93 protein-coding genes, 2 pseudogenes and 1 other annotated feature (1 of these 96 running past the window's edge) are annotated in these 115,343 nt (G+C 38.8%); of the genes and pseudogenes, 76 read left to right on the forward strand and 19 right to left on the reverse strand.

Going from position 1 to position 115,343, the window contains the following annotated elements; translation table 11 throughout:
* The 4 genes from UKS_RS04505 to prsA form a co-directional block, all read left to right on the forward strand.
* On the forward strand, positions 1-355 hold the final stretch of the coding sequence (locus UKS_RS04505) for a competence protein CoiA (RefSeq protein ID WP_156011966.1). 599 nt of this gene lie to the left of the window's left edge; only the last 355 of its 954 coding nucleotides appear in the window; its start codon lies off the left edge, out of view; the stop codon is at positions 353-355.
* 18 nt (positions 356-373) lie between these two features.
* Positions 374-2,176: an oligoendopeptidase F gene (gene pepF / locus UKS_RS04510; protein WP_156011967.1), complete on the forward strand. Its 1,803-nt coding sequence runs from the start codon at positions 374-376 to the stop codon at positions 2,174-2,176.
* A 1-nt stretch (position 2,177) separates the two neighbouring features.
* Positions 2,178-2,891 (forward strand): O-methyltransferase, encoded by a 714-nt coding sequence (locus UKS_RS04515; RefSeq protein WP_156011968.1) that lies wholly within the window; start codon positions 2,178-2,180, stop codon positions 2,889-2,891.
* Positions 2,892-2,957: 66 nt separating this feature from the next.
* On the forward strand, positions 2,958-3,896 hold the full coding sequence (prsA, locus tag UKS_RS04520) for a peptidylprolyl isomerase PrsA (RefSeq protein ID WP_156011969.1): 939 nt from the start codon (positions 2,958-2,960) through the stop codon (positions 3,894-3,896).
* A 35-nt stretch (positions 3,897-3,931) separates the two neighbouring features.
* Here the strand turns inward: prsA and UKS_RS04525 are convergent, their stop codons facing one another.
* A complete protein-coding gene (locus tag UKS_RS04525; protein ID WP_156011377.1) occupies positions 3,932-5,188 on the reverse strand; it encodes an ISL3 family transposase in 1,257 nt (418 codons plus the stop codon).
* A 289-nt stretch (positions 5,189-5,477) separates the two neighbouring features.
* Here UKS_RS04525 and ftsW point away from each other — a divergent pair, with 289 nt between their 5' ends.
* The 14 genes from ftsW (at position 5,478) to UKS_RS04595 (ending at position 20,438) form a co-directional block, all read left to right on the forward strand.
* A complete protein-coding gene (gene ftsW / locus UKS_RS04530; protein WP_156011970.1) occupies positions 5,478-6,701 on the forward strand; it encodes a cell division peptidoglycan polymerase FtsW in 1,224 nt (407 codons plus the stop codon).
* 24 nt (positions 6,702-6,725) lie between these two features.
* The gene (ppc, locus tag UKS_RS04535; RefSeq protein ID WP_156011971.1) at positions 6,726-9,422 is read left to right on the forward strand and encodes a phosphoenolpyruvate carboxylase; all 2,697 of its coding nucleotides are present in this window, start codon (positions 6,726-6,728) and stop codon (positions 9,420-9,422) included.
* 96 nt (positions 9,423-9,518) lie between these two features.
* Positions 9,519-9,736, forward strand: a binding site (T-box leader).
* Between the two features lie 264 nt (positions 9,737-10,000).
* Positions 10,001-10,996 carry a tryptophan ABC transporter substrate-binding protein gene (gene trpX / locus UKS_RS04540; protein WP_049496043.1) on the forward strand — a complete coding sequence of 332 codons (996 nt, stop codon included), beginning with the start codon at positions 10,001-10,003 and terminating at the stop codon, positions 10,994-10,996.
* A 75-nt stretch (positions 10,997-11,071) separates the two neighbouring features.
* Positions 11,072-11,938 carry an ABC transporter permease gene (locus UKS_RS04545; protein ID WP_156011972.1) on the forward strand — a complete coding sequence of 289 codons (867 nt, stop codon included), beginning with the start codon at positions 11,072-11,074 and terminating at the stop codon, positions 11,936-11,938.
* A complete protein-coding gene (locus tag UKS_RS04550; RefSeq protein ID WP_117304107.1) occupies positions 11,935-12,693 on the forward strand; it encodes an ABC transporter ATP-binding protein in 759 nt (252 codons plus the stop codon). The genes UKS_RS04545 and UKS_RS04550 overlap by 4 nt, the downstream gene beginning before the upstream one ends.
* Positions 12,694-12,782: 89 nt before the next feature.
* Complete coding sequence (gene dnaG, locus UKS_RS04555) at positions 12,783-14,543, forward strand: DNA primase (RefSeq protein ID WP_156011973.1); 1,761 nt, start codon at positions 12,783-12,785, stop codon at positions 14,541-14,543.
* 2 nt (positions 14,544-14,545) lie between these two features.
* Positions 14,546-15,655, forward strand: a complete 1,110-nt coding sequence (gene rpoD, locus UKS_RS04560; protein WP_000201903.1) for an RNA polymerase sigma factor RpoD — start codon at positions 14,546-14,548, stop codon at positions 15,653-15,655.
* 14 nt (positions 15,656-15,669) lie between these two features.
* Complete coding sequence (locus UKS_RS04565; protein WP_000331929.1) at positions 15,670-15,999, forward strand: metal-sulfur cluster assembly factor; 330 nt, start codon at positions 15,670-15,672, stop codon at positions 15,997-15,999.
* Between the two features lie 115 nt (positions 16,000-16,114).
* On the forward strand, positions 16,115-17,158 hold the full coding sequence (cpoA, locus tag UKS_RS04570; RefSeq protein ID WP_173020461.1) for an alpha-galactosylglucosyldiacylglycerol synthase: 1,044 nt from the start codon (positions 16,115-16,117) through the stop codon (positions 17,156-17,158).
* 15 nt (positions 17,159-17,173) lie between these two features.
* Positions 17,174-18,499, forward strand: coding sequence for a glycosyltransferase family 4 protein (locus UKS_RS04575; RefSeq protein ID WP_156011974.1), 1,326 nt, complete (start codon positions 17,174-17,176; stop codon positions 18,497-18,499).
* A gap of 29 nt (positions 18,500-18,528) precedes the next feature.
* Positions 18,529-18,705, forward strand: coding sequence for a PspC domain-containing protein (locus tag UKS_RS04580; RefSeq protein WP_156013053.1), 177 nt, complete (start codon positions 18,529-18,531; stop codon positions 18,703-18,705).
* 58 nt (positions 18,706-18,763) lie between these two features.
* Positions 18,764-18,898 carry a DUF4044 domain-containing protein gene (locus UKS_RS04585; protein WP_049496032.1) on the forward strand — a complete coding sequence of 45 codons (135 nt, stop codon included), beginning with the start codon at positions 18,764-18,766 and terminating at the stop codon, positions 18,896-18,898.
* Positions 18,899-18,959: 61 nt separating this feature from the next.
* Positions 18,960-20,270, forward strand: coding sequence for a GTPase ObgE (obgE, locus tag UKS_RS04590; protein ID WP_156011975.1), 1,311 nt, complete (start codon positions 18,960-18,962; stop codon positions 20,268-20,270).
* A 9-nt stretch (positions 20,271-20,279) separates the two neighbouring features.
* On the forward strand, positions 20,280-20,438 hold the full coding sequence (locus UKS_RS04595) for a hypothetical protein (RefSeq protein ID WP_001808548.1): 159 nt from the start codon (positions 20,280-20,282) through the stop codon (positions 20,436-20,438).
* A gap of 43 nt (positions 20,439-20,481) precedes the next feature.
* On the opposite strand, the gene UKS_RS04600 is transcribed toward UKS_RS04595, so the two are convergent.
* Both UKS_RS04600 and UKS_RS04605 read right to left on the reverse strand, forming a co-directional pair.
* On the reverse strand, positions 20,482-20,952 hold the full coding sequence (locus tag UKS_RS04600; protein WP_156011976.1) for an arginine repressor: 471 nt from the start codon (positions 20,950-20,952) through the stop codon (positions 20,482-20,484).
* A 464-nt stretch (positions 20,953-21,416) separates the two neighbouring features.
* Positions 21,417-23,705: a Xaa-Pro dipeptidyl-peptidase gene (locus UKS_RS04605; protein WP_156011977.1), complete on the reverse strand. Its 2,289-nt coding sequence runs from the start codon at positions 23,703-23,705 to the stop codon at positions 21,417-21,419.
* Between the two features lie 228 nt (positions 23,706-23,933).
* Here UKS_RS04605 and UKS_RS04610 point away from each other — a divergent pair, with 228 nt between their 5' ends.
* From UKS_RS04610 to pyk, 4 genes are all read left to right on the forward strand, one after another.
* Complete coding sequence (locus tag UKS_RS04610) at positions 23,934-33,191, forward strand: mucin-binding protein (protein WP_156011978.1); 9,258 nt, start codon at positions 23,934-23,936, stop codon at positions 33,189-33,191.
* Between the two features lie 129 nt (positions 33,192-33,320).
* On the forward strand, positions 33,321-36,422 hold the full coding sequence (locus UKS_RS04615) for a DNA polymerase III subunit alpha (RefSeq protein ID WP_173020462.1): 3,102 nt from the start codon (positions 33,321-33,323) through the stop codon (positions 36,420-36,422).
* A gap of 81 nt (positions 36,423-36,503) precedes the next feature.
* Complete coding sequence (pfkA, locus tag UKS_RS04620; protein WP_000820863.1) at positions 36,504-37,511, forward strand: 6-phosphofructokinase; 1,008 nt, start codon at positions 36,504-36,506, stop codon at positions 37,509-37,511.
* Between the two features lie 58 nt (positions 37,512-37,569).
* A complete protein-coding gene (pyk, locus tag UKS_RS04625; protein WP_156011980.1) occupies positions 37,570-39,075 on the forward strand; it encodes a pyruvate kinase in 1,506 nt (501 codons plus the stop codon).
* 52 nt (positions 39,076-39,127) lie between these two features.
* On the opposite strand, the gene UKS_RS04630 is transcribed toward pyk, so the two are convergent.
* Together UKS_RS04630 and UKS_RS04635 are read right to left on the reverse strand one after the other, a co-directional pair.
* Positions 39,128-40,384 (reverse strand): ISL3 family transposase, encoded by a 1,257-nt coding sequence (locus UKS_RS04630; protein ID WP_156011377.1) that lies wholly within the window; start codon positions 40,382-40,384, stop codon positions 39,128-39,130.
* Between the two features lie 405 nt (positions 40,385-40,789).
* Positions 40,790-41,776, reverse strand: coding sequence for an L-lactate dehydrogenase (locus tag UKS_RS04635; protein WP_049496007.1), 987 nt, complete (start codon positions 41,774-41,776; stop codon positions 40,790-40,792).
* A 194-nt stretch (positions 41,777-41,970) separates the two neighbouring features.
* Here UKS_RS04635 and gyrA point away from each other — a divergent pair, with 194 nt between their 5' ends.
* The 7 genes from gyrA (at position 41,971) to udk (ending at position 50,551) form a co-directional block, all read left to right on the forward strand.
* Positions 41,971-44,439: a DNA gyrase subunit A gene (gyrA, locus tag UKS_RS04640; RefSeq protein WP_156011981.1), complete on the forward strand. Its 2,469-nt coding sequence runs from the start codon at positions 41,971-41,973 to the stop codon at positions 44,437-44,439.
* Positions 44,439-45,173 (forward strand): class A sortase, encoded by a 735-nt coding sequence (locus UKS_RS04645; RefSeq protein WP_156011982.1) that lies wholly within the window; start codon positions 44,439-44,441, stop codon positions 45,171-45,173. Before gyrA ends, UKS_RS04645 begins: the two co-directional genes overlap by 1 nt.
* Before the next feature lie 142 nt (positions 45,174-45,315).
* Positions 45,316-46,113 carry a formate/nitrite transporter family protein gene (locus UKS_RS04650; protein ID WP_020902891.1) on the forward strand — a complete coding sequence of 266 codons (798 nt, stop codon included), beginning with the start codon at positions 45,316-45,318 and terminating at the stop codon, positions 46,111-46,113.
* 147 nt (positions 46,114-46,260) lie between these two features.
* Entirely contained in the window at positions 46,261-47,541 is a 1,281-nt protein-coding gene (locus tag UKS_RS04655) for an O-acetylhomoserine aminocarboxypropyltransferase/cysteine synthase family protein (protein ID WP_156011983.1), read from the forward strand.
* Positions 47,542-47,635: 94 nt separating this feature from the next.
* Complete coding sequence (locus UKS_RS04660) at positions 47,636-48,910, forward strand: DUF2130 domain-containing protein (protein WP_156011984.1); 1,275 nt, start codon at positions 47,636-47,638, stop codon at positions 48,908-48,910.
* A gap of 10 nt (positions 48,911-48,920) precedes the next feature.
* Positions 48,921-49,799 carry a tRNA pseudouridine(55) synthase TruB gene (gene truB / locus UKS_RS04665; RefSeq protein WP_156011985.1) on the forward strand — a complete coding sequence of 293 codons (879 nt, stop codon included), beginning with the start codon at positions 48,921-48,923 and terminating at the stop codon, positions 49,797-49,799.
* A 113-nt stretch (positions 49,800-49,912) separates the two neighbouring features.
* Positions 49,913-50,551: a uridine kinase gene (gene udk / locus UKS_RS04670; RefSeq protein WP_042901050.1), complete on the forward strand. Its 639-nt coding sequence runs from the start codon at positions 49,913-49,915 to the stop codon at positions 50,549-50,551.
* A gap of 34 nt (positions 50,552-50,585) precedes the next feature.
* Here the strand turns inward: udk and UKS_RS04675 are convergent, their stop codons facing one another.
* Entirely contained in the window at positions 50,586-51,842 is a 1,257-nt protein-coding gene (locus UKS_RS04675; RefSeq protein WP_173020495.1) for an ISL3 family transposase, read from the reverse strand.
* Positions 51,843-52,100: 258 nt separating this feature from the next.
* Here UKS_RS04675 and xseA point away from each other — a divergent pair, with 258 nt between their 5' ends.
* From xseA to UKS_RS04800, 25 genes are all read left to right on the forward strand, one after another.
* Positions 52,101-53,441: an exodeoxyribonuclease VII large subunit gene (xseA, locus tag UKS_RS04680; protein ID WP_156011986.1), complete on the forward strand. Its 1,341-nt coding sequence runs from the start codon at positions 52,101-52,103 to the stop codon at positions 53,439-53,441.
* Complete coding sequence (locus tag UKS_RS04685; protein WP_033629613.1) at positions 53,419-53,631, forward strand: exodeoxyribonuclease VII small subunit; 213 nt, start codon at positions 53,419-53,421, stop codon at positions 53,629-53,631. Before xseA ends, UKS_RS04685 begins: the two co-directional genes overlap by 23 nt.
* Positions 53,628-54,503, forward strand: coding sequence for a polyprenyl synthetase family protein (locus tag UKS_RS04690; RefSeq protein ID WP_156011987.1), 876 nt, complete (start codon positions 53,628-53,630; stop codon positions 54,501-54,503). Before UKS_RS04685 ends, UKS_RS04690 begins: the two co-directional genes overlap by 4 nt.
* Positions 54,496-55,311, forward strand: coding sequence for a TlyA family RNA methyltransferase (locus tag UKS_RS04695; protein WP_156011988.1), 816 nt, complete (start codon positions 54,496-54,498; stop codon positions 55,309-55,311). Before UKS_RS04690 ends, UKS_RS04695 begins: the two co-directional genes overlap by 8 nt.
* A complete protein-coding gene (locus UKS_RS04700) occupies positions 55,304-55,735 on the forward strand; it encodes an arginine repressor (protein ID WP_156011989.1) in 432 nt (143 codons plus the stop codon). The genes UKS_RS04695 and UKS_RS04700 overlap by 8 nt, the downstream gene beginning before the upstream one ends.
* Before the next feature lie 6 nt (positions 55,736-55,741).
* Positions 55,742-57,409 (forward strand): DNA repair protein RecN, encoded by a 1,668-nt coding sequence (gene recN, locus UKS_RS04705; RefSeq protein ID WP_156011990.1) that lies wholly within the window; start codon positions 55,742-55,744, stop codon positions 57,407-57,409.
* Position 57,410: 1 nt separating this feature from the next.
* Positions 57,411-58,139: a metallophosphoesterase family protein gene (locus UKS_RS04710; protein WP_156011991.1), complete on the forward strand. Its 729-nt coding sequence runs from the start codon at positions 57,411-57,413 to the stop codon at positions 58,137-58,139.
* Between the two features lie 78 nt (positions 58,140-58,217).
* Positions 58,218-60,041 (forward strand): translation elongation factor 4, encoded by a 1,824-nt coding sequence (gene lepA, locus UKS_RS04715; RefSeq protein WP_156011992.1) that lies wholly within the window; start codon positions 58,218-58,220, stop codon positions 60,039-60,041.
* A 263-nt stretch (positions 60,042-60,304) separates the two neighbouring features.
* The gene (locus UKS_RS04720; RefSeq protein WP_173020463.1) at positions 60,305-60,781 is read left to right on the forward strand and encodes a PTS sugar transporter subunit IIA; all 477 of its coding nucleotides are present in this window, start codon (positions 60,305-60,307) and stop codon (positions 60,779-60,781) included.
* 38 nt (positions 60,782-60,819) lie between these two features.
* On the forward strand, positions 60,820-61,125 hold the full coding sequence (locus tag UKS_RS04725; protein ID WP_023942583.1) for a PTS sugar transporter subunit IIB: 306 nt from the start codon (positions 60,820-60,822) through the stop codon (positions 61,123-61,125).
* Positions 61,126-61,172: 47 nt separating this feature from the next.
* Entirely contained in the window at positions 61,173-62,648 is a 1,476-nt protein-coding gene (locus tag UKS_RS04730; RefSeq protein ID WP_049495972.1) for a PTS galactitol transporter subunit IIC, read from the forward strand.
* A gap of 203 nt (positions 62,649-62,851) precedes the next feature.
* Entirely contained in the window at positions 62,852-63,748 is an 897-nt protein-coding gene (locus UKS_RS04735; protein ID WP_156011994.1) for an aldose 1-epimerase family protein, read from the forward strand.
* 391 nt (positions 63,749-64,139) lie between these two features.
* Positions 64,140-64,565 carry a galactose-6-phosphate isomerase subunit LacA gene (gene lacA, locus UKS_RS04740; RefSeq protein ID WP_000029277.1) on the forward strand — a complete coding sequence of 142 codons (426 nt, stop codon included), beginning with the start codon at positions 64,140-64,142 and terminating at the stop codon, positions 64,563-64,565.
* A 30-nt stretch (positions 64,566-64,595) separates the two neighbouring features.
* Positions 64,596-65,111, forward strand: coding sequence for a galactose-6-phosphate isomerase subunit LacB (lacB, locus tag UKS_RS04745; RefSeq protein WP_156011995.1), 516 nt, complete (start codon positions 64,596-64,598; stop codon positions 65,109-65,111).
* A 10-nt stretch (positions 65,112-65,121) separates the two neighbouring features.
* Positions 65,122-66,051, forward strand: coding sequence for a tagatose-6-phosphate kinase (locus UKS_RS04750; protein ID WP_156011996.1), 930 nt, complete (start codon positions 65,122-65,124; stop codon positions 66,049-66,051).
* A 1-nt stretch (position 66,052) separates the two neighbouring features.
* Positions 66,053-67,033 (forward strand): tagatose-bisphosphate aldolase, encoded by a 981-nt coding sequence (gene lacD / locus UKS_RS04755; RefSeq protein ID WP_156011997.1) that lies wholly within the window; start codon positions 66,053-66,055, stop codon positions 67,031-67,033.
* Positions 67,034-67,110: 77 nt separating this feature from the next.
* Positions 67,111-67,842 (forward strand): LytTR family DNA-binding domain-containing protein, encoded by a 732-nt coding sequence (locus UKS_RS04760; RefSeq protein WP_156011998.1) that lies wholly within the window; start codon positions 67,111-67,113, stop codon positions 67,840-67,842.
* Positions 67,843-67,970: 128 nt separating this feature from the next.
* Positions 67,971-68,150, forward strand: coding sequence for a bacteriocin (locus UKS_RS04765; RefSeq protein WP_156011999.1), 180 nt, complete (start codon positions 67,971-67,973; stop codon positions 68,148-68,150).
* Positions 68,151-68,300: 150 nt separating this feature from the next.
* A complete protein-coding gene (locus tag UKS_RS04770; protein WP_156012000.1) occupies positions 68,301-68,591 on the forward strand; it encodes a DUF3884 family protein in 291 nt (96 codons plus the stop codon).
* Positions 68,592-68,711: 120 nt separating this feature from the next.
* Positions 68,712-69,962 carry a glycosyltransferase family 2 protein gene (locus UKS_RS04775; protein ID WP_156012001.1) on the forward strand — a complete coding sequence of 417 codons (1,251 nt, stop codon included), beginning with the start codon at positions 68,712-68,714 and terminating at the stop codon, positions 69,960-69,962.
* 273 nt (positions 69,963-70,235) lie between these two features.
* Entirely contained in the window at positions 70,236-71,072 is an 837-nt protein-coding gene (locus tag UKS_RS04780; RefSeq protein WP_156012002.1) for a PRD domain-containing protein, read from the forward strand.
* A 34-nt stretch (positions 71,073-71,106) separates the two neighbouring features.
* Positions 71,107-71,424 (forward strand): PTS lactose/cellobiose transporter subunit IIA, encoded by a 318-nt coding sequence (locus UKS_RS04785; RefSeq protein WP_138701399.1) that lies wholly within the window; start codon positions 71,107-71,109, stop codon positions 71,422-71,424.
* Complete coding sequence (locus UKS_RS04790) at positions 71,424-73,115, forward strand: lactose-specific PTS transporter subunit EIIC (protein ID WP_156012003.1); 1,692 nt, start codon at positions 71,424-71,426, stop codon at positions 73,113-73,115. The genes UKS_RS04785 and UKS_RS04790 overlap by 1 nt, the downstream gene beginning before the upstream one ends.
* A gap of 99 nt (positions 73,116-73,214) precedes the next feature.
* Complete coding sequence (gene lacG, locus UKS_RS04795; RefSeq protein ID WP_156012004.1) at positions 73,215-74,621, forward strand: 6-phospho-beta-galactosidase; 1,407 nt, start codon at positions 73,215-73,217, stop codon at positions 74,619-74,621.
* A 42-nt stretch (positions 74,622-74,663) separates the two neighbouring features.
* Positions 74,664-74,921, forward strand: coding sequence for a DUF3884 family protein (locus tag UKS_RS04800; RefSeq protein WP_156012005.1), 258 nt, complete (start codon positions 74,664-74,666; stop codon positions 74,919-74,921).
* 104 nt (positions 74,922-75,025) lie between these two features.
* Here UKS_RS04800 and UKS_RS04805 read toward each other — a convergent pair whose 3' ends face one another.
* From UKS_RS04805 to nrdH, 4 genes are all read right to left on the reverse strand, one after another.
* Positions 75,026-75,793 (reverse strand): DeoR/GlpR family DNA-binding transcription regulator, encoded by a 768-nt coding sequence (locus tag UKS_RS04805; RefSeq protein ID WP_156012006.1) that lies wholly within the window; start codon positions 75,791-75,793, stop codon positions 75,026-75,028.
* 143 nt (positions 75,794-75,936) lie between these two features.
* Entirely contained in the window at positions 75,937-76,899 is a 963-nt protein-coding gene (gene nrdF, locus UKS_RS04810; protein ID WP_156012007.1) for a class 1b ribonucleoside-diphosphate reductase subunit beta, read from the reverse strand.
* Positions 76,900-77,092: 193 nt separating this feature from the next.
* On the reverse strand, positions 77,093-79,252 hold the full coding sequence (gene nrdE, locus UKS_RS04815) for a class 1b ribonucleoside-diphosphate reductase subunit alpha (protein WP_156012008.1): 2,160 nt from the start codon (positions 79,250-79,252) through the stop codon (positions 77,093-77,095).
* Between the two features lie 80 nt (positions 79,253-79,332).
* The gene (gene nrdH / locus UKS_RS04820) at positions 79,333-79,551 is read right to left on the reverse strand and encodes a glutaredoxin-like protein NrdH (RefSeq protein ID WP_000259240.1); all 219 of its coding nucleotides are present in this window, start codon (positions 79,549-79,551) and stop codon (positions 79,333-79,335) included.
* A 351-nt stretch (positions 79,552-79,902) separates the two neighbouring features.
* Between nrdH and UKS_RS04825 the strand changes: the two genes are divergently transcribed.
* The 5 genes and pseudogenes from UKS_RS04825 to UKS_RS09850 form a co-directional block, all read left to right on the forward strand.
* Positions 79,903-80,166: a phosphocarrier protein HPr gene (locus tag UKS_RS04825; protein ID WP_000146947.1), complete on the forward strand. Its 264-nt coding sequence runs from the start codon at positions 79,903-79,905 to the stop codon at positions 80,164-80,166.
* Between the two features lie 5 nt (positions 80,167-80,171).
* Positions 80,172-81,905 (forward strand): phosphoenolpyruvate--protein phosphotransferase, encoded by a 1,734-nt coding sequence (gene ptsP, locus UKS_RS04830; RefSeq protein ID WP_004241506.1) that lies wholly within the window; start codon positions 80,172-80,174, stop codon positions 81,903-81,905.
* 132 nt (positions 81,906-82,037) lie between these two features.
* Positions 82,038-82,535 carry a YkgJ family cysteine cluster protein gene (locus UKS_RS04835; RefSeq protein ID WP_156012009.1) on the forward strand — a complete coding sequence of 166 codons (498 nt, stop codon included), beginning with the start codon at positions 82,038-82,040 and terminating at the stop codon, positions 82,533-82,535.
* A gap of 210 nt (positions 82,536-82,745) precedes the next feature.
* Positions 82,746-84,653 carry an LPXTG cell wall anchor domain-containing protein gene (locus UKS_RS04840; protein ID WP_156012010.1) on the forward strand — a complete coding sequence of 636 codons (1,908 nt, stop codon included), beginning with the start codon at positions 82,746-82,748 and terminating at the stop codon, positions 84,651-84,653.
* 62 nt (positions 84,654-84,715) lie between these two features.
* Positions 84,716-85,063: pseudogene (locus UKS_RS09850) on the forward strand (hypothetical protein); the annotation flags it as partial.
* A 159-nt stretch (positions 85,064-85,222) separates the two neighbouring features.
* On the opposite strand, the gene dhaQ reads toward UKS_RS09850, so the two are convergent.
* Both dhaQ and dhaS read right to left on the reverse strand, forming a co-directional pair.
* A complete protein-coding gene (gene dhaQ / locus UKS_RS04850; protein ID WP_156012011.1) occupies positions 85,223-86,212 on the reverse strand; it encodes a DhaKLM operon coactivator DhaQ in 990 nt (329 codons plus the stop codon).
* Positions 86,212-86,739 carry a dihydroxyacetone kinase transcriptional activator DhaS gene (dhaS, locus tag UKS_RS04855; protein WP_156012012.1) on the reverse strand — a complete coding sequence of 176 codons (528 nt, stop codon included), beginning with the start codon at positions 86,737-86,739 and terminating at the stop codon, positions 86,212-86,214. The genes dhaQ and dhaS overlap by 1 nt, the downstream gene beginning before the upstream one ends.
* Positions 86,740-86,892: 153 nt before the next feature.
* Here dhaS and dhaK point away from each other — a divergent pair, with 153 nt between their 5' ends.
* The 16 genes from dhaK (at position 86,893) to UKS_RS04935 (ending at position 105,049) form a co-directional block, all read left to right on the forward strand.
* Entirely contained in the window at positions 86,893-87,882 is a 990-nt protein-coding gene (dhaK, locus tag UKS_RS04860) for a dihydroxyacetone kinase subunit DhaK (RefSeq protein ID WP_156012013.1), read from the forward strand.
* Between the two features lie 21 nt (positions 87,883-87,903).
* Complete coding sequence (gene dhaL / locus UKS_RS04865) at positions 87,904-88,479, forward strand: dihydroxyacetone kinase subunit DhaL (protein WP_156012014.1); 576 nt, start codon at positions 87,904-87,906, stop codon at positions 88,477-88,479.
* Positions 88,479-88,853 (forward strand): dihydroxyacetone kinase phosphoryl donor subunit DhaM, encoded by a 375-nt coding sequence (gene dhaM / locus UKS_RS04870; RefSeq protein ID WP_156012015.1) that lies wholly within the window; start codon positions 88,479-88,481, stop codon positions 88,851-88,853. Before dhaL ends, dhaM begins: the two co-directional genes overlap by 1 nt.
* A 970-nt stretch (positions 88,854-89,823) precedes the next feature.
* Positions 89,824-90,120 carry a hypothetical protein gene (locus UKS_RS04875; protein WP_117304182.1) on the forward strand — a complete coding sequence of 99 codons (297 nt, stop codon included), beginning with the start codon at positions 89,824-89,826 and terminating at the stop codon, positions 90,118-90,120.
* Positions 90,121-90,126: 6 nt separating this feature from the next.
* The gene (locus UKS_RS04880; RefSeq protein WP_156012016.1) at positions 90,127-92,325 is read left to right on the forward strand and encodes an ABC transporter permease; all 2,199 of its coding nucleotides are present in this window, start codon (positions 90,127-90,129) and stop codon (positions 92,323-92,325) included.
* Between the two features lie 4 nt (positions 92,326-92,329).
* Positions 92,330-92,989: an ABC transporter ATP-binding protein gene (locus tag UKS_RS04885; protein WP_156012017.1), complete on the forward strand. Its 660-nt coding sequence runs from the start codon at positions 92,330-92,332 to the stop codon at positions 92,987-92,989.
* 841 nt (positions 92,990-93,830) lie between these two features.
* Positions 93,831-94,523, forward strand: a complete 693-nt coding sequence (locus tag UKS_RS04890; protein ID WP_156012018.1) for a YjjG family noncanonical pyrimidine nucleotidase — start codon at positions 93,831-93,833, stop codon at positions 94,521-94,523.
* A gap of 61 nt (positions 94,524-94,584) precedes the next feature.
* On the forward strand, positions 94,585-95,238 hold the full coding sequence (locus tag UKS_RS04895) for a uracil-DNA glycosylase (RefSeq protein ID WP_156012019.1): 654 nt from the start codon (positions 94,585-94,587) through the stop codon (positions 95,236-95,238).
* A 9-nt stretch (positions 95,239-95,247) separates the two neighbouring features.
* Positions 95,248-95,712, forward strand: coding sequence for an NUDIX hydrolase (locus UKS_RS04900; RefSeq protein WP_001135770.1), 465 nt, complete (start codon positions 95,248-95,250; stop codon positions 95,710-95,712).
* Between the two features lie 12 nt (positions 95,713-95,724).
* Positions 95,725-96,993, forward strand: a complete 1,269-nt coding sequence (locus UKS_RS04905) for a dihydroorotase (protein ID WP_156012020.1) — start codon at positions 95,725-95,727, stop codon at positions 96,991-96,993.
* Between the two features lie 41 nt (positions 96,994-97,034).
* Positions 97,035-98,396 (forward strand): sodium-coupled multidrug efflux MATE transporter PdrM, encoded by a 1,362-nt coding sequence (pdrM, locus tag UKS_RS04910; protein WP_156012021.1) that lies wholly within the window; start codon positions 97,035-97,037, stop codon positions 98,394-98,396.
* Between the two features lie 153 nt (positions 98,397-98,549).
* Positions 98,550-99,518, forward strand: a complete 969-nt coding sequence (locus UKS_RS04915; RefSeq protein ID WP_156012022.1) for a thiamine pyrophosphate-dependent dehydrogenase E1 component subunit alpha — start codon at positions 98,550-98,552, stop codon at positions 99,516-99,518.
* A gap of 15 nt (positions 99,519-99,533) precedes the next feature.
* Positions 99,534-100,526 carry an alpha-ketoacid dehydrogenase subunit beta gene (locus UKS_RS04920; RefSeq protein ID WP_156012023.1) on the forward strand — a complete coding sequence of 331 codons (993 nt, stop codon included), beginning with the start codon at positions 99,534-99,536 and terminating at the stop codon, positions 100,524-100,526.
* A gap of 551 nt (positions 100,527-101,077) precedes the next feature.
* Complete coding sequence (locus UKS_RS04925) at positions 101,078-102,121, forward strand: dihydrolipoamide acetyltransferase (protein ID WP_156012024.1); 1,044 nt, start codon at positions 101,078-101,080, stop codon at positions 102,119-102,121.
* Positions 102,122-102,160: 39 nt separating this feature from the next.
* Complete coding sequence (gene lpdA / locus UKS_RS04930) at positions 102,161-103,864, forward strand: dihydrolipoyl dehydrogenase (protein WP_156012025.1); 1,704 nt, start codon at positions 102,161-102,163, stop codon at positions 103,862-103,864.
* Between the two features lie 195 nt (positions 103,865-104,059).
* The gene (locus UKS_RS04935) at positions 104,060-105,049 is read left to right on the forward strand and encodes a lipoate--protein ligase (RefSeq protein WP_156012026.1); all 990 of its coding nucleotides are present in this window, start codon (positions 104,060-104,062) and stop codon (positions 105,047-105,049) included.
* A 75-nt stretch (positions 105,050-105,124) separates the two neighbouring features.
* Here the strand turns inward: UKS_RS04935 and xerS are convergent, their stop codons facing one another.
* Positions 105,125-106,195 carry a tyrosine recombinase XerS gene (xerS, locus tag UKS_RS04940; RefSeq protein ID WP_156012027.1) on the reverse strand — a complete coding sequence of 357 codons (1,071 nt, stop codon included), beginning with the start codon at positions 106,193-106,195 and terminating at the stop codon, positions 105,125-105,127.
* A gap of 871 nt (positions 106,196-107,066) precedes the next feature.
* On the opposite strand from xerS, the pseudogene UKS_RS04945 reads away from it, so the two are divergent.
* Positions 107,067-107,373 (forward strand): annotated as a pseudogene (locus UKS_RS04945) (IS3 family transposase); the annotation flags it as partial.
* A 311-nt stretch (positions 107,374-107,684) separates the two neighbouring features.
* Here the strand turns inward: UKS_RS04945 and UKS_RS04950 are convergent.
* From UKS_RS04950 to UKS_RS04975, 6 genes are all read right to left on the reverse strand, one after another.
* The gene (locus tag UKS_RS04950; protein WP_156012029.1) at positions 107,685-109,877 is read right to left on the reverse strand and encodes a copper-translocating P-type ATPase; all 2,193 of its coding nucleotides are present in this window, start codon (positions 109,875-109,877) and stop codon (positions 107,685-107,687) included.
* A gap of 19 nt (positions 109,878-109,896) precedes the next feature.
* Complete coding sequence (locus UKS_RS04955) at positions 109,897-110,346, reverse strand: CopY/TcrY family copper transport repressor (protein WP_156012030.1); 450 nt, start codon at positions 110,344-110,346, stop codon at positions 109,897-109,899.
* A gap of 358 nt (positions 110,347-110,704) precedes the next feature.
* A complete protein-coding gene (locus UKS_RS04960; RefSeq protein ID WP_049495877.1) occupies positions 110,705-112,255 on the reverse strand; it encodes a ClC family H(+)/Cl(-) exchange transporter in 1,551 nt (516 codons plus the stop codon).
* Positions 112,256-112,271: 16 nt separating this feature from the next.
* Positions 112,272-113,051: a ribonuclease HII gene (locus UKS_RS04965; protein ID WP_049495874.1), complete on the reverse strand. Its 780-nt coding sequence runs from the start codon at positions 113,049-113,051 to the stop codon at positions 112,272-112,274.
* Positions 113,038-113,889 (reverse strand): ribosome biogenesis GTPase YlqF, encoded by an 852-nt coding sequence (gene ylqF / locus UKS_RS04970; RefSeq protein ID WP_049495872.1) that lies wholly within the window; start codon positions 113,887-113,889, stop codon positions 113,038-113,040. Before ylqF ends, UKS_RS04965 begins: the two co-directional genes overlap by 14 nt.
* A 188-nt stretch (positions 113,890-114,077) precedes the next feature.
* A complete protein-coding gene (locus UKS_RS04975; protein ID WP_156012031.1) occupies positions 114,078-115,256 on the reverse strand; it encodes a hypothetical protein in 1,179 nt (392 codons plus the stop codon).
* Between the last annotated feature and the right edge of the window lie 87 nt (positions 115,257-115,343).

Here is a 115,343-nt window from a genome sequence, read left to right on the forward strand (position 1 = left end):
ACTGGATATATTACGTTTTCCCTATAAGAAACAAAAACTATCTCATTTTACAGTTTATCAAGATAAGGACATCTGTCGCTATATCCGGCAACAATTGTATTATCAAAATCCTTTTTGGATGAAAGAACAAGCAGAAGCCTATCAGAAGGGAGAAAATCTCCTAACTTATGGGCTAAAAGAATGGTATCCACAAATTCGACCTCTAGTGGGTAAATTTTTCCAGATTGAACAAGACTTGACTAGCTATTATCAGCATTTTCAAACCTATTACCAAGAAAATTATCAAAATGATTGGCAAAACCTTTATCCACCAGCTTTTTATCAGCAATATTTCTTTAAAAATATGGTAAAATAGAAAGGATGGAGGAATCTAATGGTATTACAAAGAAATGAAATAAATGAAAAAGATACATGGGATCTATCAACGATCTACCCAACTGACCAGGCTTGGGAAGAAGCCTTAAAAGAGTTAACAGAAAAACTGGAGACAGTAGCCCAGTATGAAGGCCATCTTTTGGATAGTGCGGATAGCCTACTCGAAATTACTGAATTTTCTCTTGAAATGGAACGCCAAATGGAGAAGCTTTACGTTTATGCTCATATGAAGAATGATCAGGATACACGTGAAGCCCAGTACCAAGAGTACTATGCCAAGGCCATGACTCTCTATAGCCGGCTAGACCAAGCCTTTTCATTCTATGAACCTGAATTTATGGAAATCAGTGAAAAGCAGTATGCTGAATTTTTAGAAGCTCAACCAAAATTACAGGTTTATCAACACTATTTTGATAAGCTTTTGCAAGGCAAGGAACACGTTCTTTCACAACGTGAAGAAGAATTATTGGCTGGAGCTGGGGAAATCTTTGGGTCGGCAAGTGAAACCTTCGCTATCTTGGACAATGCGGATATTGTGTTCCCTTATGTCCTAGACGATGATGGAAAGGAAGTTCAGCTCTCTCACGGGACTTATACACGTTTGATGGAGTCTAAAAACCGTGAGGTACGTCGTGGTGCTTATCAAGCTCTTTATGCGACTTATGAGCAATTCCAACATACTTATGCCAAAACTTTACAAACCAATGTTAAGGTCCAAAACTACCGTGCCAAAGTTCGCAACTACAAGAGTGCTCGTCATGCCGCCCTTGCAGCGAATTTTGTTCCAGAAAGTGTTTATGACAATTTGGTAGTAGCAGTCCGCAAGCATTTGCCCCTCTTGCATCGTTACCTTGAGCTTCGTTCAAAGATTTTAGGAATTTCAGACCTCAAGATGTACGATGTCTACACACCGCTTTCATCTGTTGAATACAGTTTTACTTACCAAGAAGCTTTGAAAAAAGCAGAAGATGCCTTGGCAGTCTTGGGTGAGGATTACTTGAGCCGTGTTAAACGTGCCTTCAGTGAGCGTTGGATTGATGTTTACGAAAATCAAGGCAAGCGTTCTGGGGCCTATTCTGGTGGTTCTTACGATACAAATGCCTTTATGCTCCTCAACTGGCAGGACAATCTAGACAATCTCTTTACCCTTGTCCATGAAACAGGTCACAGTATGCATTCAAGCTATACTCGTGAAACGCAGCCTTATGTTTACGGAGATTATTCTATCTTCTTAGCTGAGATTGCATCAACTACCAATGAAAATATCTTGACGGAGAAATTATTGGAAGAAGTGGAAGACGACGCAACGCGCTTTGCTATTCTCAATAACTTCCTAGACGGTTTCCGAGGAACAGTTTTCCGCCAAACTCAATTTGCTGAGTTTGAACATGCCATCCACCAAGCAGACCAAAATGGAGAAGTCTTGACAAGCGATTTCTTAAATAAACTCTACGCAGACTTGAACCAAGAGTATTATGGTTTGAGTAAGGAAGACAATCCTGAAATCCAATACGAATGGGCACGCATTCCACACTTCTACTATAACTACTATGTATACCAGTATTCAACTGGCTTTGCAGCAGCCTCAGCCTTGGCTGAAAAGATTGTTCATGGTAGTCAAGAAGACCGTGACCGCTATATCGACTACCTCAAGGCAGGTAAGTCTGACTATCCACTTAATGTCATGAGAAAAGCTGGCGTTGATATGGATAAAGAAGAATACCTCAACGATGCCTTTGCAGTTTTTGAACGTCGTTTGAATGAGTTTGAAGCCCTTGTTGAAAAATTGGGATTGGCATAAGATGGTTGAATCGTATAGTAAAAATGCCAACCATAACATGCGTCGTCCTGTCGTTAAGGAAGAAATTGTGGACTTGATGCGTCAGCGTCAAAAGCAAGTCACAGGCTCTTTGAAAGAATTGGAAGACTTTGCCCGCAAGGAAAATATTCCCATTATTCCCCATGAAACGGTAGCTTATTTCCGTTTTCTCATGGAAACTATGCAACCTAAAAACATTCTGGAAATTGGGACGGCTATCGGGTTTTCAGCCCTCTTGATGGCAGAACACGCACCAAATGCTAAGATTACAACTATTGACCGTAATCCTGAGATGATCGGCTTCGCCAAGGAAAATTTTGCTCAGTTTGACAGTCGTAAGCAAATCACACTCTTAGAAGGAGATGCGGTAGATATCTTATCTACACTGACAGAATCCTATGATTTCGTTTTTATGGATTCTGCCAAGTCTAAATACATCGTCTTTCTGCCAGAAGTCCTCAAACATTTGGAAGTTGGAGGTGTGGTTGTCTTGGATGATATTTTCCAAGGTGGTGATGTTGCCAAGGATATCATGGAAGTCCGTCGTGGCCAGCGAACTATATACAGAGGCCTTCAAAGACTATTTGATGCAACCTTAGATAATCCAGGCTTCACTGCAACATTAGTACCTTTGGGGGACGGTATTCTCATGCTTCGTAAAAATGTAGCAGATGTTCAATTGCCTGACAGCGAATGATTTTCAGAAAAATTTAAGAAAATATAGTAAAATAGATAGGGTAACACTTATCTCAAAGGAGTAGACATGAAGAAAAAACTATTGGCTGGTGCCATTACACTATTATCAGTAGCAACTTTAGCAGCTTGTTCGAAAGGTTCAGAAGGGACAGACCTTATCAGCATGAAAGGGGATGTCATCACAGAACATCAATTTTATGAGCAAGTGAAAAGCAATCCTTCAGCTCAACAAGTGTTGTTGAACATGACCATCCAAAAAGTATTTGAGAAACAATACGGTTCAGAAGTAGATGACAAAGAAGTCAACGATACTATTGCCGAAGAAGAAAAACAATATGGTGAAAACTACCAACGTGTCTTGTCACAAGCAGGAATGACTCTTGAAACACGTAAAGCTCAAATTCGTACAAGTAAATTGGTTGAGTTGGCAGTTAAGAAGGCAGCAGAAGCTGAATTGACAGATGATGCTTATAAGAAGGCCTATGACGAGTACACTCCTGATGTGACTGCTCAAATCATTCGTTTGGACAATGAAGACAAAGCTAAAGAAATTCTTGAAAAAGCTAAAGCTAGTGATGCAGATTTTGCTCAATTAGCCAAAGATAATTCAACAGATGAGAAAACTAAAGCGAACGGTGGAGAAATCACTTTTGATTCTGCTTCAACAGAAGTACCAGATCAAGTTAAGAAGGCAGCTTTCGCTTTAGATGTAAACGGTATTTCTGATGTAATTAGCGTTACTGGAACACAAGCCTACAGCAGCCAATATTACATTGTGAAACTGATTAAGAAAACAGAAAAATCATCTAATATCGATGACTACAAAGAAAAATTAAAAACGGTTATCTTAACTCAAAAACAAAACGACGCAGCATTTGTTCAAAGTATTATCGGAAAAGAATTGCAAGCAGCCAATATCAAGGTTAAAGATCAAGCCTTCCAAAATATCTTTACCCAATATATTGGCGGTGGAGATTCAAGCTCAAGCAGTTCTTCAAAAGAATAAAAGGCTCTTTGTCAACTGTAGTGGGTTGAAGTCAGCTAAGCTCGAGAAAGGACAAAATTCGTCCTTTCTTTTTTGATGTTCAGAGCGATAAAAATTCTTTTTTTGAAGTTTTCAAAGTTCCGAAATCCAAAGGCGTTACGTTTGATAAGTTTGATGAGATTATTGGTCGCTTCCAATTTTGCGTTGGAATAAGGTAATTGAAGAGCGTTGATGATTTTCTCTTTGTTCTTTAGAAAGGTTTTAAAGACAGTCTGAAAAATAGGATGAACCTGCTTTTGATTGTCCTCAATGAGTCCGAAAAATTTCTCAGGATCTTTGTTCTGAAAGTGAAAAAGCAAGAGCTGATAGATCTGATAGTGGTGTTTTAAGTCTTCTGAATAGCTCAAAAGCTTGTCTAGAATCTCTTTATTGGTCAAGTGCATACGAAAAGTAGGGCGATAAAAGCGTTTATCACTCAATTTACGACTATCCTGTTGGATGAGTTTCCAGTAGCGCTTGATAGCCTTGTATTCATGAGATTTTCGCTCAAACTGATTCATGATTTGGACACGCACACGACTCATAGCACGACTAAGATGTTGCACAATGTGAAAGCGATCAAGTACAATTTTAGCACACGGAAAAAGCTGTTTAGCCAAGTCATAGTAGGGACTAAACATATCCATCGTAATGATCTTCACTCGACATCGGACGGTTCGATCATATTTAAGAAAGTGATTTCGAATGATAGCTTGTGTTCTACCTTCAAGAACAGTGATGATATTGAGCTTATCAAAATCTTGCGCAATGAAACTCATCTTTCCCTTAGTGAAGGCATACTCGTCCCAGGACATAATTTCAGGAAGACGAGAAAGATCATGCTTAAAACGGAAGTCATTGAGCTTGCGAATAACAGTTGAAGTTGAAATGGACAGCTGATGAGCAATATCGGTCATAGAAGTTTTTTCAATCAATTTTTGCGCAATCTTTTGGTTGATGATACGAGGGATTTGATGATTTTTCTTTACTAGAGGAGTCTCAGCCACCATCATTTTTGAGCACTGATAGCACTTGAATCGACGCTTTTTCAAGAGAATTCTAGTAGGCATACCGGTCGTTTCGAGGTAAGGAATCTTAGACGGTTTTTGAAAGTCATATTTCTTCATTTGACTTCCACAATTAGGACAAGATGGAGCCTTATAATCCAATTTAGCGATGATTTCCTTGTGTGTATCCCTATTGGTGATATCTAGAATCTTGATGTTTGGGTCTTTAATATCGAGCAGTTTTGTGATAAAATGTAATTGTTCCATATGAATCTTTCTAATGAGTTGTTTTGTCGCTTTTCATTATAGGTCATATGGGACTTTTTTTCTACAACAAAATAGCTCCATAATATCTATAGGGGATTTACCCACTACAAATATTATAGAGCCGAATAAAACAGAAAAGAGCCAAGCGCTCTTTTTCTTATGAGAAAATCTTCTATCTTAAGGGTAAGAGTTTTTTTCTTTCGGAAAAAATGGTATAATAGCAATCAAAACTAGAAAATAAACGGAATTTGGGAATAATTTCTTTTGTTCTCATTAGATTGGTGATACTATGAAGATTAGTAAGAGGCACCTATTAAACTATTCTATTCTAGTTCCTTACTTACTTTTATCAATTTTAGGTTTGATTGTAGTCTACTCTACAACCAGTGCCATTCTCATCGAAGAAGGTATAAGTGCCTTGCAATTGGTTCGAAGTCAGGGAATGTTTTGGGTATTTAGTTTAATATTGATTGCCTTGATATATAAACTGAAACTGAACTTTTTAAGAAAAGAACGACTTTTATTTATTGTCATGCTTGTTGAGTTGATTCTCTTAGCTCTGGCTCGCTTAATTGGTACACCAGTCAATGGAGCCTATGGTTGGATTTCAGTAGGTCCTTTGACCATTCAGCCAGCTGAGTATTTGAAGATTATCATCGTCTGGTACTTGGCCCAACGTTTTTCAAAACAACAGGATGAAATTGGTATTTACGACTTTCAAGTTTTAACTAAAAATCAATGGATTCCTCGAGCTTTTAATGATTGGCGCTTTGTCCTACTAGTCATGATAGGCAGTTTGGCTATTTTCCCAGATTTGGGGAATGCTACTATCTTAGCTCTGGTCGCCTTGATTATGTATACAGTTAGTGGGATTGCTCATCGTTGGTTTATAGCCTTTATCGGTATATTGGTAGGAGTTTCAGCCCTATCCTTATCAGCTATTTCTATGATTGGGGTTGATAAGTTTTCAAAAGTTCCAGTATTTGGTTACGTTGCTAAGCGTTTCAGTGCCTACTTTAATCCCTTTGCTGATTTGGCAGGAGCTGGTCACCAACTTGCAAATTCCTACTTTGCCATGGTAAATGGTGGTTGGTTTGGTTTAGGCTTAGGAAATTCAATCGAAAAACGTGGTTATTTACCAGAGGCCCATACAGATTTTGTATTTTCAATTGTTATTGAAGAGTTTGGATTTGTGGGAGCCAGCTTGATTTTAGCACTTGTCTTTTTCCTGATTTTGCGAATCATCCTAGTCGGTATTCGTGCTAAAGATCCCTTTAATTCCATGATGGCGATTGGGGTTGGGGGGATGATGTTGGTACAGGTCTTTGTCAATATCGGTGGAATTTCTGGTATTATTCCTTCGACAGGAGTAACCTTCCCCTTCTTATCACAAGGGGGAAACAGTCTTCTGGTCTTGTCTGTAGCCATCGCCTTTGTCTTAAATATTGATGCAAGTGAAAAACGTGCCCAATTATATGACGAGTTAGACGCTCATTCATCAAACAATATGTAGAGTTGATAGTGGAAAGGATTACCTATGTCTCTTCAAAAATTAGAAAACTATAGTAATAAAGCTGTCGTGCAAGAAGAAGTATTGATTTTAACAGAATTGTTAGAAGATATTACTAAAAACATGCTTGCTCCAGAAACTTTTGAAAAAATCATGCAGTTGAAAGAATTGTCAACTCAAGAAGATTATCAAGGTTTGAACCAATTAGTTACTAGTCTGACAAATGATGAAATGGCTTATATTTCACGCTATTTCTCTATTTTGCCTCTTTTGATTAATATTTCAGAAGACGTGGATTTGGCCTATGAAATCAATCATCAAAATAATATCGATCAAGATTATCTTGGGAAATTATCAGCAACAATCAAAATGGTTGCAGAAAAAGAAAATGCGGTTGAAATTCTAGAACACTTGAATGTTGTCCCTGTTTTGACAGCCCATCCAACACAAGTGCAACGTAAGAGTATGTTGGATTTGACCAATCATATCCACACCCTCTTGCGTAAGTACCGTGATGTGAAATTAGGCTTGATTAATAAGGAAAAATGGCATAATGATCTCCGCCGTTACATTGAGATTATTATGCAGACAGATATGATTCGTGAAAAGAAATTGAAAGTAACCAATGAAATCACGAATGTTATGGAATACTACAATAGTTCATTCCTGAAGGCAGTTCCTCATTTGACTGCTGAGTACAAGCGTCTGGCAAAAAAACACGGCTTGGAGTTGAAACATCCAAAACCAATTACCATGGGCATGTGGATTGGTGGAGACCGTGATGGGAACCCTTTTGTTACAGCAGCTACCTTGAAACAATCTGCTATGACTCAGTGTGAAGTCATCATGAACTACTATGATGAAAAAATTTACCAACTTTATCGTGAATTCTCCCTCTCAACCAGTATTGTCAATGTGAGCAAGCAAGTCAGAGAAATGGCGCGTCAATCCAAGGATAACTCGATCTACCGCGAAAAAGAGCTGTATCGTCGTGCCTTGTTTGATATTCAATCAAAAATCCAAGCAACCAAAACCTATCTCATTGAAGATAAGGAAGTTGGAGATCGCTATGAAACAGCCAATGATTTTTATAAAGATTTAATTACCATTCGTGATTCCCTCATGGAAAATAAGGGTGAAGCACTGATTTCTGGTGATTTTGTTGAGTTGATTCAGGCAGTTGAAATTTTTGGTTTCTATTTGGCATCTATTGACATGCGTCAAGATTCTAGTGTTCATGAAGCTTGTGTAGCTGAACTATTGAAATCAGCAGGAATTCATTCTCATTATAGCGAACTCAGTGAAGAAGAAAAATGCAAGCTTCTTTTGAAAGAATTAGAGGAAGATCCACGAATTCTTTCTGCCACTCACGTTGAAAAATCAGAGTTACTTGAAAAAGAATTAGCTATCTTTAAAGCTGCTCGTAAATTGAAAGATAAGTTGGGAGATGATGTTATTCGTCAGACTATCATTTCACATGCGACAAGTGTATCTGATATGCTAGAATTGGCTATCTTGCTAAAAGAAGTAGGGTTAGTTGATAAAGAAAGAGCCCGTGTCCAAATTGTTCCCCTCTTTGAAACAATTGAAGACTTGGACCACTCAGAAGAAACCATGAGAGAATACCTTTCTCTTCCTCTTGCTAAGAAATGGATTGCTTCACGTAATAACTACCAAGAAATCATGCTTGGTTACTCTGATAGTAATAAAGATGGTGGCTACCTATCATCCTGTTGGACCCTCTACAAGGCTCAACAACAATTGACTGCTATTGGAGATGAATTTGGCGTTAAGGTTACCTTCTTCCATGGCCGTGGTGGGACTGTCGGACGTGGTGGTGGACCAACTTATGAAGCCATCACTTCTCAACCACTCAAGTCTATCAAGGATCGTATCCGCTTGACGGAGCAAGGAGAAGTAATTGGGAATAAATACGGTAACAAAGACGCAGCTTACTATAACCTTGAAATGTTAGTATCTGCAGCCATTAACCGTATGATTACGCAGAAGAAGAGCGATACCAACACCTCAAATCGTTATGAAGCCATTATGGACCAAGTAGTGGACCGTAGTTACGATATCTACCGTGATTTGGTCTTTGGAAATGACCATTTCTATGACTATTTCTTTGAGTCCAGTCCAATCAAGGCTATCTCAAGCTTTAATATCGGTTCTCGTCCAGCAGCTCGTAAGACCATTACAGAAATTGGCGGCCTACGTGCTATCCCTTGGGTATTCTCATGGTCGCAAAGTCGCGTCATGTTCCCTGGCTGGTATGGGGTTGGTTCAAGCTTCAAGGAATTCATTGATAAAAATCCAGAGAATATCGCTATCCTACGAGATATGTACCAAAACTGGCCTTTCTTCCAATCGCTTCTTTCAAATGTCGACATGGTCTTGTCAAAATCAAATATGAATATTGCTTTTGAATATGCCAAACTTTGTGAGGATGAAGAAGTAAAAGCAATCTATGAGACTATTTTAAATGAATGGCAAGTTACCAAGGAAGTTATCTTGGCTATCGAAGGTTATGATAAACTTTTGACTGAAAATCCATATCTAAAAGCGAGTTTGGATTACCGTATGCCTTACTTTAATATTCTTAACTATATCCAGTTGGAGTTGATTAAACGTCAACGTCGAGGAGAATTATCAAGCGACCAAGAAAAATTAATCCATACAACCATCAACGGAATTGCGACAGGATTGCGTAATTCAGGCTGATACCCACTAAACCTCCTCTTTTATATAGGGGAGGTTTTTGAATAGTTCAAAAAAATGCTAAAAGAGTCTTGACAAGTAGTTGAAAAATGATATAATTTAACCATTCAGAAAAGTAATCATACAAACTTTTTAGAGAGTCTGTGGTAGCTGAAAACAGATAAGTGATGATGATGAAAATTGGGCTGAATGTTATGTAGAATTTGAAATCATAAAAATTCGGTGAGCACACCTTACAGTGCATCTCGTTATTGCGAGACAGAGCGATAGGGAATTTCCCTATAATTGAGGTGGTACCGCGCATCGACGTCCTCACACAAGATTTTTGTGTGAGGACTTTTTTGATGGAGGTTAGTATGGAAAGAAAACGATGGCGTCGCTTGTTTATGCTCAATGAAAATCAAAGTACAAACTAGGAAGCTAGCCGCAGGCTGCTCAAAACACTGTTTTGAGGTTGTGGATAGAACTGACAGAGTCAGTATCATATACCTACGGCAAGGTGAAGCTTACGTGGTTTGAAGAGATTTTCGAAGAGTATTAGATAAGTGTAGTATTTTAAAGGAATAAAAAGGAGAAATAGAATGAAAAATAAACGGTTAATTGGGATTATCGCTGCCTTAGCAGTCTTAGTAGCAGGAAGTTTGATTTACTCTTCAATGAATAAATCAGAAGCTAAAAATGAAAAGAAAGTTGCCAAAGTTGGTGTCCTTCAGTTTGTGAGCCATCCCTCTCTTGACTTAATTTATAAAGGAATTCAAGATGGACTTGCAGAAGAAGGATATAAAGATGATCAAGTTAAAATCGATTTTATGAACTCAGAAGGTGACCAAAGTAAGGTTGCGACAATGAGTAAACAGTTGGTTGCAAATGGCAATGACTTGGTTGTTGGTATTGCAACACCAGCTGCGCAAGGCTTGGCCAGTGCCACAAAAGACCTACCGGTTATCATGTCTGCCATTACAGATCCAATCGGTGCGAACTTGGTTAAAGATTTGAAAAAACCAGGTGGCAACATTACTGGGGTATCTGACCACAACCCAGCTCAACAACAAGTTGAACTCATCAAAGCTTTGACACCCAATGTGAAAACAATCGGAGCTCTTTACTCAAGCAGCGAAGACAATTCCAAAACTCAGGTCGAAGAATTTAAGGATTATGCTGAAAAAGCAGGTTTGACAGTCGAAACATTTGCAGTTCCTTCAACAAATGAAATTGCTTCAACAGTTAACGTTATGACTAGCAAGGTCGATGCTATCTGGGTTCCAATTGATAACACCATTGCTTCAGCCTTCTCAACTGTTGTATCAAGCAACCAATCAGCTAAGAAACCAATTTATCCAAGCGCGACTGCCATGGTAGAAGCAGGTGGCTTGGCATCCGTTGTAGTTGACCAACATGACCTTGGTGTGGCAACTGGTAAAATGATTGCTCAAGTTTTGAAAGGTGCTAAACCAGCTGATACTCCAGTCAATGTCTTTTCAACTGGTAAATCAGTTATCAATAAAAAATTGGCACAAGAGCTAGGTGTTACGATTCCTGAATCTGTTCTAAAAGAAGCAGGACAAGTGATTGAATAATCTACAATGGAGGAGTTGGGGACATCTCCTCCAATTTTTTACAATAGAAATCATATAGAAAAGGTTAAGAAACAAATGATATTATCTATTATTTCTCAAGGATTTGTTTGGGCTATTTTAGGTCTGGGAATCTTTATGACGTTTAGGATTTTAAACTTTCCAGATATGACAACAGAAGGTTCCTTCCCTCTTGGGGGAGCTGTTGCTGTCACTCTGATAACCAAAGGCGTGAACCCTTTTTTAGCGACACTTGTTGCTGTAGGAGCAGGTTGTTTAGCTGGTATGGCAGCAGGACTTCTTTACACAAAAGGGAAGATTCCAACCTTGCTCTCAGGGATTTTGGTGATGACTTCCTGTCACTCTATTATGCTCATGATTATGGGACGTGCCAATCTAGGCTTGCTTGGAACCAAGCAAATTCAGGATGTTTTGCCTTTTGATTCAGATTTGAATCAACTCTTGACAGGTCTTATCTTTGTCAGTCTTGTTATTGCTCTCATGCTCTTTTTCTTGGATACTAAACTTGGACAGGCCTATATTGCTACAGGTGACAATCCTGATATGGCTAGAAGTTTCGGGATTCATACTGGACGCATGGAGCTTATGGGCTTGGTCTTATCAAATGGTGTGATTGCCCTTGCAGGAGCTCTCATTGCCCAGCAAGAAGGCTATGCCGATGTATCTCGAGGAATAGGGGTTATCGTTGTAGGTCTTGCAAGTTTGATTATTGGGGAAGTTATTTTCAACAGTTTGAGCTTGGCAGAGCGTTTGGTTACCATCGTTGTAGGTTCTATCGCCTATCAATTCTTAGTGTGGGCAGTTATCGCGCTTGGCTTTAATACAAGTTACCTTCGTTTGTACAGTGCCTTGATTTTAGCAGTCTGCCTCATGATTCCAACATTTAAGCAAACAATCTTGAAAGGAGCCAAGTTGAGTAAATGACAGCAATTGTAGAATTAAAAAATGCAACCAAAGTCGTTAAAAATGGCTTTGATGAAGAAAAGATTATTTTAAATGATGTTTCCTTAGAAATTTTTGAACAGGATTTCATCACGATTTTAGGTGGAAATGGTGCTGGTAAATCAACTCTCTTTAACACTATTGCAGGAACCTTGTCCTTAACCAGTGGAACTATTCGTATCTTGGGTGAAGATGTTACTAAGTTTTCACCAGAAAAGCGGGCTAAGTATCTGTCTAGAGTTTTCCAAGATCCAAAGATGGGGACAGCTCCTCGTATGACGGTCGCTGAAAATCTTTTGATTGCCAAGTTTCGTGGTGAAAAGCGTGGATTGTTACCACGACGCTTGAATAGCTATAAGGATGAGTTTCAGGCAACTATTGAAAAAGTAGGAAACGGTCTTGAGAAACACTTGAATACACCGATTGAATTCTTATCTGGTGGACAAAGACAGGCTTTAAGTCTCTTAATGGCAACCTTGAAGCGACCTGAATTACTCCTGTTAGATGAGCATACTGCGGCCCTTGATCCAAAGACTAGTGTGGCCTTGATGGAGTTGACAGATGAATTTGTCAAGAAAGACCAGCTGACAGCCCTTATGATTACCCACCATATGGAAGATGCTCTTAAGTATGGCAACCGCTTAATTGTCATGAAAGAAGGACGAATTATCCAAGATTTGAACCAAGAAGATAAAGGAAAAATGAAAATCTCTGATTATTATCAACTCTTTGAATAAAGTAGGGAAAATGAGTGAAATGGTTTACTTTTTTTCTGAAATAAAGTATACTATATAAAGTAAACTATGATAAAATGGAGGTATTGTGTATGGTTGACAAACAAGTCATTGAAGAAATCAAAAACAATGCCAACATTGTGGAAGTCATAGGAGATGTGATTTCTTTACAAAAGGCAGGACGGAACTATCTAGGGCTCTGTCCTTTTCATGGTGAAAAAACACCTTCTTTCAACGTTGTTGAGGACAAGCAGTTTTACCACTGTTTTGGTTGTGGTCGCTCTGGTGATGTCTTTAAGTTCATCGAGGAGTACCAAGGGGTTCCCTTTATGGAGGCTGTCCAAATTTTAGGTCAGCGTGTTGGGATTGAGGTTGAAAAACCACTTTATAGTGAGCAGAAGGCAGTCTCGCCTCACCAAGCTCTTTATGATATGCACGAAGATGCAGCCAAATTTTATCATGCTATTCTCATGACAACGACCATGGGGGAAGAAGCTAGAAACTACCTTTATCAGCGTGGTTTGACAGATGAAGTGCTCAAGCATTTTCGGATTGGTTTAGCTCCTCCAGAACGAAACTATCTCTATCAACGTTTGTCTGGTCAGTATCGTGATGAGGATTTCCTAGATTCAGGACTGTTTTATCTCTCGGATGCTAATCAATTTGTAGATACCTTTCACAATCGGATTATGTTTCCCCTGACAAATGACCAGGGAAAGGTCATTGCCTTCTCAGGTCGTATCTGGCAGAAAACGGATTCACAAACTTCTAAGTATAAAAATAGCCGATCGACTGCAATTTTTAATAAAAGTTACGAATTATATCATATGGATAGGGCAAAAAAATCTTCTGGAAAAGCCAGTGAGATTTACCTGATGGAAGGGTTCATGGATGTCATTGCAGCTTATCGGACTGGAATCGAAAATGCTGTGGCGTCCATGGGAACAGCCTTGAGTCGAGAGCATGTTGAGCATCTGAAGAGGTTAACCAAGAAGTTGGTTCTTGTTTACGATGGCGATAAGGCTGGGCAAGCTGCGACATTGAAAGCGCTGGACGAAATTGGTGATATGTCTGTGCAAATCGTCAGCATGCCTGATAACTTGGATCCAGATGAATATCTACAAAAAAATGGTCCAGAAGACTTGGCCTATCTGTTAACCAAAACTCGTATTAGTCCGATTGAGTTCTACATTCACCACTACAAACCTGAAAATAGTGAAAATCTGCAGGCTCAGATTGAGTTTATCGAAAAAATAGCTCCCTTAATTGTTCAAGAAAAGTCTATCACTGCTCAAAATAGCTATATACATATTTTAGCTGACAGTCTGGCGTCCTTTGATTATGCTCAGATTGAGCAGATTGTTAATGAAAGCCGTCAGGCGCAAAGGCAGAATCGCATGGAAGGAATTTCCAGACCGACGCCAATTACCATGCCAGTCACCAAGCAGTTATCAGCTATTATGAGAGCAGAAGCCCATTTACTTTACAGAATGATGGAATCTCCCCTTATTTTGAATGATTACCGATTGCGAGAAGACTTTGCATTTGACACACCTGAATTTCAGGTCTTATATGGCTTGCTTGGCCAGTATGGAAATCTTCCTCCAGAAATTCTAGCAGAACAGACAGAGGAAGTTGAGAGAGCTTGGTATCAAGTCTTAAATCAGGATTTGCCTGCTGAGATGTCACCTCAGGAACTTAGTGAAGTAGAAATGACTCGAAACAAGGCTCTCTTGAATCAGGACAATATGAGAATCAAAAAGAAGGTGCAGGAAGCTAGCCATGTAGGTGATACAGACACAGCCCTAGAAGAATTGGAACGTTTAATTTCCCAAAAGAGAAGAATGGAGTAATAATGGCAACAAAACAAAAAGAAGTAACAACATTTGACGTACAAGTAGCTGAATTTATCCGTAATCATAAACAAAAAGGGACAGCAACTGACGATGAAATCAATGCAAGTCTGGTGATTCCTTTTACCTTGGACGCTGATGGGATTGAAGATCTCTTGCAACGAATTCAGGATGCAGGGATTTCTATCACAGACAACGAAGGAAATCCAAGTGCGCGTGTTCTTAGTACTGAAGAAGAGCCAGAACTCAGTGATGAGGACTTGATTGGGTCAACTTCGGCTAAGGTCAACGACCCTGTCCGTATGTACTTGAAAGAAATCGGGGTCGTTCCTCTCTTGACCAATGAAGAGGAAAAAGAATTGGCACTAGCAGTTGAAGCTGGCGATATCGAAGCCAAACAACGTCTTGCGGAAGCTAACCTTCGTTTGGTTGTTTCCATTGCTAAGCGCTATGTCGGTCGTGGTATGCAGTTCCTTGACTTGATTCAAGAAGGGAATATGGGCTTGATGAAGGCGGTTGACAAGTTTGACTATTCTAAAGGGTTCAAGTTTTCAACTTACGCAACTTGGTGGATTCGTCAGGCTATCACTCGTGCTATTGCGGACCAAGCTCGTACTATCCGTATCCCAGTCCACATGGTTGAAACGATTAACAAGCTTGTTCGTGAACAGCGTAACCTTCTTCAAGAATTGGGACAGGACCCGACACCAGAACAGATTGCTGAACGTATGGATATGACCCCTGATAAGGTTCGTGAAATCTTGAAGATTGCCCAAGAACCAGTATCCCTTGAAACTCCTATCGGTGAAGAGGATGATAGTCACCTTGGGGACTTTATCGAAGATGAAGTGATTGAAAATCCAGTCGACTATACGACTCGCATCGTCTTGCGTGAGCAATTGGATGAGGTCTTGGATACTCTTACAGACCGTGAAGAAAATGTTCTACGTCTACGATTTGGACTAGATGATGGAAAAATGCGTACCCTTGAAGATGTGGGTAAAGTCTTTAACGTGACTCGCGAGCGTATTCGTCAGATTGAAGCCAAGGCTTTGAGAAAACTACGCCAACCAAGTCGTAGCAAACCGCTTCGTGATTTTATTGAAGACTAAGAGTGAGGATAAATATGGCTTATACAGAAGAGCAAATCGAAAATATCAAAACGCGGATTTTAACAGCCTTGGAAGAAGTCATCGACCCTGAGTTGGGAATCGATATTGTCAATCTTGGTTTGATTTATGAGATTCGTTTTGACGGCGACACAGGGCAAACAGAGATTGATATGACGTTGACAACTATGGGTTGTCCCTTGGCAGACCTTTTGACGGATCAGATTTATGATGCCATGACCGAGGTGCCTGAAGTAACGGATACTGAGGTTAAATTAGTTTGGTATCCAGCCTGGACAGTTGAAAAAATGAGTCGCTATGCGCGTATTGCCCTAGGCATTAAGTAAACATATAAAAGTATGTGAGAGATTATAGGAAAAGAGAGGAAATTTATCCCTCTTTTCCTCTAGTCTCTCCTTTCTTTTACTGATTTTATTCAAAGAAAATGATATAATAGTAGCTATGGAAAAAAAGAAATTACGCATCAATATGTTGAGTTCAAGTGAGAAAGTAGCAGGACAAGGGGTTTCAGGTGCCTACCGTGAATTAGTTCGTCTTCTTCACCGTGATGCCAAGGACCAATTGATTGTTACAGAAAATCTTCCAATAGAGGCAGATGTGACTCACTTTCATACAATTGATTTCCCCTATTATTTATCAACATTCCAAAAGAAACGCTCAGGTCGGAAAATTGGCTATGTGCATTTTTTGCCTGATACACTTGAGGGGAGTTTGAAAATTCCATTTTTCTTAAAGGGAATTGTGAAGCGCTATGTATTTTCTTTTTACAACCGGATGGAGCACTTGGTGGTAGTCAATCCTATGTTTATCGAGGATTTGGTGGCAGCTGGTATTTCACGTGAAAAAGTGACCTATATTCCTAACTTTGTCAACAAGGAAAAATGGCATCCTCTACCACAAGAAGAGGTAGTGAGACTGCGAACAGAGCTAGGTCTTAGTGACAATCAGTTTATCGTAGTAGGTGCTGGTCAAGTTCAGAAACGTAAAGGGATTGATGATTTTATCCGTCTGGCTGAGGAATTGCCTCAGATTACCTTTATCTGGGCTGGTGGTTTCTCTTTTGGTGGTATGACGGATGGTTATGAACGCTACAAAAAAATTATGGAAAATCCTCCTAAAAATTTGATTTTTCCAGGTATTGTGCCACCCGAACGGATGCGCGAATTGTATGCCTTAGCGGATCTTTTCTTGTTACCTAGTTACAATGAGCTCTTTCCAATGACTATTTTAGAAGCTGCTAGTTGTGAAGCTCCTATTATGTTGCGTGATTTGGATCTTTATAAGGTGATTTTAGAAGGAAATTATCGGGCTACAGCAGATAGAGAAGAGATGAAGGAAGCTATTTTGGAATATCAAGCAAATCCTGTTGCCTTAAAAGACCTCAAAGAAAAAGCTAAGAATATTTCTAGAGAGTATTCTGAAGAGCATTTGTTACAAATTTGGTTGGATTTTTATGAGAAACAAGCCGCTTTAGGGAGAAAGTAAAAAGTGAGGTAATCTATGCGAATTGGTTTATTTACAGATACCTATTTTCCTCAGGTTTCTGGTGTTGCAACCAGTATTCGAACCTTGAAAATAGAACTTGAAAAGCAAGGACACGCTGTTTTTATCTTTACGACAACAGATAAGGATGTCAATCGTTATGAAGATTGGCAAATTATTCGCATTCCAAGTGTTCCCTTCTTTGCTTTTAAGGATCGCCGCTTTGCCTACCGAGGTTTTAGCAAGACGCTTGAAATTGCTAAACAATATCAGCTAGATATTATCCATACTCAGACAGAATTTTCTCTTGGCTTGTTGGGTATTTGGATTGCGCGTGAATTGAAGATTCCAGTTATCCATACCTATCACACCCAGTATGAAGACTATGTCCATTATATTGCTAAGGGGATGTTGATTCGTCCTAGTATGGTCAAGTACTTAGTAAGAGGTTTCCTGCATGATGTGGATGGGGTTATTTGCCCTAGTGAGATTGTCCGTGACTTGCTATCTGACTATAAGGTTAAGGTTGAAAAAAGGGTCATTCCTACTGGGATTGAATTAGCTAAGTTCGAGCGTCCAGAAATCAAGCAAGAAAATCTGAAAGAACTGCGTAGTAAACTAGGGATTCAAGAGGATGAAAAGATGTTGTTGAGTCTTTCCAGGATTTCCTATGAAAAAAATATTCAAACAGTTTTAACAGCCTTTGCAGAAGTCCTGAAAGAGGAAGACAAGGTTAAACTGGTAGTTGCTGGGGATGGGCCTTATTTAGATGATCTCAAAGAGCAAGCCCAGAAACTAGAGATTCAAGACTCTGTTGTCTTTACAGGGATGATTGCTCCTAGTGAGACCGCTCTTTACTATAAGGCGGCGGATTTCTTCATCTCGGCATCGACAAGTGAAACGCAAGGTTTGACATACTTGGAAAGTTTGGCTAGTGGGACGCCTGTCATTGCACATGGAAATCCTTATCTGGACAATCTTATCAATGACAAGATGTTTGGAACCTTGTACTATGGAGAACATGATTTAGCTGGAGCTATTTTAGAAGCTCTGATTGCAACGCCAGATATGGATGAGCATACCTTATCAGAGAAATTATATGAGATTTCAGCTGAGAATTTTGGAAAACGGGTGCATGAATTCTATCTGGATGCTATTATTTCAAATAATTTCCAGAAAGATTTAGCCAAAGATGATACGGTCAGCCAGCGTATCTTTAAGACAGTTTTGTATTTACCACAGCAGGTAGTTGCTGCGCCTGTAAAAGGCTCTAGACGCATGCTGAAGGCTTCAAAAACACAGTTAATTAGCATGAGAGATTATTGGACAGACCGTGAAGAATAGAAAGAGGACAAGCTATGAATAAACGATTAATGAGAAGTGGTCGTGACAAAAAGATTGCGGGTGTTTGTGCTGGAGTGGCCCATTATCTAGATATTGATCCGACTATCGTTCGCGTAATATGGGGTGTCCTTGCATTTTGTTATGGGGCAGGAATTGTAGCTTATATCATTTTATGGATTATCGCACCAGTAGCAACTGACTATTGAAAACTAGCTCAATTCATGCTAAGATAATAGAAAATAGAATGTAACGAAGGAGAGAAAAATGGCATTTGGAGATAATGGAAATCGTAAAAAAACTATGTTTGAGAAAATAACCTTGTTTATCGTTCTTATCATGTTAATAGCAAGTATTTTGGGTATTTTTGCAACTGCAATTGGTGCCCTCAGTAATCTATAAAATAGATTCAAGAAATTTAGTGACTGGGATTTCCCAGCCCTTTTTAGAGTGAGAAGAAAAAATGAGTATGTTTTTAGATACAGCTAAGATTAAGGTCAAGGCTGGTAATGGTGGCGATGGTATGGTTGCCTTTCGCCGTGAAAAATATGTCCCTAATGGCGGTCCTTGGGGTGGTGACGGTGGTCGTGGAGGAAATGTTGTCTTCGTTGTAGACGAAGGATTGCGTACCTTGATGGATTTCCGCTATAATCGTCATTTTAAGGCTGATTCTGGTGAAAAAGGAATGACCAAAGGGATGCATGGTCGTGGAGCTGAGGACCTTAGAGTTCGAGTGCCACAAGGTACGACTGTGCGTGATGCGGAGACTGGCAAGATTTTGACAGATTTGATTGAACACGGACAAGAATTTATTGTAGCCCACGGTGGTCGTGGTGGACGTGGAAACATCCGCTTTGCGACACCAAAAAATCCTGCACCGGAAATCTCTGAAAATGGAGAACCAGGTCAGGAACGTGAGTTACAATTGGAACTAAAAATCTTGGCGGATGTTGGTTTAGTTGGATTCCCATCTGTAGGGAAATCAACCCTTTTAAGTGTCATCACATCCGCTAAACCTAAAATTGGTGCCTACCATTTTACGACTATTGTGCCAAATCTAGGAATGGTTCGTACCCAATCAGGAGAATCCTTTGCAGTAGCTGATTTACCAGGTTTGATTGAAGGAGCTAGTCAGGGTGTCGGTTTGGGAACTCAGTTTCTCCGTCACATTGAGCGGACCCGTGTCATCCTTCACATTATTGATATGTCAGCTAGCGAAGGGCGTGATCCTTATGAGGATTATCTTGCTATCAACAAGGAGTTGGAGTCATACAATCTTCGTCTCATGGAGCGTCCACAGATTATCGTAGCCAACAAAATGGACATGCCTGAGAGTCAAGAAAATCTTAAAGAATTCAAGAAAAAATTAGCTGAAAACTACGATGAATTTGAAGAGTTACCAGCTATCTTCCCAATTTCTGGTTTGACCAAGCAAGGTCTGGCAACGCTATTGGATGCTACAGCTGAATTGTTAGATAAGACACCAGAATTCTTGCTCTACGACGAGACAGATATGGAAGAAGAAGCTTACTATGGCTTTGATGAGGAAGAAAAGGCCTTTGAAATTAGTCGTGATGACGATGCGACATGGGTGCTTTCTGGTGAAAAACTCATGAAACTCTTTAATATGACCAACTTTGATCGGGACGAATCAGTCATGAAATTTGCTCGCCAGCTTCGTGGTATGGGGGTTGATGAAGCCCTTCGTGCGCGTGGAGCCAAAGATGGTGACTTGGTCCGCATTGGTAAATTTGAGTTTGAATTTGTAGACTAGGAGACTGATATGGGAGATAAACCGATATCTTTCCGAGATGCGGATGGCAACTTTGTTTCCGCTGCAGATGTTTGGAATGAAAAGAAATTGGAAGAACTATTTAATCGTCTCAATCCAAATCGTGCACTGAGATTAGCACGAACTAAAAAAGAAAATCCATCTCAGTAAAAAATATCAGAAAATTCCGTGTCCCATCAGACACGGAATTTTGTTATTCTTCAAAGAAAAATGGTGGAGCGAATTTTTTCAGCTCTTCAAAGCACTTTTGGGCAGCTGCTACATCTTCGCAGATGACGAGACAGACATCATCGCCACAGAGGGTAGCGATAGCGTCAGGGAAGCTCAAAGCATCAATGATGGAACCAAAGGATTGAGCAAGTCCAGGAAGGGTTTTTAGTAGGACTTGGTGTTGAACAGGGCGCATCAAGACAAGAGCATCTTCCATATAAATTTCGAGACGTTTTTCCCATTTTGAGATAGAACCTGTATTGAGCACGTAGTAAGAGTTGTCTTCTTCTCGTACTTTTGAAAGGTTCATACTTTTAATATCTCTTGAAAGTGTAGCTTGTGTAACTTGAATGTCATTATCAGCAAGGAGAGCTTGTAGCTCAGCTTGAGTATGAATCTTGTTTTTCGTTACAAGAGCTCGTATGAGTTGGTGTCGGTGTTCGGATTTATTCATAAAATAGTACTCCTTGTACAAGGTACAGAAAGCGTGGACTGATCGAGAATGTCAGTCGAGTGGTAAGCGGTATTGTCACGTATGATGATTTCATAGTCAGTAGTAAAAAGAACTATACGGAGAAAATCTCCTTCTATTAACTTGTCACTAGTTGGGTGTAGATGAATTAGGTGTATATCTGTTTATCTACATTGGTGTCCTCTACTAACAGTAAATCATTCAATTAGAGTAGCATTTGTCACGGCTTGTTGTGAATTTACACTCAATGGCAATTCACAGAGATTGTCCAACATGTGGTGTGGTAGCGAGTATTATTAATGAGTACACATGTTGGGCAGGGTATTAGTATCATTTGACCAAGCTCCAGTTTTAGGCTTATCACAAGCCCTTATTTGAGAGTGGATTTGATACAAAGTTTCTGTTTAGTTAGACTGTTCAAGTGGAAATCATTCCATAATGAAAGTCTAGTATTCTACCTTTTGACAAGGTAAGATAAGAGTAGACTGTTCAAGATCGACAGTCAGGTGGTAGTCAGTATTGTCTCGTATGGTAATTTCAAAGTCAGTAGTATAAAGGACTAGACGGAGAGTATCTCCTTCTTTTAGCTTGTAAATAGTCGGTTGCAATTCAAACTGGATATCCATCCATTCATCTGCAGTAATATCCTCTACTAACAGTAAATCACTTCTATTTTGCAAATTGAGATAGCCTTTTGTCACGACTCGTTGTGCATTTGGTCTAAATGGTAATTCACAGAGATTTTCCAACATATGGTAGCGACCGTTATCAATGGTTCTAGCACATAAAACAGCTGGATAAGGTTGTAGGTATTTCTTTTGTCCAAGTTCTAGCAGTTGGGCAGATAAGAGCCCCTTGTTTGTACTGGATTTGATACGAAGATTGAGCTGAGCCCGACCGTTCAGGTGGAGATCTTTGGTCACAGGAAGGTCAATAGTAATCTGATTGGCTTTCCCTTGATAGAGTTCTGTATTGAAAGTCTGGTATGTCTTACCATAACGCTCAAAATCCTCATATGAGTATTGGTTTTGAATAAGTTTCTTTTCTTGACCAAGTGCGAAGGTTTTAAAATTATCTTGCCCACCGAAGTTATCAAGTGGTAACCAAGTCTGAGGAGCTGTATTGTCCTGCCAGATAACAGTCGGAAGTTGAAAATCTGTATCTTCTCCCAGTAATTTCTTAGTCAATAAGGCATTCATGGACTCACGGAAGTCAATGGACTGCCAGTTGTTCATGTACACATGAGCGCCATTATGGAAAAAGAGATGCTTATTTATATGAGCAGGAAGGGCGTGAAACATCTGGTAAACATGAAGTGGTTTGACATTCCAATCCTGTGAACCATGAGTAAAGACAACCTCTGCCTTTACCTTATGGGCATTAAGCAGATAATTGCGGTCATGCCAAAACTGATTGTAGTCGCCAGACTTGCGATCCAGTTGCTCTTTCACTTTTTCTAAGTCAGCTTGGTGAGCCTCGTTACTACGAATATAGTCGCCAGCCAAGAGATTACGAGAGTAGGTTAGTTCAGCAAGGGAGTCAAAGTCCTCCCCTGGATATCCACCTGGGCTAGTCACCAGACCGTTTTCACGATAGTAGTTGTACCATGAGGAAATTCCAGCCTCGGCAATAATGACTTCTAACCCATCGACGCCTGTAGTTGCAAGACCATTGGACATGGTACCTAGATAGGAAAGTCCAGTTGTAGCTACTTTTCCGTTTGACCAGTCAGCCTTGACTTGACGTTGGCGCGTGTGGTCAGTGAAGGCACGACAACGACCATTAAGCCAATCGATGACATTTTTATAAGCCTCGATTTGTTGGTAGTCCCCGTTAGTCATAAAACCTGTAGAGTCTTTGGTACCAACACCTGACACATAGAGATTGGCAAAACCTCGTGGAAGGAAGTAGTCGTTGAGAGTATAGCTAGCGTTGATGTGCGTTAGCTTTTCTTCAGCTTCTGACACAAGCTCAGCTTGACCTTGGGGTTGGATGAGATTTAGTTGAGGTTCCTCTATCTCAATCTTGTGAGCAGGCTTAACCTCGAGATTGCCCTCCATCTTGTAAAGAGCTTTATCGCTTGCTTTATCATTTGTTCCTTGATGATAGGGACTGGCTGTCATGATAGCAGGGATTTGCCCGTCATAACGAGGACGAATAATGCTGACCTTGACTAGGTCTGGTAGACCTTTTTGGTCAGTATCGACACGAGACTCAACGTAAACGACTTCGCGAATGGCATCATGGCTAGAAAAGGTAGCCAAACTCTTGCCGTTAAAGTAGTGATAGTCATTATCCTCAGGAATAAGACCATCACTGACAAGTTGGTCGATAAGAGTGTTCCCCTTTTTGGTGCGAGTATTGAGTAACTGATAGAGATTTTCAATCAAGTCACCATATACAATAGGAAATCCAGACTCTTTACGAAAAACATCACTGTCTTCAAAGTCAACCAAATAAGAAAAACCTAAAAGTTGAAAGGCTACAGTATAGAAAATATCTGCAGTCAACTCTTTATCTGATTGAAAAAATGTCAGTAAGTCAGTTTCTTTATCAACTGCTAAACTGGATAGAGGATAGGTGCTATTTTTAAAATTAAAAAAGAAACGAATGAGAAACGCTTCAAGCATTTTTTTATTTGTGATGTTGACTGGTAAATCAAATCCATACTTTTTTAATTCAAAGATAATTGTATCTCTAGGTAGCGCTAAATAGCTAAATCGATTAAAACGCATAAAACCTCCAGTAAAATTATACTTTAATTTATTATATCAAAAAAGCAAAAAAAATACCAAGATAAAGTCAAAAACAAAATAGTATATAAATATAAATAATATCAAAAAACCATTAATATATATATATATATATTATTTCTTTCTTGAACTGATAGCGTTTTTGTGATAAAATATATACTATATAATTGTAATTCGAAGTTACATAAAAAAATATAGGAAGTAAACATTATGTATAAATCAAAAAGACAAAAAAATAAATCTTTTGATTGGTATGGCTTGAGCCAACGTTTCTCTATTCGTAAGTATCATTTTGGTGCTGCGAGTGTGCTGTTGGGGACAGCCTTGATTTTGGGTGCTGCCCAAACGACTGCCAAAGCAGAAGAAACAGCTTCTGAAAATAAAACAGAAGCTGTTGCATCTGCTCCAAAAGATGATAAGGTAGGTGAGAATGTCGCAAATGTGACGACACCAGCTCTTTCTGCTACGACAGAAGCGGCTGTAGTAGAAAAGCCAACCTTGAGTGATGAGGAAGTTGCAAAATTAGCTGCTGAAGCATCTAAGAAAGATGATAAAGCAGCTGAAACAGCTACAACTGAAAAAACAGAAGCAGCTGACAAAGAAAAAGCAACACTGACTGCTCCTTTAACTGACAAAAAAGCTGAAAAAGCAGTTGATGAAAAAGCTGATAAAAAGGACGAAAAGAAAGCAGAAAACCCAATTACTGCTACTAAAACTGTCCTTGAACAGTTGACATCTGAAGCAGAAGTATTGAACACAACTGCCTCTAACTTTGCGGATAAAAAGGCTGAAGATAAAGCTGGAAAAGAAGCAATCGCAACTGCAGTAGCTTCAGCTAAGGTTCAAATCGAAGCTTCTAAGAAAGCTCTTGCTGCTGGAGAAATCACTAAGCAAGAATTGGATGCCCAACTCCAACGTATCTCATCTGCCATCGAAGCAGTCTATGCTGAGATGAAACGTGCAGGTCATGTAGGTAAAGTTGAAGCGGTGTTGGCGGATGGAGCAGGTTCTACAGTAGCTATTGCTAATCCTATTAACAAAGTTGTTGTTAATAATTTTGGGGATATTACTGAGGAAGAAGCGCGTGCCATTGAAAAAGAAATCCGTACTGCAAATCCATCCTTGACAGCTGAAGATAAAATCGAAGTTAAACGAAAAGGTAATACAGGTGCTGCCGTAGCAACTGTAACATTGGCTAATGGTAAGGTAGATCAAAATGGTAGTAAAACATATAATTTTGCTATTGGTGATGTAGCTTATGGTTCAGCTGGTGAGAAAAACTATAGTCAACTTCGTGAAGCAATCAACTGGTTTAACTTTGCCACTGCGTCTATTACGTATGCTGATGGGACAAAAGTAGGGGCTATTGAATATGTTAATAATCCGTCTATGGTTGATTTCACGAGCTCTAAAGGACGTCAAGAACGCGGCCGTTTTACAATGGTTCGTACAGTTCTTGAATCTACAACTCATCCAGAGTTAGTAGGTAAGAAAACAAATGATCCGGCATTTTTAGCGTCTGGATTAGCTAAATATACATTGTGGAAAACATATGATCATGTGAACCATGAAGTGCAACAAGGTCTATCTGAAGGACGATTTAATAATGAAATATTTGAGGTTCTTCAAGAAGGAATGCGTTTCGATGTACCAACTAAGGTAAAAGGTTATACATTAATTGCAACAGTAAGTTCCCTTTCTCGTAAAAAAGTTACCACAGAAACATATACTCTAAATAAAGCTAATGGTGAACCTGAAAATATCAACAGAAGCCCTGTTGATGGTGTTGTTCAACGTGAAGATGTTATTGTAACAAGACAAGATCCAAACTGGAGTCATTTACGATTAGCAGGGTTCGAAACTAAATATGAAGATTCAAATGGGATAACTCGTGAACAATTAACTGCGTTCGCTCCAGCTTATGATGGTGGTAACGTTGGGGTTAAGTTCCAATTGTCAGCAACATATAATGGTCGTCCAGTAGCGGTTAATGCTATTGCAGTTGATTCAGAAGATTTAAATGTGGATGAATTTACTCAATTCGAATCTGACGGGACACCTTGGGAAGAGTTCATGCGTTTAAATAAAAACAAAACAGGCTCTAAAGGGTTGTTTCCAAATAGAGATGGGAACGGAAAGTTCTTAATTACATATGATAGAAAAAATCCTAAAACTCGTATTCCGACAGGTTATAAACTTTCTGAATGGACGAATAAAACAGAAAGAGGTTATGGAAGTCAATTGTTCGGACCTTTTGATTCAGGTGTAAATAATGGTTATGATCTTCCTATAGGTCTTTCTCAAAATGTTGAAAATTTAGGTGTATACATTAATAGCGACGGTAGTCAATCAGCAACTGTAGGTTTCGTTATTTATGATGGTGGGGATGCACCAGGTTCTTATGGTTCAGCACAACATATTATCGGTAACTTTAATAAGGATAAAAATGGAACACAAGTAACTGCAACACAACCATATTTAGGAGATGTTCCTGCAGATACAGACTTCCGTACAACAACCGCTGAGCCGAATGGAGCTTGGGTACTTGATGACTTAGTTAACTCAGAAGATTATAAAGAAATCAGTCTTGTTAGCGGTTCAACGCAAGTTACAAACTCTAAAGGTCAATCAGGAACATACTTATTAGATGGTAAAAACCCTGTAATTCGTATGGCTGATGGAACGCAAGTAGCGATTAAAAATGGTGAAATTCTATCAACAGCTAATACATTACAAGGTGGAGATGGTTTACCAATTAAAGGTCTATACAATCAAGCAACACGTGGAGTTGGTGTAGGTAACCTACCTGATGAAGGTGAAGGACAACTTCTTGACCCAGCAGTAGCAACTAAATACACACTACGTCATGCAAGTGAAAATGAATATATCTTAAAAGGTGTCAAAGTTAATCGTGGTGTTAATAATGATGTGGCTTATGTTCGTGGATGGGTTGATTTTAACGTTAACGGTAAATTCGATCTTTATGAATCATCTGAATTAGTAACAGCTAACGCTGATGGAACATATGATATTACATTCAAAAACACACCGCAATTATTAAATACATCAGTAGATAATCTTGGTGTTCGTTTACGTATTTCTGTAGATAAGAATGACTTAAGGCGGCCTACAGGACTAGCATCTTCAGGGGAAGTGGAAGATTTCGTTGCTAATGTTATTCACCAACCTCGAGGAACACGTCATGAAACAAAAGATTATCAAGGGAAAAAACAAGAAGTGAATTTCCCAACTAACGCTATTTTTACCGCAAGTGGTAAAACAATTGAATCAAACTATAAACAATGGGCACAAATTGATGATAATACAGCGCCTAAGATGGTGTTAAATGATACAGTTGTAAAATCTGAAGAACCAACAGGTAAAACAGTTGAGGTGAAAGACAAACTAAGCCAAACAATTTACAATGGTACTGAGGTAGTCGTTAAAGATGCGAGAGGAAATACTCTTGGTACAGCTGTTAAAGTATTGAATAAATTAACAGGTAAAACAGAATACTACCTATCTGAATACACTGAATATGATACAGCAGGAAATAAAGTTGGGGTCTATAAACTAAACGAAGATTCTGCGGAAAACAAAAATTCTAAACAAGGTAGTTTGAGTTTTACAAAAATCACTTTTGAACCAGAAAAAGGATTTGTAGGTACAGCTAAAGGGGTAGCTATCCGTGCGTGGGATAATAATGGAAGTCACACTGGATGGGAAGCTACAGAAGATACAATTAGAGAATCTTTAACAAGTACGACTTTAGCAGAAAAAGATAAGGTATTAGAAAATGTAAACAATGGAAATAACGGTGCCAAGTCTATGGATACAAGTTATATTCCAACTGTTATTGACGTTCGTCCAGTAGGAGAAGATACGACTACAGAAGACGTTCAAGGAAAACCACAATCATCTAATCCTTCAATTCCGACAAAAGGAACAGTTGAAACTATCACAAATGAATCTGTAGAAACTTCTAAACGAGTTGATATTTTAAATACAAGTGAGAAACCAACTTTTACAACTAGAAAAGAAATTCCAGGGAAACTATATACATATGAAGATTTAATGAATGTTACTCTTCCAGATGCAGTTCACATTGATCCAGAAACGGGTGAAGTTACAACAGTACCTCGTAGCTATACTAAAGTAACAGATACAGAAATTGTAATCGAAAATGAAGGAACATATACATTAAACCAAGACACAGGTGAAATTATATTCACTCCACATCCTAAGTTCGTAGGAACAGGCACTGGTGTAGTAAAACAACAACCAGATATCGACTATAATGATAAAGTAGCAGGAGACTCTGTAACTAGCCAGTATGGTACTGATTATGGTAGAGCTAAATATACACCAATCGTTAACCCTCAGTCGAAAGCTTCAATTACTCGCACTATTCATTATGTATATGAAAATGATAATGATAACCCATCAAGTCAAGATTCATATAAAGATAATGATCCAATTCTAGCAATTGATAACACACCAGTTACTCATACACAAACAATTGATTACACTCGTGATTACAAGATTTTCTCTGAAGCAGGTGCGACTGTTACAGATTTAGTAACTGCAAACCAAGTTACTGATGCAGCAGGACATGTTTACAATGTTGGAGATACTATTCCAGCGGGAACTAAGTTCAACCAAGGTTCAATTATTATTGGTAAATGGACAGCTTCAAGTGATGAAAAGTCTAAATTTAGAGAAATTATATCACCAACAGTAAAAGGATATACTGCTGAAGTAGTAACAGCTGACTTCACTCCTCGTGCTGACGGTAAGATGGGACACATCCATAATGGTAAACAACCTGTTGGATTATATACTCCAGTAGCAGATAATACAAAAGATGTTGGAGCATATGAACCATTAGTATCAGAAGTTCGTGCGGACAACAAAGATGACTTCGATATGTATGTTGTTTACAAAGCTGATACTCAAAAAGCTAAAGTAACATATATCGACTTAGATGCTACAGGTGATGCTCGTATTCTTGAAGTTCAAAACGCTAATCCAGCTCCTTCAACAGGTGCAGATGCGAAAACAACTTATGGTGTTACAACGCTTCAAGGTAAATCTCATACGAAGATTCCTTATACAACAGCTAAAACAATCGAGAAATATGAAGGCCTTGGTTATGAGTTAGTAAAAGATGATTATACAAATAATACTCAAGATACAGCTATTGAGGGTGGACGTAAGTTTGATGACGATAAAGAAGTAGACCAAGCATTCATTGTTTACCTACGTCACAAGAAAGTTGAAGTTTCTGATAGTGAAAAACAAACAGTAACTCGTACAATCGAATATAAATACGCGGATACTGATGATGTACCAACTGATAAACGTAATACAACAGCAGCACCATCAGTCGTTGAGACGTTGCAATACACTCGTTCCCGTACAATTGACCTTGTACTTGCAGCGAAAGCATATCCAACAGAATATGCTACTTATAAAGCTGAAGCAGCTAAAGGTTCAGATGCTGAAAAAACTGCGCGTACAGTATTGTTGAATCATGTTGCAAGTAAAGTAGCAGAAGCAACTGCAACAGCTGATCAAAAAGCAATTATCACATTTGGTCAATGGACACCTAAAGAAGGTAAAGCTACAGGAATTGAATTAAGTACAGAAGAAAAAACTAAAGATAATAAATTCAATAATGTACCATCTCCAGAAGTAACTGGATATGTACCAGATAACGCTACTGTGGAAGCAACTGCAACAATTGATGCGGAAGCAGATGACTACAAGATCACAGTTCTTTACACTCCAGTGGCACAAAAAGCTGTAGTTAAATTCGTAGAAGTAGATCCTACTAATACAGATAAAGTCATTACTCCAGGTCTTGCAGAGCCAATCTCAGTAACAGGTAAATCAGAAGCAGCTTACCCATCTACAACAGCAACGTCAGTAACTGATAAGATTGCTGAGCTAGTTAAGAAAGGTTACGAACTTGTAAATAACGGATTTGTTTCAACAGATAAATTCGATAAAGATGCTGCAGTTGATCAAGAATATGTTGTGAAATTCAAAGCTAAAGTAGTTGATATTCCATCATTTGATCCAACAAAACCAGAAAGTAACGAAAATCCAAAACCAACTCCAGATGTAACGCCAATTGATCCAAATAATCCAGATGGACCAAAATGGACTGAAGCATTAATCAACGCTGTAAAAGTACAAGAAGAAGTAACACGTACTATTAAGTATGTATACGAAGACGGTACTCCAGTAGCAGAATCTGATTTAACAAGTGTAGCTGATAAGAAAGTTAAAACACTTAAATTCACTCGTTCTGGTAAGATTAATGTAGCGACAGGAGAAATCACATACGGAGATTGGTCAGCTAATCAAACATTCGAAGCAGTAACTTCTCCAACACTTGAGAAATACACTGCGGCAGTTGCAGGTGTAACACCAACAACAGCAGATGTGCCAGCTAAACCTGTATCGGCTACAGATAAAGACTTTGAAGAGACAGTAATCTACTCTGCAAAAACAATAAATATTGATCCTAATAAACCAACGGATCCAACAAATCCAAACGTTACTCCAAAACCTGACGATAAAGTACCAAATGATCCAAAAGGACGTACTTATAAAGAATTAGGATTAATTGAAGAAGTAACGCACACAGTTCACTATAAACTAGCTGACGGATCAGATGCAGGTATCCCTGATAATGTACAAACATTAACATTCACTCGTACAGCTGACTTAGATCTAGTAACTGGAGCAATTTCTAACTTCTCTGGTTGGAAAGCTAAAGGTGACGATACAACAATCGATGCTGTAACAACTCCAAACAAACCTGGAAAACCTGGATATGTAGCTTCAGCGGCTAAATCAACAGAACGTAAAAATGTAACAGCTACTGATAAAGATAGTGAAGAAACAATCATCTATCGTAAACTTGGTTCATATGTACCGGTAATTCCAGAAGGAGTAACGCCTCTACCAGGAACTGATTTAACACCAAAACCATATGAAAATCCAACTAATGAAGATCCTACAAAACCAGGAACGCCTACTGAAACTCCAGTAGTACCATATATCCCTGGAACAACACCAGTAGGACCAGACGGTAAACCATTAACTCCGAAAGATCCTAATGATCCAACGAAAGGATATGAAGTACCAAACGTACCAAAAGATCCAACTCAAAACACTACAATTACGTATGTGAAAGATGGTTCTCAAGTTGCTCTAGTTCACTTCATTAAAGCTGATGGAACAGCTGTTCACGTATCAGTTGCGGAAGCAGGAGACACAGGTAAAGCAATCAAGACAACAAACATCGATAACGTTAAAGCTGAATTAGAAGCTAAAGGTTACGAAGTTGTTGCACCAACAGATCCAGCTTACACAACAGAACGTGTAGCATTCTACGCTGATGCAAACCATACATTTGATGATAAAGATGACAAAGGTAATGATGGAATTAGCCAAGTTTACTATGTAATCGTTAAAGAGGGAATCACTCCAATCGATCCAGATAAACCGATAGATCCAACAAAACCTGATCTTCCTAAACCAGAAGATAAAGTACCTGGAGATCCAAAACAACGTACATACGAACAACTTGGATTACTAGATGAAGTTAATCGTACAATCAACTACAGATATGCGAATACGGATAAAGTAGAAGAAGCAAAACGTGGTAAAGAAGCTCGTCCAACTGTAGAACAAAAACTTCGTTACTCTCGTAAAGGTAACCTAAACAAAGTAACAGGTGAAATTACTTATACTTCTGATTGGACAAAACCTCAAACATTAGCTGAAGTAATTTCTCCAGTAATCGAAGGATATGTTGCAGACATTAAAGCAGCTGAAAAAGTAGAAAACGTTGCTCATGATGCAGCTGACTCAGTAGTGAATGTTGTTTACACACCACTAGGTAAATATGTACCGAAAGTACCAGAAGGATTTGAAGTTCCAAAAGTTGAGAAACCTCAATATCCAAATGATCCAACAGATCCAACAAAACCAGGAACACCAACAACAGTGATTCCTCACGTTCCAGGAACAACTCCAAAAGATCCAAATGGAAACCCACTGAAACCAGTAGATCCAACTGATCCAAGTAAAGGATATGTTCCACCAACACCAGAAAACCCAACAGAAGATACTGAAATCACTTACGCAACTGATAAACAAAAAGCTATCACAAACTTCGTAGATGAAAAAGGTAAAGTTGTATCAACTCCAGTAGTAGATGAAGGTGATTCAGGAGCGAACTTCACTAAGTCTAAAGTTGATGAAGTAACTAAGACTATTGAAAAACTTGAAAAAGCTGGATACAGAGTCGTTAAGAACGAGTTCCCATCTAAAGATACAGATAGAGTATTTGATAAAGATAAATCTGTAGATCAAATCTTCAATGTGACAGTAGCTGAAAGAATTATTCCAGTTACACCGGGTAAACCAGTAGATCCAACTGATCCAAACTTACCGAAGAATCCAGATGGCACACCTGTAACACCATCTACACCAGAACCAGATAAACCAGTATTCCCTAACGATCCAAACAGCCCAGTATGGCCAAATACTGTGAAAGATCTTGTAACTGAGAAATCAGCTACACGTACGATCAAGTATGTAGATCGCAACGGAAAAGAAGTTTCTGAAACTCGTACAGAAACTATCAAGTTTACTCGTGAAGCAAAAGTAAACTTAGTGACTGGTGAAATCACTTATGGTGGATGGACAACAGATCGTAACGATGATATCTTCAACGGCTACCAAGTACCAGTTGTGAAAGGATACATCGCTAAAGCTGGTGATCTAGAATCATCAACTAAAGATGTACAAGTAACTCCTGATACAATCAAGGATATCAATGAAACAGTGATTTACGATAAGTTAGGTTCATGGATTCCAAATATCCCAGGAACACCAACAAATCCAATCACATATCCAAACGATCCTAAAGATCCAACTAAACCAGGAACAGATAAACCTAAAGTACCTTATGTACCAGGATTTATCCCTGTAGACCCAGAAGGTCAACCATTGAAACCAGTGGATCCAAATGATCCAACAAAAGGATATGAAGTACCTAATGTACCGGGAGATCCAACGAAGGATACACCAATTAATTATGTACCAAATGATCCTAAACCAAACCCAACTCCTTATCCAGGACCAAATCCTGCTCCAGCTCCTAAACCAGAGCCTAAGTCGGAACCCAAACCAGAGCCAAAACCTAATCCAGAAACTCCAAAACCTGTAACACCAGCAGATAATGGAGATAACAACGGAAACAATAATGGAGTTCCAACAACTCCAGCTCAACCAGTAGCGCCTTCTACGCCTCAATACATGGATGGTCAACGTGAACTTCCAAATACAGGTACAGAAGATCATGCTAGCCTTGCAGCACTTGGACTTCTAGGAGCCCTAAGTGGATTTGGATTGATTGCTCGTAAGAAAAGAGAAGATGAAGAATAATCATTTTGATTCTCATTAGATGCTGACTTGCAATCAGATAAAGAAAGAACTTGAGATTTACTATCTCAGGTTCTTTTCTTTTTTTGAAAATGGTATAATATAGTGAGAACGACAGAGGAGAAGTGTAAATTGATCGCACAACTAGATACAAAAACAGTCTATAGTTTTATGGAGAGTGTCATTTCAATCGACAAGTATGTGAGAGTAGCAAAAGACTATGGATACACTCATCTGGCTATGATGGATATTGATAATCTTTATGGGGCTTTCGACTTTCTAGAGGTTACAAAAAAATACGGCATTCATCCTTTATTAGGGCTTGATATGAATGTCCTTGTAGATGATAAGGATGTGAATCTGCGCTTTTTAGCTTTATCTAGTGTGGGCTATCAGCAGTTGATGAAACTTTCAACAGCCAAGATGCAGGGGGAGAAAACTTGGTCAGTTCTATCCCAGTATCTGGAGGATATTGCGATCATTGTGCCTTATTTTGAAGAGCTTGAGTCGCTCAATCTAGGTCGTGAATACTATATTGGGGTTTACCCAGAAACACTGGCCAGCGAATTTCACCATCCAATCTTGCCTCTTTATCGGGTCAATACATTTGAAAGTAAGGATAGAGAGGTTCTTCAAGTATTAACAGCGATTAAAGAAAATCTACCTCTAAGAGAGGTTCCCTTACGCTCACATCAAAATGTCTTTATATCGACAAGTTCTTTAGAGAAATTATTCCAAGAACGTTTTCCTCAAGCCTTGGACAATTTAGAAAAGCTTATTTCAGGCATCTCTTATGACTTGGATACTAGTCTGAAGCTGCCTCGCTTCAATCCAGCTAGACCAGCCGTAGAAGAGTTGAGAGAACGTGCGGAATTTGGACTTGCTCAGAAGGGGTTGACTAGTAAAGACTATCAAGACCGTCTAGATCAAGAATTGGCTGTTATTCATGATATGGGCTTTGATGATTATTTCTTGGTTGTCTGGGATTTGTTACGTTTTGGACGTTCGAATGGCTATTACATGGGAATGGGACGAGGTTCCGCAGTTGGTAGCTTGGTTTCCTATGCTTTAGACATTACAGGGATTGACCCTGTGGAGAAGGATCTCATTTTTGAACGTTTCCTCAATCGTGAACGCTATACTATGCCTGATATTGATATTGATATTCCAGATATTTATCGTCCAGATTTTATCAGGTATGTTGGCAATAAATATGGTAGTAAACATGCGGCTCAAATCGTTACTTTTTCTACCTTTGGGGCTAAGCAAGCTCTTCGAGATGTCTTGAAACGCTTTGGTGTGCCCGAGTACGAATTATCCGCAATTACAAAGAAAATTAGTTTTCGTGATAATCTTAAGTCAGCCTATGAGGGCAATCTACAGTTTCGTCAGCAAATCAATAGTAAGTTAGAATATCAAAAAGCCTTTGAAATTGCCTGTAAGATTGAGGGCTATCCAAGACAAACCTCTGTCCATGCGGCTGGTGTTGTAATCAGTGATCAAGATTTGACCAACTACATCCCTCTAAAGCATGGTGATGAAATTCCACTGACCCAGTATGATGCTCATGGAGTCGAAGCAAGTGGGCTTTTGAAAATGGACTTTCTGGGACTACGAAATTTGAGCTTTGTCCAGAAGATGCAAGAGTTGCTTGCTGAAACAGAAGGTATTCAGCTGAAAATTGAAGAAATCGATTTGGAAGACAAAGAAACGTTAGCTTTATTTGCTGCTGGGAATACAAAAGGTATCTTTCAATTTGAACAACCTGGTGCCATTCGTTTGCTAAAACGTGTGCAACCAATCTGTTTTGAAGATGTCGTGGCAACTACTTCCTTAAATCGACCAGGTGCTAGTGATTATATCAATAATTTTGTTGCAAGAAAGCATGGGAAGGAAGAAGTGACTGTTCTAGATCCAGCTCTAGAAGATATTTTGGCTCCAACCTATGGTATCATGCTCTATCAGGAGCAGGTTATGCAGGTAGCTCAGCGTTTTGCCGGATTTAGTCTTGGGAAGGCCGATATTTTGCGTCGAGCTATGGGTAAAAAGGATGCCTCTGCTATGCATGAGATGAGGGCTTCCTTTATTCAAGGTTCCATAGAGGCTGGACATACTGTGGAAAAGGCAGAGCAGGTCTTTGATGTCATGGAGAAGTTTGCAGGTTATGGTTTTAACAGATCTCACGCCTACGCTTACTCAGCTTTGGCCTTCCAGTTGGCTTATTTCAAAACACATTATCCAGCCATCTTTTATCAGGTCATGTTGAATTCTTCCAACAGTGATTACCTAACAGACGCACTAGAAGCAGGCTTTGAAGTAGCGCCTCTGTCCATCAACACCATTCCCTATCACGATAAAATTGAGAATAAGTCTATCTATCTAGGTCTGAAATCGATTAAGGGTGTCAGCAAGGATTTGGCGCTTTGGATTATTGAACATAGACCTTATTCTAACATTGAAGATTTTATAGCTAAATTACCAGAGAATTATCTGAAACTACCGCTGCTAGAACCTTTGGTAAAAGTTGGTCTTTTCGACTCATTTGAAAAAAACCGTCAAAAAGTATTCAATAATTTAGCTAATCTATTTGAATTTGTGAAAGAATTAGGAAGCTTGTTTGGTGATACGATATATAGTTGGCAGGAATCGGAAGATTGGACGGAACAAGAAAAATTCTATATGGAACAAGAACTTCTAGGAGTAGGAGTTAGCAAACATCCACTACAAGCTATTTTAAGCAAGGCTATTTACCCGATTACATCTATTGGAAATTTATCAGAAAATAGCTATGCTATTATATTAGTTGAAGTTCAGAAGATAAAAGTAATTCGGACCAAAAAAGGTGAAAATATGGCTTTCTTACAGGTGGATGACAGTAAGAAAAAATTGGATGTCACACTCTTTTCAGACTTATATCGACAGGTTGGGCAAGAAGTGAGAGAGGGAGCATTCTACTATATCAAAGGAAAAGTCCAGTCACGTGATGGTCGCCTGCAAATGATTGCACAAGAAATAAGAGAAGCAGTTGCGGAACGCTTTTGGATTCAGGTGAAGAATCATGATTCAGATCAAGAAATTTCGAGAATTTTAGACAAGTATAAAGGTACAATCCCTGTCATCATCAGGTATGAAGAGGAACAGAAAACAATTATTTCTCCCCATCATTTTGTAGTCAAATCCACTGAATTAGAAGCGAAATTAGGTGGGATCGTTATGAAAACGATTTATCGCTAAAATTACGGAAAATAGAAGAATTTTCCAATTAAATGTGATATAATCAGTAAGAATGTTAAAAGAAAAAGGAGCATAACCAATATGAAACGTATTGCTGTTTTGACTAGTGGTGGAGACGCCCCTGGTATGAATGCTGCCATCCGTGCAGTTGTTCGTCAAGCAATCTCAGAAGGAATGGAAGTTTTTGGTATCTATGATGGATATGCCGGTATGGTTGCTGGTGAAATTCATCCCCTAGATGCTGCTTCAGTAGGAGACATCATTTCTCGTGGTGGTACTTTCCTTCACTCTGCTCGTTACCCAGAGTTCGCTCAACTTGAAGGGCAACTGAAAGGGATTGAGCAATTGAAAAAACACGGAATTGAAGGTGTAGTTGTTATCGGTGGTGATGGATCTTACCACGGTGCTATGCGTTTGACTGAACATGGCTTCCCAGCTATCGGTCTTCCAGGTACAATCGATAACGATATCGTTGGTACTGACTTTACAATCGGTTTTGACACAGCGGTTACGACTGCAATGGACGCTATCGATAAGATTCGTGATACATCATCAAGTCACCGTCGTACTTTTGTAATCGAAGTTATGGGACGTAACGCTGGTGATATCGCTCTTTGGGCAGGTATTGCAACTGGTGCTGATGAAATCATCATTCCTGAAGAAGGATTTAAAATTGAAGATATCGTAGAAAGCATTAAATGTGGTTATGAGTGTGGTAAAAAACACAACATCATCGTCTTAGCAGAAGGTGTCATGTCAGCTGCTGAATTTGGTCAAAAACTTAAAGAAGCTGGAGATACAAGCGACCTTCGTGTGACAGAACTTGGACATATTCAACGTGGTGGTTCTCCAACTGCGCGTGACCGTGTTTTGGCTTCACGTATGGGTGCGCATGCCGTGAAACTTCTTAAAGAAGGTATTGGTGGTGTTGCGGTTGGTATCCGTAACGAGAAAATGGTTGAAAACCCAATTCTTGGAACTGCAGAAGAAGGAGCTTTGTTTAGCTTGACTGCAGACGGTAAGATTGTCGTTAACAACCCACACAAAGCTGATCTTGAGCTATCTAGCTTGAATAAGAGCTTGTCGTAATATATAATTTTGTTAAAAAGACCAAAAAGGTCGTTTATATAAAGGAGTCACAAAAATCATGAACAAACGTGTAAAAATCGTTGCAACTTTGGGTCCTGCGGTAGAAATCCGCGGTGGTAAAAAATTCGGTGATGACGGATACTGGGGTGAAAAACTTGACGTTGAAGCTTCAGCTAAAAACATTGCTCAATTGATTGAAGCAGGAGCTAACACTTTCCGTTTCAACTTCTCACACGGTGACCACCAAGAACAAGGTGATCGTATGGCAACTGTTAAACTTGCAGAAAAACTTGCAGGTAAAAAAGTTGGTTTCCTTCTTGATACTAAAGGACCAGAAATCCGTACTGAATTGTTCGAAGGTGACGCAAAAGAGTACTCTTACAAAACTGGTGAAAAAATCCGTGTTGCAGCTAAACAAGGTATCAAATCAACTCGTGATGTGATTGCTTTGAACGTTGCTGGTGCCCTTGATATCTATGATGATGTTGAAGTTGGTCACCAAGTTTTGGTTGACGATGGTAAACTTGGTCTTCGTGTTTTCTCAAAAGACGATGAAACTCGTGAATTTGAAGTAGTCGTTGAAAATGACGGTGTTATCGCTAAACAAAAAGGTGTAAACATCCCAAACACTAAAATTCCTTTCCCAGCTCTTGCTGAACGTGATAATGCTGATATCCGTTTCGGTTTGGAACAAGGTATCAACTTCATCGCGATCTCATTTGTACGTACTGCAAAAGACGTTGACGAAGTTCGTGCAATCTGTGAAGAAACTGGTAACGGTCATGTTCAATTGTTTGCGAAAATCGAAAACCAACAAGGTATCGATAACTTGGATGAAATCATTGAAGCTGCTGACGGTATCATGATCGCTCGTGGTGACATGGGTATCGAAGTACCATTTGAAATGGTTCCAGTTTACCAAAAAATGATCATCACTAAAGTGAACGCAGCAGGTAAAGTTGTTATCACAGCAACAAACATGCTTGAAACAATGACTGAAAAACCACGTGCAACTCGTTCAGAAGTATCAGACGTATTTAACGCTGTTATCGACGGAACTGACGCAACAATGCTTTCAGGTGAGTCTGCAAACGGTAAATACCCACTTGAGTCAGTAACTACAATGGCTACAATCGATAAGAACGCACAAACTCTTCTTAACGAATACGGACGTTTGAACTCAGATACTTTCGAACGTAACTCTAAGACAGAAGTTATGGCTTCAGCTGTTAAAGATGCTACAAACTCAATGGACATTAAATTGGTTGTAACTCTTACTAAGACTGGTCATACAGCACGTTTGATCTCTAAATACCGTCCAAATGCTGATATCTTGGCATTGACATTCGACGAATTGACAGAGCGTGGATTGATGTTGAACTGGGGAGTTATCCCAATGTTGACTGAAACTCCATCATCAACAGATGATATGTTCGAAATTGCTGAACGTAAAGCAGTTGAAGCAGGTCTTGTAGAATCTGGTGATGATATTGTTATCGTAGCTGGTGTACCAGTTGGTGAAGCTGTACGTACAAACACAATGCGTATCCGTACAGTACGTTAAACTAAAATGAAAAAGAACCGGCTCTTTGTCAACTGTAGTGGGTTGAAGTCAGCTAAGCTCGAGAAAGGACAAAATTCGTCCTTTCTTTTTTGATGTTCAGAGCGATAAAAATTCTTTTTTTGAAGTTTTCAAAGTTCCGAAATCCAAAGGCGTTACGTTTGATAAGTTTGATGAGATTATTGGTCGCTTCCAATTTTGCGTTGGAATAAGGTAATTGAAGAGCGTTGATGATTTTCTCTTTGTTCTTTAGAAAGGTTTTAAAGACAGTCTGAAAAATAGGATGAACCTGCTTTTGATTGTCCTCAATGAGTCCGAAAAATTTCTCAGGATCTTTGTTCTGAAAGTGAAAAAGCAAGAGCTGATAGATCTGATAGTGGTGTTTTAAGTCTTCTGAATAGCTCAAAAGCTTGTCTAGAATCTCTTTATTGGTCAAGTGCATACGAAAAGTAGGGCGATAAAAGCGTTTATCACTCAATTTACGACTATCCTGTTGGATGAGTTTCCAGTAGCGCTTGATAGCCTTGTATTCATGAGATTTTCGCTCAAACTGATTCATGATTTGGACACGCACACGACTCATAGCACGACTAAGATGTTGCACAATGTGAAAGCGATCAAGTACAATTTTAGCACACGGAAAAAGCTGTTTAGCCAAGTCATAGTAGGGACTAAACATATCCATCGTAATGATCTTCACTCGACATCGGACGGTTCGATCATATTTAAGAAAGTGATTTCGAATGATAGCTTGTGTTCTACCTTCAAGAACAGTGATGATATTGAGCTTATCAAAATCTTGCGCAATGAAACTCATCTTTCCCTTAGTGAAGGCATACTCGTCCCAGGACATAATTTCAGGAAGACGAGAAAGATCATGCTTAAAACGGAAGTCATTGAGCTTGCGAATAACAGTTGAAGTTGAAATGGACAGCTGATGAGCAATATCGGTCATAGAAGTTTTTTCAATCAATTTTTGCGCAATCTTTTGGTTGATGATACGAGGGATTTGATGATTTTTCTTTACTAGAGGAGTCTCAGCCACCATCATTTTTGAGCACTGATAGCACTTGAATCGACGCTTTTTCAAGAGAATTCTAGTAGGCATACCGGTCGTTTCGAGGTAAGGAATCTTAGACGGTTTTTGAAAGTCATATTTCTTCATTTGACTTCCACAATTAGGACAAGATGGAGCCTTATAATCCAATTTAGCGATGATTTCCTTGTGTGTATCCCTATTGGTGATATCTAGAATCTTGATGTTTGGGTCTTTAATATCGAGCAGTTTTGTGATAAAATGTAATTGTTCCATATGAATCTTTCTAATGAGTTGTTTTGTCGCTTTTCATTATAGGTCATATGGGACTTTTTTTCTACAACAAAATAGCTCCATAATATCTATAGGGGATTTACCCACTACAAATATTATAGAGCCAAAGAACCTATCATATCAAGCTTTCTAGCCTATATGATAGGTCTTTTTGTATCTAGGAGAAAAAATGATGCAAAACTTTTTACTTTCGGTTTAAAGCGACGGTATCAAGTACTGTTTCTTTCATGAGTTTCATGATGTCAGTGTTTATTTGATGGGGCGCCATAGTGTCATGATGTTCTTATTGAGATATTATTTTCTTCATGCAACCCTTTATAAAATATTTAGTTTAGAAACAGATAAAAAATAACTCCTTGAGCTATCAAGGAGTTATTTCTATCTAAATTAGTTTTTAGAAGCTTCTTGGAATTCTGAGTTTTTCCACGCTTCGTCAATAATAGATTGTAATTCTTTAGCAGAGGCTTGCATTTTTTGAGTTTCTGCATCGTTCAATGGGATATTTACTGGACGAACAATACCATGTGCACCAACAACAGCTGGTTGACCGATAAAGACGTTTTTAACTCCGTATTGACCTTCTTGGAATACTGAAAGTGGAAGTACTGCGTTTTCATCGTCAAGGATTGCTTTAGTGATACGAGCAAGAGCTACTGCGATACCGTAGTATGTTGCACCTTTTTTGTTGATGATTGTGTAGGCTGCGTCACGAACACCTTCGAACAATTCAATCAATTCAGATTCTTGAACATTTTGAGTGTCTTTAAGGAATTCTTCGAGGTTTACACCAGCGATGTTAGCGTGTGACCAAACAGCGAACTCAGAGTCACCGTGCTCACCCATAATGTAGGCGTGCACTGAACGAGCATCAACATCTAATTTTTCAGCAAGTGCTTGACGGAAACGAGCTGAGTCAAGTGAAGTACCTGAACCGATAACGCGTTCTTTAGGGAAGCCAGAGAATTTCCAAGTTGAGTAAGTCAAGACGTCAACTGGGTTAGCAGCAACAAGGAAGATACCTTTGAAACCTGATTCAACAACTTGAGTTACGATTGATTTGTTGATAGCAAGGTTTTTACCTACAAGGTCAAGACGAGTTTCACCTGGTTTTTGAGGCGCACCTGCAGTGATCACAACAAGGTCAGCGTCTGCACAGTCAGAGTATTGAGCTGCATAGATTTTTTTAGGTGAAGTAAAGGCAAGGGCGTGACTAAGGTCAAGCGCGTCACCAACAGCTTTTTCATGCAATTGTGGGATTTCGATAATTCCAAGCTCTTGTGCAATTCCTTGGTTAACAAGTGCAAAAGCGTAAGAAGAACCTACAGCACCATCACCGACAAGGATAACTTTTTTGTGTTGTTTAGTAGAAGTCATTATTCTAAACATCTCCTTAATTTTATTCAGGGATTTCCCCAGTTATTTCAATTTTATCACTTTTAAAAAGCTTTGTCACGGATATGCCTTTCAGTTCACTATGTAAACGTTTTAGTGGTTTTAGATACCTGAAATATAGCGGACATTATGGTATAATATAGTTAATTATAAATTGTGAAATGAGGCATTTATTAATGCAAGATAGAAATTTAGTGAATGTCAATCTGACAAAGGAGATGAAGACTAGCTTTATCGACTACGCCATGAGTGTTATCGTAGCGCGGGCCCTTCCTGATGTTCGAGATGGCTTGAAACCCGTTCACCGTAGGATTCTGTACGGAATGAATGAATTGGGTGTTACTCCAGACAAACCTCATAAAAAATCTGCTCGTATTACAGGGGATGTCATGGGTAAGTACCACCCACACGGGGATTCTTCTATCTACGAAGCCATGGTCCGTATGGCGCAATGGTGGAGCTACCGTTGCATGCTTGTCGACGGACATGGGAACTTTGGCTCTATGGATGGAGACGGTGCTGCCGCCCAGCGTTATACTGAGGCACGTATGAGCAAGATTGCTCTGGAAATGCTTCGTGATATCAATAAAAACACAGTTGATTTCGTTGATAACTATGATGGCAATGAACGAGAACCCTTGGTCTTGCCAGCACGTTTTCCAAATCTTTTAGTTAATGGAGCAACTGGTATTGCTGTTGGAATGGCAACCAACATTCCGCCTCACAACTTGGGAGAAACCATTGATGCAGTCAAATTGGTTATGGACAATCCTGAAGTGACTACTAAGGACTTGATGGAAGTCTTGCCTGGTCCAGATTTTCCAACTGGTGCTCTTGTCATGGGGAAATCAGGTATCCATAAGGCCTATGAAACAGGTAAAGGTTCTATTGTCCTTCGTTCTCGTACTGAAATCGAAGAAACTAAGACTGGCCGTGAGCGCATCGTTGTAACAGAATTTCCTTATATGGTTAATAAAACAAAGGTGCATGAGCATATTGTTCGTTTGGTTCAGGAAAAACGCATTGATGGTATTACAGCAGTGCGTGATGAGTCAAACCGTGAAGGGGTACGATTTGTTATCGAAGTTAAGCGCGATGCCTCAGCCAATGTTATTCTCAATAACCTCTTCAAGATGACCCAGATGCAAACCAATTTTGGTTTCAATATGCTTGCTATCCAAAATGGTGTACCCAAGATTTTGTCCCTTCGTCAGATTTTGGATGCTTATATTGAGCACCAAAAAGAAGTGGTTGTTCGTCGTACTCGTTTTGATAAGGAAAAGGCAGAAGCCCGTGCGCATATTTTAGAAGGTCTCTTGATTGCGCTAGACCATATCGACGAAGTGATTCGTATCATCCGTGCTAGTGAAACGGATGCGGAAGCACAAGCTGAGCTGATGAGTAAGTTTAAGCTTTCTGAACGTCAAAGTCAAGCCATTCTTGATATGCGTCTTCGTCGTTTGACAGGTTTGGAACGCGATAAGATTCAGTCTGAGTATGATGATCTTTTGGCTCTGATTGCGGATTTAACAGATATTCTAGCTAAGCCTGAACGTGTTTCTCAAATCATCAAAGATGAATTAGACGAAGTCAAGCGTAAGTTTGGCGACCAACGTCGTACGGAATTGATGATCGGTGAAGTCTTAAGCCTCGAAGATGAGGATTTGATCGAAGAATCAGATGTCTTAATTACACTATCTAACAAGGGTTACATTAAACGTTTGGACCAAGGAGAATTCACTGCTCAAAAACGTGGTGGCCGTGGTGTTCAAGGTACAGGTGTTAAGGATGACGATTTTGTTCGTGAGTTAGTGTCAACTAGTACCCATGATCATCTACTTTTCTTTACAAATAAAGGACGCGTCTATCGCCTGAAAGGCTATGAAATTCCTGAGTATGGCCGTACTGCTAAGGGATTACCAATAGTTAATCTTTTGAAATTGGATGAAGGTGAAAGTATTCAGACCATCATCAATGTTGAATCTGAACGTAGTGATGACGCTTATCTCTTCTTCACAACTCGTCATGGTATTGTGAAGAGAACCAGCGTTAAGGAGTTTGCTAACATTCGTCAAAATGGACTTAAAGCACTGAACCTCAAAGATGAAGATGAATTGATTAATGTCTTACTAACAGAAGAAGATACAGATATTATCATTGGTACCAAGTTTGGTTATTCAGTTCGTTTTAATCAATCAGCCGTTCGTGGGATGAGTCGTATCGCCACTGGTGTGAAAGGTGTCAACCTTCGTGACGGAGACACAGTTGTTGGTGCTAGTGTGATTACAGACCAGGACGAGGTTCTTATCATCACAGAAAAGGGATATGGTAAGCGCACAGTTGCGACTGAATATCCAACAAAAGGTCGTGGTGGTAAAGGGATGCAAACTGCTAAAATTACTGAAAAAAATGGTTCCCTTGCTGGTCTTATGACCGTTAAAGGCGATGAAGATTTGATGATTATCACTGATACAGGTGTCATGATTCGAACTAACGTTGCTAATATTTCAGAAACAGGTCGCTCAACTATGGGAGTTAAAGTAATGCGCCTGGACCAAGATGCCAAAATTGTAACCTTTACTACGGTTTCAGCGGAAGAAAAAGAAGAAGTTGGAACAGAAAACGAAACAGAAGGTAAAGCATAATGTCTCATAAAAAGAAAATAAACAGAAAAAATTTACTAATCAATATCTTGGCAGGATTCTTAATCATCTTGTCAATAGCTTTGATTTTCAATTCAAAAATTCGTGATATGTTCATGGTTTGGAATACCAATAAATACCAAGTCAGCCAGGTATCAAAAGAAAAATTGGAAGAAAATCAAGATACAGAAGGTAATTTTGACTTTGATTCCGTAAAAGCTATCTCGTCAGAAGCTGTCTTATCCTCACAATGGGATTCGCAAAAATTGCCTGTTATCGGTGGAATTGCTGTCCCTGAATTAGAAATGAATTTGCCAATTTTTAAAGGGCTTGATAATGTCAATCTTTTCTATGGTGCTGGTACGATGAAACGCGATCAAGTGATGGGGAAAGGAAATTATAGTTTAGCTAGTCATCATATTTTTGGTGTCAATAATGCTAATAAAATGTTATTTTCTCCTTTGGATAACGCTAAAAATGGTATGAAGATTTATCTAACGGATAAAAATAAAGTTTATACTTATGAAATACGTGAAGTCAAACGTGTTACACCGGATCGTGTTGATGAAGTGGATGATAGAGATGGGGTAAATGAGATTACATTAGTAACCTGTGAAGACCTTGCTGCTACAGAACGTATTATTGTAAAAGGCGATTTGAAAGAAACAAAAGACTATTCACAAACATCTGATGAAATTCTAACAGCTTTCAGTCAACCATATAAACAATTTTATTAATACAAATCAGTAAAATCTTAGGTTTTACTGTTTTTTTTATAGATAGAGTTTCAAAATAAAGGGTTATAAAACATAGAAAACGCTTTCTAAAAACTAAAGTTTGTGATATAATTATCAGGTAAAAAATTTTTAGGAGTTTATTATGGTTTCTTCAGAATTTATCTCAAAGATTGAATTTGCTTGTAAGAAGAAAGAAAGTCTTTATAGTCAAAGCAAATTTAAGTATGCGATTCGTTCCATGTTCGCAGGTGCATTCTTAACCTTTAGTACAGCTGCTGGTGCAGTTGGGGCTGATTTGATTAATAAAATCGCACCAGGTAGTGGACGTTTTCTCTTCCCCTTTGTCTTCGCTTGGGGTTTGGCCTACATTGTTTTCTTGAATGCCGAGTTGGTAACATCAAACATGATGTTTTTGACTGCTGGTAGTTTCTTGAAAAAAATCTCTTGGAGAAAAACAGCTGAGATTCTACTTTATTGTACCTTGTTCAACCTTATCGGAGCTTTGATAGCAGGTTGGGGTTTTGCTCATTCGGCAGCCTATGCACATCTGACTCATGATAGCTTTATTTCAGGTGTTGTTGAGATGAAGTTAGGCCGCTCAAATGAATTGATCTTACTTGAAGCGATTTTGGCAAATATTTTCGTAAATATTGCCATTCTTTCATTTGTTTTGGTCAAAGACGGTGGCGCCAAACTTTGGCTTGTCTTATCAGCGATTTACATGTTTGTATTCTTAACAAACGAACACATTGCTGCGAACTTTGCTTCTTTTGCGATTGTAAAATTCAGTGTTGCTGCGGATTCAATTGCTAACTTCGGTATTGGAAATATGCTTCGTCACTGGGGGGTAACCTTCATTGGAAACTTTATCGGAGGAGGCCTCTTGATGGGTCTTCCATATGCTTTCCTCAATAAAAATGAAGACACTTATGTAGATTAAGAAAATGAGCACGATTGAGTCGTGCTTTTTTCATTTTTAAAATAGAGTAATAGCTATTTCTTATATCAAAACATAGAAAACTGTTATTTGTAAACTATACCTTAAGGTGCTACAATATCCTTAATCAAACTATTTGGAGGTCTTTTTATGACTCGTGATTTTAAATTTGAAACTTTGCAACTACATGCTGGTCAAGTTGTGGATCCAGCTACCAAGTCACGTGCAGTTCCGATTTATCAAACAACATCCTTTGTTTTTGATGATACGCAGGAAGGTGCGGATCTGTTTGCCTTGAGAAAACCAGGGAATATCTATACCCGTATCACCAACCCGACAACAGCAGCATTTGAAGAAAGAATCGCTGCCCTTGAAGGTGGTGTGGGAGCTCTTGCAACAGCATCAGGTATGGCCGCAGTGACTTATACGATTTTGGCTCTTGCTCATGCGGGTGATCATGTAGTGGCAGCATCAACTATTTACGGTGGAACCTTCAATCTCTTGAAGGAAACCCTTCCTCGTTATGGGATCACAACAACCTTTGTCGATGTGGATAATTTGGAAGAAGTAGAAGCAGCTATCAATGACAATACAAAGCTTGTCTTGATTGAAACCTTGGGTAACCCCTTGATTAACATTCCAGACCTGGAAAAATTGGCTGAGATTGCGCATAAACACCAGATTCCGCTCGTTTCAGATAATACCTTTGCAACACCTTATTTGATTAACGTTTTTTCTCACGGCGTAGATATTGCCATTCACTCTGCGACTAAGTTTATCGGTGGGCATGGTACGACTATTGGAGGAGTGATTGTTGATAGTGGTCGTTTTGACTGGGCGGCTTCAGGTAAATTTCCTCAATTTGTTGAGGAAGACCCAAGCTACCACAATTTGAGCTATACTCGCGATGTGGGTGCAGCAGCCTTTATTATCGCTGTCCGTGTTCAATTGCTTCGTGATACAGGTGCAGCCTTGTCGCCTTTTAATGCCTTCCTCTTGCTTCAAGGACTGGAGACCCTTTCACTTCGTGTCGAACGTCATGTGCAAAATGCAGAGAAAATTGTTGATTTCCTTGTCAACCATCCTAAGGTAGAAAAAGTTAACTATCCAAAATTGGCAGATAGTCCATATCATGCCTTGGCTGAGAAATATTTACCAAAAGGTGTGGGTTCAATCTTTACCTTCCATGTCAAAGGTGGGGAGGCAGAAGCTCGCAAGGTAATTGATCATTTAGAAATCTTCTCTGACCTTGCAAACGTGGCAGATGCTAAATCACTTGTGGTTCATCCAGCTACAACCACTCACGGTCAATTGTCAGAAAAAGATCTAGAAGCAGCAGGTATCACACCAAACCAAATTCGTTTGTCAATCGGTCTTGAAAATGTAGAAGATTTGATTGAAGATTTGCGTTTGGCCTTAGAAAAAATTTAAAGTAACAGATATAAACAGTGGGGTTCAACTCGCTGTTTTTGATTTTCCCTCAGGCATGATATAATGGATAAAGAAGTCTAGAAAGAGGAACGATATGAACGAAATCAAATGTCCCAACTGTGGGGAAGTCTTTACAGTAAATGAGAGTCAGTATGCTGAACTCTTGTCTCAAGTAAGAACGGCAGAGTTTGATAAGGAACTACACGATAGGATGAGACAGGAATTGGCTTTGGCTGAGCAAAAAGCCATGAATGAGCAACAGTCTAAACTAGCTCAAAAGGACCAAGAAATTGCGCAATTACAGAGTCAAATCCAAAACTTTGATGCAGAAAAAGAATTGGCCAAGAAAGAGGTTGAACAGACAAGTCATCAGGCTTTATTGGCAAAGGACAAGGAAGTACAGGCCTTGGAAAACAAATTGGCCACCTTGCGTTTGGAGCATGAAAATCAACTACAAAAGACCCTTTCTGACCTAGAAAAAGAACGGGATCAGGTCAAAAATCAGCTTCTTTTACAAGAAAAAGAAAACGAACTGTCTATGACTTCAGTTAAGCGAAACTACGAAGCTCAACTCAAGGCAGCCAGTGAACAAGTCGAATTTTACAAGAATTTCAAGGCACAACAATCTACAAAAGCTATCGGGGAAAGCTTGGAACACTATGCAGAGAGTGAGTTTAACAAGGTCCGCAGTTTTGCCTTTCCAAATGCCTACTTTGAGAAAGATAACAAGGTCTCTGCGCGTGGGTCCAAGGGAGACTTTATCTTCCGTGAGAGTGATGAAAATGGGGTCGAAATCATTTCCATCATGTTTGAGATGAAAAACGAAGCAGATGGAACAGAGAAGAAGCACAAGAATGCAGATTTTTACAAGGAATTGGACAAGGATCGTTGTGAAAAGAACTGTGAATATGCGGTTTTGGTGACTATGCTTGAGGCAGATAATGATTACTTTAACACAGGGATTGTTGACGTCAGCCACGAGTATGAAAAGATGTATGTGGTTCGTCCTCAATTCTTTATTCAGTTGATTGGGCTTTTGCGAAATGCGGCGCTTAATTCCCTAAAATACAAGCAGGAGTTGGCTTTAGTTCGGGAGCAGAATATCGATATTACGCATTTTGAGGAAGACTTGGATGCCTTTAAGCTAGCTTTTGCCAAAAACTACAACTCTGCTTCTACCAACTTTGGTAAAGCAATCGATGAAATCGATAAGGCTATCAAACGCATGGAAGAGGTCAAAAAGTTCCTAACCACATCCGAAAACCAACTCCGTCTAGCTAACAACAAATTGGAAGATGTCTCTGTTAAAAAATTGACTCGAAAAAATCCAACCATGAAAGCAAAATTTGAAGCTCTGAAGGGGGAGTAAGAAAGCAAAAATGAATGGTATTATCAACTTAAAAAAAGAAGCGGGGATGACCTCGCATGATGCGGTTTTTAAACTGCGTAAGATTTTGAGAACCAAGAAGATTGGTCATGGTGGGACCTTGGATCCGGATGTGGTGGGAGTTTTGCCCATTGCGGTTGGCAAGGCGACACGCATGGTCGAGTTTATGCAGGATGAGGGCAAGGTCTATGAGGGGGAAATCACTCTAGGTTATTCCACGACGACTGAGGATGCCAGTGGGGAAGTGGTCGCAGAGACCCCTGTTTTGTCGCCCTTGGATGAAAAGCTTGTCGATGAAGCGATTGCCAGCTTGATTGGGCCTATTACTCAGATTCCACCTATGTATTCTGCGGTTAAGGTCAATGGTCGCAAGCTCTATGAGTATGCGCGTGCTGGTCAGGAAGTAGAGCGTCCAGAACGTCAGGTGACCATTTATCAATTTGAACGAACAAGTCCGATTTCTTATGAGGGTCATCTTGCACGCTTTACTTTTCGTGTGAAATGTAGTAAGGGGACTTATATCCGTACCTTGTCAGTTGACTTGGGAGAAAAATTGGGTTACGCGGCTCATATGTCACATTTGACACGGACTAGTGCAGCTGGTTTGCAACTAGAAGATGCTCTTACCTTGGACGAAATTGCTGAAAAAGTGGAGGCTGGTCAATTGGACTTTCTCCATCCTCTAGAGATTGGGACAGGCGACCTTGTCAAAGTTTTCCTAAGTCCAGAAGAGGCTACAGAAGTACGTTTTGGTCGTTTTATCGAACTCGACCAAACAGACCAAGAATTGGCTGCCTTTGAAGATGATAAATTGCTAGCCATTCTAGAAAAACGAGGCAATCTCTACAAGCCAAGGAAGGTTTTTGGCTAGTCTAACTGGAGTGAAAGTATTTGAATTGTTACCCATAATCTATCCAAAATCAGACTATAAATTTGGCTAAAAATGTGATAGAATAGACGACGGATAAAAAAACGGAGGATAGCATGCAAAATAGACCAATCATTATCGGAGTGACAGGTGGTTCTGGTGGAGGAAAAACCAGTGTTTCAAGAGCCATTTTATCGCACTTTCCTGATGAAAAGATTTCCATGATTGAGCATGATTCGTACTATAAGGATCAGTCTCATTTGACCTTTGAAGAGCGTGTCAAAACCAACTATGACCATCCTTTTGCCTTTGATACAGACTTGATGATCGAGCAGATGAAGGAATTGTTGGCAGGGAGACCGGTAGATATCCCAACCTACGACTATACAGAGCATACACGGAGTAGCAAGACCTATCGTCAAGAGCCTCAAGATGTCTTTATCGTTGAGGGGATTTTGGTCTTGGAGGACAAGCGTCTGCGCGATTTGATGGATATCAAGATTTTTGTGGATACGGATGACGATGTGCGTATTATTCGCCGTATTAAGCGCGATATGGAAGAGCGTGGCCGTAGCCTTGATAGCGTTATTGACCAGTACTTAGGTGTGGTCAAACCTATGTACCACCAGTTTATCGAGCCAACCAAACGTTATGCCGATATCGTCATTCCTGAGGGAGTCAGCAACACAGTGGCTATCGATCTGTTGACGACCAAGATTGCAAAGATTTTGGAAGAAGCTCGAAACAGCAAATAATGGCTCTTTGTCAACTGTAGTGGGTTGAAGTTAGCTAAGATCGAGAAAGGACAAAATTCGTCCTTTCTTTTTTGATGTTCAGAGCGATAAAAATTCTTTTTTTGAAGTTTTCAAAGTTCCGAAATCCAAAGGCGTTACGTTTGATAAGTTTGATGAGATTATTGGTCGCTTCCAATTTTGCGTTGGAATAAGGTAATTGAAGAGCGTTGATAATTTTCTCTTTGTTCTTTAGAAAGGTTTTAAAGACAGTCTGAAAGAGAGGATGAACCTGCTTCAGATTGTCCTCAATGAGTCCAAAGAATTTCTCAGACTCCTTATTCTGAAAGTGAAAAAGCAAGAGCTGATAGAGCTGATAGTGGTGTTTCAAGTCTTCTGAATAGCTCAAAAGCTTGTCTAGAATCTCTTTATTGGTCAAGTGCATACGAAAAGTAGGGCGATAAAAACGTTTATCGCTCAATTTACGACTATCCTGTTGGATGAGTTTCCAGTAGCGCTTGATAGTCTTGTATTCATGAGATTTTCGTTCAAACTGATTCATGATTTGAACACGCACACGACTCATAGCACGGCTGAGATGTTGGATAATATGGAAACGATCCAACACGATTTTAGCGTTTGGAAAAAGCTGTTTAGCCAAGTCATAGTAAGGACTAAACATATCCATCGTAATGATTTTCACTCGACATCGAACGACTCTATCATATTTAAGAAAGTGATTTCGAATGATAGCTTGTGTTCTGCCTTCAAGAACAGTGATGATAGTGAGATTATCAAAATCTTGAGCAATGAAACTCATCTTTCCCTTTGTAAAGGAGTACTCGTCCCATGACATAATTTCAGGAAGACGAGAAAAATCATGCTTAAAACGGAAGTCATTGAGCTTGCGAATGACAGTTGAAGTTGAAATGGACAGCTGATGAGCAATATCGGTCATAGAAGTTTTTTCAATCAGCTTCTGAGCAATTTTTTGGTTGATGATACGAGGGATTTGATGATTCTTCTTTACTAGAGAAGTCTCAGCAACCATCATTTTTGAACAATGATAGCACTTGAATCGACGCTTTCTAAGGAGAATTCTAGTAGGCATACCAGTTGTTTCAAGGTAAGGAATTTTCGAAGGTTTTTGGAAGTCATATTTCTTCATTTGACTTCCGCAATTAGGGCAAGGTGGGTTCTCATAATCCAATTTAGCGATGATTTCCTTGTGACTATCTCTATTGATGATATCTAGAATCTTGATGTTTGGGTCTTTAATATCGAGAAGTTTTGTGATAAAATGTAATTGTTCCATATGATTCTTTCTAATGATGGTTTGATCGCTTTTCATTATAGATGATATGGAACTTTTTTTCTACAACAAAATAGGCTCCATAATATCTATAGGGGATTTACCCACTACAAATATTATAGAGCCCAAATAATCAAATGTGGAGGCCTGCCCTCCTTTTTCTATTTTTCCTTTCGTTTCGGTATGCAAAAGGAGATTTTTAATCATATTTTTGGTATAATAATACCCATGGAAAAGCAAGAAAATGAATAGTAGGTGGAGATGGAAAAGTATTTATCGGTAACAACTTTGACCAAGTATCTGAAAATGAAATTCGATAAAGACCCTTACTTGGAACGGGTCTATTTAACTGGTCAAGTTTCCAACTTTCGTAAACGACCTACTCACCAATACTTCTCCCTGAAAGATGACCATGCGGTCATTCAAGCGACTATTTGGTCTGGGATTTATCAGAAATTAGGTTTCGACCTTGAAGAAGGAATGAAGATTAATGTGATTGGTCGTGTGCAGGTCTATGAACCGAGTGGGAGCTACTCTATCATCATTGAGAAGGCTGAACCTGATGGAGTTGGTGCGCTTGCGGTTCAGTTTGAGCAACTCAAGAAAAAGTTGACGGAAGAAGGTCTGTTTCAAGAACGCTTCAAGCAACCTCTGCCCCAATTTTCTAAAAGAATTGGTGTAGTAACAAGCCGTAGTGGAGCCGTTATTCGAGATATTATCACGACCGTCAGCAGGCGCTTTCCAGGTGTGGACATTCTTCTCTATCCGACCAAGGTGCAAGGTGAAGGGGCTGCAGAGGAAATTGCTCGAAATATTGCGCGTGCTAATCAACGGAACGATTTGGACTTGTTGATTATTGGTCGTGGTGGCGGTTCCATTGAGGATCTCTGGGCTTTTAACGAAGAAATTGTGGTACGAGCTATTTTTGAATCTCGTTTGCCAGTTATCTCTAGTGTGGGACATGAGACGGATGTGACCTTGGCAGATTTTGTGGCAGATCGCCGCGCTGCGACACCAACGGCTGCTGCTGAACTGGCCACACCTGTGACCAAGTTAGATCTATTAGCTCATTTGCAAAATCAGGAAAAACGGATGGCAACGGCAGTCCGAAATGTCCTATCGAAGAAACAAGAAGCTTTAAAAAAATGCAGTCAGTCTGTTATCTTTAGACAGCCAGAGCGTTTGTATGATGGCTATATGCAACGCTTGGATCAACTGCAACTGCGCTTAAAACAAAGTTTGCGTACACGGATTTCTGATAACAAACAAGTTGTCCAAGCAAGGACGCATCGACTGGTACAATTATCACCTGTTACCAAAATTCAACGTTATCAAGACCGTCTAGGCCAGTTGGATAAGCTCCTCCGTAGCCAAATGGCATTAGTTTATGACGCCAAGGTTGCTGAAGTGAAGCGACTTTCAGAAGCCTTGCTCATGTTGGATACCAGTCGAATCGTGGCGCGTGGTTATGCTATTGTCAAAAAAGAAGAGTCCGTTGTGGATTCGGTTGAGAGTTTGAAGAAAAAAGACCAAGTGACGCTTTTGATGCGAGATGGTCAAGTAGAATTAGAGGTTAAAGATGTCAAAGCAAAAGAAATTTGAGGAAAATCTAGCAGAACTGGAAACCATCGTCCAAAGTTTGGAAAATGGTGAAATTGCTCTGGAAGATGCGATTGCTGCCTTTCAAAAGGGGATGATCTTGTCAAAAGAGCTCCAAGCGACGCTGGACAAGGCTGAAAAGACCTTGGTCAAGGTCATGCAAGAAGACGGAACAGAAAGTGATTTTGAATGAAGAAGCAAGAAAAATTAGCTCTTGTCGAGTCAGCCTTGGAAGATTTTTATGGAGACCAGCAGTTTGCTTCTAGTTTGCGAGAGTCTGTTCTTTATTCCATTCACGCTGGTGGCAAGCGTATTCGGCCTTTTCTCTTGCTAGAAGTTCTGGATGCCTTGCAGGTCGCTATTAAACCTGCTCACGCGCAGGTAGCTGCGGCCTTGGAAATGATTCATACAGGGAGCTTGATTCACGATGATCTTCCTGCTATGGATGATGATGATTACCGTCGGGGACGATTGACCAATCATAAGAAATTCGGTGAAGCTATGGCCATTTTGGCTGGAGATGCCTTGTTCCTAGATCCTTATGCCTTGATAGCACAGGCAGATTTACCAAGTCAGATCAAGGTGGACTTGATTGCCAACTTATCGCTGGCTTCAGGTAGTTTAGGCATGGTGGCAGGGCAGGTTTTGGACATGGAGGGTGAACATCAACACTTGTCTTTGGAAGAACTCCAGACTATTCATGCTAATAAAACAGGTAAGTTACTAGCCTATCCCTTCCAAGCAGCTGCTATCATAGCTGAATTAGCACCAGAAATCCAAGCAAAATTGAAAACTGTGGGTGAGTTGATTGGACTGGCTTTTCAAGTTCGAGATGATGTGTTAGATGTGACCGCCAGTTTTGAGGAAATCGGCAAGACGCCACAAAAGGACCTGCAGGCAGAAAAGTCAACCTATCCAGCCTTGTTGGGCTTGGAAGAGGCTATTGCCTTTTGTAACCAAACCCTGGATCAAGCTAATGCCAAATTGGAAGAAATTGCCCAGCAGATTTCCTTTGAGATAGAATCGATTGTAAGTGTAGTAGAAAGTTTGAGAATCAATGGCTAAGGAAAGAGTGGATGTACTAGCTTATAAACAGGGCTTGTTTGAAACGAGAGAGCAGGCCAAGCGCGGTGTGATGGCTGGCCTAGTTGTAGCAGTCCTGAATGGAGAACGGTTTGACAAGCCAGGAGAGAAAATTCCAGATGACACCGAGTTAAAACTCAAGGGAGAGAAACTCAAGTATGTCAGCCGTGGTGGTTTGAAACTGGAGAAGGCCTTGCAGGTCTTTGATTTGTCAGTTGATGGGGCGACCACAATTGATATCGGTGCTTCTACCGGTGGCTTTACCGATGTTATGCTACAGAATGGTGCTGAGTTAGTTTATGCAGTTGATGTCGGTACCAATCAGTTGGCTTGGAAATTACGCCAAGACCCACGAGTTGTCAGTATGGAGCAGTTCAATTTTCGCTATGCTGAAAAGACTGATTTCGAAAATGAACCGAGCTTTGCCAGTATTGATGTGAGTTTTATTTCTCTCAGTCTGATTTTGCCGGCCTTGCACCGTGTCTTGGCAAATCAAGGTCAGGTGGTAGCACTTGTCAAACCTCAGTTTGAAGCAGGACGTGAGCAAATCGGGAAAAATGGAATTATTCGCGATGGCAAGGTTCATCAGAATGTCCTCGAATCTGTCACAACCATGGCAGTAGAGGAAGGCTTTTCAGTCCTTGACTTGGATTTTTCTCCCATCCAAGGTGGACATGGAAATATTGAGTTTTTAGCGTATTTGAAAAAAGAAGAGTCAGCAAGCAATCAGGTTCTTGCTGAAATTGAAGAAGTAGTAGAGAGGGCGCATAGTCAATTTAAAAATGAATAAAAAAGAGAGACTTGAAAAAATTAGACGATTTGTGACAGATTATCAAATCGGTACGCAAGAAGAAATCGTGGAACATTTGAAAGAGGCTGGCATTACCGCCACTCAGGCAACGGTATCACGGGATATCAAAGAGCTAGGTATTGTCAAGATTCCTTTGAGAGATAACACCTATGTCTATGAGTTACCAAAATCAATCGTGAAAAGTTTGCAACTGGCTGAAGACAATATTGAGTCAGCTGAATTGATGGAAGAGATGATCAATCTCCAAGTTATCCCAGGAAATACTGCTTTTGTAAAAGCTCAGTTAATAGAGGCATTTGCGGGCAAGATTTTTAGCTGTTTGGCTGATGATAGCTCGATTTTAGTCATTGCCAGAAGTGCAAGTCTAGCTGAGGAAATCTTTGAACAAGTAAAAAATTGGTAGGTCTGTATGTTACTTGAAATTTCGATAAAAAACTTTGCCATTATTGAGGCTATTTCCCTCAATTTTGAAAAGGGGATGACTGTTCTGACTGGTGAAACAGGTGCAGGGAAGTCGATTATTATTGATGCTATGAATATGATGTTGGGAGCTCGTGCTACGACAGATGTTATTCGTCATGGTGCACCTAAGGCAGAGATTGAGGGACTTTTCTCAGTTGAGAATAGTCGCCTTTTGCAGGAAATTTTTGATGAGCAAGGTTTGGAACTGGGGGATGAAATTATCATCCGTCGGGAAATCTTGCAAAACGGTCGTAGTATCAGCCGTGTAAATGGTCAGATGGTTAATCTGTCTGTTTTGCGTGCTATTGGACAACATCTAGTAGATATTCATGGTCAGCATGACCAAGAAGAGTTAATGCGTCCTCAACTTCATATCCAGATGTTGGATGAATTTGGCGATGCAGCTTTTTGGGACTTAAAAGAAACCTATCAAACGAGTTTTGATGCTTATCGAAAAATGCGTAAGCAGGTTCTGGAAGTCAAGAAAAACCAACAGGAGCACAAGGCTCGTATCGAAATGTTGGAATTTCAAATGGCAGAAATTGAGGCAACCAACTTGCAGGCTGGAGAAGACCTGGCTCTCAATCAAGAGCGTGATAAACTTCTCAATCATAAAAATATTGCGGATACGCTGACCAATGCCTATAGTATGTTGGACAATGAAGATTTTTCAAGTCTGGCCAATGTTCGTTCAGCTATGAATGATATGGAAAGTGTCGAAGAGTACGACCCTGAATACCGTGAAATTTCAAGCTCTCTGTCTGAGACTTACTATGTCTTAGAAGACATTAGCAAACGTTTGGAAGATATCATTGAGGACCTTGATTTTGATGGCAATCGTCTCATGCAGGTTGAGAATCGTTTGGACCTTCTTCATACTATTACCCGTAAGTATGGCGGGACGGTAGACGATGTCTTGCTTTATTTTGCAAAGATTACGGAAGAGTACAATCTCTTGACAGGCAACAACCTTTCATCTGAGGACATGGAAACCGATCTTAAGAAATTGGAAGTCAATCTTGTTGATTTGGCAGGTCAGCTTGCCTCTGCCCGTCATGATTTGGCCCAGCAGCTCGAAGCTGAGATTAAACAAGAACTGCAAGACCTTTATATGGAAAAAGCCCAGTTTCAGGTTCGTTTTAGCAAGGGCAAATTTAGCCGTGAGGGCAATGAAATGGTTGAGTTTTACATTTCAACCAACCCTGGTGAAGACTTTAAACCCTTGGTCAAGGTTGCGTCTGGTGGGGAATTATCTCGTCTCATGCTAGCCATTAAGTCTGCCTTTTCACGTAAAGAAGGCAAGACCAGCATAGTCTTTGATGAGGTGGATACAGGAGTTTCAGGTCGTGTAGCTCAGGCTATTGCGCAGAAGATTCACAAGATTGGCCAACATGGTCAGGTTCTGGCTATTTCTCATTTGCCACAAGTGATTGCGATTGCGGATTATCAATTCTTTATTGAGAAGATTAGCAATGACCATTCAACAGTTTCGACTGTTCGTCTCTTGACGGTTGAAGAGCGAGTGGAGGAAGTTGCCAAGATGTTGGCAGGTGATGATGTGACGGAAGCTGCCCTGACGCAAGCCAGAGAATTGTTGAGAAACAGGGAGAAATAAGATGACAGACTATTATGTAATTGGAGATGTTCATGGAAAAGCTAGGATGCTGGAAGACCTTCTCAAAACATGGGATGGTCAGACCCAGTTACTCTTTCTAGGGGATTTGATTGACCGTGGTGAAGATAGTCGCCGTGTCCTAGAAATGGTCAAGGACTTGGTCGATAATCAAGGGGCAATCTGTTTGTCAGGAAACCACGAGTATATGTTTTTGACTTGGCTCGATAACCCAGAAGAAAGCTATGACCACTATCGTCGCAATGGTGGAGATACAACCATTAATTCTATCCTAGGTCGTCCCTTGGATGCACCAGTTGATGGAGTGGAGGATGCCAAGCGTGTTGCTACTGAAGCAGCAGATTTGGTCGAATTTATTCGTCAAATGCCGTTTGTGGTAGAGACAGATAAGTATATCTTTGTGCACGCAGGTATTGATTTGACCTTAGACGACTGGCATGAAACCACAGATTACAAGAAAGTCTGGCTTAGAAAACCATTCCACGAAGCTGAAAATCATACTGGAAAAATCATTGTCTTTGGTCACACACCGGTTTATGGCTTGTTAAAGCAAGAGCGTGGTACAGCTGAGCTTTGGACTACAGAAGATGGCAAGATTGGAATGGATGGAGGAGCTGTCTATGGTGGTGTCCTTCACGGGATTGTCTTTACAGACCAAGGAATGACAGAACACCACTTTATCGAGAATGACGGCTTTGTTGCTGAAGATTAGTACTCCTAGCAGGGTATGGTCTTGTCAAAATGTCAAAAACAATTTATAATAAATAGATACCCTGAAAGGAAGAGAATCATGAACTTAGAAGAATTAAAAAAAAGACAGGAGAAGATCCGTAACTTCTCTATTATCGCCCATATTGACCACGGGAAATCGACCCTAGCAGACCGCATTTTGGAAAAGACAGAGACCGTTTCCAGTCGTGAAATGCAGGCCCAGCTTTTAGATAGCATGGATCTAGAACGAGAACGTGGGATTACCATTAAGTTGAATGCCATCGAGCTCAATTACACTGCAAAAGATGGCGAAACTTATATTTTTCACTTGATTGATACGCCGGGGCACGTTGACTTTACCTATGAAGTTTCACGTTCGCTAGCTGCCTGTGAGGGAGCGATTTTGGTAGTTGATGCTGCTCAAGGAATTGAGGCTCAAACCCTGGCAAACGTCTACCTTGCCTTGGACAATGATTTGGAAATCATGCCAGTCATTAACAAGATTGACCTGCCAGCAGCAGACCCTGAGCGCGTGCGTACAGAAATCGAAGATGTTATTGGTTTGGACGCCAGCGAAGCAGTCTTAGCATCTGCCAAGGCTGGAATCGGTATTGAAGAAATTCTCGAGCAAATCGTGGAAAAAGTGCCAGCGCCAACGGGTGATGTGACGGCACCACTTAAGGCTTTGATTTTCGACTCTGTTTACGATGCTTACCGTGGCGTTATCCTCCAAGTGCGTGTCATGGATGGGGTGGTTAAACCTGGCGATAAGATTCAGCTCATGAGCAATGGCAAGACTTTTGATGTTACGGAAGTCGGTATCTTTACACCCAAGGCAGTTGGTCGTGATTTCCTTGCGACTGGTGATGTTGGTTATATTGCGGCTTCTATCAAGACGGTTCAGGACACTCGTGTCGGTGATACCGTTACCTTGGCAACCAATCCTGCGGCAGAGCCATTACATGGCTACAAGCAGATGAATCCTATGGTCTTTGCGGGTCTCTATCCAATCGAATCAAACAAGTACAATGACCTTCGTGAAGCCCTTGAAAAATTGCAACTGAATGATGCTAGTCTTCAGTTTGAACCAGAAACATCTCAGGCACTTGGATTTGGTTTCCGTTGTGGATTCCTTGGACTTCTCCATATGGATGTTATCCAAGAACGTTTGGAACGTGAGTTCAACATCGACCTCATCATGACAGCTCCATCCGTTATCTATAAGGTTAATTTGACCGACGGTGAGTCTATGGATGTGTCTAACCCATCAGAGTTCCCAGACCCAACTAAGATTGCGACCATTGAAGAACCCTATGTTAAAGCACAAATCATGGTACCACAGGAATTTGTTGGAGCAGTGATGGAGCTAGCTCAGCGCAAACGTGGTGACTTTGTGACCATGGATTATATTGATGACAATCGTGTCAATGTTATCTATCAAATTCCTCTTGCTGAGATTGTCTTTGACTTCTTTGATAAGCTCAAATCTTCAACACGCGGTTATGCAAGCTTTGACTACGAATTGTCAGAGTATCGTCCATCTAAGCTGGTGAAAATGGATATCCTTCTTAATGCTGATAAGGTGGATGCCCTCAGCTTTATCGTTCACAAAGACTTTGCCTATGAACGTGGTAAACTCATCGTTGATAAGCTTAAGAAAATCATCCCTCGCCAACAATTTGAGGTACCAATTCAGGCAGCAATTGGACACAAGATTGTGGCTCGTACTGATATCAAGGCTCTTCGTAAGAATGTGCTTGCTAAGTGTTATGGTGGTGACGTTTCTCGTAAGCGTAAACTCCTTGAAAAACAAAAAGCTGGTAAGAAACGGATGAAAGCCATCGGTTCTGTAGAAGTCCCACAAGAGGCCTTCCTCAGCGTCTTGAGTATGGATGAAGAATAAGTTATCAGAAATGCCTTTCCTTGTTCATTAGAAGTTTATATAAGAATCAATCGTAAAGCAGGCTTAGATGGTCTGCTTTTTTCGCATTTAGAATAGGATTAAATCAATTGAAGTGTTTGTTTACATGTTTGTTTTTATACAACAAATCACAAAAACAACAAAAATATAAAAAAAGAGACAAAAAAGAACAGAAAGTGATTGACAACGGTTTCATATAGTGTTATACTTATAGCATAAACTTAATGGAAAGAAGGGAAAACCTTATGGGATTAGATCATTTCTTTGACAAAAACCTTGTGTTTTGCTTAGAAGCGGATAATCAAGAACATCTTTTTGATCAGGTTGCAACTTTATTGGAAGAACGAGAAATCGTGACTCCAACCTATCGTGAAGCCTTGATCACTCGTGAAAAGTCATTTCCAACTGGCTTAGATATGGAATTTTTGGGTAAGGATTTGCCGAATGTGGCTATTCCTCACACAGATATTGTTCATAATTTAGCCGAAAAAGTTGTGGTCGTTCGATTAGAAAAACCGGTGACTTTCCACAATATGATTGCGCCAGATAAGGAAGTAGAAGTATCCTTGCTCTTCTTTATCATTAATAACTCAAGTTCAAGTCAAACGAACATTCTTGCTCAGTTGATGGACTTCTTTACTGGAAATGGTCATCTTGAAGACCTATCAAAAATTTCTGAACCAGAAGACCTCTATGCTTATATTGCTGAAGCAATTGCTTAATCTTGTCTATTAAAAATATTAAATCGGAGGAAATTCATATGATTAAAATTCTTGCTGCCTGCGGTGCAGGTGTTAACTCAAGCCACCAAATTAAAAGTGCTCTCGAAGAAGAACTTTCAAACCGCGGTTTTGATGTTCACTGTGATGCAGTCATGGTCAAAGACGTTAACGAAGATCTTATCAAAGGTTATGACATCTTCACACCGATTGCTGCGACAGATCTTGGTTTTGAACCAGGTATTCCAGTTATCGAAGCTGGGCCAATCTTATTCCGTATCCCAGCAATGAGTGCACCAGTATTTGATAATATTGAAGCAGCTATCAAAGAACACGGATTAAGCTAATTTTAACTTGTTAACATTCATATAACATAAAAAAGGGAGGAATTGTTATGGATGCAATCTTTGACCTAATCGGAAGGGTTTTCAAACCCGTCTTAGATATGGGTGGACCTATCATCATGCTGATCATTTTGACAGTATTGGCTTTACTTTTTGGAGTGAAATTCTCCAAAGCGCTTGAAGGTGGTATCAAACTTGCCATCGCTCTTACAGGTATCGGTGCTATCATCGGTATGCTAAATGGTGCTTTCTCAGCATCACTTGCAAAATTCGTTGAAAACACTGGTATTCAATTGAGTATCACTGACGTTGGTTGGGCACCACTTGCAACAATCACTTGGGGATCTGCTTGGACACTTTACTTCTTGCTTATCATGTTGATTGTCAACGTAGTGATGCTTGCTATGAAGAAAACTGATACACTCGACGTTGATATCTTTGATATCTGGCACTTGTCTATCACAGGTCTTTTGATTAAATGGTATGCTGACAACAATGGTGTGAGCCAAGGGGTTTCACTCTTTATCGCAACTGCAGCAGTTGTACTTGTAGGTATTCTTAAAATCATCAACTCTGATTTGATGAAACCTACATTTGATGACCTTCTTAATGCACCAAGTTCATCACCAATGACATCAACTCACATGAACTACATGATGAACCCAGTTATCATGGTTTTGGATAAGATTTTTGAAAAATTCTTCCCAGGTCTTGATAAATATGACTTTGACGCTGCTAAATTAAATAAGAAAATCGGTTTCTGGGGTTCTAAATTCTTTATCGGTTTCATCCTTGGTATCGTTATCGGTATTATGGGAACTCCACATCCAATTGCAGGAGTCGAAGATGCAGATAAATGGCGTCTTGTTATCAAAGGATGGTTGTCTCTTGGTTTGACTGCCGGTGTATCTTTGGAACTCTTCTCATTGATCGGTTCATGGTTCATCGCAGCCGTAGAACCACTTTCACAAGGTATTACAAACGTTGCTACTAAACGTCTTCAAGGACGTAAATTCAATATCGGTCTTGACTGGCCATTCATCGCTGGACGTGCTGAAATCTGGGCTTGTGCCAATGTTCTTGCACCAATTATGTTGGTTGAAGCGGTGCTTCTTTCAAAAGTCGGAAATGGTATCTTGCCACTTGCAGGTATCATCGCTATGGGTGTTACTCCAGCTCTCTTGGTTGTAACTCGTGGTAAATTGCTCCGTATGATTATCTTCGGAACACTCTTGTTGCCACTCTTCCTTCTTTCAGGTACACTTATCGCACCATTTGCAACAGAACTTGCTAAAGGTGTAGGTGCCTTCCCAGAAGGTGTAAGCCAAACTCAGCTCATTACTCACTCAACTCTTGAAGGACCAATCGAAAAACTTCTAGGTTGGACAATTGGTAACACTACAACTGGTGATATCAAAGCAATCCTTGGTGCTGTAGTCTTCCTTGTATTCTATGTAGGTATCTTTGCTTGGTACAGAAAACAAATGATCAAACGTAACGAAGAGTACGCAGCAAAAGCAAAATAATGCGCTCCTATAAAATGTAAGCTCAATGAAAATCAAAGAGCAAACTAGGAAGCTAGCTGCAGGCTGTACTAAAGTACGGCAAGGCGACGCTGACGAAGTTTGAATTGGATTTTCGCAGAGTGTAAATTGTTGAAACTAGGTTGTCATACCATTAGGAGTGACAGCCTAGTTTTTTATAAACTATCAAGAAATCGGAGAAAATAATGGTAATTGAATTAAAATCAGAACAATTAAGTGTTCAATTTAACAGTTTTGGTGGGGCTCTTTCTTCTATAAAAGATGCTGAGGGACTTGAGTATTTGTGGCAAGGGGATGCTACTTATTGGAGTGGACAAGCTCCTGTTCTCTTTCCTATTTGTGGTTCATTGAGAGAAGATACAGCACTTTATATAGATGACAATGGACAAGAAAGTAAAGGAAAGATTCCTCGTCATGGTTTGGTTCGCAAGAAAGAGTTTGAATTAGTTGAACAGACAGATAAGACTGTAACTTTTGCAATTGAAGACGATGAGAATAGCTATCAGAACTACCCTTATCATTTCCGCCTAGAAATCACTTATATTCTTACTGGCAAGACAGTACGGACTCAATACAAGATTTTCAATAAAGAAACTAGCAAGGTCATGCCTTACTTTATTGGTGGCCATCCAGGCTTTAATTGTCCTCTACTGGATGATGAAGTCTATGAAGATTACTACTTAGAGTTTGAGAAAGAAGAGACTTGCTCTGTTCCACGTCCTTTCCCAGAAACGGGTATGTTGGATTTTCAAGATAGAAGTCCATGGCTAGAGGGGCAAAAAGAAATCGATCTTAGTTATGATTTTTTCAGCACAGATGCAGTCACCTTAGATGAATTGCAATCTAGAACAATTGCCCTTCGTTCTCGTAAACATGATAAGGGATTGAAAGTGCACTTTGCAGAGTTTCCAAATCTCATCATCTGGTCAACTTTGAATAAAGGTCCTTTCATTGCTTTTGAACCATGGTCTGGCTTATCAACATCCCTTGAAGAAGGAGATCATCTAGAAGATAAGAAGAATGTTCGTCTCCTAGAACCTGGTCGAGTGGATCAAATTGGTTTTGATATCGAAATTTTTTAGTTAAAAAACACAAAAACAAACATTAACTGTTGACTTTTTCAATAAATAGGAGTATATTATGTTTGTAAGCAACAAATGATGTTTGTAACAAACAAAAAATCACTTGTTATATTCTCTTTCGTGAAGAAGAGTTATTTCTAGGAAACTGGTTTCCTAAACTTGAATAAGGTGACCTTCATCTCATTCAATCCAATTTGTCAATAAACTGCTAGAAAACTTTTTGTAGGTAATACTCAATGAAAATTAAAGAGCAAACTAGGAAACTAGCCGCAGGCTGTACTTGAGTACGGCAAGGCGACGTTGACGCGGTTTGAATTTGATTTTCGAAGAGTATAAACTGCTAACTATAAAAGGGTTTACTAGCCTAGAAAAATAAAAAGGAGTATACAATATGTCTATTGTTATCGGTGCAGATGCTGCAGGTTTGAGATTGAAAGAAGTTGTGAAAGACTTCTTAGAAAAAGAAAACTTCCACGTTGTGGATGTTACAGCAGAAGGTCAAGACTTTGTTGATGTGACTCTTGCTGTTGCCGCAGAGGTAAACAAAGAAGAACAAAACCTTGGTATCGTGATTGATGCTTATGGTGCTGGCCCATTTATGGTTGCAACAAAAATCAAAGGAATGGTTGCTGCAGAAGTATCTGACGAACGTTCAGCTTATATGACTCGTGGCCACAACAACTCACGTATGATCACTATGGGTGCACAACTTGTTGGTGATGAATTAGCTAAAAACATCGCTAAAGGATTTGTTAACGGTAAATACGATGGTGGACGTCACCAAATTCGTGTCGACATGTTGAACAAAATGTGCTAATTAGATTACAGTAAGAAAGGTAAGTTAAAAATGAGAATTGCAATTGGATGTGACCACATCGTAACAGATGAAAAAATGGCGGTTTCAGAATTTTTGAAATCAAAAGGACATGAAGTCATTGACTTTGGTACTTATGACCACGCTCGTACACACTACCCAATCTTTGGTAAAAAAGTAGGGGAAGCTGTAACTAGTGGTCAAGCTGATCTTGGAGTATGTATCTGTGGTACTGGTGTTGGTATCAACAACGCTGTAAATAAAGTTCCAGGTGTACGTTCTGCCTTGGTTCGTGATATGACAACAGCCCTTTATGCTAAAGAACAATTGAATGCCAACGTTATCGGTTTTGGTGGTAAGATTACTGGTGAATTGCTCATGTGTGACATCATCGAAGCTTTCATCCAAGCTGAATACAAACCATCTGAAGAAAATAAAAAATTGATTGCGAAAATTGAACACCTTGAAAGTCACAATGCTAAACAAACAGACGCAAACTTCTTCACTGAATTCCTTGAAAAATGGGATCGCGGAGAATACCACGACTAAGAGGTGACCTATGATTTTAACAGTCACAATGAACCCATCCATTGATATTTCCTATCCCTTGGATGAGTTGAAGATTGATACTGTCAATCGTGTGGTGGATGTAACCAAAACGGCTGGTGGTAAAGGACTAAACGTCACTCGAGTACTTTCAGAATTTGGGGATTCTGTTCTTGCTACTGGTTTAGTGGGTGGCAAACTTGGTGAGTTTTTGGTTGAACATATCGATGATCAAGTAAAGAAAGATTTCTTCTCAATTCAGGGAGAAACTCGTAACTGTATCGCTATTCTTCACGGAGATAACCAAACAGAAGTTCTTGAAAAAGGTCCTGAAGTATTGGAACAGGAAGGTCAAGGCTTTTTGGAACATTTCAAAAAACTCCTTGAGTCAGTTGAAGTAGTAGCCATCTCAGGTAGTCTGCCAGCTGGCCTTCCAGTTGATTACTATGCGAGCTTGGTAGAACTTGCTAATCAAGCTGGCAAGCCTGTTGTCTTGGACTGCTCTGGTGCAGCACTTCAGGCGGTTCTTGAATCACCACATAAACCAACAGTCATCAAACCAAATAATGAGGAATTATCTCAATTTCTAGGAAGAGAAATTTCTGAGGATTTGGATGAATTAAAAGAAGTCCTTCAAGAACCTTTGTTTGCAGGTATTGAATGGATTATCGTTTCACTTGGTGCCAACGGTGCCTTTGCCAAACATGGTGACACTTTCTACAAGGTAGATATTCCTAGAATTCAGGTGGTTAACCCTGTCGGATCTGGAGACTCTACTGTAGCAGGAATTTCTTCAGGACTACTTCACAAAGAATCGGATGCAGAATTACTCATCAAGGCAAATGTCCTTGGTATGCTCAATGCTCAAGAAAAAATGACTGGTCATGTCAACATGGCCAACTATCAAGCTCTATATGATCAATTAATAGTAAAAGAGGTATAAAATGGCTTTAACAGAACAAAAACGTGCACGCTTAGAAAAACTTTCTGATGAAAATGGTATCATCTCAGCTCTTGCATTTGACCAACGTGGTGCTTTAAAACGCCTCATGGCTCAACACCAAACAGAAGAACCAACAGTGGCTCAAATGGAAGAACTTAAAGTCTTGGTAGCAGATGAATTGACTAAATACGCTTCATCTATGCTCCTTGACCCTGAATATGGACTTCCAGCGACTAAAGCTCTTGATGAAAAAGCTGGTCTTCTCCTTGCTTATGAAAAAACAGGTTATGACACAACAAGCACAAAACGCTTGCCAGACTGCTTGGATGTTTGGTCTGCAAAACGTATTAAAGAAGAAGGTGCAGATGCAGTTAAATTCTTGCTTTACTATGATGTAGATAGCTCAGACGAACTCAACCAAGAAAAACAAGCTTACATCGAACGTATCGGTTCTGAGTGTGTGGCTGAAGATATCCCATTCTTCCTTGAAATCCTTGCTTACGATGAAAAAATTGCGGACGCTGGTTCTGTAGAATATGCGAAAGTAAAACCACACAAAGTTATCGGCGCTATGAAAGTCTTCTCAGACCCACGCTTTAACATTGATGTCTTGAAAGTAGAAGTTCCTGTTAACATTAAATATGTTGAAGGCTTCGCTGAAGGTGAAGTAGTTTATACACGTGATGAAGCAGCAGCCTTCTTCAAAGCTCAAGATGAAGCAACTAACTTGCCATACATCTACTTGAGTGCTGGTGTATCAGCTAAACTCTTCCAAGATACTCTTGTATTTGCTCATGAATCAGGTGCAAACTTCAATGGTGTTCTTTGTGGCCGTGCTACATGGGCAGGATCAGTTGAAGCTTATATCAAAGATGGTGAAACAGCAGCTCGCGAATGGCTTCGCACAACTGGATTTGAAAACATTGACGAACTAAATAAAGTTCTTCAAACAACAGCGACTTCATGGAAAGAACGCGTTTAAATTTAACAACAAATAATGATAGTAGCTTTGTCTATTATCATTATTTTCTATAGATAAAATTTTTGGAAGTAGCTCTCATGTTTGAAATATTTATTTGTGAAGACGACATAAATCTACAATTTTTTTTAGAAGATGAAGTTAGAAAAATTACAGAAGAGCATAATTGGAAAGTGAAGAGTCTCAATTTTTTTAATTCATTAGAGAAAGTTCCTGTTTCCAAAACTAGCTTCGGTTCGGAGCAACTTTATATATTCCATATTGATGTTTATAATTATCATAAAATTTTAGAATCGTGTTCTTTGTTGAGATTAAAAAATCCTGTAGCATCTATAATATTTCTCACACAGGATGTATCATTGATGGAATTGATTTTTCATGCAAAGGTTTCTGCATTAGACTGTATTAAATTTAGTAAGAAAAATTTGATGATTGATCAATTGGAAAATTGCCTAGTATTTATTTTGGATCGCGTAATGATGTTAAAGAATATTGATTTTTATTTCATTCTAAAACTTAAAACAGGTACAATTCATATGCCTTTTGATGATATTTTATATTTTGAAACAAGTGATCCTCATAGAATTACCTTGCATACCAAATACACAGATATACAAATTTATTCTACATTAAATAAGATTTGTGAAGCAGATAGAAGATTATTTAGGTGTCATAGATCGTACGCCATCAATTGTGATTGTATCGATTTCTTTTCTAAGAAAGAAGGGATGCTTTATTTAATTAATGGAGATATGTGCCCTGTTTCCAAAAATAAAATTTCTTCACTTCTAGAAATATTGGAAAATAAATAAAGGATTTCTAAGTCCATTTAGGAAGAATAATCGAGATATTTAGGAATTTTAGGTTGTTACAGAGATTAAAATGTTATAATATATTTGTCAAATGCATTAGACAAATATATTATAAGGAGGATATAGAAATGGATAACAAACTCTTATTCGAAACCATTTCTACAGATGCTTTACAGGAAATTGTTGGTGGAAAATCTGCTAATTGTAGATGGGCAGCCATTACCTGTGCTCATGATATTGCTTTAGCGGGTCTGGGAACATCAGATCCAGCTAGTGCATGCGCTTATATGCGTCATGTGTGTAACTGATTCTAACTAACTATAAAGAATTGTGCCTCCTTTAGATGTTATCTATTTTGGAGGTGCAGTCTTTTACTTACAACGAATAAGCTTTTTTACTTCAAAGATAAAATAATTTATCTTTGAATTTCGTTGTCTTTCTACTGGAAAGGACTTATCATGGCTATTTTAAAAATCTATTCTAGATTACTGGGTTCAATATTAAAAAAGACTCATGAGATTGTTTTTGTTGTTAATTTTAGAAAACTAGGTTATATTCCTGAGTTTGATGAAAGTTTTAAATTAATAGGGAAGTGGTATGTTACAACTACTGATGAATGGGTGTGTCATTCAGATTATGATTTTAATGAATTCCAAAAACTTTTCTTACGCATTGTAAAGATACAAGATTCAGAAAAAACATTAGTGAATTTCTCAACTGATTATTACCCTTATGGCTTAGTTATGTAAGGATAGTAAAATGAGGTAGAGACTCTAATATTATTCAGATCTCAAGGAGATTGAAACTCTGATTTTAATGTTGGTTGAGTCTTTGCCTATTTTTTAATGTAGCCCTACCAGAGGTTTTTTATGAAATCAAATCCTATCAAATTTTTAAATTATCTTAAAAAAAATATTTCGACAGTCCACTCAGAAAAAGTAAAACAGACAATTGAGGAAATAGTATTATTAGTAGATTCAGATGATTGGATAGATGAAGGAGAAGTTTTATTAGATGAGCAAGAAAATATCAAAAGCTTTAGTATAGACGAGAGTGTCACACTATCTGTTGTCTATATAGTGAAAAATGAAGAAAATTATATCTTAAACAGTTTGGAAAGCATAGATTGGATAGCTGATGAAATTGTTATAGTAGATACGGGTTCTACCGATAGAACGGTGGAAATAATCCAAAATTTGTCGGATGACCGAATTAAACTGAGTCATTTCAAATGGAATAATGATTTTTCAGAAGCTAGAAATTTTGCAATAAGACAGTCAAAGTGTGATTGGATACTGGTTTTAGATGCTGATGAATTATTGATGGACAAAAAGACATTACTAAAGGATATGTTAGCTTATTTTGCTATGTTTGAAAATTTACAATCAACCATATTTAATTTAAAAATAAGAAGGAGTAAAGAAACGTATAGAACCGGTAAGATATTTAAGAATGTTTCATCTATAAGTTATAAAGGGAAAGTACATGAGGTACTTACTTGTGAAGAAAAAACTAAACATATTAATCTAGATATAGAAGTTCAAGGAGAGAATAGAGTTACAACTGATAAAAAAGAATTATACAATTCTCTTCTGTTAGAAAATATTAGTATGTACCCTGCGGAGCCAAGATGGGTGTATTTATATTTAAGAGATAATTTAGATACATTATCTAAAGAGGATATAATTGATTTCTCAAAGCATTTTTTAATAGATAGTACGGACTACTATATTGTTCGCATAAAAATTCTAGTTTGTATTAAATTAATACAAATCGGACACTTTGAGGAGTTTATTGAAAAATTTGAAGAAATAGAAGCTGACGGAATCCGATTTTCTGATTTTGTTTTTTTAAACTTTTTATATAAACTTTTGAAGCTTCAGAATGAAATTAGTGAAATTTCTATCGATTATTTTACTATATTTAATAAAATATCCTCTTTTGATTGTGATGATAGAATTTTTTCGGATAAATATTTTCAATCATTACTTGGGACTTTCTTAATATATGGAGGAATGTTTAGAAAGGCTACCACGGTATATAAATCAATGTTAGAAAACGATGGCGATATACCATGGTATTTCACAAACTCAAGTTTAAATGATTTTTTAAGGCATTAACTTTTTACTTTTTTAAAAAGGTGAAAAATTAATCCAATTAATCTAATAAACACTTTCTGATGAAAAAACACAAAAAAAATTTAAAAAAGTTACATGTAAAGGTTTACAAAATAACTTGCTTGTGATATACTTAAATCACAAGTTAATACAAGGTGAGTGTTACTAAGTAATATTAGGCATGATCACAGGTGAATTAGAAATCGGCTGATTTTCTAGTTCATTTGTGGTCATTTTTTGTACTCATATACCTTTAAGATATAAAAGGAGGTTGACATGTATCGAATTCTAAATCCAATGAATCACAATGTCTCGCTTGTAAGAAATGATAAGGGAGAAGAAGTGATTGTGATTGGTAAGGGGATTACATTTGGAAAGAAGAAAGGGGATTTGATTGCTGAACAGCAGGTTGAGAAAATCTTTCGGATGAAGACAGAAGAGTCCAGAGAAAACTTTATGGCTCTCCTCAAAGATGTTCCGCTTGATTTTATTACGGTCACTTATGAGATTATTGATAATCTTTCTAAAAAATATCAATATCCTGTCCAAGAGTATCTATACGTCACTCTGACAGATCATATTTACTGCTCTTACCAAGCTTTAGCACAAGGAAGGTACAAGGATAGTAATCTGCCAGATATTTCCACTAAGTATCCTGTCGCTTTTCAAATCGCAAATGAAGCATTTGAAATTTACCGTCAGAAGCTAGCAGATCATTTTCCTGAGGAAGAAATTATTCGGATTGCTTATCATTTCATCAATGCTGAGGGGGAGAATGAAGTCCAAGTGGTTGAGTCGATTGATAAGAGAAAAGAAATTCTGAGGAATGTTGAAGAAGTGCTAAAGGACTATGCAATTCAACGAACTAAAGAGAACAACCATTTCTATGATCGTTTTATGATACATTTGAATTATTTCTTGGATTATTTAGACCGATCTAGAGATGATAACCAATCACTTCTGGATATGGAAGACCATATCAAACAGTCCTATCCAAAAGCGTTCGAGATTGGTTCCAAGATCTATGATGTGATTACGCAACATACGGGTCTTGATTTGTATAAAAGTGAACGAGTTTATCTCGTTCTACATATCCAACGTTTGTTGTCATAACATTTACTAAAAATTATATAAGGAGAATTCTATCATGAATAGAGAAGAAGTAACATTGTTAGGTTTTGAGATTGTTGCCTATGCTGGCGATGCTCGTTCAAAACTATTGGAAGCCTTGAAGGCTGCTGAAGCTGGTGATTTTGAAAAAGCGGATAGCTTAGTTGAGGAAGCTGGTTCTTGTATTGCAGAAGCACACCACGCGCAAACTAGTCTGTTGACTAAGGAAGCAGCTGGTGAGGACTTAGCGTATAGTGTGACCATGATGCATGGCCAAGATCACTTGATGACAACTATTTTGTTAAAAGATTTGATGCACCATTTAATTGAACTCTACAAGAGAGGAGTTAAATAATGAATAAACTAATTGCATTTATTGAGAAAGGAAAGCCTTTCTTTGAAAAACTATCTCGTAATATCTATCTTCGTGCTATTCGGGATGGATTTATCGCAGGAATGCCAGTCATTCTCTTCTCAAGTATTTTTATCTTGATTGCCTTTGTACCAAATTCATGGGGCTTCCAATGGTCTGATGAAGTAGTGGCTCTATTGATGAAACCTTATAGCTATTCAATGGGTATTCTCGCACTTTTGCTAGCTGGTACGACTGCTAAATCATTAACAGACTCTGTTAACCGTAGCATGGAGAAAACCAACCAAATCAACTATATGTCAACTCTATTAGCTGCTATTGTTGGATTATTGATGTTGGCAGCTGATCCAATTGCAGGTGGTTTTGCAACAGATTTCCTTGGAACAAAAGGTTTGCTCTCAGCCTTTCTTGCTGCCTTTGTTACAGTAGCTATCTATAAGGTCTGTGTTAAGAACAATGTCACTATTCGTATGCCTGACGAAGTTCCACCAAATATCTCACAAGTCTTTAAAGATGTGATTCCATTCACTCTCTCAGTGGTTTCACTTTATGCTCTTGATTTACTAGCTCGTCATTTTGTTGGTGCAAGCGTAGCTGAGTCAATCGGTAAATTCTTTGCACCATTATTCTCTGCTGCTGATGGTTATCTAGGTATTACGATTATCTTTGGTGCCTTTGCCTTCTTCTGGTTTGTTGGGATTCATGGTCCATCTATCGTTGAACCAGCAATCGCAGCTATTACCTATGCAAATGCCGAAGTCAACTTGAACCTTATCCAACAAGGTATGCACGCTGATAAGATCCTTACTTCTGGTACACAGATGTTTATCGTGACCATGGGTGGTACTGGTGCGACATTGGTTGTTCCTTTCATGTTCATGTGGTTAACAAAATCAAAACGTAATCGTGCAATCGGACGCGCTTCAGTAGTTCCAACTTTCTTTGGTGTAAATGAACCAATCTTGTTTGGTGCACCACTTGTTTTGAACCCAATCTTCTTTATCCCATTCATCTTTGCTCCAATCGCAAACGTATGGATCTTTAAATTCTTTATTGAAACACTTGGCATGAACTCATTTACTGCCAACCTTCCATGGGTTACTCCTGGACCTTTGGGGATTATTCTTGGTACAAACTTCCAAGTTCTATCATTCATTCTTGCTGCTCTTCTAATCGTGGTTGACGTAGTCATTTACTATCCATTCCTTAAAGTTTATGATGAACAAATTCTTGAAGAAGAGCGTTCAGGTAAAGCCAACGATGAATTGAAAGAAAAAGTTGCTGCAAACTTCAACACTGCAAAAGCAGATGCTATCCTTGAAAAAGCTGGAGTAGAAGCAGCACAAAATACAATTACAGAAGAAACCAACGTACTCGTTCTCTGTGCTGGTGGAGGAACAAGTGGTCTTCTTGCAAATGCTTTGAACAAGGCAGCAGCAGAATACAATGTTCCTGTTAAGGCAGCTGCTGGTGGTTATGGTGCTCACCGTGAGATGCTACCTGAGTTTGATTTGGTTATCTTGGCACCACAAGTTGCTTCAAACTTTGAAGATATGAAAGCAGAAACAGATAAACTCGGTATTAAACTTGCCAAGACAGAAGGTGCACAGTACATCAAATTAACTCGTGATGGAAAAGGTGCTCTAGCATTCGTACAAGAACAATTTCAATAATAATAAATACTGTTGATTGAAGTGAGATGGAGAAGGGTACCTCACTGACTCCTCTCCTCTCACTTTTACTTTATTTAAATCAAGAAATAGGTGAAAAAAATGACAAAAACATTACCAAAAGACTTTATTTTCGGTGGCGCAACAGCTGCTTATCAAGCAGAAGGAGCTACTCATACAGATGGTAAAGGTCCTGTTGCCTGGGACAAATACCTAGCAGATAACTATTGGTACACTGCCGAACCAGCCAGTGATTTTTACCATAAATATCCAGTGGACTTAAAGTTGGCTGAAGAATATGGGGTAAACGGTATCCGTATTTCAATTGCTTGGTCACGTATTTTTCCAACTGGTTATGGTGAAGTAAATCCAAAAGGGGTAGAATTCTATCATAAGTTATTTGCAGAGTGCCATAAACGTCATGTTGAGCCCTTTGTAACTCTTCATCACTTTGATACGCCAGAAGCTCTACATTCAAATGGCGACTTCTTAAACCGTGAAAATATCGAACACTTTGTAAATTATGCTACCTTCTGTTTTGAAGAATTCCCAGAAGTCAACTATTGGACAACCTTCAATGAAATTGGACCAATCGGTGATGGTCAATACTTAGTAGGAAAATTCCCTCCAGGAATTCAGTATGACCTTGCCAAAGTTTTCCAATCACACCACAATATGATGGTGTCGCATGCGCGTGCTGTTAAATTGTACAAAGACAAAGGCTACAAAGGTGAAATCGGCGTGGTTCATGCCCTGCCTACTAAGTATCCATTAGATCCTAAAAACCCTGCAGATGTTCGGGCAGCTGAGTTGGAAGATATCATCCACAACAAATTTATCTTGGATGCGACTTATCTAGGACGATATTCCGAAGAAACCATGGAAGGTGTCAAGCATATTTTATCCGTCAATGGTGGTAGCTTGGATCTTCGTGACGAAGACTTTGCAGCACTTGAAGCAGCAAAAGATTTGAATGACTTCCTCGGAATTAACTACTACATGAGCGATTGGATGGGAGCCTTTGATGGTGAAACTGAAATCATCCATAACGGTAAAGGGGAAAAAGGAAGCTCTAAATACCAAATCAAAGGCGTTGGACGTCGTGTAGCCCCTGATTATGTACCACGCACGGATTGGGATTGGATTATCTACCCTCAAGGTTTGTATGACCAAATCATGCGTGTTAAGAAAGATTATCCAAACTACAAGAAAATCTACATCACTGAAAACGGGCTTGGATACAAAGATGAATTTGTGGACAACACTGTTTACGATGATGGCCGTATTGATTATGTGAAACAACACTTAGAAGTTATTTCAGATGCCATTGCTGATGGGGCAGTAGTCAAAGGCTACTTCATGTGGTCATTGATGGATGTCTTCTCTTGGTCAAATGGTTATGAAAAACGCTATGGTCTCTTTTATGTAGACTTTGAAACTCAAGAACGTTATCCTAAGAAATCAGCTCACTGGTACAAGAAAGTAGCGGAAACTCAAGTGATTGAGTAGAAGAATTAGTAATTAGATATAGGATTCTAGTGAGGCAAAAAGATGTTCAAAGATTTTATCCAATCTATTTATGAAAAAGTTTATATTATCAATTTTGATAAATGCTCTCAAATACCGTGTTTGACGAATAAAGAACTGAAAAATCTTGGAAAATGGTATGTCTCAACTGGTAAAGAATGGATTTGTCATTCAGATTATGAGCTGGAAGAATTTAAAAATCTATTTTTAAATTTTATCAATCCTGAAGAATGGGATAATATCTCCTTTGATTCAGATTTTATGCCGTTTCAACAATCATAAAGACTCTAGGAAAATCTCAGTAAAAATCTTCATCAAAAAATGCGTCCTATCAAGATTCTTATTTTCTTGATAGGACGCATTTTATTTTTTATTAATCCTTAGTTTTATGGTTTAGAAAGAATAATTTTTGTTTGTTTTGAAAGTTGGTCGAATATTTCTTTACTCAGTTTAGAGTCTGAAACGATGGTATCAATATCAGAGATATTGTAGAAGGTATAAAAATCAAATTTATTGAACTTACTATTGTCAGCTAGTAAGTATTTTTTATTGGAATTATTGAGGGCGATGCGTTGAGATTCACCTTCCTCTTCACTAAAGGTCGCAATCGCATTGTCCTGAATACCATTACAGCTAACGAAGGCTTTTGAAAATTGTAGATTGGCTAAGTTTTGCAAGGTTAGTGTTCCCACAAAGGCTCCAGTGATAGAGCGATAGTTTCCACCGATTAAAATCAAATCTGTTAGTTTTCGTTCGTTTAAGATGAGAAAGACTGGTAAACTGTTTGTTACAACACGAATATTATCGATTGGAAGTTCACGGGCAAAAGATTCCAAGGTTGTACCTGGGCCGATAAAAATGGTTTCACCTTCATCGATTAAATGGCCTGCAAAACGGCTGATTTCTTGTTTTTCTGCAATCTGTAAGCTTTGTTTTTCAATATTAGAACGTTCATTGTTTAAAATAGAACCTGTGCGAATTTTTTCAGCTCCACCGTGAACCCGAACAAGTAGATCCTTGTCTGCCAACTCTTGCAAGTAGCGTCTAGCCGTCATATCTGATACATCCAAGCGAATCATGATTTCTTTTACAGTAATAGTTCCCTTTGTATTGACCGTTTCTAGAATATGATCTAGTTTCTCCTGTTTTAACATCGTTATCACCTCTGTTTCTATTACTATTTTATCATAAAGTGTTCAATCAATCAATTTAAAAAAACAAAAGAAAACAAAAACAAAAATATCATGGTTGTTTTAAACAAACCATGATATTTGTTATTAGTTCTGGGATAATTGAATTAATTCAAACCGTAGTTATAGTCATCATCCTGCATAGCTTCAACTTCACCAAGTAGATAACCATTACCAACTTGAGAGAAGAAGTCGTGGTTGGAAGTTCCTGTTGAAATACCGTTCATAACGATTGGATTGACATCATCAGCTGAATCTGGGAAGAGTGGATCTTGTCCCAAGTTCATGAGAGCCTTGTTAGCATTGTAGCGAAGGAAGGTTTTGACTTCTTCCGTCCAACCAACACCATCATAGAGGCTTTCTGTGTAGCCTTCTTCATTCTCGTAAAGAGTATAGAGCAGGTCGTACATCCATTCTTTGAGTTTTTCTTGCTCTTCTTCAGGCAATTCATTGAAACCGAGTTGAAATTTATATCCGATGTAGGTTCCGTGAACAGATTCATCACGAATAATCAATTTAATGATTTCCGCAACGTTTGCTAGTTTGTTGTTACCAAGATAGTAGAGTGGCGTGAAGAATCCTGAATAGAAGAGGAAGGTTTCAAGAAAGACGCTGGCAACTTTCTTTTCAAGTGGGCTGCCGTTTAGGTAGATTTCGTTGACAATCTCTGCCTTCTTTTGGAGGTAAGGATTGGTATTGGTCCATTCGAAAATTTCATCAATCTCAGCCTTGGTATTTAAGGTAGAGAAGATTGATGAATAAGATTTAGCGTGGACAGATTCCATAAATTGGATGTTGTTGAAAACAGCTTCCTCATGTGGTGTACGGATGTCTGCGCGAAGGGCTTGAACCCCGGTTTCAGATTGCATAGTGTCGAGAAGGGTTAAACCACCAAAGACTTTTCCAACTAAGTCTTTTTCTACATTTGATAGCTTTCTCCAGTCATCCAAGTCATTTGACAAGGGGATACGAGTGTCGAGCCAGAATTGCTCCGTCAGCTTTTCCCAAGTTGATTTGTCGATGACATCTTCGATGGCATTCCAGTTAATGGCTTTGTAGTAAGTTTCCATTTGAAATCTCTTTCTGTGTTTAGTATTGCGAACTCACAATTATTTCTATTTTATCATAATTCTAGAGGAGTATCGCACAAAAGTCGGAAGCCCGACTTTTGTGTTTTTCCATAGTATAGATGCTTATTCGAGTTTAGTTTAGCAGGGTGAATGAATACTAATCTGAGAAAAATGTAGTTTTCTCAAGCAAAGATTAAATCACACAGCTCTCACATTGGTTAGCACCGACTTCTCCGCCGTCATCTGTAAAGGTACGGACGTAGTAGATAGACTTGATGCCCTTGTTAAAGGCATAGTTACGAAGGATAGACAAGTCACGTGTCGTTTGTTTGTTTTCTTTCTTCCATTCGTAAAGTCCTGTTGGAATATCACTTCGCATGAAGAGTGTGAGTGAAAGTCCTTGGTCCACGTGCTCAGTTGCAGCAGCGTAAACATCAATGACCTTACGCATATCCATGTCGTAAGCAGAAGTGTAGTAAGGGATTGTTTCTGTTGACAAGCCGGCAGCAGGATAGTAAATCTTACCAATTTTCTTTTCTTGACGTTCTTCGATACGTTGCGTAATCGGGTGGATAGAAGCAGAAACGTCGTTGATGTAACTGATCGAACCATTTGGAGCAACAGCTAGACGATTTTGGTGGTAAAGACCATCTGCTTGAACCTTGTCTCGAAGTTCAGCCCAGTCAGCAGCACTTGGGATAAAGACATCTTTGAAAAGTTCTTTAACACGGTCTGATTTTGGAAGAAATTCATCAGTCAAATACTTATCAAAGTAGCTTCCCTTAGCATAGTCTGATTTTTCAAAGTTGTGGAAGGTAATACCACGTTCACGCGCGATATTGTTTGACTCAACCAAGGTCCAGTAGTTCATAAGCATAAAGTAGATGCTTGTAAATTCAACGGACTCAGGTGATCCATATTCGATCAGTTGTTGGGCAAGGTAGCTGTGAAGTCCCATTGCACCAAGACCAAAGGTGTGGGCTTGGCTATTTCCATGGTCGATAGTAGGAACAGCTACGATGTGTGAACTATCTGTAACGAAAGTAAGAGCACGAACCATAGCACGGATAGAGCGACCAAAGTCAGGTGAAGTCATCATGTTAACCACGTTGGTTGAACCAAGGTTACATGAAACGTCCGTTCCCATTTGAAGGAATTCTTGCGCATCGTTGATCAAGCTTGGTTCTTGGACTTGAAGAATCTCAGAACACAAGTTACTCATGATAATCTTACCATCAACAGGGTTTGCACGGTTAGCCGTATCAATGTTGACGACATAAGGATAGCCAGATTCTTGTTGCAATTTAGAAATTTCAGTTTCCAAATCACGCGCCTTGATTTTTGTCTTGCGGATTTTTGGATTTGCGACTAGTTCATCGTATTTTTCAGTGATGTCAATGTAGTTGAATGGCACACCGTACTCAAGCTCTACAGAGTAAGGGCTGAAGAGGTACATTTCTTCATTTTTACGAGCTAATTCGTAGAATTTATCGGGTACCACAACACCAAGTGAAAGGGTCTTAACACGAACTTTTTCATCGGCGTTTTCTTTCTTAGTTGAAAGGAAGGCGATAATATCTGGGTGGAAGACGTTGAGGTAAACAACACCAGCACCTTGACGTTGACCCAATTGGTTTGAGTAAGAGAAACTATCTTCAAAAAGCTTCATAACAGGAACAACACCAGAAGCTGCTCCTTCATAGCCTTTAATAGGAGCTCCAGCTTCACGAAGGTTGCTGAGGGAAATTCCCACACCACCACCGATACGTGAAAGTTGAAGAGCAGAGTTGATAGAACGTCCGATAGAGTTCATATCATCTGTGACCTGAATCAAGAAACAGGATACCAACTCCCCACGGCGAGCACGTCCAGCATTCAAGAAGGAAGGAGTAGCCGGTTGGTAGCGTTGATGGATGATTTCATTGGCAATATCGATTGCAATAGCTTCATTGCCATCAGCGAAATAAAGGGCGTTAAAGAAGACACGGTCTTCCATACTTTCAAGATAATGTTCACCGTCGTTAGTTTTCAAAGCATATTGATTATAAAATTTATAGGCAGCCATGAAAGATTTAAATTGGAAGTTTTGGTCTTTGATAAATTGTGACAATTCTTCCAAAAATTCAGGACGGTATTTCTTGATAAAGGCTGTTTCGATGTAGTTGTGTTCAATGAGGTAGTTGATTTTATCCTTGATTGAATCAAAAACCATAGTGTTTGGAACCACATTTTCTTTAAAGAAGGCATCCAAGGCTTCCTTATCTTTATGAAGCATGATTTGTCCATTAACAGGACGGTTGATTTCGTTATTGAGACGGAAGTAAGTCACGTCCTCAAGATGTTTTAATCCCATAAAATTTTCCTTATCTAATTACAAAAGAAAGGCCTCTAAGGTAGCCCTAGAAGCAGTTTCTTCTGGATGATGTACCAAGATTATGCTAATTGTTTCAGTTTTCCTGGTTGGAAACCTGAAAAGACTTCAGTTGGTGTTTGGATAACAGGAGCTGCGCTGAAACCGAGCTCTTTAACTTGATCGATGTACTCAGGTTGCTCATCAAGATTGATTTCACGATAAGCGACATTATTGCTGTCCAAGAAACGTTTGGTCATTTTACATTGGACACAGTTGTTTTTAGAATAAACGGTTACCATTGTGTAACTCCTCTTTCAAAATAGATTACTTTCTTAGTATATCAGAAAATAAATTTTTGTCAATGATTTGAAACTAAATATAGTGGTCTATTTTTCTAGTCAAGCTCACAAAACACAATATGTAGTGTTTGTTTTGTGAAATAGTGATAATTATCTTACAAGTGCTTTTTTGGAAAACTATATCCTGTGCTTTGTTATCTAGAATAGAAGATTTTCAGCAAGTTATCTGAAAGGAAATCGAATAAATCCCATAAAATGCTTGAAAAAAATCCTAGAAGATGATATAATATCAAATTGTAAGGGTTATCACATATAACTCAAAAAAAGAAAGAACAAAAGGAGAGTCAAACTATGGCTTCTAAAGATTTCCACGTAGTGGCAGAAACAGGTATTCACGCACGTCCAGCAACATTGTTGGTACAAACTGCTAGCAAATTTGCTTCAGATATCACTCTTGAATACAAAGGTAAATCAGTTAACCTTAAATCAATTATGGGTGTTATGAGTCTTGGTGTTGGCCAAGGTGCTGACGTAACTATCTCAGCTGAAGGTGCTGATGCAGATGACGCTATCGCTGCAATCTCAGAAACAATGGAAAAAGAAGGATTGGCATAAGGAAAATGACAGAAATGCTTAAAGGAATCGCAGCATCTGATGGTGTTGCAGTTGCAAAAGCATATCTACTCGTTCAACCGGATTTGTCATTCGAGACTGTTTCAGTCGAAGATACAAACGCAGAAGAGGCTCGTTTGGATGTAGCTCTTGAAGCTTCTCAAAACGAGCTTTCTCTTATCCGTGAGAAAGCTGTAGGTACGCTTGGTGAAGAAGCGGCTCAAGTTTTTGACGCTCATTTGATGGTTCTTGCTGACCCAGAATTGATTGGTCAGATTAAAGAAACAATTCGTGCTAAGAAAGTCAATGCAGAAGCAGGTCTTAAAGAAGTGACTGACATGTTCATCACTATCTTTGAAGGTATGGAAGACAACCCATACATGCAAGAACGTGCAGCGGATATCCGCGACGTGACAAAACGTGTATTGGCAAACCTTCTTGGTAAAAAATTGCCAAACCCAGCTTCTATTAACGAAGAAGTAATTGTGATTGCACATGACTTGACACCATCTGATACAGCTCAATTGGACAAAAACTTTGTAAAAGCTTTTGTAACAAACATCGGTGGACGTACAAGCCACTCAGCTATCATGGCACGTACACTTGAAATTGCAGCTGTATTGGGAACAAATAACATCACTGAAGTGGTGAAAGACGGTGATATCCTTGCCGTTAACGGAATTACTGGTGAAGTGATTATCAACCCAACAGATGAACAAGCGGCAGAATTTAAAGCAGCTGGTGAAGCTTATGCTAAACAAAAAGCTGAATGGGCACTTTTGAAAGATGCTCAAACAGTGACTGCTGACGGTAAACACTTCGAGTTGGCTGCTAACATCGGTACTCCAAAAGACGTTGAAGGTGTTAACAACAACGGTGCAGAAGCTGTTGGACTTTACCGTACAGAGTTCTTGTACATGGATTCTCAAGATTTCCCAACTGAAGACGAGCAGTATGAAGCATACAAGGCTGTTCTTGAGGGAATGAATGGTAAACCAGTGGTTGTTCGTACAATGGATATTGGTGGAGATAAGGAACTTCCTTACTTCGATATGCCACATGAAATGAACCCATTCCTTGGATTCCGTGCCCTTCGTATCTCTATTTCTGAAACTGGAGATGCAATGTTCCGTACACAAATCCGTGCCCTTCTTCGAGCTTCTGTTCATGGTCAATTGCGTATCATGTTCCCAATGGTTGCCCTTTTGAAAGAATTCCGTGCAGCTAAAGCCGTTTATGAAGAAGAAAAAGCAAACCTTCTTGCAGAAGGTGTTGCAGTTGCGGATGACATCCAAGTTGGTATCATGATTGAAATCCCGGCAGCAGCAATGCTTGCAGACCAATTTGCAAAAGAAGTAGACTTCATGTCAATTGGTACAAACGACTTGATCCAATACTCAATGGCAGCAGACCGTATGAACGAGCAAGTTTCATACCTTTACCAACCATATAACCCATCAATCCTTCGCTTGATCAATAACGTTATCAAGGCAGCTCACGCTGAAGGTAAATGGGCTGGTATGTGTGGTGAGATGGCTGGTGACCAAAAAGCTGTTCCACTTCTTGTCGGAATGGGCTTGGATGAATTCTCTATGTCAGCAACATCTGTACTTCGTACACGTAGCTTGATGAAGAAATTGGACACTGCTAAGATGGAAGAGTACGCTAACCGTGCCCTTACAGAGTGTTCAACAATGGAAGAAGTTCTTGAACTTCAAAAAGAATACGTTAACTTCGATTAATGTCATTGACCTTGTAACCTAGTTGCAAGGTTTTTTGATACATTCGAGAATAGTATAGTCTTGTAAAGTCCACTTTTCAATGAGTCAGAGGCATGATATAATAGGGGAAACAAATAGAATAAGAGAGAAATCATGTCTAAAGAAATTGATATTGAGTACTACCATCAGCTAGCTTTGCAAAAGCAGAAGGAGCACCGTAAAGTTTTAGCTAATTTGAAGAAAAAGCCACCAAAAAATCTAGATAAGATAGCTCAGCAGATTCACCAAGAAGTCTTTGCAGAGATTGATTGTACGGCCTGTGCCAACTGTTGCAAGACATTGGGGCCTGACTTCAAGGAAGCAGACATCACTCGTATTGCTAAGTACTTTAAGATGAAATTACCTGCTTTTGAAGCGGAGTTCCTTCAGGTAGATGAAGATGGAGATAAGGTTTTTAAATCCATGCCTTGTCCCTTTTTAGGAGGAGATAATCTCTGTTCCATCTATGACGTTCGTCCAAAGGCCTGTCGAGAGTTCCCCCACACTGACCGCAAAAAAATCCATCAAATTAACCATTTGACGATTAAGAATACCTTGACCTGTCCAGCGGCCTATCTCTTTGTTGAAAAGTTAAAAGACAAAATCGAATGAAGGAAGCTTTATTCGGTTTTTAAGGTACTTTAAGATGTAATATCAAATAATTATTCCTCTTCCCTAAACAACATGTAATATTGTTAAATTTATCAAATAATTGTTTGTTAATTAAGCGTTTAAATGGTATAATACTCAGTGGTTATAAAAAATATCAATGAATAGGATTTTGCTAATGCATGATTCCTTTCATTTGAGGAGAAAAACTGTATGAAAAAACTTACTAAGTTTGGCATCATCACAATGTCTGTCTTTGCTCTAAATTTGGTTTCTCAGTCAGTAGTTCAAGCTGAAGAAACTAATAGTGAATCAGCAAATGTTTCAGAGACACTAGGTATTACTAATTCAACTGATGCTGAGAACACTTCTTCAGTAGACAATAGGGTTGCACCAGACCCTATTAGTGACACCTCACGAAAATCAGACACAGAGGATGCCAATGCTTCCTCACCTAAATCTGAAGAAATCTCAACTAATAACAAAGCTGAAACTGGAAGGAAAGAATATCCAACTTATCCTCTGGGGACTTCAACTGGCTCTGCCCCTAGCGATGATAGCGAACCAGATGGTAGCAATATCATTGATGAAGGCGGTCACGTCAATGTTGAAGGACTTCCAGCACATTTTAGTGAAGATGGTAAAAGTGTCGTCTACAATTACACTGTAGCCTTTAAAGGAATGCACTCAAGTACTCATGGCCAAACAGTCTCAGGCGTTCGTGTTCGTATACCAGAAATAGTTGGTTCTAAAGTTGATTTCACTTTGATCGGAACACGTGATGCTAATGAAAATCCTGTAGATGTCAATGTTCCTATGAAAGAGTTTTCGTATAATGAATATATAGAATCAACTGATGGAAAGGAGATTGTTCCAACTGCAGAAGAACTAGCGGCTGGTAAGAAACCTTCCGTTGTTAATGTAACTGATTATGAAAATTATAAAGATGCCCGGGAATATTTGAATGATAAAGTTAATACATATGCTGTTAGTTCACAAACATTGAGATCAAATGCTTTTCGTGTATCTGTGACCGTACCCTTGGAGGAAGCTAAGAAGATCAAGTACTTACCAATTGACGTGAGACTTCCTTGGAAATGTTCTCAAGAAGGTTCGCTTGGTTTATTTGAAGAAGGTTGCCAAATTATAGAAGATTATCCTCAAGCGCAACCATATTATCAAGACAGCAATGGAAAAAATACTTATGGTGCTCTAGCAAATCCAAGCTTAGTAGATGATACTTATGTTCAGAATGATCATCTAATGAGGTCAGTTTCAAACCAAAGTACTTATATCACACCAAATAACGGTGATTGGAAAACTATTCCTCATGATGTTAATATTAATCCTGAGACCTTCTTTAATTATGTTAAAATTTTTAAATTGAAATATAATCCTTCTGTTAAATACCATGCTTCAGAATTTGAAGATATGGCTGATCAGGATGTTTCTACGCTTCATTATGGAGATGTAGTGGTGGATTATGTCATCAAAGGAACAAATCAATCTATTAAGGAGACTTATAAAGACACACCATTAACTTCTATTTATGGATCTGATGGAAATCTTGTGACTTATAATACTGCTGAAAATGCAGATGAGCGTCCGTTTTCTATTACTGTAGATGGTAAAAAATACAATCTAGTTGGTGTTTCTTCAACATCTGCACCTGAAATAGGTCAGTTAAAAGAAGGTACAACTCATGTTATCTATGAGTATGAGAAAGAACCAGATCCAGAGCCAACTCCGGATCCAAAGCCAACACCAGATCCAAAACCAACTCCAGATCCAAAACCAACACCAGATCCAGAGCCAACTCCAGATCCAAAACCAACACCAAATCCAGAGCCAACTCCGGATCCAAAACCAACTCCAAATCCAGAGCCAACTCCGGATCCAAAACCAACACCAAATCCAGAGCCAACTCCAAATCCAGAGCCAGCTCCAAAACCTGTTCAACCAGAAAGTATTCAATCTACTGAGCAAAAATCAGCTCCAGAAAAGGCTCAGTTACCAAATACAGGAACTGCTGATTCGTCATTAGCTATGAATCTTCTTGCTATTTTAGCTGGAATCTTTGGTATTTCACTTTTCAAAAAAAGTAAAAAATCAGAGAACTAAGTAAATAGTTTTAAAAAAGTCATCCAAATTGGATGGCTTTTTAGTGTAGTCCCCTATATTTCTATAGTCTACTCACTATTTTCTTTTTAGCATTTAGCCGTATCTACGAGTTCTTTAGTTTTGGGGAGAGTTCTCTTCATATGCACTATCTCTTTGTGGTTCCTCTAGTAAGAGGGATCATTCTGGCATTATTGTTGAAAACCATCCCAAACTTAGGGCGACTCAGTCTAAACTTGTGGAACTCGGCAGTTGCAGTACTTACAGCAGGAATGCTCTTTCGTGGAATCGTCCACCTATCAGGTCGTTCAACGACACTAGATCAATCCTACTGGTATGTTGGCCTAGCTTTTGCTATTTTGGCTATAGCATCGCTTTTCCTTCAGAAGAGGAACAGTAAGAAATTAGTTTAAAAATGAAGAAACTGGTTGTTGAGGAACAGCCAGTTTTTTGATAGAAGAATTGTCAGGTATAGATGGACTGTTTGAAATGGAAAGAATGAGTTCTTTTAAACATAAGATAAAAGCAAAGGGCTATCAAGTGACCTAGCCCTTTTGAGTTATACATGCAAATTACCATGCAAAAGCTGTCGTTGGAGCATGGAGCGCTTCTAACCACTGTTTATTTTTTACGGGGCAAAGCGTTACGGATATACCGGCCATATCTAGACTGGTCATAAATGTTCCTGATTTTATAAAGGTAATAGTGACTCCTTCAATTTCTAAGAGTTGAAGGAGATCATTGATAAATACGCCCATTTCTAAGTTGCTGGTAGTGCCTAGATTATTTACAAGCAATATAAATTGATCACCCTTTTTCCAATGATAGTGCAATCTTAATTTACTTATAATTTCATTTGCAAGGATTTCCGATGATTGGAATGGGACGATACGATAGCCTTCTTCGCCATGTATCCCAATACCATAAGAAATATTTCCTTCTTCCAAGTTAAATAGTGGAAGGGTGGCTTGGGGGAGACTAGCAGCTTTCGTTGCAAAACCAATTGTTGCGATTTCGGGAGCAAGTTCATGACCTAAATCAGTTAGTTGCTCTATGTCGGCACCATTTTGAGCTGCAAATCCTAGAACTTTATGAAGCAAAATAGTCCCTGCAAGCCCTCTTCCTCTAATTTGAAATCTATTGTGAGGTTCAATGGAAATATCATCGTGTGCTAGACTATAGCCGACCTTAATTCCTTCTTGTCTAGCAGTATTAATGGCCGAGCTAAATTCTTTGATGTCTGCTTCGAAATTTTTTACAATGATGAAGACACCGTGACCATTGTTTAAAAAACGAATGGACTCTAAGATTTCAGTTCGTGTAGGAGGAGTAAATAATTGACCATAGATAGCAGCAGTAAGCATTCCTTCTCCCACATATCCAATATGCGCAGGTTCGTGACCGGAACCTCCACCCGACAATATTGGAACCTGATGAGGATTGCAATTTTTTTGATAAACTAAAGGTAAGGTAGGGTGTTTTTCTAATTCAGGATGACTGCTGACAGTTGCCGAAATGTAACTTGAAATAATTTTCTGTTTATGATTTGAAATAAATGTCATTATGGTCTCTTTCCAATAATTGTCATGATGAGAAAGTCTGATTGTGGAACTGGACTTTTTTTATTGACGTAAGCCTTCACGATTTCTGCTAGAGCATGTGAATGATAGTCTAACAAAAAACAAGTATAAGCAGATGAATCGATATCAATCTGACCGTATTCTCTTAAAATTTTTGATACAAGTAAGCGACAGTAGCTGATAAAGTGGTCATAGAAGTTATTTTGTCCTTGAATATCAAAAAGTTGAATATAAAAGTCACGCTCTTGTTCGAAATAAAGAAATAATTCTTGTAATAGTTTTTGGCCCGAAATAAAGTCTAAGTTATTGGTGATATACTCGGTTAAGTCAGTTTCAAATATCCAGTCTAGCAGTTCATATTTGTCAAGAAAGTGATTATAAAAGGTCTGTCTACGAATGCCAGCTGATTCCATGATCTCTACAATAGAGATTTTGTCAAATTCTCTAGTAGCTAATAGGTCTCTAAATGCCTTGGCAATCCGTTTTTTTGTAATAAGTGATGATGCCATAGGAAGCCTTTCTGTTACTTCCTTCATTTTACCAAAAAAATGTTTTAAACGGGTTTAAAAGGGGACAAATAATAGAATCTGTCCCTTATCATCCAGCAATAAAAAATATATAATGAAAGCGAAAACAAAGGTACATGCCGAAAGGAGTTTCTCATGAAAAAAATTATAAATGAACCGACACAAGTTGTTGATGAAATGTTGCAGGGATTGTCATTCATGCATGATGACTTGGTTCAACGCTTAGATGGTTTTGATGTCATTGTTAGAAAGGCAGAAAAGACAGGAAAAGTTGGACTCATTTCAGGTGGAGGTTCAGGACATGAACCAAGTCATGCTGGATTTGTAGGAGATGGAATGTTGTCTGCTGCCATTTGTGGAGCAGTCTTCACTTCACCTACTCCGGACCAAATTTTAGAAGCCATCAAGGCGGCTGATGAAGGTGCTGGAGTTTTCATGGTCATCAAGAACTATTCTGGTGACATTATGAACTTTGAAATTGCACAAGAACTTGCTGAAATGGAAGGTATTGATGTAGCAAGTGTTGTGGTTGATGATGATATCGCTGTTGAAAATAGTCTCTATACCCAAGGCCGTCGAGGTGTTGCAGGTACTATTTTAGTCCATAAAATTTTGGGTGCTGCGGCTCGTTCTGGTAAATCATTATCTGAAATGAAGGACTTGGCCGACAAACTTGTCTTAGAAATTAAAACAATTGGATTAGCCCTGTCTGGAGCAACTGTTCCTGAAGTTGGGAAGCCAGGTTTTGTTCTAGAAGATGATGAATTTGAATATGGAGTTGGTATTCACGGTGAACCAGGATATAAAAAGGAGAAAATGCAACCTTCCGCACAATTGGCAGCAGAATTGGTTGAAAAACTATCTGAAGGTTTCCAACTTAAGACTGGTGAACGCTATGGCCTTCTCATCAATGGTTTAGGAAGCACTCCTCTTATGGAACAATACGTATTTGCAAATGATGTGGCTAAATTACTCCATGAAAAAGGTGTTGACTTGGCGTTTAAGAAAATTGGAAACTATATGACATCAATTGATATGGCTGGCTTGTCATTAACATTGATTCGATTGGCAGATGATGAGTGGTTGGATGCTCTAAATGCACCTGTTACTACCCCAGCTTGGTAAAACTTAAGGAGGAAATGTCTCATGAATGTTGAACAAGCTCTTGAATGGATGAAGCTTTTTAATGAAAAGATTCAAGAACAGAAAGATTATCTTAGTGAGTTAGACACTCCTATAGGAGATGGAGACCACGGTGGAAATATGGCGCGTGGCATGGCTGCAGTTATGGAAAACATAGAAGGAAAGCAATTTGAAACCAGCAGTGATGTGTTTAAACTTGTCTCAATGCAACTACTGAGTAAGGTAGGTGGTGCTTCAGGTCCCTTGTATGGCTCTGCTTTTATGGGCATGGCCAAGGCTGATTCAAATTCGAAAATAGAGGAAATCTTACAAAGTGGTCTGGATATGATTGTCAAACGTGGGAAAGCAGAAGTTGGAGAAAAGACAATGGTTGACGTTTGGACTCCTGTTATTGCTGCCTTGTCTGCTGGTCAATTGACTCAAGAGGTTATTGATCAGGTAGTGAATGCTACCAAAGATTTACTTGCAACTAAAGGAAGGGCATCTTATGTAGGAGAACGTTCTCTTGGACATATTGATCCTGGATCATTCTCATCAGGATTACTCTTTACTGCTCTTTTAGAAACTGGGGTGGTTTAATGGGAAGTATTGGTCTTGTTATCGTTTCACATTCCAAACACATTGCACAAGGTCTTGTTGAACTGATTAGTGAAGTAGCTAAAGATGTTCCGATTACTTATGTAGGAGGAACCGAGGACGGAGGAATTGGAACAAGTTTTGATCAAGTAGATAGGGTTGTTTCTGACAATTCAGCAGATACTTTATTAGCCTTTTTTGACCTAGGCTCTGCAAAAATGAACTTAGAAATGGTGGCTGATTTCAGTGATAAAACTATCGTCATCAACAGGGTTCCAATTGTAGAAGGTGCCTACACTGCAGCTACTCTTCTTCAGGCTGGTGCAGAACTGTCAGTTATTCAAACACAATTGGCGGAGCTTGAAATCAATAAATAAGGAAACTTACTATAACACTTTTTATAGGTGGGCTATTGATTACCTCAACTATCAATTTTCAGTAAATAATTTCAAAATCAGAAAGGGATTGCTTTGAGTAGTTCCTTTTTGATTTAAAAGGAGTAAAGCTATAGTGTTTCTATATTGTTAATCATTCAAAACTGATTGTGATAGACTATTCTAGCTTTAGAATCCTTCAAAAATTAAAGTTTAAGACAATCAATGGCTTAGAATAGTGCGAAAACATTTAGTTTATAGGAATTCTAGGTCTAGAATTACATAGATATTTATGAAGTTAGGGTGTTCGATAGTCAGGATAGTTCTATTCTGAAAGATTTGAGCTGTCAATCTTCTAGGATAGTAGTTTGCCAATGAATTTTGTTGAAAGATTCCTTGTTTTATGGTAGTTTAAAGTAAAAGAAAGCCTTATCATTATATTTGTATCTTTAATCTAACTTGGTTTAGGTCTAGGAGTGGGATAAATTTATCTCACTCATTTTTTGGTTCATTTTACTATAAAATTGTTGACAACGCTTTCAAATTGTGTTATTATTAAAGCATAAAATAAAAAGTAGAAAAAGCTATGGAAAGAAAAATCTTATTAGCTATAAGTTTGTTGTCTTTGTTATTAACAGTCTTGGTAATAAGTCACTTTCCTGCTAAAAATCAGGTCTTGGATCCAAGACCTGTGTTTGTTGCTAAGTAAAAATGGTTTAATTAGTTTAATTAAGAAAGGAGTTTAGGATATGAGTTACAACTTACCTAACAGATATAAAAACGGAGATTTTTAATTGTCCTAGGATACTTCTTTATTCTGTTATATAGTAAAGGACAGTGCATTTCTTAGCAAGACTTTATCGTCAGATATTATAATATGAGTTTAAGAGGTTTTATATGATAAGTAACTGGTTTATACTTTTAATTTTAGACAAAGATGAAAATCTTTTAGAAATTAGTTGGGGATAGAATCATGAAAAAAACTTTGAAAAAAATTGCAACTACTACTTTGATTGGATTCTCTCTACTTGGTATAGGTAGTTCAGTGGTTTCCGCAGCAACTGTATATTATAAAGGTAGTGCAGTATATTGGGACTATGGCCGTACAGCAGCTGTATTTAGTTATTCAGATGTTCAATCAACTGTTTATGAGCATAGAGCAACTGCGAATGGTGTTTCTTCTGGATGGAAAGATCCTGGAGTAATGGCCTCTGCAACTGCGTTTATCGGAGGTAGCACTGCACAATGTTACTGGAATTGTCGAGGGTAATAGCCTATGACTAACAAAAACATTTTTCTAGGAAAATTAAAATACCTAGCCCTGTTTTTGGTTGCTGTTCAGAGTATATTATTTGCTCTGACAGCAATTTTTTTTACAGGTGTATCTTATCAAGAAACATGGCAGCACTACAACCAGAATAATCGAACTCTAACGCTGTACCTTCAAAAGCTAAATCCAATTCAGCAAGAAAAAGCGTTTTATTATTTAAATGAGAGAAGCGATTTAGCCGTTTGGACTCATCGAGTCATTCAAGATTCTAAAGGCAATGGTATACAAAAACATTATATAGATGCCATGGGAAATTCTGATTATTTTTCTGATTTTAACTTTCACCATTCAAATATTTTAACTAAGTCACAGCTAAAAGTCTTACTAGAGCATGAGGATAGTAAGAAAACGATAGGAATTGCTGAGGCGTCTCATGATACGCTTTATGAGCTACCGAGGCCTTTATTTACTATTCCGATTGTCATTGATCGATTAGAGCAAGTTTATCAAAAAACCAATACTTTAACGGGAATCTATCATGTGAATGGTTTAGAATCAGAAACGGACAAAAGTGAATTTATCAAACAGTTTGCGAGTGCCACAGGCTTATCAGAGGAAAATTTTCTACAGGAAAAATTTGGTAGTCGTCGTGATTATGGTCTAGTTCCTTTTGTACTCATAGGTTTGCTATTGTTTACAATGTTAACGCTGTTAATATTATTGCTTGTAATTGTTCTTCAGGCCTATGAAAAATTTGGTAGTCTCACCCTATTGGGATGGAGTCGAAATGAATTTTGGTTAGCATTATTTAAACCTATTATTTATCCATCGGTTCTTAGCACACCTATATTAGCTGTAGTTATTTGGTGGTTGACAGGCTGGTCCCAAGTTTCATACTATATTTTGCTACCTATCATGGGCCATATAGTATTTTCAATGTTGGCCTTAGCTACTATTCTCGTTATTCCTAGTTTGATAGTTTATTCAGTGACTGCTTTGTCTGCTATTCACAAACGTTTTCCAAGTAGACTATTGACTATTTTAGGTATTAGTTCCTATATTGCGTTAAGCAGCATTTTAATTGCTACCAGTTATGGCCTAGATGGTCCTTTGTACCGTTTTATGGATAATGTCCATATTGCTAGGGCGTGGAAAAGTGTTGAGAATATGCAAGTAATTGATTCTTTTTCTGAAGGCGATGACTTGGGAACACTGTCAGGTACGAGTAATACATTAGAATTAAGTATGTATCATCTTTATACAAAAATAGGCCATGATGAAGGTGTCTATTTAATTCATAGTCAATACTACGGACAAGATTTTTTTGCGAACGTGACTGCTTATCAGAATCTACCTAGTAAACCATTTTGGTATCTAGTTTATTCTTATAATTATTTAACTGAACTAGGTTTTCAGTTTTCTGAAGAAGAATTAAATGAGATACGAAGTGGTAGCAGATTGTATCTGATTCCAGATAGTTATACAACTGAGGAACAGCAACGTATGCGAGCATATTTAGAAGAAAGTATCAAAGTCTATGATGGGGATGTGGAGACACCATTCACACAAAATCGTCAATTCATTTATAAAAGCTACTCCACAACTAAAGATATTTTCCTTTGGTCCACAAATTTGCAACAAGGGGTAACTAGTAAGGAGCCGATTATTTTTGTAGCAAGTCCTGAAAATCTTTATTTTAAGGAGAGTGCAAATCTTGTTGTTTCGGGTTTCAATGGTTATCTCAAAATACGTAATCAGAATATTCTGACTCGTGTGAAGGAAGAGATAACGACTCATTTTCCAGATCTTATGGATAACGATATTCAATTTACACCAGTTAGGCGATATATTGATGGACGCCAGAAAGAGTTGAGTTATACTTTTTATCTATTTGGTAGCCTTATATTAGCTGTATTGATTAGCTTAACTTCAATACTAATTGCTTTGGTATTGATGTATCGAATTGCTTATCAAGATCGGTTAATAGTGCAATACTTCTTAGGATTTGGTTTATGGGCACGTTATAAAGGAATTATGATTTTGGTGATTGTTTCTGCTATTATAGAGGTACTAATTAGTTTCTTATTGAAAACAAAATTGGGTATAGTGTCCGCCGCTTTATCTCTATGTTTGCAGTCAGTTCTTCTATATGGTTTTCTTTTGCGGAAAGAACAGCAGAAAATCTTAAATATATTTAAGGAGTAAGAATATGCCAACTATTTCAGTCAGACAGTTATCGAAATATTACGGTGCAAAACGTGTTATTGAGAATATTTCATTTGATATTTCGGATAGAGAATTTGTTGCGTTGATTGGTCCATCCGGTTCAGGAAAATCTACGTTACTCAACCTTATTGGCTTATTAGAAACTGTTGATGAGGGAACAATCACGATTGATGGTGAGATTCTACCACAAGTTAACTCTAAAAAGGCAACCTATCTCCGTCGAAATGTATTAAATTACTTGTTTCAATCTAATGCCCTGATTCCAAATGAAAGTGTTGGTGATAATTTGATGCTAGCACTTCATTACACTAATTTAACTAAGGAAGAAAAAGATAAAAAAATAAAGACAGTTTTATCAAAAGTTCACATGGAATCTTTCTTGGAGAGTCGTATTAATGAGTTATCAGGTGGAGAACAGCAGCGAATTGCTATCGCTCGTGCTATTCTAAAGCCAGGAGAGTTGATTCTAGCAGATGAGCCAACTGGCTCCTTGGATCCACAAATGGCTCAAAAAGCCTTTGAATTACTGAAACTGCTACGTGATGAGTATGGGAAAACGATTATTTTGGTAACGCATAATATGGATCAGGCTCAGCAATGTGATAGAATTATTGACTTAGAACGCTTAAAAGATTTGAACTGACACGTGTTGCTACATAGATTGCTCATTGTTAGGAAATATTCATGAAAAAAATTAATTATTATTGCATTGTGAAACCAGAAGGTATCATACTTTACAAAAATATTCCAAAAAACATTGTATCAAATTAATTGATGATTGAAGAGTTTTCTAAAAATAAAACTGCTTATAATCTGTGGGTTTTCTCTTTTTAGTGAATATATAAAATGTGGAGAATTAAGACATATATGAGCTAAATGCTTGTCTTACGTTTATAAAAATATAGTAGCTCTCCTTAAATATGGCATTTATTGGGAGAGCTTTACATTTTATATAACTACTTTCCTAAAGTATAAAAGCTAATAAACTAGGATGTGTTGACTTTATGAAGATTAGTATTTTATTTGTATTAACCGATTATTGCGGTGCAGGATAGTAATAAATGATTGTCAGATATTTCTATTTTTGTTACTGTAATGTCGAAATGTAAAAGGAGTAAAGCTAGAGTGTTTCTAAATTGTTAATCATTCAAAACTAATTGTGATAGGACTGTTCTAGCTTTAGAATCCTTCAAAAATTAAAATTTAAGACAAACAATGGCTTAGAATAGTGCGAAAACATTTAGTTTATAGGAATTCTAGATTTAGAATTACATGGATATTTATGAAGTTAGGGTGTTCGATAGTTAGGATTGTTCTATTCTGAAAGATTTGGGAAATCAAAAGACTAGAATAGTGATTTATAAGTATACTTGTATCATTTTGTTGTGATTATTGTATATCAAATAGATGGAATAAATTTGCTTTGCTTTCTTATTTTATGCTACAATATTCATAATGCTTTTTCAGAAAGGAAAACTCTCAAATTGTCCTACAAATTTCTACTTTTCGACCTTGACCACACTCTTCTTGATTTTGATGCTGCTGAGGATGTGGCTTTGACGCAACTTCTAAAAGAAGAAGGAGTTGCAGATATTCAGGCTTATAAAGACTATTATGTTCCTATGAACAAGGCTCTCTGGAAGGACTTGGAGCAAAAGAAAATCAGTAAACAAGACCTGGTTAACACGCGCTTTTCTCGTTTATTTGCTCATTTTGGACTGGAGAAAGACGGTAGTTTTCTAGCACAGCGTTACCAATTTTACCTCGCACAACAGGGACAAACTTTTTTAGGCGCTCATGAACTATTAGACAACCTCATCGAGCGTGATTATGAGCTATATGCTGCGACAAATGGCATTACTGCCATTCAGACAGGGCGCTTGGCTCAATCTGGTCTAGCACCTTATTTCAATCAAGTCTTTATCTCTGAGCAATTGCAAACACAAAAGCCAGATGCTCTCTTTTATGAAAAGATTGGCCAGCAGATTGCTGGATTTAGTAAAGAAAAGACGCTGATGATTGGAGATTCTCTAACCGCAGACATTCAAGGTGGCAATAATGCGAGGATTGACACTATCTGGTACAATCCTCATCACCTCGAAAATCCCACACAAGCCCAGCCGACTTACGAAGTACATTCTTACCAAGACTTGCTGGATTGTTTAGATAAACTGTAAAAAGTGGTTTAGATAGCCACTTTTTGCTATAATAGAGGCAGTAAAAACGAAGGAGTTGGCTATGGAACACTCGTCTTGGCATGCTTTGATTAAGGAACAATTACCTGAAGGTTATTTTGCGAAAATCAATCAGTTTATGGAGCAGGTCTATGCTCAGGGGACTGTTTATCCGCCCAAGGAAAAGGTTTTTCAGGCTCTCTTGACAACATCGCTTGAAGAAGTTAAGGTGGTGATTCTGGGACAGGACCCCTATCACGGACCAGGTCAAGCGCAGGGCTTGAGTTTTTCTGTACCGGACTCTATCCCAGCTCCGCCATCCCTGCAAAATATCTTGAAGGAATTGTCAGACGATATCGGGGTTAAGAAATCTCATGATTTGACAGCTTGGGCTGAGCAAGGAGTCTTGCTTCTTAATGCTTGTTTGACAGTTCCTGCTGGACAGGCCAATGGTCATGCTGGGCAGATATGGGAGCCTTTTACAGATGCTGTGATTCAGGTGGTCAATCATCTAGATAGACCAGTTGTTTTTGTACTCTGGGGAGCTTATGCACGCAAGAAGAAGGCCTTAGTTACCAATCCTCACCACTTGATTATCGAATCAGCCCATCCCAGTCCTCTGTCAGTTTATAGAGGATTTTGGGGTTCCAAGCCTTTTTCCAAGGCCAATGCATTCTTAAAAGAGACAGGACAAGAGCCAATCGATTGGCTTAGATAAGGAGAAAATATGCCTCAGTTAGCGACAATTTGCTACATTGATAACGGGAAAGAACTGCTCATGCTGCACCGTAATAAGAAGCCTAATGATGTCCATGAAGGGAAATGGATTGGTGTGGGTGGGAAGCTAGAGCGAGGTGAGACTCCTCAGGAATGCGCGGCGCGTGAAATCCTTGAAGAAACAGGGCTCAAAGCCAAGCCAGTTCTAAAAGGTGTGATCACTTTTCCTGAATTTACGCCAGATTTAGACTGGTATACCTATGTTTTTAAAGTTACGGAGTTCGAGGGTGACTTGATTGACTGCAATGAGGGAACGCTAGAATGGGTTCCCTATGATGAGGTTTTGAGTAAGCCGACTTGGGAAGGTGACCATACCTTTGTCGGGTGGCTTTTAGAAGATAAGCCCTTCTTTTCAGCCAAGTTTGTTTATGATGGGGATAAATTGTTGGATACCCAAGTCGATTTCTATGAATAAAGGAGAAAGCAGATGCTACTAATCAAAAATGGTCGTGTAATGGATCCCAAGTCTGGTTTGGATCAAGTGTGTGATGTCTTAGTTCAAGATGGGAAAATTATCAAAATTGCGCCTGAGGTCAAGGAAGAAGGAGCAGAGATAATTGATGCTACTGGTCTTGTAGTTGCTCCTGGCTTGGTCGATATTCATGTGCATTTCCGTGAACCTGGACAAACTCATAAAGAAGATATCCATACGGGTGCCCTAGCAGCCGCTGCAGGTGGTTTTACCACGGTTGTCATGATGGCTAATACTAGTCCAACCATTTCAGACGTGGAGACCTTGCAAGAAGTTCTCCAGTCAGCTGCCAAGGAAAAGATTAATGTCAAGACGGTTGCGACTATTACCAAGAATTTTAATGGGCAAGATTTGACTGACTTTAAGGCACTTTTAGAAGCTGGAGCTGTTGGTTTTTCTGATGACGGTATTCCGCTTGAAAGTAGTAAAGTCGTCAAGGAAGCCATGGAGGAAGCCAAAAAGCTTAATACCTTTATTAGTCTTCATGAGGAAGATCCAGGTTTGAACGGTGTTCTTGGCTTTAACGAAAATATTGCTAAAGAACATTTCCATATCTGCGGTGCGACTGGGGTGGCTGAGTACGCTATGATGGCGCGTGATGTCATGATTGCCTATGCAACTAAGGCCCATGTTCACATCCAGCATTTGTCTAAGGAGGAAAGTATCAAGGTAGTGGAGTTCGCTCAAGGTTTGGGTGCGCAAGTAACAGCAGAAGTAGCGCCACAGCATTTCTCTAAGACCGAAGCGCTCCTTTTGACACAAGGAAGCAATGCTAAGATGAATCCGCCACTTCGTTTGGAATCAGACCGTCGTGCCGTGATTGAAGGGCTCAAGTCAGGTGTCATCACAGTGATTGCAACTGACCATGCGCCACATCATGCAGATGAAAAAAATGTTGAGGATATTACCAAAGCGCCATCTGGTATGACAGGTTTGGAAACATCTCTTTCTCTCGGATTGACCTATTTGGTGGAAGCTGGTGAGTTAAGTTTGATGGAATTACTTGAAAAAATGACATACAACCCAGCCAAGCTTTACAAATTTGAAGCAGGTTACTTGGCTGAGAATGGTCCAGCGGACATCACTATTTTTGATGCTAAGGCTGACCGCCTTGTGGACTCCCATTTTGCTTCCAAAGCAGCTAATTCACCCTTTATCGGTGAAACCTTAAAAGGGCAGGTTAAATATACCATCTGTAAGGGACAAATTGTCTATCAAAACTAGGTGGGAGTCTGCTCTGTAAACAAAAAGAATAGAGAGCCTATATGTACCAGACCCATCATTTTAAAGACAAGTTTATCTTATTTTTAAAGATATTTTTCCCTATCCTGATTTATCAATTTGCCAATTATTCTGCTTCCTTTGTTGATACGACTATGACTGGCCAATACAATACTATGGACTTGGCTGGTGTATCTATGGCAACCAGTATCTGGAATCCTTTCTTTACCTTTCTAACAGGGATTGTGTCAGCTCTGGTGCCCATCATTGGTCACCATCTTGGTCGAGGCAAAAAGGAAGAAGTGGCGTCTGATTTTTACCAGTTCATCTATCTGGCCTTGGGCCTATCCGTGGTCTTGCTGGGGATAGTACTTTTCTTGGCACCACCAATCTTGAATCATATTGGGTTAGAAGCACCAGTGGCAGCAGTAGCGGTTCGCTATCTTTGGTTTTTATCTATCGGAATTATCCCCTTATTGCTCTTTAGTGTCATTCGTTCTTTACTGGATTCGCTGGGCTTGACCAAACTGTCTATGTATCTCATGCTTTTGTTACTTCCCTTGAATAGTGGATTTAACTACCTCTTGATTTACGGGGCCTTTGGTGTTCCAGAATTAGGAGGTGCTGGTGCTGGTTTAGGAACATCCTTGGCCTACTGGGTCTTGCTGGGGATTTCTGTTTTGGTTCTATTTAAACAGGAGAAGCTCAAGGCTTTACATCTTGAGAAACGCATTCCACTTAATATGGATAAAATCAAGGAAGGTGTTCGCTTAGGTCTTCCTATTGGGGGAACTGTCTTTGCGGAAGTGGCTATCTTTTCCGTGGTTGGCTTGATTATGGCTAAGTTTTCTTCCTTGATTATCGCTAGTCACCAGTCAGCTATGAACTTTTCAAGTCTCATGTACGCCTTTCCTATGAGTATCTCATCGGCTATGGCTATTGTCGTTTCCTATGAAGTGGGAGCTAAGCGATTTAATGATGCGAAAACTTATATTGGTTTAGGAAGATGTACGGCCCTCCTTTTTGCAGCCTTCACCCTATCTTTCCTTTACATTTTTAGAGGAAATGTGGCCAGTCTTTATGGTAACGACCCAGAATTTATCGATTTGACAGCGCGTTTTTTGACTTACAGCCTTTTCTTCCAGTTAGCAGATACCTTTGCGGCACCGCTTCAGGGAATTTTGCGGGGTTATAAGGATACCGTTATTCCTTTTTACCTTGGTTTGCTTGGTTATTGGGGCGTAGCAATCCCAGTGGCTATGCTATTTGATTCTCTAACAGATTTTGGAGCTTATTCTTACTGGATCGGTTTGATTATTAGCCTAATTGTGAGTGGATCGCTTTATCGTTGGCGTTTAACTGTGATTATAAAGAGATTTGAATCTTTAGAAAGAACTAAACCCTAAAAAGTTTGTGAAAAAATATTCTTAATAAGAAAAACCCTTATTTTCATTGGGTTTTCTTTTTTATTTTGTGAAATTTTATTTAGAAAAACTTTGACAGTATTTGTCAAAAGCGGTAAAATAGTAAGGGAAGAAGAAACTTAGAAAGGCAAGATTATGTCAACTTTAGATAAAAATCTTTTACTTGAGATGTTCCGTAAGATGGAAGAAATTCGTCGTATGGATTTAAAAATTGCTCAATTAGTAAAAAAAGGTAAAGTGCCAGGAATGACGCACTTTTCTGTTGGAGAAGAGGCGGCTAACGTGGGTGCTATGTTGGCTCTCAATCCAGATGATCTAATTACCTCAAACCACCGTGGTCACGGACAAGCTATTGCCAAAGGAATTGACCTCAACGGAATGATGGCTGAAATCCTTGGCAAATACACTGGAACCTGTAAAGGTAAAGGTGGTTCTATGCATATTGCTGACCTTGATGCTGGTAACCTTGGTGCCAATGGTATCGTAGGTGGTGGTATGGGAATCGCTGTTGGGGCAGCCCTCAGTCAGCAAATGCAACATACCGGTAAAATCGTTGTCTGCTTCTTTGGTGATGGAGCGACTAACGAAGGTGTTTTCCACGAAGCAGTAAATATGGCTTCTATCTGGAATCTGCCAGTTATTTTCTATTGCATTAACAACGGTTATGGAATCTCTGCGGATATTAAGAAAATGACCAATGTCAAGCATATCCATGAGCGTAGCGCAGCATATGGTATTCCTGGAATGTTTATCGAAGATGGTAACAATGTTATTGATGTCTACGAAGGATTTAAGAAAGCAGTTGACCATGTTCGTTCTGGTAAAGGTCCTGTATTGATTGAAAGTGTAACCTATCGTTGGCTTGGTCACTCATCATCAGACCCAGGTAAATATCGTACGCGTGAAGAAGTGGAATTGTGGAAACAAAAAGATCCAATCGAAAACCTCCGAAAGTACCTTGTTGAAAACAAGATTGCTAGTGCAGAAGAACTTGAAGAAATTCAAGCGCAAGTTAAGGAAGCAGTGGAAGCTTCTGTTAAATTTGCGGAAGAAAGTCCATTCCCACCGCTTGAATCAGCATTTGAAGATATTTACGCAGACTAAGGAGAAAGAGATAAAATGGAAACAAAAACAATGTCCTTCCGTGACACCATTATCCTTGCTATGTCTGAGGAAATGCGTCGCGATGAAAATGTACTCTTGATGGGTGAAGATGTAGGTGTCTTTGGTGGAGACTTTGGTACATCTGTAGGTATGCTTGAAGAATTTGGACCAGAACGTGTTCGGGACTGTCCGATTTCCGAAGCAGCGATTTCTGGTGCAGCTGCTGGTGCTGCTATGACTGGACTTCGCCCAATCGTTGATATGACCTTCATGGACTTTTCTGTTATTGCCATGGATAATATCGTCAACCAAGCAGCTAAAACTCGTTATATGTTTGGTGGTAAAGGTCAAGTGCCGATTACAATCCGCTGTGCCGCTGGTAACGGAGTAGGGTCTGCCGCACAACATTCACAATCATTGGAATCTTGGTTCACTCATATCCCTGGATTGAAAGTTGTTGCTCCAGGTACTCCGGCTGATATGAAGGGACTTCTTAAGTCTTCTATCCGAGACAACAACCCTGTTATCATTCTTGAATACAAATCAGAATTTAACCAAAAAGGGGAAGTGCCTGTTGATCCAGACTATACAATTCCACTTGGAGTCGGCGAAATCAAACGCGAAGGAACGGATGTAACTGTAGTAACATATGGTAAAATGCTTCGTCGTGTCATGCAAGCTGCTGAAGAATTGGCCGAAGAAGGTATTTCAGTTGAAATTGTTGACCCACGTACCCTTGTTCCGCTTGATAAGGATATCATTATTAACTCAGTTAAGAAGACTGGTAAGGTTGTTCTGGTAAACGATGCCCACAAAACAAGCGGCTATATCGGTGAAATTTCAGCTATTATTTCAGAATCAGAAGCATTTGACTATCTAGATGCACCAATCCGCCGTTGTGCAGGGGAAGATGTGCCAATGCCTTATGCACAAAACCTAGAAAATGCAATGATTCCAACAGTTGAAAGCATCAAAGATGCAATCCGTAAAACATATAACAAAGAATAAGTTTACATAAGATAATTTATGTAAAATAAATAAAGCTGACGAGAAACTTTGTATCTTTTAGGTGCAGAGTTCTTCGTCCCTAATATCTTAGATTAGAGCACGGGCTAAAGTCTGTGTGAAAAAGATAAACTTTCCTAGAAACTAAGGTTTCTTCTTCGAGTTTCCTATTTTCACTGTGACTTTTTACGCCCTTAGTATCTTATAATTGAATTCGGACGGAGGTCTGCGAAAAAAAGATAGATTTCCTTGTGTTCATGGAACACATCGTCAATCTCCTATTTTTTCATTGCCCTCTTCGTCCTTAATATCTTAGATTAGAGCACGGGCTAAAAGCTTGGAAAAAAGATAAATCTCCTTGGCTTCATCGAAGCCATCGTCGATTTCCTATTTTTCGGTCGCTTTTAAACGCCCTTTGCATCATGTAATTGAATTCGGACGGAGGTCTGTGAAAAAAAGATAGATTTCCTTGTGTTCATGGAACACATCGTCAATCTCCTATTTTTTCATTGCCCTCTTCGTCCTTAATATCTTAGTATAGAATAGGAGAGGTCATGGCTGATGATAAGCTAAGAGCGACTCCTGCAGCTAGAAAATTAGCAGATGATTTAGGGATAAATCTCTACGATATTTCTGGCTCAGGCGCAAACGGTCGTGTCCACAAAGAAGACGTGGAAACATTTAAAGACACTAATGTGGTTCGCATTTCGCCACTTGCAAAACGAATTGCCCTTGAACATAACATTGCATGGCAGGAAATCCAAGGAACTGGTCATCGTGGCAAGATTATGAAGAAGGATGTTTTAGCTTTCCTTCCGGAAAATATCGAGAACGAAACAATCAAGTCACCTGCTCAAATCGAGAAAGTGGAAGAAGTTCTAGAAAATGTAACTCCTTATGGTGAAATCGAGCGTATTCCAATGACACCGATGCGTAAGGTTATTGCTCAACGTATGGTTGAGTCATACTTGACTGCCCCAACCTTTACGCTTAACTACGATGTTGATATGTCTGAATTGCTTGCCCTTCGTAAAAAAGTTCTAGACCCAATCATGGAAGCAACTGGTAAGAAAATCACTGTTACAGACTTGCTTTCACTTGCCGTTGTTAAGACTCTTATGAAACACCCGTATATCAACGCTTCATTGACAGAAGATGGCAAGACTATTATCACTCACAACTATGTCAACCTTGCCATGGCTGTTGGAATGGATAATGGATTGATGACACCAGTTGTCTATAATGCAGAAAAAATGAGCTTGTCTGAGTTGGTAGTTGCCTTTAAAGACGTTATTGGACGTACCTTGGACGGTAAATTAGCTCCTAGCGAATTGCAAAACTCAACTTTCACCATCAGTAACTTGGGAATGTTTGGTGTTCAATCATTCGGTCCAATCATTAACCAACCGAACTCAGCAATTCTTGGTGTTAGCTCAACAGTTGAAAAACCTGTTGTAGTCAATGGTGAAATCGTGATTCGTCCAATTATGAGTCTTGGTTTGACAATTGACCACCGAGTCGTTGATGGAATGGCTGGTGCTAAGTTTATGAAAGACTTGAAAGCTTTGATTGAGAACCCAATCTCAATGTTGATTTAAACTATTTATTTTTAGAAATATAGATAAAGGAAGTAAGATATGGCCTTAGAAGTAATTATGCCAAAAGCCGGCGTGGATATGACAGAAGGACAAATCGTCCAATGGAATAAAAAAGTCGGAGAATTTGTAAAAGAAGGAGAAATCCTTTTGGAAATCATGACTGACAAAGTCAGCATGGAATTAGAAGCTGAAGAAGATGGTTATTTGATTGCCATTCTCAAAGGGGACGGGGAGACTGTTCCTGTTACTGAAGTTATCGGATATCTTGGTGAGGAAGGGGAAAACATCCCATCTTCTGGAGCAGCTGCACCAGAAGCTAGCCCAGCACCTGCAGCAAGTGCTTCAAACGATGAAGGTAAGAGCGATGATGCTTATGATATCGTTGTTATTGGTGGTGGACCTGCTGGTTATGTATCTGCCATTAAAGCGGCTCAATTGGGTGGTAAGGTTGCTCTTGTTGAGAAATCTGAACTTGGTGGAACTTGTTTGAACCGTGGATGTATCCCAACTAAGACTTACCTTCACAACGCTGAAATTATTGAAAATATCGGTCATGCAGCAAATCGTGGAATCGTGATTGAAAATCCTAATTTCACAGTTGATATGGAGAAACTTTTAGAAACTAAATCTAAAGTTGTTAATACTCTTGTTGGAGGTGTTGCAGGACTCCTTCGTAGTTATGGAGTTGATGTTCATAAGGGTATTGGTACTATTACTAAAGATAAGAATGTCTTGGTAAATGGTTCTGAATTGCTTGAAACTAAGAAGATTATCCTTGCTGGTGGTTCAAAAGTAAGCAAAATCAATGTTCCTGGTATGGAATCATCTCTTGTTATGACTAGTGATGACATTCTTGAAATGAATGAAGTACCAGAAAGCCTCGTTATCATTGGTGGTGGAGTTGTCGGTATCGAGCTTGGTCAAGCCTTCATGACATTTGGTTCAAAAGTTACTGTTATCGAAATGATGGATCGCATTGTCCCAGCAATGGACGCAGAAGTATCTAAGAACCTCCGTTTGATTCTTGAGCGTAAAGGTATGACTATCTTGACAGGTACTAAACTTCAAGAAATTCTTGAAGAAGATGGCAAACTTCGTATCAAAGTTGAAGGAAAAGATGATATCATCGCGAATAAAGCCCTTCTTTCAATCGGTCGTGTTCCAGACCTTGAAGGTATCGGAGAAGTTGAATTTGAGTTAGACCGTGGTCGTATCAAGGTTAACGAGTACATGGAAACTTCTGTTCCAGGTATCTATGCACCAGGTGATATCAACGGTACGAAGATGTTGGCTCACGCTGCCTTCCGTATGGGTGAAGTAGCAGCTGAAAATGCCCTTAAAGGAAATCACCATGTTGCTAAATTGAACTTGACTCCTGCAGCTATTTACACACTTCCAGAAGTAGCAGCAGTTGGGTTGACTGAAGAGCAAGCTCGTGAGAAATACGATGTCCAAATCGGTAAATTCAACTTTGCTGCAAACGGACGTGCCATTGCATCAGATGCTGCTCAAGGATTTGTTAAAGTCATTGCAGACAAGAAATATGGTGAAATCCTTGGTGTTCACATCATTGGTCCTGCAGCAGCAGAATTGATCAATGAAGCGTCAAGCATCATCGAAATGGAAATCACTGTAGAAGAAATGCTTAAGACAATCCACGGACACCCAACCTACTCTGAAGTGATGTACGAAGCATTCGCAGATGTTCTTGGAATGGCTATTCATTCACCTAAGAAAAAATAAATAAGTCTCTCTATAAAATTTACCTAAAGTAGTACGGACGGCAGCGACCTCTATTAGAGTTTCATGCCTAAAAATTGAGCCTTTTGTCTCAATTTTTCCGAGAAATGTAACGATAACACGTTACATTTCTTTTTACTACTTTAGAAAATTAGATTGCTATGAACAAAATTTAAAAACTAGATTTTTGGAAATACTATGAAATACATTATCAATCATTCAAACGAAACTGCCTTTAATATTGCTTTAGAGGAATATGCTTTTAAACATCTCCTTGATGAGGATCAAATTTTTATTCTTTGGATCAACAAACCATCAATCATTGTGGGACGTCACCAAAACACTATCGAAGAAATTAACCGTGATTATGTTCGTGAAAACGGCATTGAGGTAGTGCGTCGTATCAGTGGTGGTGGAGCTGTTTACCATGATTTGAACAATCTTAACTATACCATCATTTCAAAAGAAGATGAAAACAAGGCCTTTGACTTCAAGAGTTTCTCTACTCCTGTTATCAATACTTTGGCTGAACTTGGTGTTAAAGCTGTATTTACAGGTCGTAACGACTTAGAAATAGACGGTAAGAAATTCTGTGGAAATGCCCAGGCCTATATCAACGGACGTATCATGCACCATGGTTGTCTTCTCTTTGATGTTGATTTGTCAGTCCTTGCTAACGCGCTTAAAGTATCTAAGGACAAATTTGAGTCTAAAGGTGTTAAATCAGTTCGTGCTCGTGTAACGAATATTATCGATGAATTGCCAGAAAAAATCACTGTTGAAGAATTCCGTGATCTACTCTTGGAATACATGAAAAAAGAATATCCTGAAATGACAGAATATGTATTTTCAGATGAAGAATTGGCTGAAATCAATCGTATTAAAGATACTAAGTTTGGAACTTGGGATTGGAACTATGGTAAATCACCAGAGTATAACATCCGTCGTGGAACTAAATTCCCAAGCGGTAAGGTTGAAATCTTTGCTAATGTTATTGAGTCAAAAATTCAAGATATCAAGATTTACGGTGACTTCTTTGGTATCGAAGATGTTGCAGCTGTAGAAGATGTCCTTCGTGGTGTTAAATACGAACGCGAAGATGTTCTTAAAGCCCTTCAAACCATTAACTTAGGTCGTTATTTCGCAGGAATTACTGCTGAAGAAATTGCTGAAGCAGTAGTGGGATAAATCAAAAAGAAGTTGGGAATTCCCAACTTCTTTATTTTTGTAATATTGTTTACATAATTTATATTATGTTAGAAACTATAAGCTATCCAAAGCATTTTTTTGTTCATCATTGACAATATGGGTATAGAGGTCAGTAACTTGTGTGCTGGCATGTCCCAGTTGATGGCTTACTAAAACCTGCGATTTAGTAGCATCATAGAGCCTGGTTGCTAGCGTATGGCGTAGTTTGTGGGGAGTTACCCGAACTTTGAAGTCTTCCGAATACTTAGCTACCATCTTTTCAACACTAGAAGCATCGATACGGTTCGGAACCCCTCGATATAATGTTAGAAAGAGAGCTGTATCTGTTTTTTCTGTCTTATAACGTTTGTCGCGAATGGCAAGATATTGCTCTAAATAAGGCTTAGCAAAGGCAGCAACATTGACTGAGTCACGCTTTCCACCCTTACGAGTAATATCAATCACCATCATTTTGAGGTTGAGATCTCGAAGGTCAAGGTTAACTGCTTCAGAGAGACGGACACCAGAGGCAAGAAGGAGTGCAATAATGGCTAAATCTCGCTCTTTATTCTTATTAAAAGAAGATAGAGCGCGATTTGAGAGAGTTTTGGGGTATTCCTGGTCGATATAGTTAAGGAAACCTTCTGTTTCATCGCCTAAAAAGAGCTTTTGCTTGATATTCTCAGCCCGTGCAGCTAAAGTTTCTTTCTTTTTCTTGGTAGCGACCTTCTTCATAACATTGCGATAGAAATAAGGTTCTCCTTGTTCGTTTTCAACTTCCTCAGTCAAATACTTATAAAGACTAGAAAGCGCTGATAAAGTACGGTTAATGGTTGTTTGAGAGACACCATTTTTAGTTGTATTAGCATTAAGTAAAGGACGTTCACGTAAGTAAAGAATAAAAGATTCCATGTCTTTCTTTGTCATGTGCTCCAGAACGTCTAAAGGAATATTTGCCATGGTATCAGCATTCGATATACCAGATTCTAAGATCCAAGTAAAAAATCGATCGTATTCCTTTAAGTATTCGTACAAGGTCGTAAAACTGTATGGTACAGCCAGTTTCGATTGATAATATTCAAGAACATACCAGGGCATAACTTGTTTAAGTTTATCAATCCGTTCTAATAAGGTCTCGCGTTTCATGCTTTTCTCCAAATCTTTCTATACTAGTAGTATAGCATAGCTAGATACATTTTTCAAGAAAATTATAGTTTTTCGGAAAGATGTTATAGGGGAAATTTAGGAATGTTCAAATAAGCTATACAATTCTAAAAATAAACAAAAAATTTTTTTGAACTAATTATGGTCGATTTTGTACTTTATTTAAGTGAAAACTAAAAATTTTTCAAATGTACATTTTGGCAAAAAAAACACTCCAATATCAATTTAATGATTTTTAGAGTTGTTTTTAGCTTGTTTGATTTTAATATTTTATTACATCTTTAATCTAACAAAATGCTCCTGTTTTCTTCTTAAACCTTTGCAAATTGGGCAGCTTATTAATGAGCGCTTTTCATACTTAATTTTTTCATTAATTTTAAGTTTATACTGTTTCTTCCAGATTTGCCAAACTTCTTAATAATTGGTTCAATAAAAATATGTTCTTTAGGATAATTTTTAGATATTAAATAATTTATCGCATGAAGATGAGATTGATGATGATCCAAATAAAATGATTGCAATTTTCGAAAGTAAAGTATTAGGAACTTCTTAGACAGATTCTTGGAATAAAATACAAAAACTAGAAGTTAAGATGAAATGTAGCTACATAAATTTACATATACTGTTTAAATTATTAGAGAGTTTCAAAAATATAGAATAAGTGTAAACATCTTTTATTTCAAGTCTAAAAAAAGTTTCAGAGTCACTCAGACACTGCCCCCGTAAATTAGAATTAAATAAAAACACCTCCAAGTTGGATTTGGTACAATATAATCAAATGCTCATGGAGGTGTCTTTTTATGGTTAAAAACGTGTGGCCTATTCTGTCGATACAAAGAATAAAGTCGTAGAAATGAAATTACAGGGATATAGTACAAAAAAATAATGCAGGAGTTAAACATAAAAAATGAAACTCAAGTAGAAACATGGTTTAGATGGTATAAAAATGGAGAAACGCATCGTTTCCACCAACAGAAAGGAAAACAATATTCTTACGAAAAAGGAATGGCTGAACTTTCAGAAATCGATCAATTAAAATTAGAACTAAAAAGAAAAGAAGTTGAATTAGAAATATTAAAAAAATACAAGGAATTGGAAAGGAAGTGTCGCATCAAGTAGTTGTAAAGTTAGTGGAAGAATTGAAAGATAAATATGCGGTACATTTAATTTATTCTTGCTTTAGTGATACAGAAAAATATTTTAAAGCTATTTCAGGATACGACACATGTGGAGACGATGGTATTATTGTCAAGAAAATAGAATAACCAGCTACAAAACTGTCGAAATAGGTGGCTTTTAGGATTTTAAAAGAAATCAGTTCTATAATAAATTAAAAATCGTGTTGGTAGAAAAATCGTCTACTTCTACCAACACGATTTTACAAAGAGCCAGTACTTACATCTCTTTTTCTTCTGTAAAACTATTGTATATTGATACTTTAAGGAGTTTTCATCATTCAATCTGTTAACCGTTATTTTTTTGGATCTAAACGTAATAACATAGCATTAATGGCGACGATGACTGTTGACACAGACATTAGGATTGCTCCTAACGCAGGGCTTAATGTGATACCAATAGGTGCCAAAATTCCTGCAGCTAGAGGGATAGCTATAAAGTTATAACCAGCTCCCCAAAATAGGTTTTGTTTCATTTTACGAGTTGTTTTGTGTGCTAATTCAATGAATGATCCAATATCTCCTGGATTGGATTGAGTCAATATGACATCAGCTGAATCCAATGCAACTTGAGTTCCAGCACCTATAGCTATACCAACATCTGCTAAGGCAAGAGAAGGAGCATCATTTACACCATCACCTACCATGATAACTTTCTTTCCTTCATCTTTAAGTGTTTTAACTAACTCATATTTGTCTTGTGGAGATTGATTTGATCTATATTCAATCCCTAAATCTACTGCCGCGCCTTGAGCCGCTTTTTCATTATCACCTGTTGCCATAATTGGTTGAATATTGTTCTTTTTAAGAGCTTTAATTAACTCTTTACTCGTTGGTTTTAATTCGTCACCTAAAGCTACAGCACCAATGGCATCATCGTTTTCTACTAAGACACTAAGAGTTGCTCCTTTTGGAATATCCATATCAAGATTACGTCCATAGGCTTTTTGACTGATTAATTGGTAACGGTGCCCACCTGCTTTACCCTCTACTCCAGCACCGGAAATCACATCAATCGAATCAAAAGATGCTGGGCGTATATTTTGCTGCTCGGCGAAACTTATAATTGATTGAGCAATTGGGTGGCTAGATCCTCCTTCAATACCTGCCAATAAGGCAATGATTTCCTCTTTTGTATATTTGTCATTAAGAAGTTTTACATCTAATACTTTAAATTCACCAGTTGTTAAAGTACCCGTTTTATCTAAAATCATCACATCTGCATCTTGAGCTATTTCTAAGGCTTGGCGGTCTTTTACTAGTAAGCCACGGCTAGCTCCTAAGCTTGTGCTACGGGCGGTTACCAATGGAATAGCCAGACCCAATGCGTGCGGACAAGCAATAACTAATGTAGTAATAGTAAATATAACTGCCGTTGGTACATCTTCTATAGCCATCCACACTACAAAAGCAATTAGCGCGACAATAACAGCAATATAGAAGAGCCACCCTGCAACCTTTTGCGCAATATTTTCTGCTCTGGAAGGCTGACTCTGAGCTTGGCTGATTAGATTCTGAACTTGAGAGATGAATGATTGATCACCTGTCTCATTCACTTTAATATAAAGAACCCCTTCTCCATTTGTTGAGCCTCCGATTACTTCATCGCCAGGGCCTTTTTTTACTGCTTTTGACTCCCCAGTTAGAAGAGCTTCATTTAAACGTGATTCGCCACGCTCGATAATCCCGTCTGCTGGCACATTTTCTCCGGCTTGAACACGAATTAAATCACCTACCTTTAAGTCAGCAACTGGTCGTGTTTCAATTGAATCGTCTTCTAATACAACGTGAGCATCTTTCGGCACTAATTTAGCCAATTCTGCTTGTGCGTCTCCTGCTTCTCCAATAGCTTTCATCTCAATCCAGTGACCTAATAGCATGATTAATAGTAATGAAGCAAATTCAAAGAAAAAGTCCATCACGTGTTCACCCGTTACGTAGGTAATGATCACAGCATAAATACTATATAAATATGAAACACTTATACCTAAAGAAACGAGTGCCATCATTCCAGGTTTTTTTTGTTTAAATTCGTCAACTGCACCTTGATAGAATGGACGTCCACCATAAATAATTAATATAGTAGATAAAATAGCTACTACAATATCAGAATATGGAAAAGTAAACTGGAATGGTAGTTTAAATCCATGCAAAGGGGAAAAGAACATAATAATGATTCCTAGTGGCAATGACTTTAAGAAAAGTTCCTTAAAGCTTCCGTGATGATGGTGGGCATGCCCACTCTGCCCGCTATGATCATGTCCACTGTGCCCGCTATGATCATGCCCACTGTGTCCGCTGTGATTATGCCCACTGTGTCCGCTGTGATCATGTCCACAGTGCCCGCAGTGATCATGCCCAGCATGATGTACTTGATGTTGATCCTTATGGTCTCCATGTTCATCTGTGATTCCATGCTCGTGTTTTAACTTATCCATGTCGTCATAATCATGGTGATTATGGGACGAATATTTGTTGTCCTTATTCATTTTAAATTCCTCCTTATGCTTAATGATGATGTAAATGACAATCGCATTGTCCTTCTGGACAATTGCAATCCACTTCTTCTACTGCGAAAGATTTTTTCATCTCTAATATTTTTTCTAGTCGATCTATATCATCGAAGCTCAAAACATGATCTTTAATGATGCTTCCTATTACATTTCCGACTTTCTTATTGCAAATACGGTTAAAAATATCTTCTGTATAATCCCTTACGGCTTCTGTCTCTTCAATATTGGCAGTGTAAATAAACTTTCTACCTTCATGCTCTGTATTTAGTACGCCTTTTTCAACTAATCGACCTAAGATCGTTTTGATAGTGGATTGTGTCCAGTCCATTTTTTCTTGCAATACGGAAATGACTTTTTTACTAGTTACTCGATCATTTGCCCAAACTACACGCATGACTTCCCATTCTGCATATGTGATATAAGTATTAAATTTTATTGTGCTCATTTTCCTTTCCCCCTAGTTGTCTACAGATGTGAACAAATATGTTCGAAATAAGTTTACCATTGTAAACGAATTATGTCAAGTATTTTTAATAAATGTAAGCAACGCTTATAGCTTTTTATCTCTCCACTTCTATCCTATAATAATTTTCATATTTCTCTCTGCTTCTGTATATGGAGTAAGAGCATTTTTTACTACCTCAGATAAATTTGAAAGCAAGTTTATTAGAATACAATATAAAAACTCGATACCATTATTTAGGAATCGAGTTTTGATTCATATGACGAGGTCTCTCATTTTAATTACTAATTTTAGACCAACTATATACAAAACATAACATAAGTTATGTAAAAAAACAATTCTACAACAACAAATCTTTCACTTTTCCAATTTCACTTTTTGGAATAACCAGGTGGATCATATCACCGAGGTACATTCTGGTTGAACCGTTAACTGTTCGGCTCTTGCCATTATGGACTTGAGTTGTGATGAGGATGTTGTGTGGCAAATTGAGTTCGTGTACTTGTTTTCCTGCTATTTTATCTGAAACAGGGATTTCAATAAGTGTGACTTCTCCTTCATCTGACGCTACTTCTGGCAACATTTTTTCCAACATTGCTTCATAGACTGGAGCACCTTTGAGTAGGTCCATGATGATGTAGGCAACCAAGGTCACTAATCCCAGTGGCATGAGGTTGCGAATATCTCCTACCATCTCAGTTACGAGTATCATAGCAGTTAAGGGAGCTTTAGATATTGCTCCAAAATAGCCACTCATTCCCAGAATGACAAATATAGGAAACTGCTCTTGACTTACAAGTCCGATATTGACGCAAATAACACCAACTAGAGCACCAAGTAAAGAGCCGAGAGCTAAAATTGGTAGGAAAATTCCTCCTGGAAGGCCACTTCCATAGCTAATCATGCTCCAAACAAAGCGAATCAAAAAGTAAGCTAATAGAACTTGGAAACTATAATCTTGCTCAGTTAGGGAAAGGACCAGCTGATTTCCACCACCAAGAATTTGGGGTAAGAAAATTCCGACTGGAATGATAAGAAGAAAGGCTAGAATAGGATAATAGGCCTTATCCAGATGAATCTTTTGTCCAATCCAATCATATACTTTTTCAACGTTTAGAACGGCTTTCTCATAGAGAAAACCGGAAAGTCCAAGAAAAATTCCCATAAGCAAGTAAATCCAATACTGATCCAGGGTCATGAGTGGGATGTTGTCTGGCATGTCCAGTACGGGTGTTAAGCCAAATATGAGTAGAGAAACAAAGTTTGCTACGAGACTAGCTGCGAGAGTAGATACCCAGAAAAAGCGTGAAAAATGGTGATAAACTTCTTCTACCACAAAGAGAAGACCTGCAATTGGTGCATTAAAGGCTGCGGCTAATCCTGCAGCTGCACCACTAGCAATCAAGGAGCGTTCCTCTACTGGACTGGATTTAAGCCACTTGGCAATTCCCTTACCACCGACTGCTCCAAGTTGAATACTTGGCCCTTCACGCCCCAGCATAAGACCGCTAGCAATAGCAAGAATTCCTAGAATATATTTTTTCCAAAGAATTCTCCACCAGTTGAGGGTCATGAGACCTTTTAATTCGGCTTCGACTTGAGGAATCCCTGAGCCTTTAATATCTTTTTCTGACCGAGTTAATTTCGCACTGATCCAGCAGATGAATAGATAAAACAAAACCAGTACAAAAAGATTGCGCACTAGGTGCGCTTGATCTTGATAAAGTCCTTGTATCAGATGGAAGCCTTTTTCAATTAAGAAACGAAAGGATCCAACGATAATTCCAACAACGAGACCAACAATGATTCCTCGTCCAACTTGGGATAATATAGTGCTTGAGGCAAAGGCAAATTCTTTCTTGGAACTGGGTGTTTCTGATTGTTCTTCCATAAACATTCCTTCTAACTTAACTTTCTTTTTCTCCTGAAACCAGCGATTTAATGGGTTCAAAACTGGTTCGGTGAATTAGTGTAACTCCTAGTTTTTTCAGTCCTTCCAAGTGTTTAGCTGTTCCATAACCAGCATTAGCAGCAAAATCATAGCCAGGGAACTGCTGATCGTATTCCTTCATCAATTCATCACGTGTCACCTTGGCTACTATAGAAGCTGCTGCAATGGAGAGGGAATTCGCATCACCTTTGATGATAGATGTTTGTGAAATGGGCAAATCCAGTTTCATGGCATCTATCAAGAGATGATCTGGTTGAGGACTGAGCTGAGAGATTGCTTCCTGCATGGCTAGTTTGGTTGCTTCATAGATATTGACTTGGTCGATGACCTGATTATCCATGATACCAATGCCGATTGATAAAGCTTGGTCTTGAACTGCTTGAAAAATCTCCATATGTTTCTTTTTAGGAATTTTCTTGCTGTCGTTGAGGCCTTTAATCTTACAATTTTTAGGCAAGATGACGGCTGCGGCGACTACAGGGCCAGCTAAAGGGCCACGACCAACCTCATCAACACCAGCAATTAAGGTCAAACCTTGCTTATAAAGTTCTTTTTCGTAGGAGAGCATGGATTTCAAACGAATGTCTTCATCCAATTCAGCCTGAATGGCTTTTTTACGCTTGCTGATTTCTTTTTGCACTCCTGAGCGATTATCTTTTTCGAGTTCTAAAAAGATGGGGCTATCTATGTCTTTGACCGTTTCAAGGAGTTCTTTGATTTCTTTAATCGTCGCCATCGAGGTCTTCCAGTGTATCTAAGGTATAGTTACCGAGTTTGCCGTCGCGGACTTCCTTCACGAAGAGACTGTAGAATCGGTCATAGTCGTCTCTGAAACCAAGGGCACGGGTCATGTCCATAATAATAACAGGCGCATCTTCTTCAATTTTCATTTGTTTGAAGCGTTCAGCCAACTTTTCTGGATAACGTTCTTTGAAATAATTGAGGCCAAAAATAGTTACCTCATCCATAGGAAGCAACTGGTCCTTAATAGCTCCAGTCAAGGCCAACTTAAGCGCAACAGTTTCATCCTCAAACTTAGGCCAGAGAATACCGGGTGTGTCTAGGATTTCAAGGTCTTTATTGGTTTTGAGCCATTGTTGACCCTTGGTCACCCCTGGTTTGTTACCGACAACGGCAATTTTTTTACCAGCTAAACGGTTCATCAGAGTTGATTTACCAGCATTTGGAATCCCGATAATCATGGTACGCAAGGTTTCAATCTGAATCCCACGTTCTTTCTGGCGAGCAAGCTTATCAGCCATGAGCTTCTTGGCAGCATCTGTTACAACTTTTACAGTCACTTGCTCTTTGGAGTTGATAGCCAATGTCTGGATTCCCTGTGATTCAAAATACTGTCGCCATTCCTTGGTCATTGCTGGATCAGCCAAGTCTGCCTTGTTTAAAATCAAGAGTTTTGGTTTATCACCAACAATCTTGGTCAACATAGGATTTTGACTAGATAGAGGTAAGCGTGCATCCACCAAAATCGTCACAAAATCAACAAATTTTAAATTTTCCTGCACCTGTCGACGCGCTTTAGACATGTGACCAGGAAACCATTGAATAGTAGCCATAATATATCTCCTTCGGATTGAAAAAATTGTAAAAACGTTTTCTATCTTACCTTCTATTTTATCATAAATTTGCCTTTTTTGCACAAGCTTTTATTTGTAATAGCTACTTTATAAAGGAAGGCTGATTTTAAATCCACTTGATTTGTATATTAACTTTCTATAAAATTTGAAGACTTATATACAAAGTTTTAGATGAGTATTCGAGATAAAAATGGGATTATGCAATTTGTTAGGATTCCTTCTATCCAGCTTTCTTGTGCTGAGGAGAGATGATCTGCCTGGAGACTATCTTTTAGAAAATCACGGACTTGTTCTGGTGCAATTTCAAACTCAAAGGCTTTCATCTTATAGAAAAAGTCGAGCAGATGATCTGACAGGTATTCAGTTGAAAAGGGCACTTCTCCACTCTTTCGATATTCCAATAAGAGTCGAGAAAATCTGGATTTTTCTTCAGGAAGCTCACTGAAATAGGAATTGAGTAGCCAAATCTGCTTCTGCCTTTTTTCAATTGGATCCTGACTAGCTATTCGTTGGTCTTTTTCCAACTCTTTTTGGTATTGTTTGGCCTTGTTAGCCCTTTCTGCTCTATTTTTACCAAAAAGGATTTTCTCCCACTTGCGTTCTTCTTGAGTCAGGGTTTCTGTAAAGCCAAAGTAGTCTTGATAAGCACGCTCTGCCGGTCCCATGGCTAGGACTAGATTATCTGCATATTGCTTGGCGATTTTATCTCTCTTTTTACGCTCTTTCTCTGCCTTGATACGGAGTTCTTGCTCGTAGTCAATTTTCTCCTTACCTAGTTTGACAAGGTAGAGTTGGTCATCTGGTTTCCCAAGTAAAAAGGGTTTGATACACTTTTCAAGAACTTCTTCCATACGAGCCTTCTTCTTGGGCTCTGCCTTGGTCCAACTTCCTCCTTGAAAGACTTCTAGGAAAAGCTGGTAGTCTTTCTCAGGTGAGAACTGATTTCCACGATTGGGTTTAAAAACACCTTTTTCCCAGAGCCACTTTAGAAGACGCTCGTCAAAATCACTTTTATTGACCTTGATTTTTTCCTTTTTCTGGGCTTTTCTGGTTAGATTTTCAACCTTTCTGAGCAGTTTTTCTTCCTCTTCCAGTTGCTGGTCAAGGCTTAATCGATGAAAATGACGAACACAATCGCTACCAATCGGAAAGAGACGTTGGCCTGTGACGCCGTTAAAAAGTTCGTAAGCGTATTTGATAGCATTCCCACAGACACAATTACTACGACCGATACCATTAAAAATCAAGGAAACTTCATTCCATTCCTTGGTAGCTTGTTCCCAAGTATCAGCTTTTGAAGCCTGTAGCACGGCATCATGCAGGGATTTTCTAACTGGAAGTGTCATGGGATCTCCTTTCTAATACTCAATGAAAATCAAAGATCAAACTAGGAAGCTAACCGCAGGCTGCTCAAAACACTGTTTTGAGGTTGT

Origin of the sequence: Streptococcus sp. 116-D4 (genome assembly GCF_009731465.1) — a bacterium.
Classification (GTDB): Bacteria; Bacillota; Bacilli; order Lactobacillales; family Streptococcaceae; genus Streptococcus; species Streptococcus pseudopneumoniae_E.

Coding starts and splice junctions, on each gene's coding strand:
- UKS_RS04975 (WP_156012031.1), bottom strand. CDS start 115,256: ATGACACTTCCAGTTAGAAAATCCCTGCATGATGCCGTGCTACAGGCT.
- UKS_RS04660 (WP_156011984.1), top strand. CDS start 47,636: ATGAACGAAATCAAATGTCCCAACTGTGGGGAAGTCTTTACAGTAAAT.
- UKS_RS04965 (WP_049495874.1), bottom strand. CDS start 113,051: ATGGCGACGATTAAAGAAATCAAAGAACTCCTTGAAACGGTCAAAGAC.
- UKS_RS04895 (WP_156012019.1), top strand. CDS start 94,585: ATGGAACACTCGTCTTGGCATGCTTTGATTAAGGAACAATTACCTGAA.
- ftsW (WP_156011970.1), top strand. CDS start 5,478: ATGAAGATTAGTAAGAGGCACCTATTAAACTATTCTATTCTAGTTCCT.
- pepF (WP_156011967.1), top strand. CDS start 374: ATGGTATTACAAAGAAATGAAATAAATGAAAAAGATACATGGGATCTA.
- UKS_RS04580 (WP_156013053.1), top strand. CDS start 18,529: ATGAGAAGTGGTCGTGACAAAAAGATTGCGGGTGTTTGTGCTGGAGTG.
- dnaG (WP_156011973.1), top strand. CDS start 12,783: ATGGTTGACAAACAAGTCATTGAAGAAATCAAAAACAATGCCAACATT.
- UKS_RS04750 (WP_156011996.1), top strand. CDS start 65,122: ATGATTTTAACAGTCACAATGAACCCATCCATTGATATTTCCTATCCC.
- UKS_RS04885 (WP_156012017.1), top strand. CDS start 92,330: ATGCCAACTATTTCAGTCAGACAGTTATCGAAATATTACGGTGCAAAA.
- UKS_RS04575 (WP_156011974.1), top strand. CDS start 17,174: ATGCGAATTGGTTTATTTACAGATACCTATTTTCCTCAGGTTTCTGGT.
- UKS_RS04730 (WP_049495972.1), top strand. CDS start 61,173: ATGGATGCAATCTTTGACCTAATCGGAAGGGTTTTCAAACCCGTCTTA.
- trpX (WP_049496043.1), top strand. CDS start 10,001: ATGAAAAATAAACGGTTAATTGGGATTATCGCTGCCTTAGCAGTCTTA.
- UKS_RS04525 (WP_156011377.1), bottom strand. CDS start 5,188: ATGGAACAATTACATTTTATCACAAAACTGCTCGATATTAAAGACCCA.
- UKS_RS04835 (WP_156012009.1), top strand. CDS start 82,038: ATGTCTAAAGAAATTGATATTGAGTACTACCATCAGCTAGCTTTGCAA.
- UKS_RS04655 (WP_156011983.1), top strand. CDS start 46,261: ATGACTCGTGATTTTAAATTTGAAACTTTGCAACTACATGCTGGTCAA.
- UKS_RS04955 (WP_156012030.1), bottom strand. CDS start 110,346: ATGAGCACAATAAAATTTAATACTTATATCACATATGCAGAATGGGAA.
- dhaS (WP_156012012.1), bottom strand. CDS start 86,739: ATGGCATCATCACTTATTACAAAAAAACGGATTGCCAAGGCATTTAGA.
- UKS_RS04610 (WP_156011978.1), top strand. CDS start 23,934: ATGTATAAATCAAAAAGACAAAAAAATAAATCTTTTGATTGGTATGGC.
- nrdE (WP_156012008.1), bottom strand. CDS start 79,252: ATGGGATTAAAACATCTTGAGGACGTGACTTACTTCCGTCTCAATAAC.
- UKS_RS04785 (WP_138701399.1), top strand. CDS start 71,107: ATGAATAGAGAAGAAGTAACATTGTTAGGTTTTGAGATTGTTGCCTAT.
- UKS_RS04805 (WP_156012006.1), bottom strand. CDS start 75,793: ATGTTAAAACAGGAGAAACTAGATCATATTCTAGAAACGGTCAATACA.
- UKS_RS04695 (WP_156011988.1), top strand. CDS start 54,496: ATGGCTAAGGAAAGAGTGGATGTACTAGCTTATAAACAGGGCTTGTTT.
- UKS_RS04760 (WP_156011998.1), top strand. CDS start 67,111: ATGTTTGAAATATTTATTTGTGAAGACGACATAAATCTACAATTTTTT.
- UKS_RS04775 (WP_156012001.1), top strand. CDS start 68,712: ATGAAATCAAATCCTATCAAATTTTTAAATTATCTTAAAAAAAATATT.
- UKS_RS04725 (WP_023942583.1), top strand. CDS start 60,820: ATGATTAAAATTCTTGCTGCCTGCGGTGCAGGTGTTAACTCAAGCCAC.
- nrdH (WP_000259240.1), bottom strand. CDS start 79,551: ATGGTAACCGTTTATTCTAAAAACAACTGTGTCCAATGTAAAATGACC.
- UKS_RS04645 (WP_156011982.1), top strand. CDS start 44,439: ATGTCTCATAAAAAGAAAATAAACAGAAAAAATTTACTAATCAATATC.
- ylqF (WP_049495872.1), bottom strand. CDS start 113,889: ATGGCTACTATTCAATGGTTTCCTGGTCACATGTCTAAAGCGCGTCGA.
- UKS_RS04565 (WP_000331929.1), top strand. CDS start 15,670: ATGGCTTATACAGAAGAGCAAATCGAAAATATCAAAACGCGGATTTTA.
- dhaK (WP_156012013.1), top strand. CDS start 86,893: ATGAAAAAAATTATAAATGAACCGACACAAGTTGTTGATGAAATGTTG.
- UKS_RS04920 (WP_156012023.1), top strand. CDS start 99,534: ATGGAAACAAAAACAATGTCCTTCCGTGACACCATTATCCTTGCTATG.
- ptsP (WP_004241506.1), top strand. CDS start 80,172: ATGACAGAAATGCTTAAAGGAATCGCAGCATCTGATGGTGTTGCAGTT.
- UKS_RS04780 (WP_156012002.1), top strand. CDS start 70,236: ATGTATCGAATTCTAAATCCAATGAATCACAATGTCTCGCTTGTAAGA.
- UKS_RS04595 (WP_001808548.1), top strand. CDS start 20,280: ATGGGAGATAAACCGATATCTTTCCGAGATGCGGATGGCAACTTTGTT.
- udk (WP_042901050.1), top strand. CDS start 49,913: ATGCAAAATAGACCAATCATTATCGGAGTGACAGGTGGTTCTGGTGGA.
- UKS_RS04600 (WP_156011976.1), bottom strand. CDS start 20,952: ATGAATAAATCCGAACACCGACACCAACTCATACGAGCTCTTGTAACG.
- gyrA (WP_156011981.1), top strand. CDS start 41,971: ATGCAAGATAGAAATTTAGTGAATGTCAATCTGACAAAGGAGATGAAG.
- UKS_RS04720 (WP_173020463.1), top strand. CDS start 60,305: ATGGGATTAGATCATTTCTTTGACAAAAACCTTGTGTTTTGCTTAGAA.
- UKS_RS04735 (WP_156011994.1), top strand. CDS start 62,852: ATGGTAATTGAATTAAAATCAGAACAATTAAGTGTTCAATTTAACAGT.
- xseA (WP_156011986.1), top strand. CDS start 52,101: ATGGAAAAGTATTTATCGGTAACAACTTTGACCAAGTATCTGAAAATG.
- recN (WP_156011990.1), top strand. CDS start 55,742: ATGTTACTTGAAATTTCGATAAAAAACTTTGCCATTATTGAGGCTATT.
- obgE (WP_156011975.1), top strand. CDS start 18,960: ATGAGTATGTTTTTAGATACAGCTAAGATTAAGGTCAAGGCTGGTAAT.
- UKS_RS04900 (WP_001135770.1), top strand. CDS start 95,248: ATGCCTCAGTTAGCGACAATTTGCTACATTGATAACGGGAAAGAACTG.
- UKS_RS04690 (WP_156011987.1), top strand. CDS start 53,628: ATGAAGAAGCAAGAAAAATTAGCTCTTGTCGAGTCAGCCTTGGAAGAT.
- UKS_RS04550 (WP_117304107.1), top strand. CDS start 11,935: ATGACAGCAATTGTAGAATTAAAAAATGCAACCAAAGTCGTTAAAAAT.
- UKS_RS04825 (WP_000146947.1), top strand. CDS start 79,903: ATGGCTTCTAAAGATTTCCACGTAGTGGCAGAAACAGGTATTCACGCA.
- nrdF (WP_156012007.1), bottom strand. CDS start 76,899: ATGGAAACTTACTACAAAGCCATTAACTGGAATGCCATCGAAGATGTC.
- lacB (WP_156011995.1), top strand. CDS start 64,596: ATGAGAATTGCAATTGGATGTGACCACATCGTAACAGATGAAAAAATG.
- UKS_RS04880 (WP_156012016.1), top strand. CDS start 90,127: ATGACTAACAAAAACATTTTTCTAGGAAAATTAAAATACCTAGCCCTG.
- lpdA (WP_156012025.1), top strand. CDS start 102,161: ATGGCCTTAGAAGTAATTATGCCAAAAGCCGGCGTGGATATGACAGAA.
- UKS_RS04875 (WP_117304182.1), top strand. CDS start 89,824: ATGAAAAAAACTTTGAAAAAAATTGCAACTACTACTTTGATTGGATTC.
- UKS_RS04710 (WP_156011991.1), top strand. CDS start 57,411: ATGACAGACTATTATGTAATTGGAGATGTTCATGGAAAAGCTAGGATG.
- UKS_RS04915 (WP_156012022.1), top strand. CDS start 98,550: ATGTCAACTTTAGATAAAAATCTTTTACTTGAGATGTTCCGTAAGATG.
- UKS_RS04935 (WP_156012026.1), top strand. CDS start 104,060: ATGAAATACATTATCAATCATTCAAACGAAACTGCCTTTAATATTGCT.
- lepA (WP_156011992.1), top strand. CDS start 58,218: ATGAACTTAGAAGAATTAAAAAAAAGACAGGAGAAGATCCGTAACTTC.
- UKS_RS04790 (WP_156012003.1), top strand. CDS start 71,424: ATGAATAAACTAATTGCATTTATTGAGAAAGGAAAGCCTTTCTTTGAA.
- rpoD (WP_000201903.1), top strand. CDS start 14,546: ATGGCAACAAAACAAAAAGAAGTAACAACATTTGACGTACAAGTAGCT.
- lacA (WP_000029277.1), top strand. CDS start 64,140: ATGTCTATTGTTATCGGTGCAGATGCTGCAGGTTTGAGATTGAAAGAA.
- UKS_RS04765 (WP_156011999.1), top strand. CDS start 67,971: ATGGATAACAAACTCTTATTCGAAACCATTTCTACAGATGCTTTACAG.
- dhaL (WP_156012014.1), top strand. CDS start 87,904: ATGAATGTTGAACAAGCTCTTGAATGGATGAAGCTTTTTAATGAAAAG.
- lacD (WP_156011997.1), top strand. CDS start 66,053: ATGGCTTTAACAGAACAAAAACGTGCACGCTTAGAAAAACTTTCTGAT.
- UKS_RS04585 (WP_049496032.1), top strand. CDS start 18,764: ATGGCATTTGGAGATAATGGAAATCGTAAAAAAACTATGTTTGAGAAA.
- UKS_RS04545 (WP_156011972.1), top strand. CDS start 11,072: ATGATATTATCTATTATTTCTCAAGGATTTGTTTGGGCTATTTTAGGT.
- xerS (WP_156012027.1), bottom strand. CDS start 106,195: ATGAAACGCGAGACCTTATTAGAACGGATTGATAAACTTAAACAAGTT.
- pyk (WP_156011980.1), top strand. CDS start 37,570: ATGAACAAACGTGTAAAAATCGTTGCAACTTTGGGTCCTGCGGTAGAA.
- UKS_RS04800 (WP_156012005.1), top strand. CDS start 74,664: ATGTTCAAAGATTTTATCCAATCTATTTATGAAAAAGTTTATATTATC.
- UKS_RS04770 (WP_156012000.1), top strand. CDS start 68,301: ATGGCTATTTTAAAAATCTATTCTAGATTACTGGGTTCAATATTAAAA.
- UKS_RS04925 (WP_156012024.1), top strand. CDS start 101,078: ATGGCTGATGATAAGCTAAGAGCGACTCCTGCAGCTAGAAAATTAGCA.
- pfkA (WP_000820863.1), top strand. CDS start 36,504: ATGAAACGTATTGCTGTTTTGACTAGTGGTGGAGACGCCCCTGGTATG.
- pdrM (WP_156012021.1), top strand. CDS start 97,035: ATGTACCAGACCCATCATTTTAAAGACAAGTTTATCTTATTTTTAAAG.
- UKS_RS04960 (WP_049495877.1), bottom strand. CDS start 112,255: ATGGAAGAACAATCAGAAACACCCAGTTCCAAGAAAGAATTTGCCTTT.
- dhaQ (WP_156012011.1), bottom strand. CDS start 86,212: ATGACATTTATTTCAAATCATAAACAGAAAATTATTTCAAGTTACATT.
- prsA (WP_156011969.1), top strand. CDS start 2,958: ATGAAGAAAAAACTATTGGCTGGTGCCATTACACTATTATCAGTAGCA.
- UKS_RS04685 (WP_033629613.1), top strand. CDS start 53,419: ATGTCAAAGCAAAAGAAATTTGAGGAAAATCTAGCAGAACTGGAAACC.
- UKS_RS04905 (WP_156012020.1), top strand. CDS start 95,725: ATGCTACTAATCAAAAATGGTCGTGTAATGGATCCCAAGTCTGGTTTG.
- ppc (WP_156011971.1), top strand. CDS start 6,726: ATGTCTCTTCAAAAATTAGAAAACTATAGTAATAAAGCTGTCGTGCAA.
- UKS_RS04605 (WP_156011977.1), bottom strand. CDS start 23,705: ATGCGTTTTAATCGATTTAGCTATTTAGCGCTACCTAGAGATACAATT.
- UKS_RS04515 (WP_156011968.1), top strand. CDS start 2,178: ATGGTTGAATCGTATAGTAAAAATGCCAACCATAACATGCGTCGTCCT.
- UKS_RS04675 (WP_173020495.1), bottom strand. CDS start 51,842: ATGGAACAATTACATTTTATCACAAAACTTCTCGATATTAAAGACCCA.
- UKS_RS04630 (WP_156011377.1), bottom strand. CDS start 40,384: ATGGAACAATTACATTTTATCACAAAACTGCTCGATATTAAAGACCCA.
- UKS_RS04950 (WP_156012029.1), bottom strand. CDS start 109,877: ATGAATAAGGACAACAAATATTCGTCCCATAATCACCATGATTATGAC.
- UKS_RS04840 (WP_156012010.1), top strand. CDS start 82,746: ATGAAAAAACTTACTAAGTTTGGCATCATCACAATGTCTGTCTTTGCT.
- UKS_RS04700 (WP_156011989.1), top strand. CDS start 55,304: ATGAATAAAAAAGAGAGACTTGAAAAAATTAGACGATTTGTGACAGAT.
- truB (WP_156011985.1), top strand. CDS start 48,921: ATGAATGGTATTATCAACTTAAAAAAAGAAGCGGGGATGACCTCGCAT.
- UKS_RS04635 (WP_049496007.1), bottom strand. CDS start 41,776: ATGACTTCTACTAAACAACACAAAAAAGTTATCCTTGTCGGTGATGGT.
- lacG (WP_156012004.1), top strand. CDS start 73,215: ATGACAAAAACATTACCAAAAGACTTTATTTTCGGTGGCGCAACAGCT.
- cpoA (WP_173020461.1), top strand. CDS start 16,115: ATGGAAAAAAAGAAATTACGCATCAATATGTTGAGTTCAAGTGAGAAA.
- UKS_RS04650 (WP_020902891.1), top strand. CDS start 45,316: ATGGTTTCTTCAGAATTTATCTCAAAGATTGAATTTGCTTGTAAGAAG.
- dhaM (WP_156012015.1), top strand. CDS start 88,479: ATGGGAAGTATTGGTCTTGTTATCGTTTCACATTCCAAACACATTGCA.